At 62.8% G+C, this 115,343-nt stretch carries 105 protein-coding genes, 1 tRNA gene and 1 other RNA gene (1 of these 107 running past the window's edge); 33 read left to right on the plus strand and 74 right to left on the minus strand.

Going from position 1 to position 115,343, the window contains the following annotated elements:
• Positions 1–156: 156 nt before the first annotated feature.
• Entirely contained in the window at positions 157–618 is a 462-nt protein-coding gene (locus NKH71_RS14795; protein WP_023719513.1) for a MerR family transcriptional regulator, read from the minus strand.
• A 550-nt stretch (positions 619–1,168) separates the two neighbouring features.
• Between NKH71_RS14795 and NKH71_RS14800 the strand changes: the two genes are divergently transcribed.
• The 4 genes from NKH71_RS14800 (at position 1,169) to NKH71_RS14815 (ending at position 8,293) form a co-directional block, all read left to right on the plus strand.
• Positions 1,169–5,023, plus strand: coding sequence for a peptidoglycan-binding protein (locus NKH71_RS14800; protein ID WP_352483220.1), 3,855 nt, complete (start codon positions 1,169–1,171; stop codon positions 5,021–5,023).
• Positions 5,024–5,214: 191 nt separating this feature from the next.
• Positions 5,215–6,138 (plus strand): sulfite exporter TauE/SafE family protein, encoded by a 924-nt coding sequence (locus tag NKH71_RS14805; RefSeq protein WP_023719515.1) that lies wholly within the window; start codon positions 5,215–5,217, stop codon positions 6,136–6,138.
• Positions 6,138–6,929, plus strand: coding sequence for a TIGR02186 family protein (locus tag NKH71_RS14810; protein WP_023719516.1), 792 nt, complete (start codon positions 6,138–6,140; stop codon positions 6,927–6,929). The genes NKH71_RS14805 and NKH71_RS14810 overlap by 1 nt, the downstream gene beginning before the upstream one ends.
• 107 nt (positions 6,930–7,036) lie before the next feature.
• Entirely contained in the window at positions 7,037–8,293 is a 1,257-nt protein-coding gene (locus tag NKH71_RS14815; RefSeq protein WP_352483221.1) for an Hsp70 family protein, read from the plus strand.
• A 5-nt stretch (positions 8,294–8,298) separates the two neighbouring features.
• Here NKH71_RS14815 and NKH71_RS14820 read toward each other — a convergent pair whose 3' ends face one another.
• Complete coding sequence (locus NKH71_RS14820) at positions 8,299–9,201, minus strand: LysR substrate-binding domain-containing protein (protein ID WP_023719518.1); 903 nt, start codon at positions 9,199–9,201, stop codon at positions 8,299–8,301.
• A 281-nt stretch (positions 9,202–9,482) separates the two neighbouring features.
• On the opposite strand from NKH71_RS14820, the gene NKH71_RS14825 reads away from it, so the two are divergent.
• The 3 genes from NKH71_RS14825 to NKH71_RS14835 are packed head-to-tail and all read left to right on the plus strand — an operon-like array spanning position 9,483 to position 14,091.
• On the plus strand, positions 9,483–12,413 hold the full coding sequence (locus NKH71_RS14825; protein WP_352895141.1) for a molybdopterin oxidoreductase family protein: 2,931 nt from the start codon (positions 9,483–9,485) through the stop codon (positions 12,411–12,413).
• The gene (locus NKH71_RS14830; RefSeq protein ID WP_023719521.1) at positions 12,410–13,144 is read left to right on the plus strand and encodes a 4Fe-4S dicluster domain-containing protein; all 735 of its coding nucleotides are present in this window, start codon (positions 12,410–12,412) and stop codon (positions 13,142–13,144) included. Before NKH71_RS14825 ends, NKH71_RS14830 begins: the two co-directional genes overlap by 4 nt.
• A gap of 11 nt (positions 13,145–13,155) precedes the next feature.
• Positions 13,156–14,091, plus strand: a complete 936-nt coding sequence (locus tag NKH71_RS14835) for a dimethyl sulfoxide reductase anchor subunit family protein (RefSeq protein WP_023719522.1) — start codon at positions 13,156–13,158, stop codon at positions 14,089–14,091.
• A gap of 6 nt (positions 14,092–14,097) precedes the next feature.
• Here the strand turns inward: NKH71_RS14835 and pdeM are convergent, their stop codons facing one another.
• The 5 genes from pdeM to NKH71_RS14860 form a co-directional block, all read right to left on the minus strand.
• Entirely contained in the window at positions 14,098–14,796 is a 699-nt protein-coding gene (pdeM, locus tag NKH71_RS14840; protein ID WP_502900371.1) for a ligase-associated DNA damage response endonuclease PdeM, read from the minus strand.
• A gap of 14 nt (positions 14,797–14,810) precedes the next feature.
• On the minus strand, positions 14,811–17,333 hold the full coding sequence (locus tag NKH71_RS14845) for a ligase-associated DNA damage response DEXH box helicase (RefSeq protein WP_023719524.1): 2,523 nt from the start codon (positions 17,331–17,333) through the stop codon (positions 14,811–14,813).
• Positions 17,334–17,400: 67 nt separating this feature from the next.
• Entirely contained in the window at positions 17,401–18,261 is an 861-nt protein-coding gene (locus NKH71_RS14850; RefSeq protein WP_352895143.1) for a C40 family peptidase, read from the minus strand.
• A 30-nt stretch (positions 18,262–18,291) separates the two neighbouring features.
• Complete coding sequence (locus NKH71_RS14855) at positions 18,292–18,642, minus strand: MarR family winged helix-turn-helix transcriptional regulator (protein WP_023719526.1); 351 nt, start codon at positions 18,640–18,642, stop codon at positions 18,292–18,294.
• 69 nt (positions 18,643–18,711) lie between these two features.
• Entirely contained in the window at positions 18,712–20,079 is a 1,368-nt protein-coding gene (locus NKH71_RS14860) for a leucyl aminopeptidase family protein (RefSeq protein ID WP_023719527.1), read from the minus strand.
• A 122-nt stretch (positions 20,080–20,201) separates the two neighbouring features.
• On the opposite strand from NKH71_RS14860, the gene NKH71_RS14865 reads away from it, so the two are divergent.
• On the plus strand, positions 20,202–21,023 hold the full coding sequence (locus NKH71_RS14865; RefSeq protein ID WP_352895160.1) for a tetratricopeptide repeat protein: 822 nt from the start codon (positions 20,202–20,204) through the stop codon (positions 21,021–21,023).
• Positions 21,024–21,139: 116 nt separating this feature from the next.
• On the opposite strand, the gene NKH71_RS14870 is transcribed toward NKH71_RS14865, so the two are convergent.
• From NKH71_RS14870 to NKH71_RS14910, 9 genes are all read right to left on the minus strand, one after another.
• Complete coding sequence (locus NKH71_RS14870) at positions 21,140–22,156, minus strand: type II secretion system F family protein (RefSeq protein WP_352483228.1); 1,017 nt, start codon at positions 22,154–22,156, stop codon at positions 21,140–21,142.
• Positions 22,157–22,167: 11 nt separating this feature from the next.
• A complete protein-coding gene (locus NKH71_RS14875; RefSeq protein WP_023719530.1) occupies positions 22,168–23,181 on the minus strand; it encodes a type II secretion system F family protein in 1,014 nt (337 codons plus the stop codon).
• Between the two features lie 29 nt (positions 23,182–23,210).
• Complete coding sequence (locus NKH71_RS14880) at positions 23,211–24,719, minus strand: TadA family conjugal transfer-associated ATPase (RefSeq protein ID WP_023719531.1); 1,509 nt, start codon at positions 24,717–24,719, stop codon at positions 23,211–23,213.
• 29 nt (positions 24,720–24,748) lie between these two features.
• A complete protein-coding gene (locus NKH71_RS14885) occupies positions 24,749–26,032 on the minus strand; it encodes a CpaE/TadZ family protein (protein ID WP_023719532.1) in 1,284 nt (427 codons plus the stop codon).
• Positions 26,033–26,086: 54 nt separating this feature from the next.
• Positions 26,087–26,821, minus strand: coding sequence for a CpaD family pilus assembly protein (locus tag NKH71_RS14890; protein WP_023719533.1), 735 nt, complete (start codon positions 26,819–26,821; stop codon positions 26,087–26,089).
• A 14-nt stretch (positions 26,822–26,835) separates the two neighbouring features.
• Positions 26,836–28,362, minus strand: a complete 1,527-nt coding sequence (locus tag NKH71_RS14895) for a type II and III secretion system protein family protein (protein ID WP_023719534.1) — start codon at positions 28,360–28,362, stop codon at positions 26,836–26,838.
• Positions 28,359–29,174, minus strand: a complete 816-nt coding sequence (gene cpaB, locus NKH71_RS14900; RefSeq protein WP_023719535.1) for a Flp pilus assembly protein CpaB — start codon at positions 29,172–29,174, stop codon at positions 28,359–28,361. The genes NKH71_RS14895 and cpaB overlap by 4 nt, the downstream gene beginning before the upstream one ends.
• Before the next feature lie 191 nt (positions 29,175–29,365).
• Positions 29,366–29,884: an A24 family peptidase gene (locus NKH71_RS14905; RefSeq protein ID WP_023719536.1), complete on the minus strand. Its 519-nt coding sequence runs from the start codon at positions 29,882–29,884 to the stop codon at positions 29,366–29,368.
• A 149-nt stretch (positions 29,885–30,033) separates the two neighbouring features.
• The gene (locus NKH71_RS14910) at positions 30,034–30,207 is read right to left on the minus strand and encodes a Flp family type IVb pilin (protein ID WP_023719537.1); all 174 of its coding nucleotides are present in this window, start codon (positions 30,205–30,207) and stop codon (positions 30,034–30,036) included.
• A 345-nt stretch (positions 30,208–30,552) separates the two neighbouring features.
• On the opposite strand from NKH71_RS14910, the gene NKH71_RS14915 reads away from it, so the two are divergent.
• The 3 genes from NKH71_RS14915 to NKH71_RS14925 all read left to right on the plus strand — a co-directional run bounded on the left by NKH71_RS14915 (position 30,553) and on the right by NKH71_RS14925 (position 32,337).
• Complete coding sequence (locus tag NKH71_RS14915) at positions 30,553–30,975, plus strand: pilus assembly protein N-terminal domain-containing protein (protein WP_023719538.1); 423 nt, start codon at positions 30,553–30,555, stop codon at positions 30,973–30,975.
• Positions 30,976–31,125: 150 nt separating this feature from the next.
• Entirely contained in the window at positions 31,126–31,686 is a 561-nt protein-coding gene (locus NKH71_RS14920; RefSeq protein WP_031194173.1) for a TadE/TadG family type IV pilus assembly protein, read from the plus strand.
• A gap of 30 nt (positions 31,687–31,716) precedes the next feature.
• Entirely contained in the window at positions 31,717–32,337 is a 621-nt protein-coding gene (locus NKH71_RS14925) for a TadE/TadG family type IV pilus assembly protein (RefSeq protein ID WP_023719540.1), read from the plus strand.
• 28 nt (positions 32,338–32,365) lie between these two features.
• Here NKH71_RS14925 and NKH71_RS14930 read toward each other — a convergent pair whose 3' ends face one another.
• Complete coding sequence (locus NKH71_RS14930) at positions 32,366–33,292, minus strand: phosphate/phosphite/phosphonate ABC transporter substrate-binding protein (RefSeq protein WP_023719541.1); 927 nt, start codon at positions 33,290–33,292, stop codon at positions 32,366–32,368.
• Between the two features lie 159 nt (positions 33,293–33,451).
• Between NKH71_RS14930 and NKH71_RS14935 the strand changes: the two genes are divergently transcribed.
• From NKH71_RS14935 to NKH71_RS14975, 9 genes are all read left to right on the plus strand, one after another.
• Positions 33,452–34,693, plus strand: coding sequence for a phosphopentomutase (locus tag NKH71_RS14935; protein ID WP_352483230.1), 1,242 nt, complete (start codon positions 33,452–33,454; stop codon positions 34,691–34,693).
• Positions 34,686–35,576: a bifunctional DNA-formamidopyrimidine glycosylase/DNA-(apurinic or apyrimidinic site) lyase gene (gene mutM, locus NKH71_RS14940; protein WP_023719543.1), complete on the plus strand. Its 891-nt coding sequence runs from the start codon at positions 34,686–34,688 to the stop codon at positions 35,574–35,576. The genes NKH71_RS14935 and mutM overlap by 8 nt, the downstream gene beginning before the upstream one ends.
• Before the next feature lie 23 nt (positions 35,577–35,599).
• Positions 35,600–36,373 (plus strand): enoyl-CoA hydratase, encoded by a 774-nt coding sequence (locus NKH71_RS14945; RefSeq protein WP_023719544.1) that lies wholly within the window; start codon positions 35,600–35,602, stop codon positions 36,371–36,373.
• Positions 36,374–36,533: 160 nt separating this feature from the next.
• The gene (gene rpsT, locus NKH71_RS14950; RefSeq protein ID WP_023676922.1) at positions 36,534–36,800 is read left to right on the plus strand and encodes a 30S ribosomal protein S20; all 267 of its coding nucleotides are present in this window, start codon (positions 36,534–36,536) and stop codon (positions 36,798–36,800) included.
• A gap of 838 nt (positions 36,801–37,638) precedes the next feature.
• Entirely contained in the window at positions 37,639–39,186 is a 1,548-nt protein-coding gene (gene dnaA, locus NKH71_RS14955) for a chromosomal replication initiator protein DnaA (RefSeq protein ID WP_031194174.1), read from the plus strand.
• A 199-nt stretch (positions 39,187–39,385) separates the two neighbouring features.
• Positions 39,386–40,504, plus strand: coding sequence for a DNA polymerase III subunit beta (gene dnaN, locus NKH71_RS14960; protein ID WP_023719546.1), 1,119 nt, complete (start codon positions 39,386–39,388; stop codon positions 40,502–40,504).
• A 25-nt stretch (positions 40,505–40,529) separates the two neighbouring features.
• Positions 40,530–41,678, plus strand: a complete 1,149-nt coding sequence (recF, locus tag NKH71_RS14965) for a DNA replication/repair protein RecF (RefSeq protein ID WP_352483231.1) — start codon at positions 40,530–40,532, stop codon at positions 41,676–41,678.
• A gap of 76 nt (positions 41,679–41,754) precedes the next feature.
• Positions 41,755–42,516 carry a molybdopterin-synthase adenylyltransferase MoeB gene (locus NKH71_RS14970; RefSeq protein ID WP_352641448.1) on the plus strand — a complete coding sequence of 254 codons (762 nt, stop codon included), beginning with the start codon at positions 41,755–41,757 and terminating at the stop codon, positions 42,514–42,516.
• The gene (locus tag NKH71_RS14975; protein ID WP_352641446.1) at positions 42,513–43,001 is read left to right on the plus strand and encodes a GNAT family N-acetyltransferase; all 489 of its coding nucleotides are present in this window, start codon (positions 42,513–42,515) and stop codon (positions 42,999–43,001) included. Before NKH71_RS14970 ends, NKH71_RS14975 begins: the two co-directional genes overlap by 4 nt.
• Before the next feature lie 64 nt (positions 43,002–43,065).
• Here the strand turns inward: NKH71_RS14975 and NKH71_RS14980 are convergent, their stop codons facing one another.
• The gene (locus tag NKH71_RS14980) at positions 43,066–44,067 is read right to left on the minus strand and encodes a 2-hydroxyacid dehydrogenase (protein WP_352470076.1); all 1,002 of its coding nucleotides are present in this window, start codon (positions 44,065–44,067) and stop codon (positions 43,066–43,068) included.
• Between the two features lie 157 nt (positions 44,068–44,224).
• Here NKH71_RS14980 and NKH71_RS14985 point away from each other — a divergent pair, with 157 nt between their 5' ends.
• Positions 44,225–44,782 (plus strand): SH3 domain-containing protein, encoded by a 558-nt coding sequence (locus NKH71_RS14985; RefSeq protein ID WP_023719551.1) that lies wholly within the window; start codon positions 44,225–44,227, stop codon positions 44,780–44,782.
• Positions 44,783–44,864: 82 nt separating this feature from the next.
• Here the strand turns inward: NKH71_RS14985 and NKH71_RS14990 are convergent, their stop codons facing one another.
• Together NKH71_RS14990 and irrA are read right to left on the minus strand one after the other, a co-directional pair.
• Positions 44,865–45,224 carry a DUF4260 domain-containing protein gene (locus NKH71_RS14990; RefSeq protein WP_023719552.1) on the minus strand — a complete coding sequence of 120 codons (360 nt, stop codon included), beginning with the start codon at positions 45,222–45,224 and terminating at the stop codon, positions 44,865–44,867.
• A 10-nt stretch (positions 45,225–45,234) separates the two neighbouring features.
• Positions 45,235–45,666, minus strand: coding sequence for an iron response transcriptional regulator IrrA (gene irrA, locus NKH71_RS14995; protein ID WP_023676913.1), 432 nt, complete (start codon positions 45,664–45,666; stop codon positions 45,235–45,237).
• Between the two features lie 240 nt (positions 45,667–45,906).
• Between irrA and fabA the strand changes: the two genes are divergently transcribed.
• The 3 genes from fabA (at position 45,907) to fabI (ending at position 48,593) form a co-directional block, all read left to right on the plus strand.
• A complete protein-coding gene (gene fabA / locus NKH71_RS15000; protein WP_352483234.1) occupies positions 45,907–46,425 on the plus strand; it encodes a 3-hydroxyacyl-[acyl-carrier-protein] dehydratase FabA in 519 nt (172 codons plus the stop codon).
• A gap of 121 nt (positions 46,426–46,546) precedes the next feature.
• On the plus strand, positions 46,547–47,767 hold the full coding sequence (gene fabB, locus NKH71_RS15005) for a beta-ketoacyl-ACP synthase I (RefSeq protein ID WP_023719554.1): 1,221 nt from the start codon (positions 46,547–46,549) through the stop codon (positions 47,765–47,767).
• 13 nt (positions 47,768–47,780) lie between these two features.
• The gene (gene fabI, locus NKH71_RS15010) at positions 47,781–48,593 is read left to right on the plus strand and encodes an enoyl-ACP reductase FabI (protein ID WP_023719555.1); all 813 of its coding nucleotides are present in this window, start codon (positions 47,781–47,783) and stop codon (positions 48,591–48,593) included.
• Between the two features lie 36 nt (positions 48,594–48,629).
• On the opposite strand, the gene NKH71_RS15015 is transcribed toward fabI, so the two are convergent.
• The 28 genes from NKH71_RS15015 to NKH71_RS15150 all read right to left on the minus strand — a co-directional run bounded on the left by NKH71_RS15015 (position 48,630) and on the right by NKH71_RS15150 (position 78,791).
• Entirely contained in the window at positions 48,630–49,643 is a 1,014-nt protein-coding gene (locus NKH71_RS15015; protein WP_352483235.1) for a class I SAM-dependent methyltransferase, read from the minus strand.
• A gap of 104 nt (positions 49,644–49,747) precedes the next feature.
• A complete protein-coding gene (gene pnp, locus NKH71_RS15020; protein WP_023719557.1) occupies positions 49,748–51,895 on the minus strand; it encodes a polyribonucleotide nucleotidyltransferase in 2,148 nt (715 codons plus the stop codon).
• Between the two features lie 409 nt (positions 51,896–52,304).
• On the minus strand, positions 52,305–52,616 hold the full coding sequence (gene rpsO / locus NKH71_RS15025; protein ID WP_280940423.1) for a 30S ribosomal protein S15: 312 nt from the start codon (positions 52,614–52,616) through the stop codon (positions 52,305–52,307).
• 140 nt (positions 52,617–52,756) lie between these two features.
• Positions 52,757–53,851: a magnesium/cobalt transporter CorA gene (corA, locus tag NKH71_RS15030; protein ID WP_023719558.1), complete on the minus strand. Its 1,095-nt coding sequence runs from the start codon at positions 53,849–53,851 to the stop codon at positions 52,757–52,759.
• 146 nt (positions 53,852–53,997) lie between these two features.
• Positions 53,998–54,957: a tRNA pseudouridine(55) synthase TruB gene (truB, locus tag NKH71_RS15035; protein ID WP_023719559.1), complete on the minus strand. Its 960-nt coding sequence runs from the start codon at positions 54,955–54,957 to the stop codon at positions 53,998–54,000.
• The gene (gene rbfA / locus NKH71_RS15040) at positions 54,957–55,388 is read right to left on the minus strand and encodes a 30S ribosome-binding factor RbfA (RefSeq protein ID WP_023719560.1); all 432 of its coding nucleotides are present in this window, start codon (positions 55,386–55,388) and stop codon (positions 54,957–54,959) included. The genes truB and rbfA overlap by 1 nt, the downstream gene beginning before the upstream one ends.
• A 124-nt stretch (positions 55,389–55,512) precedes the next feature.
• Positions 55,513–58,080, minus strand: coding sequence for a translation initiation factor IF-2 (gene infB, locus NKH71_RS15045; protein ID WP_352895144.1), 2,568 nt, complete (start codon positions 58,078–58,080; stop codon positions 55,513–55,515).
• Positions 58,077–58,727, minus strand: a complete 651-nt coding sequence (locus NKH71_RS15050; protein ID WP_023719562.1) for an RNA-binding protein — start codon at positions 58,725–58,727, stop codon at positions 58,077–58,079. Before NKH71_RS15050 ends, infB begins: the two co-directional genes overlap by 4 nt.
• A gap of 38 nt (positions 58,728–58,765) precedes the next feature.
• Positions 58,766–60,361, minus strand: a complete 1,596-nt coding sequence (gene nusA, locus NKH71_RS15055; protein WP_023719563.1) for a transcription termination factor NusA — start codon at positions 60,359–60,361, stop codon at positions 58,766–58,768.
• A gap of 46 nt (positions 60,362–60,407) precedes the next feature.
• Entirely contained in the window at positions 60,408–61,040 is a 633-nt protein-coding gene (gene rimP / locus NKH71_RS15060) for a ribosome maturation factor RimP (protein ID WP_023719564.1), read from the minus strand.
• Between the two features lie 493 nt (positions 61,041–61,533).
• Complete coding sequence (gene trmB, locus NKH71_RS15065; protein ID WP_352493771.1) at positions 61,534–62,235, minus strand: tRNA (guanine(46)-N(7))-methyltransferase TrmB; 702 nt, start codon at positions 62,233–62,235, stop codon at positions 61,534–61,536.
• Between the two features lie 11 nt (positions 62,236–62,246).
• Entirely contained in the window at positions 62,247–63,536 is a 1,290-nt protein-coding gene (gene metK / locus NKH71_RS15070) for a methionine adenosyltransferase (protein WP_023719567.1), read from the minus strand.
• Positions 63,537–63,836: 300 nt separating this feature from the next.
• A complete protein-coding gene (locus tag NKH71_RS15075) occupies positions 63,837–64,256 on the minus strand; it encodes a helix-turn-helix domain-containing protein (protein ID WP_023719568.1) in 420 nt (139 codons plus the stop codon).
• A gap of 137 nt (positions 64,257–64,393) precedes the next feature.
• Entirely contained in the window at positions 64,394–65,980 is a 1,587-nt protein-coding gene (gene lnt, locus NKH71_RS15080) for an apolipoprotein N-acyltransferase (RefSeq protein ID WP_352790818.1), read from the minus strand.
• 93 nt (positions 65,981–66,073) lie between these two features.
• Entirely contained in the window at positions 66,074–66,538 is a 465-nt protein-coding gene (locus NKH71_RS15085) for a VOC family protein (RefSeq protein WP_352483240.1), read from the minus strand.
• Positions 66,539–66,555: 17 nt separating this feature from the next.
• Positions 66,556–67,629, minus strand: a complete 1,074-nt coding sequence (locus NKH71_RS15090; RefSeq protein WP_352483241.1) for a hemolysin family protein — start codon at positions 67,627–67,629, stop codon at positions 66,556–66,558.
• Positions 67,630–67,657: 28 nt separating this feature from the next.
• On the minus strand, positions 67,658–68,155 hold the full coding sequence (ybeY, locus tag NKH71_RS15095) for an rRNA maturation RNase YbeY (RefSeq protein WP_352483242.1): 498 nt from the start codon (positions 68,153–68,155) through the stop codon (positions 67,658–67,660).
• Between the two features lie 17 nt (positions 68,156–68,172).
• Entirely contained in the window at positions 68,173–69,165 is a 993-nt protein-coding gene (locus NKH71_RS15100; RefSeq protein ID WP_023719573.1) for a PhoH family protein, read from the minus strand.
• A gap of 83 nt (positions 69,166–69,248) precedes the next feature.
• Entirely contained in the window at positions 69,249–70,658 is a 1,410-nt protein-coding gene (gene miaB / locus NKH71_RS15105) for a tRNA (N6-isopentenyl adenosine(37)-C2)-methylthiotransferase MiaB (protein ID WP_352590845.1), read from the minus strand.
• 63 nt (positions 70,659–70,721) lie between these two features.
• Positions 70,722–71,522 (minus strand): lyso-ornithine lipid O-acyltransferase, encoded by an 801-nt coding sequence (olsA, locus tag NKH71_RS15110; RefSeq protein WP_023719575.1) that lies wholly within the window; start codon positions 71,520–71,522, stop codon positions 70,722–70,724.
• A gap of 21 nt (positions 71,523–71,543) precedes the next feature.
• Positions 71,544–72,038 (minus strand): ribosomal protein S18-alanine N-acetyltransferase, encoded by a 495-nt coding sequence (gene rimI / locus NKH71_RS15115; protein ID WP_023719576.1) that lies wholly within the window; start codon positions 72,036–72,038, stop codon positions 71,544–71,546.
• Complete coding sequence (tsaB, locus tag NKH71_RS15120) at positions 72,038–72,715, minus strand: tRNA (adenosine(37)-N6)-threonylcarbamoyltransferase complex dimerization subunit type 1 TsaB (RefSeq protein ID WP_023719577.1); 678 nt, start codon at positions 72,713–72,715, stop codon at positions 72,038–72,040. The genes rimI and tsaB overlap by 1 nt, the downstream gene beginning before the upstream one ends.
• Before the next feature lie 160 nt (positions 72,716–72,875).
• On the minus strand, positions 72,876–73,982 hold the full coding sequence (locus tag NKH71_RS15125; protein WP_023719578.1) for a DUF1513 domain-containing protein: 1,107 nt from the start codon (positions 73,980–73,982) through the stop codon (positions 72,876–72,878).
• Positions 73,983–73,984: 2 nt separating this feature from the next.
• The gene (locus NKH71_RS15130) at positions 73,985–75,061 is read right to left on the minus strand and encodes an imelysin family protein (protein ID WP_023719579.1); all 1,077 of its coding nucleotides are present in this window, start codon (positions 75,059–75,061) and stop codon (positions 73,985–73,987) included.
• The gene (locus tag NKH71_RS15135; RefSeq protein ID WP_502897175.1) at positions 75,061–76,584 is read right to left on the minus strand and encodes a di-heme oxidoreductase family protein; all 1,524 of its coding nucleotides are present in this window, start codon (positions 76,582–76,584) and stop codon (positions 75,061–75,063) included. The genes NKH71_RS15130 and NKH71_RS15135 overlap by 1 nt, the downstream gene beginning before the upstream one ends.
• 96 nt (positions 76,585–76,680) lie before the next feature.
• Positions 76,681–77,166: a bacterioferritin gene (gene bfr, locus NKH71_RS15140; RefSeq protein WP_023719581.1), complete on the minus strand. Its 486-nt coding sequence runs from the start codon at positions 77,164–77,166 to the stop codon at positions 76,681–76,683.
• A complete protein-coding gene (locus tag NKH71_RS15145; protein ID WP_254816251.1) occupies positions 77,132–77,443 on the minus strand; it encodes a (2Fe-2S)-binding protein in 312 nt (103 codons plus the stop codon). The genes bfr and NKH71_RS15145 overlap by 35 nt, the downstream gene beginning before the upstream one ends.
• Positions 77,444–77,498: 55 nt before the next feature.
• Positions 77,499–78,791, minus strand: a complete 1,293-nt coding sequence (locus NKH71_RS15150; protein ID WP_502900378.1) for an imelysin family protein — start codon at positions 78,789–78,791, stop codon at positions 77,499–77,501.
• 423 nt (positions 78,792–79,214) lie between these two features.
• Between NKH71_RS15150 and NKH71_RS15155 the strand changes: the two genes are divergently transcribed.
• Positions 79,215–80,468: an NAD(P)/FAD-dependent oxidoreductase gene (locus NKH71_RS15155; RefSeq protein ID WP_352846979.1), complete on the plus strand. Its 1,254-nt coding sequence runs from the start codon at positions 79,215–79,217 to the stop codon at positions 80,466–80,468.
• A 1-nt stretch (position 80,469) separates the two neighbouring features.
• On the opposite strand, the gene NKH71_RS15160 is transcribed toward NKH71_RS15155, so the two are convergent.
• The 12 genes from NKH71_RS15160 to ffs form a co-directional block, all read right to left on the minus strand.
• Positions 80,470–81,747, minus strand: a complete 1,278-nt coding sequence (locus NKH71_RS15160; RefSeq protein WP_352515768.1) for a 4-aminobutyrate--2-oxoglutarate transaminase — start codon at positions 81,745–81,747, stop codon at positions 80,470–80,472.
• Between the two features lie 142 nt (positions 81,748–81,889).
• Positions 81,890–82,639: an ABC transporter ATP-binding protein gene (locus tag NKH71_RS15165; RefSeq protein WP_352483249.1), complete on the minus strand. Its 750-nt coding sequence runs from the start codon at positions 82,637–82,639 to the stop codon at positions 81,890–81,892.
• Positions 82,636–83,469: an ABC transporter ATP-binding protein gene (locus NKH71_RS15170; RefSeq protein WP_352716737.1), complete on the minus strand. Its 834-nt coding sequence runs from the start codon at positions 83,467–83,469 to the stop codon at positions 82,636–82,638. The genes NKH71_RS15165 and NKH71_RS15170 overlap by 4 nt, the downstream gene beginning before the upstream one ends.
• Positions 83,466–84,386: a nickel transporter permease gene (gene nikC / locus NKH71_RS15175; protein WP_292653972.1), complete on the minus strand. Its 921-nt coding sequence runs from the start codon at positions 84,384–84,386 to the stop codon at positions 83,466–83,468. Before nikC ends, NKH71_RS15170 begins: the two co-directional genes overlap by 4 nt.
• 13 nt (positions 84,387–84,399) lie before the next feature.
• Positions 84,400–85,467, minus strand: coding sequence for an ABC transporter permease (locus tag NKH71_RS15180; protein WP_352791805.1), 1,068 nt, complete (start codon positions 85,465–85,467; stop codon positions 84,400–84,402).
• Positions 85,468–85,485: 18 nt separating this feature from the next.
• Positions 85,486–87,129, minus strand: a complete 1,644-nt coding sequence (locus NKH71_RS15185) for an ABC transporter substrate-binding protein (protein ID WP_352791803.1) — start codon at positions 87,127–87,129, stop codon at positions 85,486–85,488.
• A gap of 201 nt (positions 87,130–87,330) precedes the next feature.
• Positions 87,331–88,608 (minus strand): lytic murein transglycosylase, encoded by a 1,278-nt coding sequence (locus NKH71_RS15190; protein ID WP_352716745.1) that lies wholly within the window; start codon positions 88,606–88,608, stop codon positions 87,331–87,333.
• A 197-nt stretch (positions 88,609–88,805) separates the two neighbouring features.
• Positions 88,806–89,411, minus strand: coding sequence for a recombination mediator RecR (gene recR, locus NKH71_RS15195; protein WP_023719591.1), 606 nt, complete (start codon positions 89,409–89,411; stop codon positions 88,806–88,808).
• Positions 89,412–89,791: 380 nt separating this feature from the next.
• Positions 89,792–90,745 carry a cell wall hydrolase gene (locus NKH71_RS15200; RefSeq protein WP_023719592.1) on the minus strand — a complete coding sequence of 318 codons (954 nt, stop codon included), beginning with the start codon at positions 90,743–90,745 and terminating at the stop codon, positions 89,792–89,794.
• Between the two features lie 290 nt (positions 90,746–91,035).
• Complete coding sequence (locus tag NKH71_RS15205) at positions 91,036–91,359, minus strand: YbaB/EbfC family nucleoid-associated protein (protein WP_023719593.1); 324 nt, start codon at positions 91,357–91,359, stop codon at positions 91,036–91,038.
• A 32-nt stretch (positions 91,360–91,391) separates the two neighbouring features.
• Entirely contained in the window at positions 91,392–93,233 is a 1,842-nt protein-coding gene (locus NKH71_RS15210; protein WP_352493753.1) for a DNA polymerase III subunit gamma/tau, read from the minus strand.
• A gap of 104 nt (positions 93,234–93,337) precedes the next feature.
• Positions 93,338–93,434, minus strand: an RNA gene (gene ffs, locus NKH71_RS15215) — signal recognition particle sRNA small type.
• Positions 93,435–93,791: 357 nt separating this feature from the next.
• Between ffs and NKH71_RS15220 the strand changes: the two genes are divergently transcribed.
• From NKH71_RS15220 to NKH71_RS15230, 3 genes are read left to right on the plus strand one after another with little or no spacing between them, the layout of a single operon-like run.
• Positions 93,792–94,211, plus strand: a complete 420-nt coding sequence (locus tag NKH71_RS15220; protein WP_352895145.1) for an HIT domain-containing protein — start codon at positions 93,792–93,794, stop codon at positions 94,209–94,211.
• A 38-nt stretch (positions 94,212–94,249) separates the two neighbouring features.
• Positions 94,250–95,191 (plus strand): NAD(+) diphosphatase, encoded by a 942-nt coding sequence (gene nudC / locus NKH71_RS15225; RefSeq protein ID WP_023717835.1) that lies wholly within the window; start codon positions 94,250–94,252, stop codon positions 95,189–95,191.
• A 25-nt stretch (positions 95,192–95,216) separates the two neighbouring features.
• Complete coding sequence (locus NKH71_RS15230) at positions 95,217–95,519, plus strand: Dabb family protein (protein WP_352483257.1); 303 nt, start codon at positions 95,217–95,219, stop codon at positions 95,517–95,519.
• Between the two features lie 25 nt (positions 95,520–95,544).
• On the opposite strand, the gene NKH71_RS15235 is transcribed toward NKH71_RS15230, so the two are convergent.
• The 9 genes from NKH71_RS15235 to NKH71_RS15275 form a co-directional block, all read right to left on the minus strand.
• A complete protein-coding gene (locus NKH71_RS15235) occupies positions 95,545–96,486 on the minus strand; it encodes a 2-hydroxyacid dehydrogenase (RefSeq protein WP_023717837.1) in 942 nt (313 codons plus the stop codon).
• 95 nt (positions 96,487–96,581) lie between these two features.
• A complete protein-coding gene (locus tag NKH71_RS15240) occupies positions 96,582–98,210 on the minus strand; it encodes an ABC transporter ATP-binding protein (protein ID WP_352483258.1) in 1,629 nt (542 codons plus the stop codon).
• The gene (locus NKH71_RS15245; RefSeq protein ID WP_352483259.1) at positions 98,207–98,710 is read right to left on the minus strand and encodes a type II toxin-antitoxin system VapC family toxin; all 504 of its coding nucleotides are present in this window, start codon (positions 98,708–98,710) and stop codon (positions 98,207–98,209) included. The genes NKH71_RS15240 and NKH71_RS15245 overlap by 4 nt, the downstream gene beginning before the upstream one ends.
• A complete protein-coding gene (locus tag NKH71_RS15250) occupies positions 98,710–98,946 on the minus strand; it encodes a hypothetical protein (protein ID WP_352548783.1) in 237 nt (78 codons plus the stop codon). Before NKH71_RS15250 ends, NKH71_RS15245 begins: the two co-directional genes overlap by 1 nt.
• Positions 98,947–99,066: 120 nt before the next feature.
• Entirely contained in the window at positions 99,067–100,206 is a 1,140-nt protein-coding gene (locus NKH71_RS15255; RefSeq protein ID WP_352483260.1) for an ABC transporter permease, read from the minus strand.
• On the minus strand, positions 100,206–101,300 hold the full coding sequence (locus NKH71_RS15260) for a microcin C ABC transporter permease YejB (protein WP_352483261.1): 1,095 nt from the start codon (positions 101,298–101,300) through the stop codon (positions 100,206–100,208). Before NKH71_RS15260 ends, NKH71_RS15255 begins: the two co-directional genes overlap by 1 nt.
• 30 nt (positions 101,301–101,330) lie before the next feature.
• Positions 101,331–103,199: an extracellular solute-binding protein gene (locus NKH71_RS15265; protein ID WP_352791800.1), complete on the minus strand. Its 1,869-nt coding sequence runs from the start codon at positions 103,197–103,199 to the stop codon at positions 101,331–101,333.
• A complete protein-coding gene (locus tag NKH71_RS15270; protein ID WP_352483263.1) occupies positions 103,199–105,082 on the minus strand; it encodes an extracellular solute-binding protein in 1,884 nt (627 codons plus the stop codon). Before NKH71_RS15270 ends, NKH71_RS15265 begins: the two co-directional genes overlap by 1 nt.
• A 177-nt stretch (positions 105,083–105,259) precedes the next feature.
• On the minus strand, positions 105,260–105,913 hold the full coding sequence (locus NKH71_RS15275) for a c-type cytochrome (protein WP_352483264.1): 654 nt from the start codon (positions 105,911–105,913) through the stop codon (positions 105,260–105,262).
• 192 nt (positions 105,914–106,105) lie between these two features.
• Here NKH71_RS15275 and NKH71_RS15280 point away from each other — a divergent pair, with 192 nt between their 5' ends.
• Positions 106,106–106,834, plus strand: coding sequence for a 3-deoxy-manno-octulosonate cytidylyltransferase (locus tag NKH71_RS15280; protein ID WP_023717846.1), 729 nt, complete (start codon positions 106,106–106,108; stop codon positions 106,832–106,834).
• Positions 106,835–106,867: 33 nt separating this feature from the next.
• Entirely contained in the window at positions 106,868–107,731 is an 864-nt protein-coding gene (locus tag NKH71_RS15285) for a prephenate dehydratase (RefSeq protein ID WP_352483265.1), read from the plus strand.
• 7 nt (positions 107,732–107,738) lie between these two features.
• On the opposite strand, the gene NKH71_RS15290 is transcribed toward NKH71_RS15285, so the two are convergent.
• Entirely contained in the window at positions 107,739–108,095 is a 357-nt protein-coding gene (locus NKH71_RS15290) for a hypothetical protein (RefSeq protein WP_352590814.1), read from the minus strand.
• Between the two features lie 54 nt (positions 108,096–108,149).
• Positions 108,150–109,094: a class I SAM-dependent methyltransferase gene (locus tag NKH71_RS15295; protein ID WP_352483267.1), complete on the minus strand. Its 945-nt coding sequence runs from the start codon at positions 109,092–109,094 to the stop codon at positions 108,150–108,152.
• Positions 109,095–109,202: 108 nt separating this feature from the next.
• On the opposite strand from NKH71_RS15295, the gene NKH71_RS15300 reads away from it, so the two are divergent.
• Positions 109,203–110,213: a ligase-associated DNA damage response exonuclease gene (locus tag NKH71_RS15300; protein WP_352483268.1), complete on the plus strand. Its 1,011-nt coding sequence runs from the start codon at positions 109,203–109,205 to the stop codon at positions 110,211–110,213.
• A 226-nt stretch (positions 110,214–110,439) separates the two neighbouring features.
• Complete coding sequence (locus NKH71_RS15305; RefSeq protein ID WP_352791870.1) at positions 110,440–112,041, plus strand: cisplatin damage response ATP-dependent DNA ligase; 1,602 nt, start codon at positions 110,440–110,442, stop codon at positions 112,039–112,041.
• A gap of 1 nt (position 112,042) precedes the next feature.
• On the opposite strand, the gene NKH71_RS15310 is transcribed toward NKH71_RS15305, so the two are convergent.
• Positions 112,043–113,206 (minus strand): hypothetical protein, encoded by a 1,164-nt coding sequence (locus NKH71_RS15310; RefSeq protein ID WP_023717852.1) that lies wholly within the window; start codon positions 113,204–113,206, stop codon positions 112,043–112,045.
• A 383-nt stretch (positions 113,207–113,589) separates the two neighbouring features.
• On the opposite strand from NKH71_RS15310, the gene NKH71_RS15315 reads away from it, so the two are divergent.
• Positions 113,590–113,665, plus strand: a tRNA-Thr gene (locus tag NKH71_RS15315).
• Between the two features lie 34 nt (positions 113,666–113,699).
• On the opposite strand, the gene NKH71_RS15320 is transcribed toward NKH71_RS15315, so the two are convergent.
• Positions 113,700–114,326: a LysE family translocator gene (locus NKH71_RS15320; RefSeq protein WP_352791871.1), complete on the minus strand. Its 627-nt coding sequence runs from the start codon at positions 114,324–114,326 to the stop codon at positions 113,700–113,702.
• Between the two features lie 300 nt (positions 114,327–114,626).
• Positions 114,627–115,343: the 3' end of an ATP-binding protein gene (locus tag NKH71_RS15325; RefSeq protein ID WP_352895146.1), read on the minus strand. Its footprint extends 1,968 nt past the window's final position; only the last 717 of its 2,685 coding nucleotides appear in the window; its start codon lies off the right edge, out of view; its stop codon occupies positions 114,627–114,629.

Genomic DNA, 115,343 nt, shown 5'->3' on the forward strand with positions numbered 1-115,343 from the left:
AAATAAATTTGAGTTGATATAATAACTTTATTCCGGTCTATCTAACTCCCGCCCCCCCCCCCTACCCACTTCCCAGACCTGAAGCCCCCCCACCCCCCCCCCGCCCCCCCCCCCCCCCCCCCCGGTTCTCATTCGTCAGAAATCGGCAGGTTTAGTTTAGCTCGCCACGCTGGCCTGCGGCGCCGAGCGCTCGATCAGCATTTGCCGGACGGTCGACATCGAGGCACTCAGTTCGCTGATGGCGTCATCGATCAACGCCCGCTGCTTCTGCAGGCGGGCAAGCTGCTTCTCCGACTTGTCGAGCGCCAACCGCAACTGCTTGGTGTTGGAGCCGTTCGGATCGTAGAGGTCCATCATCTGCTTGACGTCACGCAGCGAGAACCCGACCTTGCGGCCGAGCAAGATCAGTTTCAGCCGGGCCCTGTCGCGGCGTGTATAGAGACGGGTTGAGCCGTCACGCTGCGGGTTGAGTAGACCCTTGTCCTCATAGAAACGCAGCGTGCGCAGCGTCACTCCGTATTTCTTGGCCATTTCGCCGATGCGGACAAGCTCTTCACCGGCTTCGCTCGACATATCGTTGGTATTGGCCGCGGCTTGGCCGGGCGAAATAAGTTTCATGGTCACTGGCTTTCCCCGTCTGGTGGCGTCGCGGTCGCGGACCTTGCGTCGCCTGAGTGAAAGCGGGGGCGTGCTTCCACTCGTGGTTTCAACAAACAAATCGCAAACAGCGTAATCCGCTCATTTACGTTTACGTCAATGCTATATCGATAGCCGCCTTACGACGCAAGAGCGTTCTGGGCTTGGAACTTTATGCCGCAGCGCCGGTGGATAACCTAAAAGTCGTGGCCGATTTCGGGAGCGATCATGCGGCTGATCAAAATTCTACAGCGTCTTTTGTGCGTCCAAAAAGACACCCGGCGCCGTCCGCAGCCAGTCGACAAAGTTGCAACTTCTTAAGCTTGGTTAACGCGTTGTTTACCACGTTGGGGCGAAATGTGCGCATGTCGGTTACCCGTGTTTATCCTGTATTGAATTTTTCACGGTTTTTCGGAGCGCGGGTAAGACCCGGGAAGCTCGTCTTCCACTGCAACAAGCCAAGCAGTCGCGTTCGTCCCGGCAGGACTTTGGGAACCTGGTGAAAGCCAGCAATTCTGAAACGGGCGCATTGATGAACAGCAAGCGGTCCTACCTCGATACACTCAACGCCGGCAGGCAGCGCAGGCCGCACACGACGCTTGAAGAGCTCAACCGTTCCCTGGAAACGCTGGAGCAGCGACTGGAGCGGACGCGCGAGGAGACTGCAAGCCATCCCGGTCCACGCCGACCAGCGGCAGAACCGCGCTATCCTAGTGCCCAACCCTATGGCCAGCAGCGCCGGTACGAGGACCCACGCGACGCGCAGCGGCCGAAAGGTCCAGCGGCGGCCGTCGACCAGAACTACCAGGCGATCGCCCGCGATATCGACCGGGTGCGCGGCCAGGAGGACGGCGTCGCCCTAGCCGGCAAGATCGCTGGCGAATTGCGCGGCCTGCGCGAAGAGCTTCGCCAGCAGATGACCTCCGGCCTGCAACGCGAGTTCGACGCACTGCGCAAGAATATCGAGCGAGCCTACCAGTCAAATGGCGGCGGCAAGGGCAGCGCCGAACTCGGCGTCGAATTCGAGCGGCTTTCCGGCGCCATCCAGACGCTGGCCGAAAAAAGCGACGACAGAAGCGTCAATATGTTGCGGCTCGAGCTTGAGCAGGTCAAGGCAGCTCTCGATACGCTGGCGCGCGAGGAGAGCGTGCAGGCAGTGGGCCGCCGCTGGGACGATTTCGACCGCCGCTGGAGCGCCTTCGAGGACCGCGTCGACGCCGATCAGCGCAAGCGCTCCGACGCGCCCGGCCTGTCGGCGCTGACCGAGCGGCTCGAACAGATCAGCAATGCCGTCAGCAATCTGCCGGAATCGCTGTCGCTGCGCTCGCTGGAGGAAAAGGTCCGCATGCTTGCCGGAGCGGTCGACCATTTCGCCCGCCAGCAGGACCATCGCGGCAGCGACACATTCAGTCAGATCGACGAGCGGCTCGACGAGATTTCCCGCGCGATCGTCGCCTCGACGGTTGCCGCGCAAGCCAATTCGTTCGACCCCGAGCCCTTCGAACGCATCGAGAAGCGGATCGATTCACTGGCCCAGCAAATCGAAGAAGTGTCGCAGGATCGTCCGGGCCGGGAGGTCATCGACCGTCTCAACACATTGTCGAGCCGCGTGGATGAGCTGGCCGGCCGAGCCAATCTGCCGGAACAAGCTATGGAGCGCCTTGCCAGGCAAGTCGCGCTTATCGCCGACAAGATCGACCATGCACCTGCCATGCCCGACGCCGACTACATCTTCCAGGGGCTCGAGCAGCGCTTCGATGTGCTGTCCAGCATGATGGAACGTCGCCAGGGCGACGCCATCGAACAAGGCAACATGCTGTTTCGCGACCTTGAGCGCCGGTTGGACGAAGTCGCCGACAGGCTGGATCAGCGCATGCCGCAGGTCGACAGCGCCGGCATCATGGATGCCATCGACGCCCGCTTCACCGCGCTGGCCAAGCGGATGGAGACGCGCGTTCCAGATCGCGCCAGCGAGGCGGCGATCCGCGGCCTGGAGAGCCGGCTCGAAGACATTTCAAGCCGGCTGGATTCGTCCGCGGCACAGGTCGCCAGCATCGACCCGGCGTTGATCCGCAGCCTCGAAGCGCAGGTCGCGGGCCTGACGGCGCATCTTTCCAAGCCCGGCACGCCGCTGCCGGAATTCGACGACATCAGCCCGCGCCTCAACGAGATCGAGAAGTCGCTGGCCGGAACCCGCGATTCCATCCTCGGCGCGGCGCGCGAGGCGGCCGAGAGCGCCGTCCGCTCGCTGGCCGGATCAAGCGCCAACACGGCGGCCGTTACCGGCCTCGCCCAGGACCTGAAGACGCTCGAGGCGCTGACGCGCCGTTCGGACGAGCGCAATTCAAGGACGTTCGAGGCTATCCACGACACGCTGCTCAAGATTGTTGACAGGCTAGGTTCACTGGAGACCGGCGAACCGGCAAGCGCAGAGTTGAGCAAACGCTTCGGCCGGGCATCCAAGATCTCGGTGCAGGACGCACCGTCGATGGACATCGACCAGCCGCTGCCGTTAACGGGCAACATGGCCGATCTGGACGGTCGCACCGCGGCGCTCGTGCGCGACGAGCCAGGTCCGCGTACGCCGGCCGAGGCGGCCGCGGCAGCCGCCCTGGCGGCCCTCGGTTCAGACACGACGCATGAAAAAACCGAGCAGGGCGGCGGCAGGAAATCGATGTTAGGCGGGCTGGCGCGCGCCTTGAAGGGCAAGAAGGAGGCCGAGATGCCGCCGCTTGCCGGCTCGGCGTCGAGCGTCGAAATACCGAGCGTCGATCTCGACGAGCCGCTCGACCCCAAGGTCGCCAATCGGCCATTGGAACCCGGCTCCGGCGCCCCCGACCTCAGCGCCATCATGAAACGTGTGCGCGACGAGCGCGGGCAGCCGGCCCGCGAAGGCGGCGCCGAAGCGGCGAAATCGGACTTCATCGCGGCAGCCAGACGGGCTGCGCAAGCGGCGGCCGCCGAGGCGGACGCCCTTAAGCGCCAGTCGACGATGAAAGGCCCGGTCAAGGCGCTCAGGATAGGCGACCTGCTCAAGGCGCGGCGCAAGCCGATCCTGATGGGGGCAATTGCCATCATGCTGGCGCTTGCCGGCCTGCAACTGGGCAAAGCCTTCTTCTCCGATCCGGTCGAAGTCGCCAACAATGACGCGGCGCCGGCTGTGGCCGCACAGCCGGTGGAGACTGCATTGGCCAGCGTTGCCAGCGAACCGAAGGCGGACGCGCAGACGGCAGCGCAGGATAGCGCGCCGTCCTCCATCGTCAGGCAGGCAGAGCCGTCCGCAGCGACGACCAAGGACGACACGGCGGCGCAAACCGGCCCCGCCACACCGGCAACCGAGGCATCGACAGCCCCCGCGGCAGCCCCTGACATGGCGGCGCCAGACGCCACGGCCGCAGTGCCCGCACCGGCAGCGGCGACGGCCAGCGACGCCGAGCCAATGGCTGCCGCGCCTGCTACCACCACAGCTGCGACGCAGGACACGACGGGCACGGTGCCGCCGGCAGATGCTGCCGCGGCAAGCGTTGCCAAGATCGAGGTTCCGGCCGGTGTCGGTCCGGCCGCCCTGCGCGATGCAGCGGCCGGCGGCGACGCCAAGGCACTGTTCGAGATCGGCTCGCGCTACGCCGAGTCGCGCGGCGTCAAGGAAGACATGGCAGCGGCGGCCAAATGGTACGAGAAAGCTGCCGATCTCGGTTTCGCACCGGCAGAATACCGCATCGGCAATTTCTACGAGAAGGGCATCGGCGTCGCACGCGACATCAAAAAAGCGAAGACCTGGTACCAGCTTGCCGCAGAGCAGGGCAACGCCAGCGCCATGCACAATCTGGCCGTGCTGTTTGCGATGGCGGCGGATGGCGTGACCGACAATGAATCGGCAGCGCGCTGGTTCCAGGCGGCGGCGGACCTCGGCGTCAAGGACAGCCAGTTCAATCTCGGCATCCTTGCGGCGAAGGGCGTCGGCATGAAGCAGAACCTCGAGGAGAGCTACAAATGGTTCGCGCTCGTCGCCAAGACCGGCGACAAGGATGCGGCGGCCAAGCGCGACGAGATCGCCAAAGCCCTGAGACCCGAGCAGCTGGAGCGTACGCGTGCCGCGGCCGAGCTGTGGAAGGCCAAGCCGCTCGATCCAGCCGCCAATTCGGCCGACATTCCTGAATCGTGGCAGGACGGCACACCGCAGACGACGGCCGGCATCGACATGAAGAAAGCGGTCCAGAACATCCAGCGCATCCTCAACAAGAACGGCTACGAGGCCGGCAATCCCGACGGCATGATGGGCCGGAAAACCAAGAACGCGATCATGGCCTTCCAGACCGACAACGACATGAAGGCAACCGGCGCGATCGACGAAAAGCTGGTCAAGGCGTTGCTCGCGCGCAAATAACGGCGGATGCGTCGTTTCCGCGACGCCCTTGCCACAGATTTGCCTGTTAACTGATTGAGTTGTTTTTTGTTTCTGCGGTGCGACGAAGTTTGACTTCACCGCCCGGCCGGCGCAAGAACGAGATAGCCTTCTGACGCAAAATGCCCGCAACGGTTGCATTCGCCAGGAGGCAAACTGATCGAGACTGACGGGTGGGCATCTATCTCCCGATCGCGGAAATTTCCGTTAACGTCTTCGTGCTGCTGGCCATGGGCGCAGCGGTGGGTTTCCTGTCGGGCATGTTCGGCGTGGGCGGCGGCTTTCTCATCACGCCGCTGCTGATCTTCTACAACATACCGCCCGCGATTGCGGTCGCCACCGGCGCCAACCAGGTCATCGCTTCCTCCTTCTCCGGCGCCCTGTCGCACATGAAGCGCGGCACGCTCGACTTCAAGCTCGGCGGCGTGCTTTTGGCCGGCGGCATCGTCGGCTCGACCGGCGGCATCTATGTCTTTGCGTTCCTGCGCCGACTCGGCCAGCTCGATCTGTTCATCTCGCTGCTCTACGTCGTGCTGCTCGGCACTGTCGGCGGGCTGATGCTGGTCGAGAGTATCAATGCGCTGCGCGTCACCCGCAGCGGCGCCGCACCGGTGTTGAAGAAATCCGGCCAGCACAACTGGATCCACCGCCTGCCGCTGAAGATGCGGTTCAGGGCCTCGAAGCTCTTCGTCAGCGTCATTCCGGTGCTTGGGCTGGGCGCGGCGATTGGCTTCCTATCGTCGATCATGGGCGTCGGCGGCGGCTTCATCATGGTGCCGGCCCTGATCTACCTTTTGAAAGTGCCGACCAACGTCGTCATCGGCACCTCGCTGTTCCAGATCATCTTCACCTCGGCTTACACCACGCTGGTCCACGCCACCACCAACCAGACGGTCGACGTCATGCTCGCCTTCCTGTTGATGGCAGGCGGCGTCGCCGGCGCACAATATGGCGCCAAGGCCGGTCAGAGGCTGCGGGGCGAACAACTCAGGGCGCTGCTGGCGCTGCTTGTGCTGGCGGTCGCCATCCGGCTCGCCATCGATCTTTTCGTCACGCCTCCCAATCTCTATTCGCTGTCCGGCGTGGGCCTGAGCTGATGGCTGGCTTGAGGACGCTCGCGGCCGCCGCCTTGCTGTCGCTGCTGGCCGCGGCGTCAGCGGCGAAGGCACAGACGCCACTAACCGAAAACATCCAGATCGGCCTTTCCACCGACAATGTCTCGATTACCGCCGGCTTTTCCGGCGCCGACCTGACCATCTTCGGATCGCTGGAAAATGCCGATCCGCTTGTCGCACGGCAAGGGCGCTACGACGTGATCGTTGTGCTGGAAGGCCCGGCCCGACCGGTCGTCGTGCGCCGCAAGGACCGGGTGCTCGGCGTCTGGGTCAATCTGGAGTCGGAGACCTTCGAAAACGTACCTGTCTCCTATTCTGTGGCGACGACGCGGCCGCTGCAGGACGTCACCGATCCGAACAGCTACAAGCAGCTGTCGCTTGGCGCCTCCAACCTCTATTTGCAGCCGGCCGACGCCGAGGACAGCCCGGCGACAATCGAGGAGTTCACCGCCGCGCTGCGCGAGCGCAAGGCGGCAACAGGCCTCTACAGCGAGAATGTCGGCGGTGTGCAGTTCCTGTCGCAGAACCTGTTCCGCGCCACCGTCAGGCTCGCTCCCAACGTTCCGGTCGGCACCCACAAGGCGCGCGCCTTCCTGTTCAAGAGCGGCCTGTTCATCAAGGAAAGCTCCGCCCAGCTCGAAATCCGCAAGTCCGGTTTCGAACAGTCGATCTTCCGCGTCGCCCACGACTACTCCTTCCTCTACGGTGTCTTTGCCGTATCGCTGGCCATGCTGACAGGCTGGCTCGGAAGACTGGTCTTCAGGAAAGACTGAACTCTCGTAAAAGTGGTTTCCCTTTCCGAGGGTATGGGCTAGACCGCGATCCCCGGTCCGACCGGGCACGAGCTGCTGCTCCCCAAATCAGAATATAGGAACGCACGATGCGACCAGCATTTGCCGGTATCGACTTCGGCACTTCGAATTCCACCGTGAGCGTGGTCAGGAACGGGCAGCCGCGGCTGGTGGCCTTGGAAGACGGCCAAGTCACTCTGCCCAGTGCGGTGTTCTTCAATTTCGAGGACAACCGCACCTATTTCGGGCGACGCGCCATCGCCAACTATACGGACAGTATCGAAGGCCGCCTGATGCGCTCGCTGAAGAGCGTTCTCGGCAGCTCGCTCGCTCACGAAAAGACGCGCATCAAGGCGCGCTCGATCGGCTTCATGGAAATTGTCAGCCTATTTGTCGGCCACCTGAAAAAGAAGCTCGAAGAAAACGCCCTCGACACAGTCGAAAGCGTCGTAATCGGACGGCCGGTACAGTTCGTAGACGACGACGCCGGGGCCGACGCCGAGGCCGAGCACGAACTCGAAAATGCCGCTCGCGCTCAGGGCTTCAAGCACATCGCCTTCCAATTCGAGCCGATCGCGGCGGCACTCGACTACGAACAGAAGGTGACGCGCGAGGAACTGGCGCTGATCATCGACATGGGCGGCGGCACGTCCGATTTCTCGATCGTGCGGGTCTCGCCCGAGCGCGCCCGCTCGCTCGACCGCAAGGACGACATCCTGGCCAGCCGCGGCATCCACATCGGCGGCACCGACTTCGATCGGCTGCTGAGCATCGCCCATGTGATGCCTCAGCTCGGCTATCTGACGTCGACTAAGGATGGCAAGCGCAATCTGCCGGCGAGCTACTTCATCGACCTGGCGACATGGCAGCGCATCAACCTGGTCTATACCGCAAGGGCGATGACGCATCTTCGCCAGATCCGCTACGAGGCAGAGCGCGCAGACCTGGTCGACCGCTTCATCCACATCGTCGAGCATCGTTACGGCCACGCGCTGGCGGCGCTGGTCGAAAGGGCCAAGATCGAGCTGACGGACCGATCGTCGGCCGGTATCGAGGTCGCGCTACCGGAGGTGAGGTTCACGGCAGAGATCACGCGCGAAGGTCTCGAAGCCACTATCGCTCGGGATATTGAGCGCGTTGCAGGTACCGTCGAGCAGACCGTCCGCGACGCGCAGGTGAAGCCCTCCGACATCACGGCGGTGTTCCTGACCGGCGGATCGACCGCGATCCCGCTGGCCAGGCAGCAGATCCTGGCTCTGGTGCCGCAGGCGTCGGTTATCGAAGGCGATGTGTTCGGCTCAGTCGGGCTTGGGCTGGCGCTCGACGCACAGCGGAAGTTCGCCTGATCGGCTTAAAGCGGCGCGGCTCTCTCAGCTTTGCCGCCGAGATGCGCCTTGAGCGCCATCTGGGCCAGGCTTGGCTGCCGGTCGCGATGCGTGATCATGGCAAATTCGCGCTTCGGCAGATCGATCGGCACGGAACGCAGACTGCCTTCGGCGACCGCGCGCGCGACGACGAGTTCCGAAATGATGCTGGCGCCGGCGCCGGCCTCGACCGCCTGGCGAATAGCCTCATTGCTCGGCAATACCAGGAATATCTGTAGGTCCGCGAACGAAATCCCGTCGCGTCGGGCAAGGTCCTCCAGCGCCTCGCGCGTGCCCGACCCGCCTTCGCGAATGATCCAGCGAAGCCCGCCAAGGTCGGGATGCCCAGGCGAAACTTCCGCGATCTCAGGGTGCGAGCGCGCCACGACCAGCATCATGCGATCGATATCGACCTTGGCACGCCGCAAAATGTCGGATTCGGTGCGCCCCTCGACCAGGCCAAAATCGGCTGCGCCATCAAGTACATTGGTCTCGACCTGCCTGGTGTTGCCAATGCTCACGCTCAGCCTGACGGCAGGATAGGCTTCGTGGAAAGAAGCGAGCCGGCGCGGCAGCCAATAGCTGGCGATGGTCTGGCTGGCAGCGATCGAGAGACTGCCTGATATCGTCTGCGAGACATGCTCCAGCACGTTGTGGGCGGCCGCCGCCCGCTCGAGAACCGCCTTGGCCTCCGGCAGGAACCGGCGTCCGGTCTCGGCGAGCTCGATATTGCGGCCCACTCGGTTGAACAACTGCACGCCGTGCTGCTGTTCGAGCGAGCGGATGGCGGCGGACGCGGCCGACTGTGAAATGCCTAACAAGTCGGCCGCTTTGGTCATGTGCGCCCGTTCGGCGACGGCGACGAAGATCCGCAATTGGTCCAGAGTCATGCCAGCATTAAGAAGCAACTCCTATTGGAATTACAAGAACAAGTTGTTGGACAGATCGATTGCTTTGTTCTAAATTTTGGCCCGAAATTGGAAAAAAGTCGCGCCAGAACAGTCGAGGGTAGAAATTTGGTGAGGCTGTTCAAATCCGTGTTCACGCACTGGTCCTGCAGCCTGCGGTGGCGGCTCGTCGGTGAGCGCTATCGTCCGGAACAGCATTACATGCGCGGCCCAGGCCCGAAGACGAGAGCCAAGGCCGCGGAACGCAAAAACATCGCCGGATCATGACCAACAAACCGCTACGCGGCGCCAACTCAGCACCATCCCAACGGCCGCTTGCCGATACGCGCGCGCCCGCCGAAGGCGACGGCGTCGATACTTCGCCTGATGTCTCCGACAGCATCGCCAAGACCACCTGCTATATGTGCGCCTGCCGCTGCGGCATCGACGTCCACATCAAAGACGGCAAAGTCCGCTACATCAACGGCAACAAGGACCATCCGGTCAACCGCGGCGTGTTGTGCGGCAAGGGCAGCGCCGGCATCATGCAGCACTACAGCCCGGCCCGGCTGAAGAAGCCGCTGCTACGCACCGGCCCGCGCGGCTCGGGTGAGTTCCGCGAGATCGAGTGGGAGGAAGCTTTGTCGATCGCGACGAAGCGGCTTTCGAATATCCGCCGAACCGATCCGAAGAAACTCGCCTTCTTCACCGGGCGCGACCAGTCGCAATCGCTGACCGGCTGGTGGGCGAGCCAGTTCGGCACACCGAACTTTGCCGCCCATGGCGGCTTCTGCTCGGTCAACATGGCGGCCGGCGGCCTCTACACGATCGGCGGCTCGTTCTGGGAGTTCGGCGAGCCCGACTGGGACAACACCAAGTACTTCATGCTGTTCGGGGTTGCCGAGGATCATGATTCCAATCCGATCAAGATCGGTCTCGGCAAGCTCAAGGCACGCGGCGCCAAGGTGGTCTCGATCAACCCCTGCCGCACCGGCTACAACGCGATTGCCGACGACTGGATCGGCATCCGGCCCGGCACCGACGGCCTGTTCGTGTTTGCACTCATCCACGAATTGCTGAAGGCAGGCCGCGTCGATCTCGACTACCTCTTGCGCTACACCAACGCCCACGGCCTCGTCATTCAGGAGCCTGGAGCCGTCGATGACGGGCTGTTCATGCGCGACGGCGACGGCAATCCGCTGGCTTGGGACAGGGTGGCGAAGATGCCAGTCAATGCCAGTGACGCCGACGCGAAGCCCGCACTGACCGGCAGCTTTCTCGTCGACGGCCGCCGTTGCGTGCCGGTCTTCCAACTCGTCGCCGACCGCTATCTGGATGAGAGCTATTCACCCGAGGCGGTCACTGACCGGTGCGGCATCTCCGCCGATACCATCCGCAGGATCGCCGCCGAACTCGCTCATGTCGCCTTCGAACAGCAAATCGAATTGCCGGTGGCGTGGACGGACTGGGCCGGCCGCCGGCACGAGACCATCAAGGGCCGGCCGGTGTCGATGCATGCGATGCGCGGCATCTCGGCCCATTCGAACGGTTTTCACTCTTGCCGCGCCATTCATCTGCTTCAGGTGCTTCTCGGCACGGTGGACGTGCCGGGCGGCTTTCGCTTCAAACCGCCTTATCCACGGTCTGCACCGCCGGGTCCGAAGCCAGCCGGCAAGAATGTGAAGCCGATGACGCCGCTCGAGGGCATGCCGCTCGGTTTTGTCTGCGGACCGGGGGACCTGCTGATCGACGAAGGCGGCAAACCGATCCGTATCGACAAGGCCTACTCCTGGGATGCGCCGCTGGCCGCACACGGGCTCATGCACACGGTTATCCGTAACGCCTGGGCCGGCGATCCCTACACGATCGACACTCTGTTCATGTACATGTCCAACATGGCTTGGAACTCGTCGATGAATACCGTCGAGACGATGGCCATGCTGACCGATATTGATGCGTCGGGTGAGTACACGATCCCGTTCATCATCTATTCCGACGCTTATTATTCCGAGACCGTACCTTTTGCCGATCTGGTGCTGCCGGACACGACCTATCTCGAGCGTCATGACTGTATCAGTTTGCTCGATCGGCCGATCAGCCACGCCGACGGGCCGGGCGACGCCATCCGCCATCCCGTCGTCGAGCCGGATCGCGACGTCAGGCCGTTCCAGACGGTGCTGATCGAACTCGGCGCGCGGCTCAGCCTGCCCGGCTTCGTCGACGACGATGGTTCCGCCAAATACCGCGACTATCCCGACTACATCGTCAATCACGAGCGCACGCCAGGTGTCGGTCCGCTCGCCGGCTGGCGCGGCAAGGACGGGGCCTCGGTCGGCAAGGGCGACGTCAATCCCGACCAGTTGCAGCGCTACATCGATAATGGCGGCTTCTGGCACCAGGATTTCGCCGCCGATCAGCGCTACTACAAGATGGCCAACCGCTCCTATCTCGAATTCGCCGAGAGCATGGGCTTCATCCCGAAGGCCGAGCCGATCGTCTTCCAACTCTATTCCGAGCCGATGCAGCGCTTTCGCCTTGCGGCGCGCGGCCATGGCGAGGTGCTGCCGCCGGAGGCGGAGCGCAGCCGTATCGAGACCTATATGGATCCGCTGCCGTTCTGGTACGCGCCCTTCGAAGAGGCTGCAGTCGATAGCCAAGCCTATCCGCTCCACGCGCTGACGCAGCGGCCGATGCACATGTACCATTCCTGGGGCGCGCAGAATGCGTGGCTAAGGCAGATCACCAGCCAGAACCGGCTGTTCGTGCACAATCGGACCGCCGCCAGCCTCGGGCTTGTCGATGACGACTGGGTGTGGATCGAGAGCATCAACGGCAAGGTCAAGGGGCAGATCAGCCTGATCGACGGCGTCAACGCCGATACGGTGTGGACCTGGAACGCGATCGGCAAACGGCGCGGCAGCTGGGGGCTCAAGGATGACGCGGCCGAATCCAATCGCGGCTTCCTGCTCAACCACATCATCGGCGACCAGACCTCTGCCGATGCGAATGGCAAACGCTATTCGAATTCCGATCCTGTCACCGGCCAGGCGGCATGGTTCGACCTGCGCGTGCGCATCGTCAAATGCGCGGCCGAGGAAGCTGGCTTCACCGAGCCGCAATTCGAGCGGTTCCGGCAGCCGCCACACTTCGAGCCCTCGCCCGACAAGCTCAGTTTCGGCGCCGAATTCCGTCGGGAGAGAGAAGCTGCCGAATGACTTGCCTTCCCGCCCACACCGACAAAAAGCTCGGCCTGGTCATCGACCTCGACACCTGCGTTGGTTGCCAGGCCTGCGTCACCGCCTGCAAGGAATGGAACACCGGCGGCCATATGGCGCCGCTAACCGACATCGACCCCTATGGCGGCAATGTCGACGGCGTCTGGTTCAACCGCGTGCACAGTTATGAGCACATGACCGAGATGGGTGGGCGCACGGTCAATTTCCCGCGCTCCTGCCTGCACTGCGAGACACCGGCGTGCGTCACGGTCTGCCCGACCGGCGCCTCCTACAAACGGGCGTCGGATGGCATCGTGCTGGTCGACGAGGACAAATGCATCGGCTGTAAATTGTGCAGCTGGGCCTGCCCCTACGGCGCGCGCGAATTCGACACGGATGTCGGCGTGATGAAGAAATGTACGCTGTGCGTCGACCGCATCTATAACGACAATCTGGCGGAGGAAGACCGCGTGCCGGCCTGCGTTGCCGCCTGCCCGACCAGCGCGCGGCATTTCGGCGATCTGGGCGATCCGGCATCGGCTATCTCGCAACTGGTGGCGGAGCGCGGCGGTGTCGACCTGATGCCGGAGATGGGCTACAGGCCGACCAACAAATATCTGCCGCCACGCGCCCACACCAATCGCGCCGCATCGGTGCCGGCACAGGCGCTCCAGCCGATGCGAGCCGAAGGCGGTTTCCTTGGCTGGGTCGACCGCATGCTTTCGAACTGACCCGCGCCTTCATGCATCCAGCCTTCTCCGTCGTCTTTTTCACCACCGCCACGGGCGCCGGTTACGGCCTGCTCGCGCTGCTTGGCGTGTTGGCCGGACAGGGCTTTATCCCGCCCGATTTCTGGCTTGGCCTCACCGGCATGGGGCTGTCGCTCGGCCTGATCTCGGCAGGCCTGCTGTCCTCGGCCGGCCATCTCGGCCGGCCCGAACGCGCCTGGCGTGCCTTCTCGCAATGGCGTAGCTCATGGCTGTCGCGCGAAGGCGTTGCCTCGGTCGCCACCTTCGTGCCGGCGGGACTGTTCGGTATTGGCTGGGTGGTCCTCGGCCGTACGAGCGGCTGGGTGGCTGTCGCCGGGCTGCTCGCTGCCATCGGCGCGGTCGCAACCGTCTGCACCACCGGCATGATCTACGCGTCGTTGAAGCCGATCGCCCAATGGCACAGCCGCTTCACCCTGCCCGGCTATCTGATCTTTTCGGCGATGACCGGCAGCGTACTGCTCAACGCCCTGCTGCAGGGATTTGCGGCAGGCTCGAATATGCTTCTGGCGGCTGCCCTGTTGCTGACCGCGCTTGGCTGGGGTTTGAAGCTGGCGACCTGGCGATACAATGATAGGCTGGAGATCCCGACCAATGCCAACACCGCAACCGGGCTTTCCGGCGGCACGGTGCGGTCGATGGAATGGCCGCATACCGAGGAAAACTATCTGCTCAAGGAAATGGGCTTTCGCATCGCACGCAAGCACAGCGCAAAGCTGCGGCTGATCACCCAGGCTCTGGCCTTTGCCTTGCCCGCTTTGCTGCTGATTGCGGCGTTTGCCTTGCCGTGGCCCTTTGCGGCGGCTTCGTCGATACTCTCCGCAATCGCCCAACTCGCCGGCATGCTGGTGGAGCGCTGGCTGTTCTTCGCCGAGGCCAAGCACACTGTTACCCTCTATTACGGACGATAGGGCAGCTCAGCCCGGCCTGAGCATCGAGTGGGAAATCGCGAAGATGCGCTCAGTGCCAAGCATATAGGCCATCAGCGTTTCGCGGCGGAACAGCCCGGCATAGGCGCGGTCAAGGAGATTGAGCGAACCGGTGTAGGCGCCGAAGGCCGGCATGATCATGCGGCCGCCATCGCCGGCAAAGCAGCGCCGCCGCACCGAACGGCCTTGCTGGACGATGCGGGCGCAAGGATGCAGATGGCCTGATATCTCGCCCTCCACCCTTACCGCCGAAGGCTCGTGCCGGAAGAGCAGAGAGCCGATGGCCAGCTCGCGCACGGTGTCGCCCGGCAGGTCGGCCGGTGCTTTCGGGTCATGATTGCCGGCGACCCAGAACCAGTCGCGCCCAACCATCAGCCCTTCCAGCCTTTCGCGAAAGCTTGCGTGCATGCGCGCGGCGCCGCCGCCATCGTGAAAACTGTCGCCCAGGCTGATGACTATCGCAGGCTGATAATCGGCAATCACCGTCTGCAGCCGGAGCAGCGTGGCGCCGGTATCGTAAGGCGGAACCAGCGTGCCGCGCCTGGCCAGTGAGGAGCCTTTTTCCAGATGCAGGTCGGATACGGCCAGAAGCCGGAATTCGGGAAAATAGAGCACGCCGCGGCGGTCGCAGATCGCGCGTTCGCCAGCGATACGGACGGCGCCCGTATCCGCCAGAGTCGCAGCCATTGCCAGCGCCACAGTCATTTCGTCCCCATGGCCTCCTCGACCAGCGTGGCTGCATCCATCAGCAGCGTCTCATCGGCCTCGCCGTGCACCGGCATCTTGCCGATCTCAAGCATGATCGGCACGGCGAGCGGCGATATCTGCTCGAGATTCTTATGCATGATTCGACCCTGGACGCGCGAGAGCATCTCGGCAAGTCTGCTGACATCCAGCAGACCGGTCGCGGCATCGGCCCGCGTCGCCTGCAAAAGGATGTGGTCGGGCTCATGGCTGCGCAGCACGTCGTAGATGAGGTCGGTCGACACGGTCACCTGGCGGCCGCTCTTCTCCTGGCCCGGGTGGCGTTTCTCGATCAATCCCGAGATCAGCGCGCAATTGCGAAAGGTGCGCTTCAACAGCCAGCTGCCGGCGAGCCAGGCTTCGAGGTCGTCGCCCAGCATATCTTGATCGAAGAGCGCAGCCAGCGACGGTTTCTTCGCCCTGAACATGTGACCCATATCGGCCAGCGACCATATGGCAAGCGCATAATCGGTGGCGACGAAGCCGAGCGGCCTGGCTCCCGCCCTGTCGAGGCGGCGGGTCAGCAGCATGCCCAGCGTCTGGTGCGCCAGCCTGCCCTCGAACGGATAGGCCACCAGGTAGTAGCGGTTGCCGCGCGGAAAGGTCTCGATCAGCAGATCGTCGCGTTTCGGCAGCACCGACTTGTCGGCCTGGAAACGTAGCCAGTCGGCGACCTGCTCCGGCAGCTTCTTCCAGCGCTGCGGATCGTCCAGCATGGCGCGCACCTGTTCGGCTAGGTACGTCGAAAGTGGGAATTTGCCGCCGCCATAGTACGGCACCTTGGCGTCGCTGCCCGGCGCGTTCGAGACGAAGCACTCACTCTCGCGGATGCCCTCGAAGCGCAGCACCTTGCCGGCGAACATGAAGGTGTCGCCGTGCGTCAGCGTTTCGAGGAACGCCTCCTCGATCTTGCCAAGAACCCGACCGCCACGCGAAGCCGCGCCTCTGCTGCCGGCCTGGACGTAGCGCACGTTGAGCGCCGGCACTTCAATGATGGTGCCGACATTCAGCCGGTATTGCTGAGCGACGCGAGGATTGGACACCCGCCACAGCCCGTCCTTGTTGAGACGAATACGGGCGTAGCGTTCGTAGTTCTTCAGCGCATAGCCGCCGGTGGCGACGAAATCGATGACGCGATCGAATGTCGGCCGGTCGAGATCGGCATAGGGTGCTGCCGTTCGCACTTCCTCGAACAGCGCATCGGCCTGGAACGGCGCACCGCAGGCGCAGCCCAGCACGTGCTGCGCCAGCACGTCGAGCCCGCCATTGACCAGCGGCGGCGTATCCTGGGCGCCCAGATAATTGGCGTCGAGCGCCGCCCTGCATTCCAGCACCTCGAAGCGATTGGCCGGGATCAGGATCGCCTTCGACGGCTCGTCCATACGGTGGTTGGCCCGACCGATGCGCTGTGCCAGCCGGCTGGCACCTTTCGGCGCGCCGACATGGACGACCAGGTCGACGTCGCCCCAGTCGATGCCGAGGTCGAGCGTCGAGGTGGCGACGATGGCACGCAAGGCGTTCTCGCCCATCGCTTTCTCGACGCGCCGGCGCTGGGCGACGTCGAGCGAGCCATGGTGTAGCGCGATCGGCAAGGTGTCCTCGTTGACCCGCCACAACTCTTGGAACAGCAGCTCCGCCTGGCTGCGCGTGTTGACGAACAGCAGGGTTGTCTTGTGGCGCTTGATCTCGTTGTAGATCTCCGGCGTTGCGTAGCGGGCCGAATGTCCCGCCCACGGCACGCGCTCCTCCGAATCGAGAATGGAGATCTCGGGCTTGGCGCCGCCAATGACGACGATCAGTTCGGCCATCGGCCCCGGTGGATTCTGGCTGACCAGCCAGCGCCGCAATTCGTCGGGCTCGGCGACCGTCGCCGACAGGCCGATCATCTGCAGGGCGGGCACAAACGAGCGCAGCCGGGCCAGGCCAAGCGACAGGAGGTGCCCACGCTTCGAGGTCACCAGCGAATGCAGTTCGTCGAGTACGACATAGCGCAGGTCCTCGAAGAAGCGCCTGGCGTCGGCCGCGGCAATCAGCAGCGCCAATTGCTCGGGCGTGGTCAGCAGAATGTCGGGCGGCGCCAGCTTCTGCCGCTGGCGCTTGTGTGCGGGCGTATCGCCGGTGCGCGTCTCGACAGTAACCGGCAGCCCGATCTCTTCGACGGGTTTGCCGAGATTGCGCTCGATGTCGACGGCCAGCGCCTTCAACGGCGAGATGTACAGCGTGTGGATGCCGCGATGCGCCTGCCCTGGCCTTCTCCTTGGCCGGCCGGCCAGTTCGGTCAGCGATGGCAAGAACCCGGCCAGCGTCTTGCCGGCGCCGGTCGGGGCGATCAGCAATACCGACTGCCCGCCCTGAGCCTTGGCCAGCAATTCGATCTGATGGGCGCGCGGCGACCAGCCTTTTTCCGCAAACCATTTGACGAATGGCTCGGGCAGGACGACGGCGGCTTTCTGTTCGGCAAGGCGCAGCTGCTCTGTCACGCGTCAGAGGTAGCGCGGCGGCGCGCGATCGCCAAGCAGAATCAGAACAAAAGGTGATCGATTCGCGTTACGGCCGGCGAAACCCCGTCGGACCGCCATAGAGATAGCCGATACGGGCGATCGCTTCGCTCAGTCCTTCACGCGATACCAGCATGGTGTGGCCATTGGCGTGGATTATCGTCTCGGCGTCGGTCATGATAGCGACGTGGCCTTTCCAGAACACCAGGTCGCCGCGCTGAAGCCCGGAAAAGTCCGGCCCCGGAACGAGCGGCTCGCCGATGGTTGCCGCCTGCATGTCGGAATCGCGCAGCACCTGCCTGCCGGCCATGCCCATCGCCAATTGCACGAGACCGGAACAGTCGATGCCGAAGCCCGAGGCGCCGCCCCGCAAATAAGGCGTGCCGAGAAAGCTCTCGGCAACAGCAACGTAGTCGGCGGCCGCCTCGGCGACAGGCCTGAGATGACCCGAGATGACCGCTTGACCGGACGGCAACAGCGCATAATGCGTGCCGCGTGTTTCGGCTGAGCCCGTCACCGTCACCAATGATCCCATCGACAATTGCCCGCTCACCGGAAAGCGCAAGTCGGGTCCTGGATAGAGAAAGGTGCGCGGCACCGAAACGATATGGGTCGGCGCATGGTCCCGAGCGCCCAACGCCGTGTCGGCGACATAGCCGACATAGCCGTCGCATTCGCCCTGGATCCAGGCCCAGCCTTCTGCGTCCTCGAAGACGAGAATGTCATCGCCGAACAGAAGCTGTGTGTTGACACCGGCATTCGGCCGTGGCGCCTTGCGGATGTCGGCCACGGAAGCGGTGATGCGAGCCGGCCGGCCGGCGACGAACCGGTCGGCGGCGACCTCGCCTCTCAGCCTGGCATCGGCGAGATCGGAGCGGAAGGCATGGAGGCGGGCATCCCTGGCGGTCAAATCGGCAACTCGTTCAAATGGACAATTTGGTCAAATCGGCAGCTCTTGGGCTCTGGCAATGATAACATCGCCGAAGCGTTCGACAAAGAGCGCACCTTCGACTGTGCGCCTGACCAGCACGTTGCGCTTGTCGAGCTCGTCGCGGTGGCGCGACACCAACTTCAGCGCCCCCATCGTGTCGAGCGCACGGGTGATCACCGGCTTGGTGACATTGAGGCGGGCAGCCAGACCGCGCACCGTGTGCGGCGGCGGATCGAGATAGATGGTGAACAGGATCGCCGTCTGGCGCATGGTGAGATCGGGTGCGTCGTCGCGCACCTGCGACAGCACCACCTGCTGCCACAGTCGCAAGGCCTGACTTGGACGCATGATAATCGACATCCGTCCAGCATGACGGAAAATTGTTTCGGTTCCGTTTCAGTCAACACCTTCGTCGGCTATGCCGAGACATCATCCGCCGAAGCGGTTCGAAATGACACGCTCCAGCGCCCGGATGCCTTGCGCCTCGCCGCCGGCAAGGCCGTGCGGGCGGTCCGACGGGTTCCAGGCGAAGATGTCGAAATGCGCCCAGCTGGCGGTCTTTTGGACGAAGCGCTTCAGGAATAGCGCCGCGGTGATCGAGCCGGCGAGACCATCCGACGTGACGTTGTTGATATCGGCAATTTTCGACGCCAGCTTGGCGTCATAGGGCTTCCACAACGGCATGCGCCATAGCGGATCCTCGACCGCAACGGAGGCGTCCGCCAGCTCGGATGCAAGCGCCTCGTCACCGGTGTAGAAGGGCGGCAGGTCGGGGCCGAGCGCAACACGGGCAGCGCCTGTCAGTGTTGCCATATCGACCAGCATCTGCGGCTCCTCGTCGTCGGCCAAGGCTAAGGCGTCGGCGAGGACCAGCCGCCCTTCAGCGTCGGTGTTGCCGATTTCGACGGTGATGCCTTTGCGGCTCACCAGCACATCGCCTGGACGGAAGGCGTTGCCGGCTATCGAATTCTCGACAGCGGGGATGAGCACGCGCAGCCGGACCTTCAGCCTGGCGGCCATGATCATGGAAGCGAGGCCCAGCACGTTGGCAGCGCCGCCCATGTCCTTCTTCATCAAAAGCATGCCCGAGGACGGCTTGATGTCGAGGCCGCCTGTGTCGAAGCAGACGCCCTTGCCGACCAGCGTTATCTTGGGGGCATTCTTCGGCCCCCAAATCATGTCGATCAGGCGCGGCGCGTCGGCCGAAGCGCGACCGACGGCATGAATCATCGGAAAGTTGGCGGCGAGAAGATCGTCGCCCTTGGTCACCGATATTTCAGCCTTGTGCGTCGCGGCCAAGGTCCGGGCGGCATTCTCCAGCTGGCCGGGACCCATATCGCTGGTCGGCGTGTTGACCAGGTCGCGTGCCAGGAAAACGCCATCGGCGATGCGTCTGACGCGAGCGGCGTCGGCGCCGGACGGCAGCGCGAAGCGAAGCGTCCTGCCGGGCTTCTTGCCATAGCGGGTGAAGACATAGCCGCCGAGTGCCAGCGCGAGTGCCGTAAGCTCCGGCTTGGCCGGTGCGGACGCAAGACGCCACTCGCCTTCGGGCAAGGCTCTCGCCAGTGCCCCGACGGCCATTGCACCCTCGTCGTCGCCGGTGCCGAACAGGGCTCCGGCAATCGCACCGTTGTCGCCAGGCACAACCAGCGTCCTGCCGGCCTCGCCGGAAAAGCCGTTGGCCTTGGCCCAGGCGACTGAGGATGGCTCAAGGCCCGCCGCCGCCTGCGCATCCTTCGCCACCAAATGGACCGGCAGCGCATTGCTCAATTTTTTCTCGACGAGTTCAACAGGCATTCGCTGGTCTCCGGCTTCTGAGTCGGCATTTCTTAACTCTCCGTTAGGGTTAACAGAATATTTCTGCGGGAGGGAAGATGACCACGCAAATGGTCACGCGCATGAACGGAGCCCTGGTGCCGATGCCGACCGACCGCAGGATGAACGCCAGCGCAAATAGGCTGATCACCACGGCGTTGATGATGGTGCTTGCCGCAAGCGTCGCTGGCTGCGGAACCAGCAAATTGACGACTGGCTCGATTTCTCGCCCAAGCGGCAAGCCGCTGGAAACAATGTCGGCGGGCGAACTGCACAACGCCACGATGGCGCTCGGGCAGTCCTACTCGAAAAGCCCCAACGACAAGCGGATCGCGACAAACTATGCCGCGGCGCTGCAGATGGACGGTGACGCCGACCAGTCGCTTGCGGTGATGCGCAAGCTGGCGATTGCCTTGCCGAAGGACCGCGACGTGCTCGCCGCCTATGGCAAGGCGCTTGCCGCCAACGGACAGTTCGAGCCAGCTCTCGATGCCGTGCGCCGCGCGCAGACGCCCGAATATCCTGACTGGAAACTTGTATCGGCGGAAGCTGCCATTCTCGACCAGCTCGGCCAAAAGGACGAGGCGCGTCAAGACTATCGCAAGGCGCTGGACCTCAAGCCGAACGAACCGTCGATCCTTTCCAATCTCGGCATGTCGTACGTGCTGGAAGGCGATTTGCGCACGGCCGAAACCTATATGCGCTCGGCCGCCCAGCAGCCGAATGCCGACAGTCGCGTCCGCCAGAACCTAGCGCTGGTCGCCGGTCTGCAAGGACGTTTCGACGAGGCCGAGAAGATCGCCTCACAAGAGCTGTCGCCGGAACAGGCGCAGGCCAACGTCGCTTACCTTCGCCAGATGCTGGCGCAGCAGAATGCCTGGAGCCAGCTCAAGGAGCAGGACAAGGCAAAGCCTGCCACCAACTGACCGCTTCGAGCGCCGAACCGGCGCGAGAATTCCGCAACATGTCAAACGCAAGGAACCGCGCGACACCGGCAGCGCGGCTTTGAATCGTAGCAGCGTTTGTGGCGACGCCGCTTGGGCTACTGGCTGCTCGATTTCGGCTGGTCGCCAAAGATGCCGCGCTGACTCACCTGGATGCCGGCGGGACCCAGAATGATGGCGAACAGCACCGGCAGGAAGAACAGGATCATCGGCACGGTAAGCTTCGGCGGCAGCGCGGCCGCCTTCTTCTCGGCGGCATTCATGCGCATGTCGCGGCTCTCAGCGGCAAGCACGCGCAGCGCATGCGCCACGGGCGTACCGTAGCGCTCGGCCTGAACCAACGCCTGGGACACCGACCTGACGGATTCGAGGCCAGTGCGGCTTGCAAGGTTCTCGTACGCCTGCTTGCGCTCCTGCAGATAGGAAAGTTCGGCATTGGTCAGGATGAATTCTTCCGCCAATGCCACCGATTGCGCGCCGATCTCATCGGCGACCTTGCGAAGCGCTGCTTCCACCGACATGCCGGACTCGACGCATATCAGCAACAGGTCGAGCGCGTCCGGCCACGCCATCTGAATCGACTGCTTGCGCTTGGTCGCACGGTTGTTGACGTAGAGCACCGGCGCGTAGAACCCGGCATAGGCAACCACGATGCAGACGAACAGCTTCACGAAAAGCGGCTGCTCGGGCAGTCCTCCAAGCACGAACAGATATATGGCCGCCAATGCAAAGCCGATGAAGGGCAGGACGAGGCGGAAAAAAAGGAAGCGCGTCAGCGGATTTTGGCCGCGAAAACCCGCCACTTTCAATTTCTGCAAGGTACCTTCGTCCGCCAGCGCACGCCTGAGATCCAGGCGATCGACAATATTGCGCATGCCGACCGACTGCTCTTCGCGCAGGCCCTTGCGGCGGCGGTCGGCTTCGACTGCCAGCCGCGCGCGCTGTTTGGCGCGCAGCTCATCGCGCTCCAGCGCCACGGATTTCATGCGCGCCTTGAGCTGGTTCCCGCCAAAGGCGGGCAGCAGCGTGAAGACCGTCGCAAACACCGCGATGCCGACCAGCAGTGCGATCAGCAGGGACGGGTCGGTGAGAGTTCTGATGACGTGATCGGTCATACGCGCGAATCCTAGACTTCGAAGTTCATCATCTTGCGCATTACCAGGATACCCATCGACATCCAGACGCCGGAACAACCGAGGATCAGATGGCCGGTGCTGGTGGTAAAGAGGGGCATGATGTAGTTCGGGCTCGTCAGATAGACGAGAAAGGCGACGACGAAAGGCAGCGCGCCGATGATCACGGCGGATGCCTTGGCTTCCATAGACAACGCCTGGACCTTGGCCTTCATTTTCTTGCGGTCGCGAAGCACGCGCGAAAGATTGCCCAGCGCTTCGGAAAGATTGCCGCCAGCCTGAGACTGGATCTGGATGACGATGCCGAAGAAGCTCGCCTCGGTGCACGGCATCGTTTCGGGCATGCGCATGGCCGCGTCGGGGATCGACAAACCCATTTGCTGCGAATCGACGATGCGGCGGAACTCGGTCTTGACCGGCTCGGGGGATTCATTGGCGATCAGGCGCACGGCGTCGTTCAGCGGCAGGCCAGATTTTACTGCACGCACGATGATGTCGAGCGCGTTCGGAAATTCGTTGAGAAACGCCTTGACGCGGCGTGCGCGGCGAAACGAGACGAACCAGCGCGGCAGACCCAAGACACCGACCAGCAGCGCAGCCGGCAAGACCAGCAGCGGTGCGCCGATGAAATAGACCAAAGCCGTCAAGACGACGCCGCAGACCGCCGAATAGACATAGAAGCGCTCAATCGAGACCTTCATGCCGGCCTGGCGGATTTGGATCTTCAGCGGTGGTTTCTTGACCAGGCTCTGGTTGGACTTTTGCTTTTGGTCGAGATCCTTCAGCGAATCCTGGACGGATTTGCGACGCTTGGCCGCTTCCGCCACGCGATCGCGCGAAGCCTTGACGACGGAACGATCCGTCTCGGCGGTCTTGATCGATTCAAGCCGCTTGCCGACCTGCTTCTCGGTGCTGATCCGATTGAACAGGAAAGCATAGGCCACTGCGCCGGCGCTGAAGCCGGCGAGCACGACGAATGCCAATACGGTGCTGTCAATCCCGAACATCGACCCTGGCCCCCACGCTTCCAGACGGATCAGTCAGCGCGTTTCTCCATCGCCTCGAGTGCAACGGCTAGGCGCTGCTCCTCGCCATAGTAGCGGGCGCGCTCCCAGAAATGCGGACGGCCGATGCCGGTCGACACGTGCTCGCCCAGCAACCTGCCGTTCGCATCCTCGCCCTTGATGTTATAGAGAACGATGTCCTGGGTGATGATGACGTCGCCTTCCATGCCGATCACCTCGGTGATGTGGGTGATGCGCCGCGATCCGTCGCGCAGGCGTGCAGCCTGTATGATCACGTCGACGGAGCCGACGACAATTTCGCGTACGGTTTTTTGCGGCAGCGTGTAGCCGCCCATGGCGATCATTGACTCTATACGGTTGAGGCATTCGCGCGGGCTATTCGAGTGGATCGTTCCCATCGAGCCGTCATGGCCGGTGTTCATCGCCTGCAACAGGTCGAACACTTCGGGTCCACGCACCTCGCCGACGATGATGCGCTCGGGCCGCATGCGCAGACAGTTCTTGACCAGGTCGCGCATGGTCACTTCGCCCTCACCTTCAAGGTTGGGCGGACGTGTTTCGAGACGCACCACATGTGGCTGCTGCAATTGCAGCTCAGCCGAGTCCTCGCACGTAATAACGCGTTCCTCGCGGTCGATATAGTTGGTCAGGCAATTGAGCAGCGTCGTCTTGCCGGAGCCGGTACCGCCCGAAATGACAATGTTGCAACGGACGCGGCCGATGATCTTGAGAATCTCGGCGCCTTGCGGCGAAATCGAGCCGAACTTGACCAGTTGGTCGAGCGTCAGCTTGTCCTTCTTGAACTTGCGGATGGTAAGGGCGGTGCCGTCGATGGCCAGGGGCGGTGCGATGACGTTGACACGGGAGCCATCAGGAAGACGCGCATCGCAGATTGGGCTTGATTCATCGACGCGGCGGCCAACCTGGCTGACGATACGCTGGCAGATGTTGAGGAGCTGCTGGTTGTCGCGGAAACGGATGCCGGTCTGCTCGACCTTGCCGTTGACCTCGATGTAGACGTTCTTGGAGCCATTGACCATGATGTCGGCAATATCGTCGCGGGCAAGCAGTGGCTCCAGCGGCCCGTAGCCCAAGACGTCGTTGCAGATATCCTCGAGAAGCTCTTCCTGCTCGGCGATGGACATCGCGAAGTTCTTGATCGCGATGATGTCGTTGACGATGTCGCGGATTTCCTCGCGCGCGCTTTCGGGATCGAGCTTGGCGAGCTGCGACAGATCGATCGTGTCGATGAGTGCGGAGAAGACCTGGCTTTTGGTGTCGTAATAGCTCTCGCTGCGCTCACGCTGAATCCTTTTCGGCTCCGGCGCCAATGGCGGCGGCTCGACCGCACGGCGAACCGCCGGCCCTGCAGGCGCGCCGGATGGCGGCAGCGCCCCGGGCCTGGCAGCTACCGCCGCTTCCACAGGGTTCGCGGCCGCCGGCGCGGCAGGTGCGGGTGCTGGCTGACGGAATTCCGGGATGGTCCGGTTGCCGTCGTCGCTGCCTCTTTTACCAAACATGATCGCTTACCAATTCCACCGCTGCGGCATCACTTCTTGTTGCGCGAAAGCTTGCCGAGCAGGTTGCCGAGGCCAGCCTTTTTCTTCACCTTGATTTCGCTGCGCCCCGTCAGCACATGGGCAATCTCGTTGATCGTGGCGACGACGGGGCTCTTGGCATCCATCTCACCGAGCATACGTCCGTTGTTGGCGGCATTTCCGAACAAAAGCGGCTCGAACGGGATGACCGACATCGGCGAAAGGCCGAGCGATTCGGAGAAATCGGACGGCGTAATCTCGGGACGTTTCGGCACACCGGCCTGGTTGATCACAAGCTTTGGCGCAGGATCGTTTGGACGAAGCCGCTTCAGCATGTCGACCAGGTTCTTTGTGTTTCGCAGATTGGCCAGTTCGGGCGTCGCCGTGATAACGATCTCGTCGGCCTTGACCAGCGTGTTCTTGGTCCAGCCGGCCCACACATGGGGGACATCGAGCACGAGGAGCGGCGCGCTACGCTGGGCTATGTCGATAAGCTGGGTGAAGGCGTCGGGCTCGAAATCGTAGACCCGCTCCAGGGTCGAAGGTGCCGCAAGCAGCGACAGGTGCTCGGCGCATTGGGCGAGCAGCCGGTCGAGATAGACCTCGTCGACGCGTTCCGGCGAGAAGACCGCCTCGGCAATGCCCTGCGCCGGGTCCTGGTCGAAATTGATGTTGGCCGTTCCGAAGGCGAGGTCGAGATCGGCGACAACCACTTCGGACTTGAAAAGGGACGACATGGCCCAAGCCACATTATGGGCTATTGTCGAGGAGCCGACGCCGCCCTTGGCGCCGATGAAGGCAATCGAGCGGCCGATCGGCTCAGCTTCCGGATCAACGAAGATCGAGGACACCACGCTGACGATGTCGGCCATCGATACCGGGGCGATGACATATTCGGAAATGCCCGAACGGATGAGTTCGCGATACAGGCCGACATCGTTGTAATGGCCGACAACCACCACCTTGGAGGTCGGATCGCAGTGCTCGGAGAGCTGGGCGAGTTGTTCCAGCAACAGCTTCGGCTCGCTGCGCGATTCAAGCAGGATCAGGTTCGGTGTCGGCGCAGACTGGTAGAATTCGATAGCGGTGGGGATGCCCCCCATATGCACCTTCAGATGGGCCTTGGCCATACGGCGATCCTCGCCAGCGCGCTCGACCGGATTGGCTACGCCTTCGGTCTCGCAGAACGCCTGGATCGAAATGCGCGGGATCGGCCGCAACGCCTGCATCGCGGCAATATCCTGCTCCGAGGTTTCGCCGCCTGCTACCTCTGTGTCATAGGCAAGATTGCTCATTGTCATCTCTTTCAGTGACTTGCGCGGCTTAGGTCTGTTGAGCCTCAACACTCGTTAATATTCGACTTCCGAATTGCCGAGGAGTTCGTCCGAAATTCCTCTGTCGCGATAGACGTCGATCACCGCGCTCCGATTTGCCGCGTCGATGGGAGTCTGTTTGCGCGGCCCGATCAGATCGGCCGGATTGGCCATCTGGGCGGCAAGGTTGTTTTGGTACGAACAGCCGAAATCGGCATAATGCTTGTTTTCCGAAGTCTCCAGAAGGTCTTCCGGCCAGCGCCCGCATTTGTCCGTCTGAGCCTTCACCGAGACGTAGGCGACACGGACCGGGGCGGACGCTTCGGCCGAAACGGATTGATAGGACCGCACGGCGATCCGCTTCCGGCTGATGCCGCTGGCTATGGCAAGCCTGGCGAAATCGCGGCCGGCCGCGGCCGCTGCGATTTCGTTAGCCGAGCCGCTCGGGACCTCAATCGTCAGCACCGGAGCCGCGCTCCTGTCGTATCCGTCCAGAAAGCCCAGGAGCGTGTCGCGCTGGAATCTGGTCATGCCACGGTCGCCGGCGCCGACCGGAAGGTCGATCTTCTGGATCTTCTCGGCGATGACGATCGGATGGGTGGTGCGATAGTCGTCCGGTATGGCACCGACCGTGACGCTGTCGCGATTGGCGCAGCCGGCCAGTGATGCCGCCATCACGACCGCCATGATGGGAACGGCGGGCCGCCAGATTCGCAAATGGACCGACCGCATCGCGGTGATCGCCTTTGTCTTCGATGCTGACTGAGACATGTCCGCTTCCCCGCTTACTTGTAGATGAAGCCGACAACGCCGTGATAACGGCCGTTGGGCTTGTCGGTCTGCATGGTGCCGTAGACGCGGTTGACGCGTCCAAGGAACATGGCGGCCCCGTCGCTGGCGGCGTTGAAATTGTCGTCAGGCTTGGCAAGGTCGTTGCGCGCCACCGGCTTCACCAGATAGGGCGTGATGATGATGACGAGCTCGGTCTCGTTGCGAACGAAATCCCTGCTGCGGAAGAGCGCGCCGAGCACTGGAATCTTTGTCAGGCCAGGCAAGCCGTTGACGGCTTGCCTGACATCGTCGCGGACGAGCCCGGCAATCATCATCGAGCCGCCCGAAGGCAGTTCCACCGTCGTGTCGGCCAAGCGTTTGCGAAGCGACAAGGCGTTCATGCCAAGGCTTTTTACGCCTTCGGAATAAGATACTGACCCTTCCGTTGTCGGCTCGGAGACCGACGTCCTGACTTTCAGGCTGATGCGGCCGGGAGACAGCACCACCGGCTGAAATTCCAGGCCAATACCATATTCGATCTTCTCGACTGAATAGGTTTTCAGACCTGTCTGGTTATCGTTGGAGACGGCTTCGGAAACGCCGGTCACCATGTTATATTCACCGCCGACCTTGAAGGTCGCCTTCTCGCCGGATACGGCCGTCAATGTTGGCTCGGCGAGAGTCTTCATGACGCCGGACTGTTCCATGGCGTTGATATAGGCCTGCAGCGTCGAGCTGCTGATAGAGAGGCCCGAGTTCGACAGCGACTTGCCTAAACCGGTGAAATTGTCGCTTAACGCGCTCCAGCTGATGCCGTTGCTGCTGCCGCTGCCGATCATGTTGACGCCGAGCTGCTTCATCACCGAGCGGCTGACTTCGGCAACCGTCACCTTGAGCGTCACCTGGTCGTCGCCGATAATCTGCAGCAGGTTGACGATCTTGCTGACGCGGCGCTCGGTGTCCGGATTGTTGATGTCGACGCCGGCATCGGCGGAGCCGCCGGCAGCGGTCTGCGAATATTGACCCGTGGTCGCTTCGCCGCCTGAGACGAAGATCTCCGCCAGGTCTTGCGCACGCTTGGCGTCCAGCGGAGTGTCAACGGTTCCGGTCAGAACGACATTGTCGTTCAGCAACTCGACCTTGATCTCCGATGACGGGATGAAGCGCTTGATATAGTCCTCCAGCCCGGCAACATCGCGTTCGACCGCCAGATCAAGGCTGACGATCTGTTCGCCATTCGGGCCAAAGACGAAGATGTTGGTCTCGCCGACCGCCTTTCCGAATAGATAGATGCGCCTGGCGGTGCGGGTCACCGCATCGGCTACCGCGGGGTTGGCAACGAGAATATCGTAGGCATCGCTCGGCAGGTCGATGACCACCGATTTGTTAAGCCCGAGCTTCACTCGCTGGGTGGCCGTCGAGGCTGTGACCCTGGCATTGTTCGCCGCATGGGCATCGAGAGTGCCATACGCATTCGTTCCAAGGAGAAACAGGCCGATCGCCGCAGCCAAGGTGACCGGCAGTTTGGTTTTTAGCTTCATTTCCTCGCCCCCACTTCGGAAACTTCGCCCGACTTGATCAACCGCACCGTTCCGCGCCGACCATTGCCGGAAACCAGGTAGTCGGCCTCCCCCACATTCTTGTCCTGGCTGTCCTTGATTGAGCGCAGTGCCAATGTCAGGCGATCCGCCATCTGCTGAGCGACGGTGATGATCTCGGACTGCTGCGGCGTCAGTTCCAGGGTGGCGGTCTGGCCGACCCTGGTCTTCTTGCCTTCCTCATCCTCCTGAATGGTCTGGTCGATCGCCAGGACGCGAATGTTCTTGAGGATAGTCTCGGTCGTGAAGCCCGGACTACCGCCATTGGCGGTATCGGCTCTGCGGGTCATGATGACGTCGACGAAATCGTTGGGAAGAATAAAGCCACCGGCCGAAGTGTCGGCCGAGATGCTTGTGGCGACAGCCCGCATGCCGGAGGGCAGGATCGACGACATGAAGCTTTGCCCCTCACCGATCAACTTCGAGCGCCGCAACGGCTCGCCGGCATACAGCGCCACGCGCGCGACGCCGCCCTTCAGCTTATCCAGCGCTTCAGGCTCGGCGGCGCGGGTGATGAAATTTGCGTTGATGCCGGCGGACGGCCATGACTCCCAGGAAATGTTGTTCTCTAGCGGACTGCCCATCGGAACATCGCCGGAAAGGACAAGCACGTCCTGCAGCGCGATCGCCGGCGCTTGGGGGCCGGAATCGACAACCGGAGGCGGCGGAGGCGCGACCATGTTCTTCGCGACATAGCCTGCACCTCCGGCCGCGGCTATCGCCACGCCTAGAATAATCAATCGGGATGCTGGCATCTGTCCGAACCTCGCCCTTGGCAAACCACCTGGCCAAGCCGGACTTTGCAGCGGCAATCGTCAAAACAAGGTTAATGTTATACTTACGATCGTGATTAATTTAACGTTTACATAAATTAGAGCGACCAAGCGCGGCCCGAAGGAAAGACGTCGCCAACTCGCCAGGCCCGGCGCAAACGGAGTAACGCAAATCAGCCCGCCAGCCTGGCGAGAGCCCAGGCCATTAACGGCGAGTCCGGATAGGTAAGCAGACCGCCAATGCCAAGCGCAATGCCGTACGGAACACCGGTCGCGTCATCGGCGAAATGGCGCAGGAACGGATTGTGGCTTGTGACGGCGGCAAGCAGCGATTTTCGATAGGCGAGAATGGCAAGCGTCAGCAAGCCGCCTATGAATGTCGAGGCGACGAGATATTCGATGAGATGGACATTCAGTCCCATCCACATGGCAGTGGCGGCCAGGAGCTTCGCGTCGCCGCCGCCCATGCCGCCAAGCGCGAACAGGCCGAACGTCACCGCGAGAACCAAGCCGGCGGCGGCGAAATGCCAGCCATAGGTGGCCCAATCCATGCCGGTCAAAGGCGCTACCAAGGCGAAGACAACCACAAGCAGCACAGGCACGCGATTGGCGATCGTCATCGACAGCATGTCGGAGATCGCGGCAAAAAGCATGCAGAACGGAAAGACGACGAAGATCACGGCTTCAAGCATGGACGAACGCCTGTGGTCAAATTGTACCTGGCCTAACCTAGGCACATTCTATTAACGACTGATGAGACTTCAAAGTGTTTTGTTACTATAATGTAACAGGGGCCGCAACGGAGCGGCCCCTGTTCTTGAAAAGTGACTGGCCGCGTAGCTTAATTGACGCCGTTGACCTTGCTGGCGATCTTGTCGAACTTGGCGTTCAGCGCGTTGCCGAGCGAGCCGGCGCCAACCATGATGGCGAGCGCGATGAGGGCGGCGATCAGACCGTATTCGATAGCGGTCGCGCCGGATTCGTCCTTCACAAAACGTGCGATGAGGTTAGACATTCGAGCTCCTACTCCAATTGTTACAGCACTTCCGTCAACTTCTCTTGATGGCTGATCGGATGCTGCGAATGTAAGCGGAAGCTGTTTCGATCGGCTTAATAAACAGGCTTACCGATTCCTTTCCCGCTTCGATGACATTGCGTAGTTAACCCAGGACTAAAATACCGGCCACTGGGTCCACAGGCTAACAAAGGGCGCAAAAGGCGCAATTCGGCAAAGAGGTTTGAGCCGTGCCTGCTAGCCCAATGCCGGTTCCGGCTTAATCCTGAACTCCAGCCGCTTAACGGTTGGTTCACCAATCTCGTTCATGTTCTGTTGAACAGTTTGTTGCCGGGGAGCGCCTCAATGGCCGGGCCGAGATCGTCATTTCCAATTGCCGTGGTTCTTGCCGCAGCGGCTTTCGCCGTTCCAGCCAAGGCAGGCGCCGGCATCGAGGTCACGATGAACCAGGCAAAGATCGTCAAATTGTCGCGCGCCGCCGATACGATTGTCGTCGGCAATCCGGCGATCGCTGACGCCTCCGTGCAGGACGCATCGACGATCGTACTGACCGGCAAGGGATTTGGCGTCACCAATCTTGTCGTCCTCGATCAGGAGGGCAACCCGATCGTCGATGAGCAAATAACGGTCGTGCGCCAGGCAGCGTCGTCGGTGCGCATCTATCGGCGTGCCGAAGTACAGACCATGTCCTGCGCGCCATATTGCGAAAGCTCGTACAAGAGCGATGCCGAGAAGGCCTCTGAGGCCGAGATGAGCGCCGGGCATTAGCTAGCCGACTTCTCCACCTTTGCGGGAACGCTTCGGTTATTGCCTGGTTAAGGCCTTTCCGCCGAATTTAACGGTCATTCCAACCGGACTTCAATCGGTTCCGACTAATGGTGGGATCCGATGCAGAACTGGAATCGGCGGGTAGAGGACATGAGCAAGGCAGGACGAGCAGGTTTTCCCGGAAGGTTTTTGGGCGACCGACGCGGAAGCACGGCGATCGAATTCGCCATGCTTGCAATTCCATTCGCGCTTCTTGTCTTCGCCATCCTGGAGAGCTGTATTTCATTTGCCGCACAAGAAGTGATGGCAAACGCCACAGACGACATCGCGCGCCAACTGCGTACCGGCCAATTAAGACCGGCCGATGTGTCCGGGACCAAGCTGCGGGATATGATCTGCACCAAGTTGGAGATCATGGTCGCCAAGACCTGTCCCGGATTGCTGGTGGATTTGCGCGAATATCCGACCTTCGCCGATGCGGCGCTGGCCGGTTTCAAGATCCAGGATGGCGACGTCGTGTTGACCAAGGGCACGAGCACACAGACCTTCACCGTCGCACCAGGCCTGGCAGAGTCGAGAAACATGCTGCGGGTTTTTTACAAATGGCCGGTGATGACCGACTTCATGGCCAAGTCGATGGCCAATCTGAAGGACGGCAAAACGCTGCATTTCGCTTCGATCACTTGGCAGAACGAGCCGTTCGACAACTGAACCACCTAGTCGCTTGAAAAGGGCAAAGCCATGATTCGTGCGGGGGCACAGCTGGGCATCGCAGAGATTTGTACAAGAGCAGTCCGGCTTTGCTCGGACCGCCGCGGTATTGCGGCTGTCGAGTTTGCCCTCATCGTGCCTGTCCTGTTGATCATGTACTTTATGACCATGGAAGCCTCGCAAGCCATCGAGACCAGCAAGAAGGTCAGCCGCATCGGCAGCATGGTAGCGGACCTTGTCACGCAGCAGCAGACCATCAAGGCGGCCGATCTCGATGCCATCATCGCGATCGGCAGTTCCACGCTTCAGCCCTATAATCGTTCGAAACCGAAGATCATCATTACGGCGATACAGGTCACGGACGAGACGACGCCGAAAGTCTTGGTCGTGTGGTCGCGCAAAGTAGTCGATGGTGTCTCTAGCGTCGACGCCATCAAGGATTCCGCCACAACGGTCCCGAGCGCGCTCAAGATCAAAGGCACTTTCCTCATTCGGGTCGAAAGCGATCTCGCCTACAAGCCAATCATCACCTGGTCGGCGGATGGCCAAAGCCGGTTCGGGTTGAGCTCGGCCTTCAATTCGATATCGATGGCGGAAACTTATTATCTACGGCCGCGAAGGAGCCCGACCATTCCGTGCAGCGATTGCTGACGCCTGAAGCCCGCTAACCGGGCTGTAGCTATTGCGTGCGGCCGCGGGCCGAGACCAGGTGCACGATGGCCGCAGCCAGCACATAATCCCTCGGACCGGCAACGGCGAACCCGCCGGAGTGTCTCGGCTCCAGAAGATCGTAAATGTCCGGCGCGGCTGATCTGAGATTGGTGAGAAAGACGGTGAGCCGGCGCTTGGCTTCGGGGTCCAGATCGCTGCGGACGGCGTGCGGACCATACCTCAGCAGGCCTGAGGTCCATACGACCTGAAGCGACGATTTCGAGAGCCCTGCGGCCTCGAGCCTCGCCACCGTGCCGCCAGGAGGATTTGGCCGTCCCTCTGCCACAGCCGGGATCCAGCCGAATATGGCATCGGCCTCGCCCTCGACCAGCATTGCTTCAGCTGCGGCAGCCGAATTGGCGTGGGTCAAAAACGGCGCATCTTCCGCCACGTTGACCCCGTCTGCAGCCAGCCCGGCAAGCGGCAACAAAGCACCACCGACGCTGTCGAAAGGCGCCATGACGACCCGATGGACTGCCATGGCCATCAGATCGGGAACCCTCCCGTCGCGCGTCAGCAGTACGGAGCGGATGCCGATGGCGCCGCCGGAATCGAGCGGCGCCGCGAGAGGTTCGACACATCCGCACCGTTCGGAGGCGGCGGCGTAGGCGGTTGCCGAATAGATTGCATATTCGATCCGCGCATTGGCCTGCGCCTCGATCAACGACGTATAGTCGCGGGCAACGACAAACTCCACCTTCATGCCGAGCGCTTTGGTATAGGCGTCGGTCAGCAGCGCCAGACCTGGAACGGTGTTGCCGGCGCCAGGCTCGGCGACGATACCGATACGGAACGTTCCGATATCATCGCGCCAATCGGCACGCGCCAGGTTCGCGCAAGATGCATCCAGCAGCAAGGCCAGTACGGCAGCGAATGCTTTCAGGGCAGGCCTCATGCGAGCTCCATGCCGCGCATTTCGATCGGCAGATCGACCATGCCGCGATTCGTTTCTCCCGGACCAGCACGCCAAGCCGTGCCGTTCGGGTTTCCGAATTGCCAACGGCAGCGCGGAACCCTATGTCTGAGTCAACACCCAGGCAATGATGAACCTTTGATGGCACGCGCCTCCCTTTTTGTCCTTGACTCCTTCGGCATCGGCGGCGCGGCCGACGCCGAACGCTATGGCGACACTGGCTCCAACACGTTCGCACACATCGCGCAGGCCTGCGCGGAAGGCCGCGCCGATCGCGGAGGCCTGCGTGGCGGACCGCTTCTTGTACCAAACATGCTATCGCTCGGCCTCGGCCATGCCGCGGCAACGGCGACGGGTTTCAGGTTCGAGAATGGCGGCAGCGTCGAGTTTGCCGCCGCCTTTCACGGCGCGGCACAGGAGGTTTCGAGCGGCAAGGACACGCCATCGGGCCATTGGGAAATAGCCGGCCTGCCGGTCCGTTTCGACTGGGGTTACTTCCCCGACACGATTCCCGCCTTTCCAGCCGAGTTGACCGAAGCAATGGTGCGTGAAGGGAAGGTGCCCGGCATTCTCGGCAATTGTCATGCCCCCGGCACCGAGATCATCGAACGGTTCGGCGAAGACCATATCCGCACCGGCAAGCCGATTTGCTACACCTCGGTCGACTCCGTCCTGCAGATCGCCGCGCATGAGGTTCATTTCGGCCTGGAACGGCTTTACGACTTCTGCAAGATAGTGCGCGGGCTGGTCGATCCGCTGAATATCGGGCGCGTCATCGCACGACCGTTTATCGGTGAAACCGCCGCCACGTTCGCGCGAACGCATAATCGTCGCGACTATGCCGTACCGCCGCCGGAACCGACGCTGCTCGACCGGCTGACGGCGCGCGGCAGCCGGGTTATCGCAATCGGCAAGATCGGCGACATCTTCGCCCATCGGGGGATCTCGGAAGTCCGCAAGGCTGCCGGCAACATGGCGATGTTCGACAAAGCGCTTGGCGCCATGGAAGATGCCCGCGACGGCGACTTCGTCTTCGCGAACTTTGTCGACTTTGATACCGAGTTCGGACATCGGCGCGACGTCGCGGGGTATGCCGCCGCACTCGAAGCTTTCGACCGGCGCCTGCCGGAGGCATTCGCGCGGCTGAGGCCAGGCGATCTGCTCATTTTGACCGCCGATCACGGCAACGATCCGACGTGGCGCGGCACCGACCACACACGCGAGCGTATTCCGGTTATCGGCACACGGCCGGGTTTCAAAGGCGCGGACATTGGACTGAGGACGACATTTGCCGACATCGGCGAAACCGTGGCCGAACATCTCGGGCTGGCGCCCGGCCCATACGGCACCTCCTTCCATGCCACGATAAGCGGCCATGCCTGAGCTGCCGGAGGTCGAGACAGTCAGGCGCGGTCTGCAGCCGGTCCTTGAAGGTGCCCGCATCGTCGGTGTCGAGGCACGCCGGCCCGATTTGCGGTTTCCATTCCCCGAGAGATTTTCGGAGCGGCTGACCGGCAAGACGATTGCAGCGCTCGGCCGCCGCGCCAAATATCTGACGATGCACCTGGACAACGGCCCGGTGCTGATCTGCCATCTCGGCATGTCGGGTTCGTTTCGCGTCGAAACGGCCGACGAGAGTGCAACACCCGGCGCGTTCCACTATGAACGTTCGAAAAACACCGCTCACGATCACGTCGTCTTCGACATCACATCACCTGCCGGCGTCCGCTCTCGCGTGATCTTCAACGACCCGCGCCGCTTCGGGTTCATGCTGTTTTCGGAAGACGAGCCAGACATGCATCCGATGCTGGCGGGATTAGGTGTCGAGCCTACAGGCAATGCACTGGACGGCGCTCTGCTCGCTTCGCTGCTGAAAGGTCGCAAGTCACCGCTGAAGGCGGCACTTCTCGACCAACGGCTGATCGCCGGGCTAGGCAATATCTACGTCTCGGAAGCGCTTTGGCGGGCCGGCCTGTCACCGCTGCGCAAAGCGGGCACGCTCGCGAGAGCCGGCAAGAAAGCCAGAGAACAGAGCGAACGCCTGGCCGAAGCAATCCGCTCGGTCGTCGCCGACGCGATCGCCGCCGGCGGCTCGTCGTTGCGCGATTATATGCAGACCGATGGATCGCTGGGCTACTTCCAGCATTCCTTCGCGGTTTATGATCGCGAGGGCGAGGCCTGCTCCAAGCCTGGTTGTGGCGGACACATCGAGCGTATCGTGCAAAGCGGTCGCTCAACGTTCCACTGCCGGACCTGTCAGGCTTGAAACACAAGCGAGGAGGAGCAAGCATGGGCTATGAAACCATCATCGTCGAGACCCGCGGCAAGGTCGGGCTGATTACGCTGAACCGGCCGCAAGCGCTCAATGCGCTGAATTCACAAGTGCTGGCGGAACTGGTTGCGTCGGTGAACAGCATGGGCGCAAATGCCGACATCGGCGCTATGGTCATCACTGGTTCGGAAAAGGCTTTCGCCGCAGGTGCCGATATCAAGGAAATGCAGTCGATCTCCTATGTGGATGCCTATCTGCAGGATTTCTTCGTCGGCTGGGAAGAATTTACGCGGGCACGAAAGCCGATCATCGCGGCGGTGGCGGGCTACGCTCTGGGCGGCGGCTGCGAACTGGCGATGATGTGCGATTTCATCATCGCCGCCGATACCGCCAAGTTTGGCCAACCCGAGATCACGCTGGGTGTCATGCCCGGCATGGGCGGATCGCAGCGCCTGACCCGCTTCGTCGGCAAGTCGAAGGCGATGGATATGTGCCTGACGGGGCGAATGATGGACGCAGCCGAGGCCGAGCGTTCCGGCCTGGTCTCGCGCGTCGTGCCAGCCGGCGAGTTGATCGAGGAAGCGCTTAAGGCAGCGGCCAAGATCGCCGGTTTTTCCTTGCCATCGGTGATGATGGCGAAGGAGGCCGTCAACCGCGCCTATGAGACGACGCTCACCGAGGGCCTGCGGTTCGAGCGCCGGCTGTTTCATTCGCTGTTTGCGCTGGACGACCAGAAGGAAGGCATGGCGGCCTTCACCGGCAAGCGGAAGCCGAATTTCACGAACCGATGAGATGACGAAGGCACCGGCCAAAAAGAACGCGCCGCAGCGTTGACGCGCCGGAAAAGCTGAACTATAAGCCGCACCTACCGAGGCGGCCCTGTGGCTGCCCGTTTGTTTTTTGCGCCCCGCGGTATCCCGCAAGCGCCCACCAGATCAGAAGAGAGGCACCATGGCCAATACCTCCTCGGCCAAAAAGGCAACGCGCAAGATCGCCCGTCGCGCAGCGATCAACAAGAACCGTCGCTCCCGCGTCCGGACCTACATCCGCCAGGTCGAAGAGGCGCTCGCGGCCGGCGACAAGGCGGCCGCACAGGCTGCCTTCAAGGTGGCCGAGCCGGAATTGATGCGGGCCGCGACCAAGGGTGTCGTGCACAAGAACACGGCATCGCGCAAGGTGTCGCGGCTGGCCCAACGGGTCAAGGTGCTGTCGGCCTAATATACCTTTTCCTGAACTGCGCTTCTTCAAACCCGGCCGATCGCGCCGGGTTTTTTCGTTTGCCGGCAAGTACTTAAAAGAAAGCCCGCAAAACGGCGCTCCGCGTGCATTTCAAAGTTCGAAATGCTTTGCCGGCATATACATGCCCGCTGATATTCGCAGCCTTCGAAACCGCCAATGCGAAAATTTCCGAGCGTCACAGATTACCGTTTCTTTTCAGCAGTTTACAGATGGTGATCCACAGCTTGTTCACATCGGCCGCGGTCGATAGGCGACAATTGGCTGTCAAGTGAATTATTTCAGAAAATTTCGCGTTGTGTGGCCTTTTTCATATTCGCCGGAAAAGGGTTTGAATCACAATGGCTTTGTCAAAATCAACTGTTGCGGCATGGCGTCCGAACCGTCCCTTGCTAGTCAGATTCCTTAAAAATCCGTTAGGGGTGGCCTTGCCCTATCCACAGCGATTTCGGTAATGTCTGTCCATCGAAGGGACGGGCCCTTGGCCCTTGACCAGCCTGAAACCGGCCAGCTCAAATTGGCAGAGTTCACAACGCGGATTCAACTCCGCGGACGGGGTTGGTTTGTCTTTTTGATACGGTAGGGGACTGGCGTAATTGTACATGGCAGGTCGACGGTGCGCCGGCGTTTTTCGCCGGACGGCATTTTATTGCCCTGACATGACCAAGGCGGATCGGCACTTCGGCGCCGGACCGATAACGAGGCGATTCATCAGCCGGCGGTGGCGATGGTGTCGCAGCGAAGACACGGTCGCCGGAAACATGGATGCAGGAGGCGCATCCCCGGCGGAAAACAGGTACAAGAGACAAGGAACTCGATCATGCAGAGCGGCGGCATCGAAAGGGAGCTTACGGGCGACCTCCCATTTCCTGGAACGTTAATCGGAAGGAACGACATGGCGGCTTCCAATGAAGCTGAACAGAAGTTCGATCGGGTCAAGGCCCAGCTGAAGGCGCGTCTGGGAACCGAGGTCTATTCGAGCTGGTTCGGGCGCATGAAGGTCGCTGAATCCTCCAAGGGCATTGTCCGCATCTCGGTGCCAACCGCATTCCTGCGTTCATGGATCAACGGCCACTATCTCGATCTCATCGCCGAGTTGTGGAAGCACGAGGATCCGGAGATCCTCAAGATCGAGATCGTCGTTCGCACCGCCACACGCCAGGGCCGCAACAGCGTCGAGCCGGAAGTGGCCCCGGCACGCAAGATGACCAGGCAGACGCAAACCGCTCTCTCTGCGGGCACGGCGAGCCCCAGCAGGGTCGAGCGGGTCCCGGCACCCCGCCCAGGAATGCCGGCAGAGACAGAGTTCCGGCACAATGTGCTCGGTTCGCCGCTCGATCCACGCTACACTTTCACCTCCTTCATCGAGGGACCATCGAACCGAGTGGCTTTTGCCGCTGCCAAGGCGGTCGCGGAATCACAGTCGAGCGCGGTGCGCTTCAATCCGCTCTTTCTTCACGCGACGGTTGGGCTGGGCAAGACGCATCTGTTGCAGGCGATCGCCGCAGAATCGCTGAAGCAGAACCCGAAATCGCGGGTCGTCTATCTGACGGCTGAATATTTCATGTGGCGGTTCGCCACCGCGATTCGCGACAACAACGCACTGACGCTGAAAGAACAGCTTCGCGACATCGACCTTCTCATCATCGACGACATGCAGTTCCTGCAGGGCAAGTCGATCCAGCATGAATTCTGCCATTTGATCAACATGCTGCTCGACAGCGCCAAGCAAGTGGTGGTCGCTGCCGACCGGCCGCCGTCGGAATTGGAGTCGCTGGAGCCGCGCGTCCGCTCGCGCCTCAACGGCGGCGTCGCGCTGGAAATGTCGGCCCCGGATTTCGCCATGCGCATCGGTATGCTCAAGCTCAGGCTTGCCACCGCCAAGCTCGACGATGTGTCGCTCGATATTTCCGAAGAGATCCTCAATCACGTTGCCCGCACGGTGACCGGCAGCGGGCGCGAGCTCGAAGGTGCCTTCAACCAGCTTTTGTTTCGCCAATCCTTCGAACCGCAGATCACCATCGACCGCATCGACGAGATCCTTGGCCACATCTATCGTTCCGGCGAGCCGAAGCGGGTGCGTATCGAGGACATTCAGCGCATCGTCGCACGCCATTACAACGTGTCGAAGACTGAACTTCTGTCCAACCGGCGCACACGCACCATCGTCAAGCCACGGCAGGTCGCCATGTACCTGTCGAAGGTGATGACGCCGCGCTCGCTGCCGGAGATCGGGCGGCGTTTCGGCGGCCGTGACCATACGACGGTGCTGCATGCCGTGCGCAAGATCGAGGATCTTTCAGGCGTCGACAACACACTGGCGCAGGAACTCGAATTGCTGAGAAGGCTGATCAACGACCAGGCCTGACGGCGCGAAAAACGCCGGCTCGCGGACTTCGGCCTTTTTATCCCCAGAAAGCCCGTGCAGCCGGCCCGAACCGGTGGCGCGGGCTTGCGTTTGCCGGGTTTTTCCTGTCAGTTTACGCAGATTCTGAGCCTGTTCAGACCTTTCGCGGGGCGCCGCTTGCCGGAGACCCGTTCATTCATTCAAGCGAGCCTGTTTCGTCATGCGTGTTATCCTGGAACGGTCAAATCTCCTGAAGTCGCTCAACCATGTTCACCGCGTGGTCGAGCGGCGCAACACCATTCCGATCCTGTCGAACGTGCTGCTCAGCGCCGAGGGGGCCAGCCTTGAAATGAAGGCGACCGACCTCGACCTGGAGGTGACCGAAGCAACGCCGGCAAAGGTCGAGCGTGGCGGGGCGACGACGGTTCCGGCGCATCTGCTCTACGACATCGTGCGCAAGCTTGCCGACGGCGCGGAGGTGGCGCTGAAGACCGACGAAGACGGCAACGCCATGACGGTGACGTCGGGGCGCTCGAGCTTCCGCCTGCAGTGCCTGCCGCAGTCCGACTTTCCCGAGCTTTCAGCCGGGTCGTTCTCGCATATTTTCCGGCTCGATTCCCTCGGGCTAAAGGGCCTCATCGAGAAGACCCAGTTCGCCATCTCGACCGAGGAGACGCGCTATTATCTGAACGGCATCTATCTGCACACGCACGAGGCTGGCGGCAAGCTGAAGCTGCGCTCGGTCGCGACCGACGGCCATCGGCTGGCGCGCGCCGAGATCGACGCACCAGCGGGCTCCGAGGGCATGCCTGGCGTCATCATCCCGCGAAAGACGGTCAGCGAGTTGCAGAAGCTGGTCGACGACCCCGACATTGCGGTGACCACCGAGCTGTCGGACACCAAGATCCGTTTCACCATCGGCAGCGTCATCTTGACCTCCAAGCTGATCGACGGCACTTTCCCGGACTACCAGCGCGTCATTCCGACCGGCAACGACAAGAAGCTGATCATCGATCGTCAGAGTTTCGCCGCTGCCGTCGATCGCGTTTCGACCATTTCGTCCGAACGCGGCCGGGCTGTAAAGCTTTCGATCGCCGAAGGCCAGGTCACGCTTGCAGTCAACAATCCGGATTCAGGCAGCGCCACCGAAGAACTGGCAGCCGACTATTCGTCCGATCCGATCGAAATCGGCTTCAACGCCAAATACCTGCTCGACGTTGCCGCGCAACTGACCGGCACGGAGGCGAAGTTCATGCTGGCGGATGCCGGATCCCCGACACTGATCCACGACATGGCCGACGAGACCGCGCTCTACGTGTTGATGCCGATGCGGGTGTAGGGCCCGAACGAGGCCATCTGCTGTCGTGACCAGATTTGCAAACCCACGGCAGACTTACATAAGTAAGCTTACACTTACGAATTTCCGCAATTATGCGGCGTTGGCAATCGACCTTGATCCCGGCGCTGTGGTTTTCTCCGGCGACAATGGCGCCGGCAAGACCAATCTGCTTGAAGCGATCTCGCTGCTCACGCCAGGCCGCGGCCTGCGCCGCGCACCCTATGCCGAGGTGGCGCGCGAAGGCGGCGACGGTGGCTTTGCGCTGCATGCCCGGCTTGACGGGCCGGACGGCCAGGTCGAGATCGGTACCGGGATTGCAGGCAGCGACAGCGAAGGCGGCAGGCGGGTGCGGATCAACGGCGCGGCGGCGCGCTCAGCCGAAGACATGCTGGAATGGCTGCGCGTGGTCTGGCTGACACCGGCCATGGACGGCCTGTTCCCCGGGCCAGCCGCCGACCGTCGGCGCTTCCTCGACCGACTGGTGCTGGCGATCGACCCCGGCCACGGCCAGCGCGCGCTTGACTACGAAAAGGCAATGCGCGGCCGCAACAGGCTGCTCGCCGACGGTTCGCGCGACGGTGCCTGGTTCGATGCCATCGAGATGCAAATGGCGGAGACCGGCGTGGCAATTGCCGCGGCGCGTGCCGAACTGGTGCGCCTGCTCGCCGCCATGATCGACCGTCTGCCCGGCGACGGACCGTTTCCGCAAGCCGACATCGGCATCTCGGGGGAACTGGAAGGCGAAGTCGGCATTTCGCCGGCCGTCGACGTCGAGGAACGGTTCCGTCGTGCGCTTGCCCAAGGGCGCGACCGTGACCGCACCGCCGGACGCACGCTCGACGGCCCGCACCGTTCCGATCTCGTGGTGCGCCACCGGCCCAAGGCAATGCCGGCCGAACTCTGCTCGACCGGCGAGCAGAAGGCGCTGCTGGTCGGCATTGTCTTGTCGCATGCACGGCTAACCGGCGAGATGTCGGGCATGACGCCGATCCTGCTGCTCGACGAGATCGCCGCCCACCTCGACGGCGGCCGGCGCGCGGCCTTGTTCTCGATCCTGGAGGAACTGAACTGCCAGGCTTTCATGACCGGGACCGATGCCGCGTTGTTTGACAGCCTCAAGGGACGCGCGCAGTTCCTGATCGTCGATCACGGCAAGGTCAGGCCGACCATCTGAACTTCGTCCATGACGCATTTCTGAGCCGCATGCATTGACGCCTGACAAGTTTTTTCCTCCGTTATATGGTCCGGCGATGATCACAGCCGCCCTCACCGACGAAGAGCTCGAACGCTACGCCCGCCACATCGTGCTGCCCGAAATCGGCGGCGCCGGCCAGCAGCGGCTAAAGCGGGCGCGGGTGCTGGTCATCGGCGCCGGCGGGTTGGGAGCGCCGGTGCTCGAATATCTCGCCGCCGCAGGGATTGGCACACTCGGTATCGTCGACGACGACATCGTTTCGCTTTCCAACCTGCAACGACAAGTGATCCACGCCACGGGCGATGTCGGCATGGCGAAAACCGACAGCGCCAAGGCGGCGATCATCCGCATCAATCCAAACGTCGTCGTGGAAGAGCACAATTTCAGGCTGACCGCGGACAACGCCCCTGCCCTCATCGCCGATTATGACATCGTCGTTGACGGCTCCGACAATTTCGAGACGCGCTACGCCGTGGCCGACGCCTGCGCCGCCGAAAGCCGGCCGCTCGTCCATGCCGCCGTTGGCCGCTTCGACGGCTCGGTGACGGTGCTGAAGCCGTTCGAAACCGGTCCGGACGGCACGTTGAACCCAAGCTACCGCGATCTTTTTCCCGAAGCGCCGCCGCCGGGACTGGTGCCGTCCTGCGCGGTGGCCGGCATTGTCGGTGCGCTGACGGGGGTCATCGGCACGCTGCAAGCCATGGAAGCGATCAAGCTGATCACCGGGATTGGCGAGCCGCTGGTCGGGCGACTGCTGCTCTACGATGCACTGGCGGCACGCTTCGACACGATCCGCTACAAGCGGACTCACCGGTGAGCCTGCCTGCCGACGTTTCCATTGTGCAGCTTGCGGCCGATTTCGACCGTTGGGACGAGGTCTTGGCACTGGTCATGCGCGCCTTCGCCTTCATGGAAGGCGTTATTGATCCGCCGTCCTCGGCGCATCGGCTCACTGTCGAAAATCTTAGGGCTAGAGCGCTGGAGGAGACTGGATTCCTGGCGCTGAAGGAAAACGAGATCGTCGGTTGCGTCTTCGTCGTGAAGCGCGCAGACGACCTCTATATTGGAAAGCTCGCGGTTGTGCCGACTCTTCAGGGCCAAGGCATCGGAAAGCGGCTGATGCAGGCTGTCGAAGATCTTGCCCGTAGCCACAACCGGGCCGCCATCGAGCTCCAGACCCGGGTCGAACTGACCGGAAACCACACTGCCTTCGCCCGACTCGGCTTTCGCGAAACCGAACGGACAGCGCACAAGGGCTACGACCGGCCGACCTCAATCACCATGCGCAAGGTGCTTTCGTAAGCCAACACTATCCAAAGACGAACGAGTGGCTGCCGCGGCAAGGCCATGCCGGCATGATGGCAGGTCACGCCCGCAGCGGCAGCACGCGGTCGGGCGGACGATGGCCATCGAAGAAGGCGCGGATGTTGATGATCACCTTCTCACCCATATCGATGCGGCCTTCGAGCGTCGCCGAGCCCATATGCGGCAACAGCACGACCTTGCCTTTGTGGGCGAGCTTCAGAAGCTTGCTGTTCAGCGCCGGCTCGTGCTCGTAGACGTCGAGGCCGGCGCCGGCGATCTTGCCGTCATGGATGAGCTTGACCAGCGATTCCTCATCGATGATATCGCCGCGCGCGGTGTTGACTATGTAAGCGGACGGTTGCAGCAGCGCCAGCCGCCGCGCCGAAAGCAGGTGGAAGGTTGCCGGTGTCGATGGGCAATTGACCGAGATAATGTCCATACGGGCAAGCATCTGGTCGAGGCTTTCCCAATATGTGGCTTCCAACTCGTCCTCGATTGCCGGCAGCACGCGGTGGCGGTTGTGGTAGTGGATCGAGAGGCCAAAGGCCTTGGCGCGCCTGGCGACGGCGGTGCCGATGCGACCCATGCCGACAATGCCGAGCCGTTTGCCCCAGATGCGACGGCCGAGCATCCAGGTCGGCGACCAGCCCGCCCATTTCTTGTCCCCGGTCAGCACGTTGGCGCCTTCGGCCAGCCGTCGCGGCACGGCCAGCATCAGCGCCATGGTCATGTCGGCCGTATCTTCGGTCAGCACGTTCGGCGTATTGGTGACGGTGATGCCTTTCTTGGCCGCTGCCGCAACGTCGATCTTGTCGACGCCATTGCCGAAATTGGCGATCAGCTTGAGGTTGTCGCCGGCTTGGGCAATCAGCGCCGCGTCGATATTATCGGTCACGGTCGGCACCAGCACGTCAGCCTCCTTGACCGCCGCCACTAGTTCCGGCTGCGTCATCGGCCTGTCCTCGACATTCAACCGGGCGTCGAACAACTCGCGCATGCGGGTCTCGACCGGGTCGGGCAACTTGCGCGTGATGACGACGAGGGGCTTCTTTTTGCCTGCCATTGTTTCCTCGAACCCGATCTCGTTGAGACCTCTTTAACCAAGAACGGCGAAACTGAGAGCCGATCGCGGTACCGGTCATCCATGTAACAAGTGGTTCCGCCGAAGACAAAGAAAAAGGGGCGCGAAGGCCGATGGGCCGGCGCCGAAAGGAACGAAAGTGTCTGGTTTCGCGTCGCTCCGCCTGACCCTCAGTGCAGCATTCCTCGGCGCTCTCATCCATAGCCCACTGGTGATGGCGCAAAGTGCCGCGGCCCCCGCCCAGAGCGTCACGCTCGGACCAAGCGGCTTGCCGCTGCCGCGCTTCGTCAGCCTGAAATCCGGCCGCGTCAACTCGCGCGTCGGGCCGGGCGTCAACTATTCCGTCGATTGGATGTACATGAAACCAGGCCTGCCGATGGAGATCATCCAGGAGTTCGATACATGGCGCCGCGTGCGCGATGCCGACGGCTCGGAAGGCTGGATCAATCAGTCGCTGCTTTCGGGCCGCCGCACGGCGATCGTCGCCCCCTGGCAGCGCGGCAAGGACGCCCGCATCAACCTCCTCGACGACCCGGCAAAAGATGCAAGCGTCATCGCGATCCTCGAACCGGGGGTGATGGGCACGATCAAGTCCTGCGATGGCCAATGGTGCGAAATGACCTTCGACGGCCATACCGGCTGGCTCGCCCAGTCGCTCGTCTGGGGCGCCTATCCCGGCGAAAAGGTCAAGAACTGACGCTTCCGAACCGGAGGTCAGGCCAGCGCTGCAAGCACCGGATCCGGCATTTTGTTTCGCTGTTCTTCAATTCGGGGATGATCTAGCCGCCGATGCGGCCGAGATGGGTATCCTGGAAACTGCTCGACAGCTTCAAGCCATAGCCCAGGGCGCGGTCGATGGCGATGTGGGCGATCCAGATCAGCGCAACGGATGTCGCCAATGCATTGTCAAAGACGCTGCCGAAAAGCGCCAGCAGAACGGGCAAGACCAGTATGTGCAAGGTGTTGTAGGCGACGGCCCCGACGCGCGGCCCGGCCATGTAACCCAGGATCGACAGGTCGGGCGCCAGGACGAGCACTGCAAATAGCCACCAGGAAGCACCGGCCATTGCATAGAAGACAAGAGCCGCCACCGCGACGGCGACCCATTCGAGCCGGAGCGTCAAATCCAGGAAATTCATAAGGCGCCGGTCAGTCGCAGCGTTTCGGACGCAGTCTCACCACGATATCGACATTGGCGATCTCCATGCCTTCCGGCGGTTCCGGCAGGTTGGAAACCGTCACCGGGCCGCTGTCGATATCGAAGATCCTGTTTTCGCCCTCGATATAGAAATGATGGTGATCGGAGGTGTTGGTGTCGAAATAGGTCTTCGATCCCTCGACGGCAAGGATGCGCAAAAGGCCAGCCTGGGTGAACTGGTGCAGAGCATTGTAGACGGTGGCCAGAGACACCGGCACGCCGGCGGCAAGCGCTTCCTCGTGCAGTTCCTCGGCCGAAAGGTGGCGGTCGCCCTTGGCGAAAAGCAGATCGGCCAGCGCGATACGCTGGCGTGTCGGCCTCAGACCGGCTTCGCGAACCCGCTTGTCCACAGCGACATTATCCTTCCGGCAACCCAGATCCATCTATCCGTCGCGCCCACAGTTCCGTCTCAGACACGTCCAAAATGGCAGAAATAGAGCATCTGCCGAAATTGGACGTGTCCTGACATATATTCTGTCGGCCGAATGCGATCAATAGCGCGCATTGACCCGGGCAGACGGGCAGGTTAAGCGCAAACGCCGGTTTCCGGCCTGAAACAGATTGTGTTAGGAAACCACCAGCATGGGCGCCTATCGCCCGGGACGATCACGGGGACGAGATTGATGGCGGGTTCGAAATCCAGCTACGGTTACGAGGAATTGCTTGCCTGCGCCCGCGGCGAGCTGTTCGGACCGGGAAATGCGCAACTGCCCTATCCGCCGATGCTGATGTTCGACCGCATCACCGAGATCAGCGAAACCGGCGGTGCGTTCGACAAGGGTTTCATCCGCGCAGAATTCGATATCAAGCCGGATTTGTGGTTTTTCGCCTGCCATTTCATCGGCAATCCGATCATGCCGGGATGCCTGGGCCTGGACGCCATGTGGCAGTTGACGGGTTTCTACCTTGGATGGCTCGGCGAACCAGGCAAGGGAATGGCGCTGTCGACAGGTGAGGTGAGATTCAAAGGCATGGTCACGCCTTCGGTCAAGAAGGTGGAGTATGGCGTCGACTTCAAGCGAGTGATGCGCGGTCGGCTTGTGCTTGGCATCGCCGATGGCTGGCTGAAGGCAGATGGCGAGCCCATATATGCGGCAACGGATCTGAAGGTCGGTCTGTCCAAGCAATCGGCCGCCGGCTGAGCGAAGACCAACAGTGCCACGTCTTGGACATCTAAAGGACGCTGTAGCACTTTAATTTGCGCATGGTTCCGTTCCGGAAACTTAATCAGGTTTCGGAGGTCCGTGCTGGAAGGAGTTGCGAATGAGACGGGTCGTAGTCACAGGTCTCGGCATCGTGTCGTCGATCGGCAACAATGCCAACGAGGTGCAGGCCTCCTTGCATGATGCCAGGTCCGGCATCAGCTTTTCCGACTCTTTCGCCGAGCATGGCTTCCGTTGCCGGGTGTGGGGAGCGCCGACGCTGGATCCGTCGGGAATGATCGACCGTCGCGCCATGCGCTTCCTGTCGCAAGGTGCTGCTTGGAACCATGTCGCGATGGACCAGGCGATCGCAGACGCCGGCCTCGACGAGACCGACATCACCAACGAGCGCACCGGCATCGTAATGGGCTCCGGCGGACCGTCGACCCGTGCAATCGTCGAAGCGGCCGAGACGACGATCAAAAACGGCAGCCCCAAGCGGATCGGCCCGTTCGCGGTGCCAAAAGCGATGTCGTCGACCGCTTCAGCGACGCTTGCCACTTGGTTCAAGATCCACGGCGTCAACTATTCGATCTCATCGGCCTGCTCGACGTCAGCGCATTGCATCGGCAATGGCTACGAGCTGATCCAGTGGGGGAAGCAGGACATCGTCTTCGCCGGCGGTCATGAGGATCTCGACTGGACGATGTCGGATCTGTTCGATGCCATGGGCGCCATGTCGTCCAAGTTCAACGACAGGGCATCAGTCGCCTCGCGCGCCTACGACGTCGATCGCGACGGTTTCGTCATTGCCGGCGGCGCCGGCGTGCTGATTCTTGAAGAGCTCGAGCATGCCAAGGCACGCGGCGCCAAGATCTATGCCGAGATCGTCGGCTATGGCGCCACCTCCGACGGCTACGACATGGTGGCGCCGTCGGGCGAAGGCGCGGCTCGCTGCATGAAGCAGGCGCTCGCAACGGTGTCCTCGCCGGTCGACTATATTAATACGCACGGCACTTCGACGCCGGTCGGCGACTCCAAGGAAATGGGCGCCATCCGCGAGGTGTTCGGCGAGAAGATGCCTTTCATCACGTCGACCAAATCGCTGACCGGTCATTCGCTGGGTGCGGCCGGCGTGCAGGAATCGATCTACTCGATCCTGATGATGCAAGGCGGCTTTATCGGCGAGAGCGCCCACATTGACAACCTCGATCCGGAATTCGAAGGCATGCCGATCGTGCGCAAGCGCATCGACGAAGCCAGGATCGACACCGTTTTGTCCAATTCGTTCGGTTTCGGTGGCACCAACGCTACGCTGATTTTCCAGCGCTATTCCGCATAAGGATTTGCCGACCATGGACGGATTGATGAAGGGCAAGCGCGGGCTTGTCATGGGCGTCGCCAACGATCATTCGATCGCCTGGGGCATCGCCCGCAAACTGTCCGAACATGGCGCGGATCTCGCCTTCACCTATCAGGGTGAGGCCTTCGGGCGCCGCGTCAAGCCGCTCGCCGAGAAACTGGGCGCATCGCTGGTGGTACCTTGCGACGTCGAGGACAGCGCATCGGTCGCCGCGACTTTCGAGACTTTGGGCAAGGCGTGGGGCGGGCTGGATTTCGTCGTCCATGCCATCGGCTTTTCCGACAAGAACGAGCTGAAAGGCCTCTACGCCGACACCAGCCGCGACAACTTCATCCGCACCATGGTGATCTCCTGCTACTCCTTCACCGAGGTCGCCCGTCACGCCGCCACGTTGATGAAGGATAGCGGTTCGATGATCACGCTGACCTATGCCGGTTCGGTCCGCGTCATGCCGAACTACAACGTCATGGGCGTCGCCAAGGCCGGGCTGGAGGCCAGCGTCCGCTATCTAGCCAACGACTACGGCCCGCGCGGCATCAGGGTGAACGGCATATCGGCTGGACCGGTGCGGACGCTTGCCGGCGCCGGGATTTCCGACGCACGCCACATGTTCTCCTACCAGCAGCGCAACTCGCCGCTACGCCGCACGGTGACAATCGACGAAGTCGGCGGCTCAGCGCTCTATCTGCTGTCCGATCTGTCCTCCGGCGTCACCGGCGAAATCCACTATGTCGATTCCGGCTATCACATCGTGTCCATGCCGACGCTTGACGAGTTGAAGCAAACCGACGGCGGGCGGGAATAGCGCGAGCGACGTGTCGCCGGCTTGCCCCGCAGCGTTTCAGCGTCGCGCCGAGAAGACCTTGAACATGCCGTCGCGGGCGAGCTCCGCATGGCTGGAGAAGGCGGCCGCCAGCACCGGTTCGTAGGGAAGCTGACGGTTCGCCACCATGAACAGCCGGCCGCCCGGCTTCAGCGCCTTGCCTGCCGCGCGGATCATGCCGGCACCGATTTCGGGCTCAGTCGCCCGGCTGCGGTGAAAGGGCGGGTTCATGGCGATCACATCGTAGCGGTGCTCGACCGGCTCGCTCAAAAGATCTATCCAGAAGAAACGTGGCTCCAGGCCTGTGTTGCCGACATTGACCTTCGCCGCCTCCAGCGCCTCGAAATCCGCTTCGTAAAGGTCAAGCGCCGATATGCCGGGTGAGCGGGCGGCGACTTCGGCGGCGACATAGCCCCAACCGGCACAGAAATCCGCAACGCTGCCACGCAGATCGTTGGGCAGATTTTCGACCAGCAGCTTCGATCCGGCATCGATCTTGTCGAACGAAAACATGCCTGGGGCCGTGCGGAAGCGGTCCTCGACCACCAAGTCCGGATTGGCGGCGCGAAGCGTTGCCGCGGCGACGGTATCGGCCGGCCGGCGAAACCAGAAGGCAATGCCGTGATGCTTCGGCAGGTGGCCTTCGGGCGGCACAAGGGCGCCGACATGCTTGCGCAGGCTGGCGATACCATCGTCCTTACCGCCGGCGACGACGATCAACCCGCCTGATGCCACGTGCTCGATCGCTTCTGCGACGCGCAACTCGTTTTGTCCGCGATGGCGGCCAGCGAGCACTAGCGCCGCGTCGAAAGCCTTGCCTTCCACTTGCGGCGTGACGGTGAAGCCGGACGCCTGCAAGGCGCGAAAATGCGGCCTGAAGCCTTGGACGAGATGAAGCTTGGCATCGAAGCCTTCGAGCAAGCGAAAGCCGGGCTCGGCACCGAGAAAAAGAATACGTTCATCCTTTCGCGGCAGGGAAACGGTCCCGGCCTCGAAAGGATGGAAAAGCGTCTTCAGCGGCTCGGCGGACATTCACCACTCTTGAACTGCAAGGCTGTTGTTGAAATGCAAACGGGCGCGACCTTCCGGCGCGCCCGCTTCGATTGCTTTATGCGTTCGACGGAACGCAACCCCGCTTAGGCGGCGTTTTCTTCGCCTTCGCTCTTCTTATCGCGGGCGATTTCCTTGCCGGTGGCCTGGTCGACGACCTTCATCGACAGGCGGACCTTGCCGCGCTCGTCGAAGCCCATCAGCTTGACCCAGACCTTGTCGCCTTCCTTGACCACATCGGAGGTCTTGGCGACGCGATCATTGGCGAGCTGCGAGATGTGGACGAGGCCGTCACGCGGACCGAAGAAGTTGACGAAAGCGCCGAAGTCGGCGGTCTTGACGACCGTGCCTTCGTAGATTTCACCGACTTCCGGCTCGGCGACGATGGTGTGGATCCACTTCTTCGCCGCCTCGATTTCCTTGGCGTTGGCCGAAGCGATCTTGACCGTGCCGTCATCCTCGATGTTGATCTTGGCGCCGGTCTTTTCGACGATCTCGCGGATGACCTTGCCGCCCGAGCCGATCACGTCGCGGATCTTGTCGGTCGGGATGTGCATGACCTCGATGCGCGGCGCGAACTCGCCGAGCTCGGCACGCGCGCCGGACAGCGCATGGGCCATTTCGCCGAGAATGTGCTGACGGCCATCCTTGGCCTGGTCGAGGGCGATCTTCATGATCTCCTCGGTGATGCCCTCGATCTTGATGTCCATCTGCAGCGAGGTGATGCCGTAGGCGGTGCCGGCAACCTTGAAATCCATGTCGCCGAGGTGGTCCTCGTCGCCGAGGATATCGGAGAGCACGGCGAAGCGCTCGCCTTCCTTGATCAGGCCCATCGCAATGCCGGCGACCGGCTTGGCCAGCGGCACACCGGCATCCATCAGCGCCAGCGAGGTGCCGCAGACGGTAGCCATCGAGGACGAGCCGTTGGACTCGGTGATCTCCGAAACGACGCGCAACGTATAGGGGAACTGGTCGGCGGTCGGCAGCATCGGCCGGATGGCGCGCCAGGCGAGCTTGCCGTGGCCGATTTCGCGGCGGCCGGGCGAACCCATACGGCCCGTTTCACCGACCGAATAGGGAGGGAAATTGTAGTGCAGGAGGAACTTCTCCTTGTACATGCCGGTCAGCGAATCGACATACTGCTCGTCCTCGCCGGTGCCGAGCGTGGCGACGACCAGCGCCTGGGTCTCGCCGCGAGTGAACAGCGCCGAGCCGTGTGTGCGCGGCAGGACGCCGACTTCCGAGACGATCTTGCGGACCGTCTTCAGGTCGCGGCCGTCGATGCGCGAGCCGGTGTCGAGGATGTTCCAGCGCACGACCTTGGCCTGGAGTTCCTTGAACACGGTGCCGATCTGTTCGGACGTGTATTTGGCCTCTTCGCCTTCTGCCGGCGCAAACGCGGCCTTGACCTTCGCCTTGACGGCGTCGACGGCGGCATAGCGCTTCTGCTTGTCGGTGATCTTGTAGGCATCGCGAAGCTCGCCTTCGACGATCTTGAGCATCTCGGCTTCAAGCGCGGAATAGTCCGGCGCGGTGAAATCGCGCGGGTCCTTGGCGGCGACTTCGGCCAGCTTGATGATCGCGTCGATCACCGGCTGGAAGCCCCTGTGGCCGAACATGACGGCGCCGAGCATCAGATCCTCGCCGAGTTCCTTGGCTTCGGACTCGACCATCAGCACGGCGTCGGCGGTGCCGGCGACGACCAGGTCGAGCTTCGATTCCTGCATCTCGTCGACATGCGGGTTGAGCACGTATTCGCCGTTAATGTAGCCAACGCGGGCGCCACCAACCGGGCCCATGAACGGCACGCCGGACAAGGTCAGTGCGGCGGAGGTGGCGACGATCGACAGGATGTCCGGATCATTTTCGAGATCGTGCTGGACGACGGTGACAACGATCTGGGTGTCGTTCTTGTAGCCTTCGGCGAAGAGCGGGCGGATCGGGCGGTCAATCAGGCGGGAAACCAGCGTTTCCTTCTCGCTCGGACGGCCTTCACGCTTGAAATAGCCACCCGGGATCTTGCCGGCGGCGTAAGTCTTTTCCTGGTAGTTGACCGTCAGGGGAAAGAAATCGAGGCCGGGCTTCGGCTCTTTCATCGAGACGACGGTGGCGAGAACCTTGGTTTCGCCATAGGTGGCCAGCACCGCGCCGTCAGCCTGACGTGCGATCTTGCCGGTTTCGAGAATGAGCGGACGGCCGCCCCATTCGATTTCCACTTTGTGGTAATTGAACATATCTTGTCCTTCGTATGCGGAAAGGGCCGCGCCGTTTCAGCGTGCGCGGATGCCCCTTTCCCTTGGCTTCCTTTCTCGGGCAGCCACGGGCAAGACAACGGGAAGCTCGGCTATTCGGCGCATTTGCCGCACGAGCGTCCTGCAATCCTGCCCCATGACCGTCCATGGGCGGTTTCGAGTGGCCCTCTGCTGTTTCGAAACCGGGTTGGCCAATCGATCCGACTGGCCTTGCGCGTGAACCCGAAAACCAGGTTTTCGGAAAGTATCCTGCGCAAATCTAAAACTTCAGAGCGTCCTTTGCGCATCCAAACCGGTGCGCGGCGCTCTGCTTTCTTCATTGGAGCCTTGGATGATCCGATGCTCCAATGCGCGACCGGCGGGCTCTCGAAAGAACCCGCCGGTCAATTCGTCAACGGCGCAGACCGAGCTTCTCGATCAGCGTCTGATAGCGCGCGTCGTCCTTGCGCTTGAGATAATCAAGCAGGCTGCGGCGCTGGGAAACGAGAGCGAGCAGGCCACGGCGGGAATGGTTATCCTTCTTGTGGTCCTTGAAATGATCGGTCAGGTTCTTGATGCGCTCGGAAAGGATGGCCACCTGGACTTCCGGAGACCCGGTATCGCCCTTGGCGGTTGCGAATTCGCCCATCAATTCCTTCTTGCGTTCGGCAGTAATCGACATCGTGTTTTTCCTTGTCTGTTTGAGGAAACGGGACGCCCTCAGCCGGGATGTCGTCCAGCAGGGGCCGGTGCAAGCAACGCGTCAAAGCGCGAAGCTGCGGCGCATATAGTGCAATTCCGACAAAAAGGCCAGCCCAATTCACAAGCCGGCTTTTTGCTGCATAAACGGGCACTTCCGCATGGTCAGAGCCATTTCTTCCATTTGAAGTATGCGTAGAGCCCGACCGCAACAATCGCCATGAAGACGAGCGACAGGGGATAGCCGTAATAGGCTTTCAGCTCCGGCATGTTCCAGGGCGAGGTGTCGGGGTCGAAATTCATACCCCATACGCCGACGAGAAAGGTGAGCGGCATGAAGATCACCGAGACGATGGTCAAATAGCTGATGACGTCGTTGGTGCGCGCCTGGCTGAGCGACAGGTGCATCTCGATCAGGCCGGTCAGCATATCGCGCTGGGTTTCGACCAGTTCGATCAATCGCAGCGAATGATCCAGCGTGTCGTTCAGGAATAATTTGGTTTCGGCCTTCACATAAGAGACGTCGTTGCGGATCATGGTCGCCAGCGCGTCGCGCATCGGCCAAAGCACGCCCTTCAGCACATTGGCGTCGCGCCGCAATTCGTGAAGCTGCCGCATCTGGTGCTTGTGCGCCTGGTTCAGCATCTGGTCCTCGATGCTGTCGACCAATTCGCCGGCAGCCTCGATCGGCGGGAAATAGCTGTCGACGATGGCGTCGATCAAAGCATAGGCGAGATAGTCGGCGCCGCGCGAGCGCAAGCGGTTGGGCACCGAGCTCGCGATCCGCTTGCGCACGGGATCGAACGGGTCGCCTTCGCGCTCCTGGAAGGTGACGACGAAGTTCTTGCCGAAGAAGACGGCGATCTGTTCGTAACGATGGGCGGTGACATCGTCGATCATCCTGACGACGACAAAGGCATGGTCCTCGAAGAAATCCACCTTGGGCCGCTGACCGGTGTTGACGACATCTTCCAGCGCCAGCGGATGCAGGTTGAAGATCCCGCCGATCTCCTCGATCAGCTGGATGTTGGCGAGGCCTGTGCAGTCGAGCCAGATGATCGGCCAATTGTGGCAATGGGTGTTGACGTCGTCGATGCTGGCATTGTCGATCGTCTTGAACTTCTCAGGCGAGATCAATGTCAGCCTGAGCTCGGAGCGGCGCGCCGCCGGGTCGGCGATCAGCGTGCCCGGCGAAGCCCCGACCGGTGGCCGCCGTGTTTTGAGCGCCGCTCGCTTGTTGACCGTGTCAGCCTTTGCCATGTGCCCCCTCGAGTGCAGCGTCGAACGGCACTACAGCACAGCGCATCCTTTCGGACGACAAACGACGCCGTAGCCCTGTTGATTTAGCGCATGATCCTTTCCCAAAATAGAATCCGGTTTGGAGATCATGCGCCGGGCGACAGCTGTTACCCGACAAAGACCCGCTTTGGCTTGAACATGCCTTGCTCGATGGCGCCGATGGCGACCAGCTTGCCGCGCGCGGTGGCGCAGGCCTCCTCAGCTTCTACCGGCGCGTCACGGCCGCGAATGATGACCGGATTGCCGAGGCGGATTTTGGTTGCCGCATCGTCGCTGATCGCAACCTGCGGCAAGCATTCGAGCGCCGCGGCGGTGTCGACCAGAAGTGCATCGATGGCACCGAAGTCGATCGGCGCGTCCGCTGCTTGCGAAGCGTCCTCGCTCTGTTCGCCGAAGCGGGCGGCCTCCAGCTCGGCCAAGGTGACGAAATCTCCCTGCGTGAACGGCTCGACCTCGACCCGCCGCAGCTCGGCGATGTGACCAAAACAGCCAAGGTCGCGCCCCATGTCGCGCGCCAGCGAGCGGACATAGGTGCCCTTGCCGCATTCGACCTCGAAGATGGTGCGATCGGCCATGTGCTCGACCAGGTCGAGCCGGCCGATCTCGACCTCGCGTGCCGGAATGTCGACCGTCTCGCCGTCGCGGGCAAGGTCGTAGGCGCGCTCGCCGGCGATCTTGATCGCTGAGAATTGCGGCGGTGTCTGCATGATCACGCCGGTATATTTCGAAAGCAGCGCCAGCACTTCGGATTCCGCCGGACGGAGGTCTGAGCTTTTGGTCGCCGCGCCTTCGAGGTCGTCGGTCGAACGCTCCTCGCCCCAGGCAACGGTGAAGCGGTAGACCTTGGCGCCGTCCTGGACGTAAGGCACGGTCTTGGTCGCCTCGCCAAGCGCGATCGGCAGCATGCCCGACGCCAGCGGGTCGAGCGTGCCGGCATGGCCGGCCTTTTCCGCCAGGAACAGCCATTTGATCTTGGAGACGGCTTCGGTCGAGCCCATGCCGACCGGCTTGTCCAGTACCAGCCAGCCCGAGATCGGCCGGCCCTTCTTCTTGCCGCGACGCGCCACTATTCGCTGTCCTTCCGGTCGTCTTTGTCTTTGTCTTTGTCGTCGGCGCTGAGATCGCGCGCCACTTCGGGCGAGTGCAGCAATTCGTTGATCTTCTGGAAATTATCGTAGCTGGTATCGAGCCGGAAGCGGAATTCCGGCATGTACTTCATCTGCCGCAGCGCGCCGGAGACGCGGCCGCGGACGAACTTGGCATGCTTGTTGAGCGCTTCGACCACCGCACCGGCATCCTTGGCGCCGAGCGGCGAGACGAAGGCGGTGGCGATCTTCAGATCGGGCGACATGCGCACTTCGGAGACCGAGACCACTGTGTTCTCGATCAGCGGATCGAGGATCTCGCCGCGCTGCAAGGTTTCGGATAGCGCATGGCGCACCTGCTCGCCGACGCGCAGCATGCGCTGGGATGGGCCTGACGGGGTCGAACGGGGCATTTTCCTCGGTCCTGAAATCGTGAAGCGCGGGATGGAATCGCGCCGCATGTCTCATATGGTTTGGGCGGCGGCCTTTCGACCACCGCCCGGTCTCAATAGATGCTCGAACTCAAGACGCTCGAACTCAGAGCGTCCTGGTTACCATCTCGACGCGGAAGCACTCGATGACGTCACCGACGCGCATGTCCTCGTAGTTCTGGAAGGCCATGCCGCATTCCTGACCGCCCGGAACTTCCGAAACCTCGTCCTTGAAGCGCTTCAGGGTCTTCAGCGTGCCTTCGTGGATGACGACGTTGTCGCGGATCAGGCGCACGCCCGCACCACGCTCGACCTTGCCTTCGGTGACACGGCAGCCGGCGATCTTGCCGACCTTGGTGATGTCGAAGATCTCGAGGATCTCGGCATTGCCGATGAAGGTCTCGCGACGCTCCGGTGATAGCAGGCCGGAGAGCGCCGCCTTAACGTCATCGACGAGATTGTAGATGATCGAATAGTAGCGGATCTCGATGCCTGCCGCAGCCGCGGCCGCACGCGCCTGCACATTGGCACGAACGTTGAAGCCGATGATCGCAGCCCCCGAGGTCTCCGCCAGCGACACGTCGCTTTCGGTGATGCCGCCGGCGCCCGCATGGCCGAGGCGGGCGCGCACCTCGTCGGTGCCGAGATTGTCGAGCGCCGCGTTGATCGCCTCGATCGAGCCCTGCACGTCGCCCTTGATGACCAGCGGGAATTCCTTCAATCCGCTGGTCTGCAATTGCGACATCATCTGTTCAAGCGAGCCGCGCTGGCCGGCATGCCTGGCCACCGCCTTCTCGCGCGCCAGACGTTGGCGATATTCGGTGATCTCGCGGGCGCGGGCTTCGTTGTTGACAACGGCGAAGCGGTCGCCGGCCAGCGGCGTACCTTGCAGACCGAGGACTTCCACCGGCATTGCCGGCGGCGCTTCCTTGACCTGATCGCCGCGATCGTTGACCAGCGCGCGCACCCGGCCCCACTCGTTGCCGGCGACGAGAATGTCGCCCGGCATCAGCGTGCCGGTCTGCACCAGCACGGTTGCGACTGGGCCGCGGCCCTTGTCGAGCTGGGCTTCGATGACAACGCCTTCGGCGGTGCGGTCCGGATTGGCCTTCAGGTCGAGGATTTCGGCCTGCAGCAGGATCGCTTCGAGCAACTTGTCGAGATTGATGCCCTTGGTCGCCGACACCTCGACATCCAGCACCTCGCCGCCCATGGATTCGACGAACACCTCATGGCGCAGCAGTTCCGAGCGCACCTTCTGCGGGTCGGCGTCGTGCTTGTCGATCTTGTTGATCGCCACGATGATCGGAACGCCGGCCGCCTTGGCGTGGTTGATCGATTCGATCGTCTGCGGCATCACGCTGTCGTCGGCCGCCACCACCAGGATGGCGATATCGGTCGCCTGGGCACCGCGGGCACGCATCGCCGTGAAGGCGGCGTGGCCGGGCGTGTCGATGAAGGTAATCTTGTTACCGTTCTTCTCGACCTGATAGGCGCCGATATGCTGCGTAATGCCACCGGCTTCGCCGGACACCACGTTGGCATTTCGGATGGCATCGAGCAACGAGGTCTTGCCGTGATCGACATGGCCCATGATGGTTACCACCGGCGGACGCGGCTGCAGGTCCTCGGGACGATCGGCGATGTTGAACAAGCCCTCTTCGATGTCGGACTCGGCGACGCGGCGGACCGTGTGGCCAAATTCGGTCGCGACGAGTTCGGCCGTGTCGGCGTCGATGACGTCGCCAGGCTTCAGGATCTGGCCCTGCTTCATGAAGAACTTGACCACGTCGACAGCGCGCTCGGACATGCGCTGCGCCAGCTCCTGGATGGTGATGGTTTCGGGCAGGATCACTTCACGCATGACTTTCTCGCGTGGCTCATTATGCAACGCGCGCTTGAATTTCTCCTGACGGCGGCGCATCGACGACAGCGAGCGGGCGCGCGCATCCTCGTCGGAAAGCGCCGAATTCAGCGTCAGCTTGCCGCGGCGGCGGTCTTCCTCGCCCTTGGTCGGTTTGGCCGGACGCGCCACTTCGGGCGTGACCAGACGGCGCACTGGTGCGCCGGCACCGGTCCGCTTCGGCTTGACCTCTTCCTCGTCATCGACTGTCGCCAGTTCGGCGGCCAGCGGCGCACGGCGGCGTGCCTCTTCCTCGGCACGGCGGCGGGATTCAGCCTCGGCTTGCAGCCGTGCCTCTTCCTCGGCCTGACGGCGAGCCGATTCCTCGCGCTCGCGGCGGCGGCGCTCCTCGTCCTCGCTGCGGCGCTTGGCCTCCTCGATGGCGCGTTGGCGATCCTCGACGTCACGGACCTTCGAGCCCTCGAGAGCCCGGCGGCGTGCTTCCATTTCCTGGCGCGACAACTCGTTCAGCACCATGCCGCCGCGTTCGACCGGCGGCGGAGGCGGCGGCGCCTTGGGGGCTTCCTGCACGGCAGGCGCTGCCGCGACCGGCTTCGGCGTGAAGACGGACACAGGCGCTGCCGCCGGCTCCGGCTTGTCGCCGGGCAGCGAGAACTTGCGCTTCTTGGTCTCGACAACCACCGATTTGGTGCGGCCGTGCGAGAAGTTCTGGCGCACCGTGCCCTGTTCCATACCGGGGCGCTTCAGCGTCAAGGTCTTCTTCGGCGTAACACTCAGCGTCTTGTCGTCGCCCGATTTCGTATCGCTCATTCCATATCCTCTGCGGCATCATCTTCGTCAGCAACGGCCGCAAGCATTGCCAGATCGTCCGGGGAACCGCCCCGATATCGGTCGAGCGCAACCATGCGCTTCTGGACCGCCCTGCCCGCGTCTCCCGCGAGAACGGCAGCATGTATCACATTTGTACCCCCCAATGCCAAGCTCAACTCGGCCTCAGAGAAAAGTTTGTAAGCGCGGATCGCAGGCCCGCCGAGGTGGACGGTTGCCCGTCGCGCCTGGCTTATCTTGCGGACGCCATCGTCGGAAGCCTCGGTCGCGTGGAGCACGAAAAGTGCAAGTCCGCCGCGCACGGCGCTCTCGACCTTGGTCGCTCCGAGCGCTATGGCGCCCGCCTTGCGGGCCAGGCCAAGCATGCCCAGAGCGGACCTGGAAAGCAGCGCGTCGACCATGCCGCCAAGATCGGCTGGCACGGTCACCTGCGCCTTAAAAGCACGGGCAAACAGGTTTTTCGCCGCTGCCTTGTCTATATGTAGGCGGTCGGCGGTCACCCAGCAACCGCGGCCGGGCAGGTTTCTCTTGATGTCCGGAACGACGGCCGAATCCGGGCCGACGACGAAACGGATCAGCTCATCCGGTTCGGCTTGCCTGCGGGTGACGATGCAGGTGCGATCGTTCATCTCGTCCAAGGGCGGGTTCGGTGCGATGCGGTTTCACCTCACGCACCGACGGTTTCGTCAGCCGGCACGCCCTCGGCGGCAAGCTCGTCTTCGGTGATCCAGCCAGCCTTCAGGCGAGCGGCCAAGACCATTTGCTCGGCATCGGCGCGCGACACGCCGTGGTTGGCGAGCACACCCGGGAATACTTTCGTCTCGCCGTCCTTGCGTTCCTTCCAGCCGGTCAGGTCGTCGGCGGCGTAGCCGGCGAAATCCTCGATCGTCTTCACGCCGTCCTCGCCGAGCGTCACCATCATGGCGGTGGTGATGCCGGGAATCTCGCGCAGCTCGTCCTTAACGCCGAGCGCCTTGCGCTTCTCGTCATGCTCGGCTTCGATCTTCTCCAGATATTCGCGGGCGCGGGTCTGGATCTCCGAAGCCGTGTCCTCGTCGAAGCCGTCGATCGACGCGATTTCGCCGGAATCGACATACGCGACCTCCTCGACGCTGGTGAAGCCTTCGGAAGCGAGCACCTGGCCGACCATCTCGTCGACGTCGAGGGCTTCCATGAACAGCGACGACCGTTCAACGAATTCCTTCTGGCGCCGTTCGCTCTCTTCCTGCTCGGTCAGGATGTCGATATCCCAGCCGGTGAGCTGCGAGGCAAGACGGACGTTCTGGCCGCGGCGACCGATGGCCAGCGACAGCTGGTCGTCGGGGACGACGACCTCGATGCGCTCGGCATCCTCGTCGAGCACGACCTTGGCGACTTCCGCCGGCTGCAATGCATTGACGATGAAGGACGCGGCCGAGGGCGACCACGGAATGATGTCGATCTTCTCGCCCTGCAATTCGCCGACGACCGCCTGGACGCGGCTGCCGCGCATGCCGACGCAGGCACCGACCGGATCGATGGAGCTGTCACGGGAGATGACAGCGATCTTGGCGCGCGAACCCGGATCGCGGGCGACCGACTTGATCTCGATGATACCGTCGTAGATTTCCGGCACTTCCATGGTGAACAGTTTCGCCATGAACTGCGGATGGGTGCGCGACAGGAATATCTGCGGGCCGCGTTGTTCGCGGCGCACGTCATAGACGTAGGCGCGGACGCGATCGCCATATTTATAGTTTTCGCGCGGGATCAGCTCGTCCCGGCGGATAATCGCCTCGCCGCGGCCGAGATCGACGATGACGTTGCCGTATTCGACACGCTTGACGGTGCCGTTGACGATCTCGCCGATACGGTCCTTGTACTCGTCATATTGCCGGTCGCGCTCGGCCTCGCGCACCTTCTGCACGATGACCTGCTTGGCCGACTGGGCGGCGATGCGGCCGAAATCCATCGGCGGCAGCTGTTCGGCGATGAAATCGCCGAGCTGGGCGTCCGGATTGCGCTCGCGCGCCGAGGAAATGGCAATCTGCGTCGCGTAGTCGTCGACCTTCTCGACCACTTCCATCAGCCGCTGCAGCTTCATCTCGCCGGTATTCGGATTGATATCGGCCCGGATATTGGTTTCCTGGCCGTAGCGCGAGCGCGCGGCCTTCTGGATCGCATCGGCCATAGCGGCGATGACGATCGACTTGTCGATCGACTTTTCACGCGCGACCGCATCGGCGATCTGCAGCAGTTCAAGCCTGTTGGCGCTTACAACCATCTTCTTTCTCCCGAGCTTGTTGCCGACCTTACGGCCGGCAGCCCAATCACATTTCCTGTTCGGTTTCGTCTTCCGCACCCTCTGGTGCGTCTTCGGGTTCGCCGCGGCGTTTTCTGGCTTCCTTGCGCGCCCGGTTATCCTTCGACAGCGCATCGCGGATAAGATCATCGGTCAGAACCAGCCGCGCTTCGGCAATCGCATCGTAGGGAACACGCACCGTCGGCTCCTCGCCGTAAGCGGCCTTGTCGCGCTCGATCAGCACACCGTCCGCGTCGCTTTCGGCGATCTTGCCCTTGAAGCGCTTGCGGTCGGCGACGAGAACCGACGTTTCCATCTTCACCAGATGGCCGGTCCAGGCTGCAAAGTCCGATTTGCGGACCAGCGGCCTGTCGATGCCCGGCGACGACACTTCGAGATGATAAGCCTTCTCGATCGGATCATCGACATCGAGCGCCGGCGATACTGCCCGGCTGACCTCTTCACAATCCTCGACAGTCATCGTGCCGTCCTCGCGCTCGGCCATGATCTGCAGCGTCAGCCCGTTCTGGCCCGACAGATGCACACGTACCAAGCGGAAACCGATGGCGCGCAGTACCGGCTGAACGATCAGCGCGATGCGCGCATCGATGCCGCTTTCGCGGATGATGCGGTCGTCGCCTTCGCTTGCCGTCACTGTCATTCGGTCCCTGTCGTTCGATTCCTGCTTGGCCGGCAGGTAATAAAAAAGAGCGGGACCGGGTGGACCCACTCTTCGTCATACCGACCAAGAATTTGAAGCTGATATAGACGATCGTGGCCGTCGTTTCAAGCCCGTCGTGCATGACGGCAAGGCTCCGAGTCCGCAGCGCTGCGCCAAATGCATGGCGCCCATGCAGTAATCCTCCTTTGAGCACCGGCAACGCACGACTATCTATGTTGCATTGCACAATTGGAGCGCTCACTACGCTCGGAAGGATCCGATCATGAACAATCGTGGATTTTTTTAGCCATAGGCGACTTTTTTAGCGTGTTTGGCAGCGCCGTAGCAGCGTCGCGTGCTGTGGAAAACGGTCTCAAGCCGCGTGCGAATGATCTGCGCAATCTGGGCATGGAGCCGGCAGCCTTCGATAAAATCCGCCGCTTCTAAGCCAAGTGAACAGGAGAGCCTTCGGCCGCTCAGCTCGGACTTCCTGCTATTTCCGCACAAAGGTGAGATAGGCGGGCCGTCGGCCCTCGCGAATGGCCTTGGCCTCATAGCGCGTCCCCGGCCAGCCATCATAGGGCCGACGCCAGTCGGCTGCTTCGTTTGCCTGCCACGTGAAGGCGCCATGCGCCCGGCAATGCAGCAGCGTCCAGTTCACATAGCTGTCGATGTCTGACGCAAAGTGGAACTTTCCGCCGTGCTTCAAGACGCGCGCGAAGCGGTCGAGATTGACCGGGCTGACGAAGCGCCGCTTCCAGTGCTTCTTCTTCGGCCACGGATCCGGGTAGAGAAGGTCGATGCCGTCAAGCGAAGCCTGCGGCAGCCAGTCAAGCAGGCGTGTGGCGTCGTCGTCATAGACGCGCAGATTAGCAAGCGGCCGCTCCCGGACCGCCATCATCATCTTGGCCATGCCGTTGACGAAAGGCTCGACGCCGATAAAGCCGGTCGCCTGGCTGGCCGTGGCACGGTGCAGAAGATGTTCGCCGCCGCCAAAACCGATTTCGAGCTGGACAGCGGAAACTTCGGCTTCGAAAAGGCTGCGCAGATCGGCCGGCGGTTCAACCGTCAGATCGAGCCTGTAGGCGGCGAAGCCGCTCTCCAGCGCCGCCGCCTGCTGCGGTCGGATGGTCTTGCCGCGCCGGCGACCGAAAAACGCCTCGGTCGCACGGCTTGGCCGGTCCTTCGGGTCCATAGGCGCCGTTGTTAGGCGGCGACTGCTTCGGCGACCGGTTCGGCGAGAGCGTCCTTGAGCGCCTTGGCGAGATCGGTCTTCTCCCAGGAGAAGGATCCGTCGCGGCCGGCCTTGCGGCCAAAATGGCCGTAGGACGACGTCTTGGCATAGATCGGCTTGTTGAGATCGAGGTGGCGGCGGATGCCGGACGGCGATAGGTCCATCACAGTGCGCAGTGCACGCTCGAGCTTTGCCTCGTCGACCTTGCCGGTGCCGTGGAGGTCGACGTAGATCGACAGCGGCTGGGCGACACCGATCGCATAGGAAAGCTGGATAGTGCAGCGATCGGCAAGCTTCGCGGCAACCACGTTCTTGGCGAGATAGCGCGCCGCATAGGCGGCCGAGCGGTCGACCTTGGTGGTGTCCTTGCCGGAGAAGGCGCCGCCGCCATGGGGCGCAGCCCCACCATAGGTGTCGACGATGATCTTGCGGCCGGTCAGGCCGGCGTCGCCGTCAGGTCCGCCGATGACGAACTTGCCAGTCGGGTTGATGTACCAATTGCAATTGTCGGCGATCTTCAGGTCGCCTAGTGCTTCGCGGATATAGGGCTCGACGACGTTGCGCACCTTCTTCGAATCCCACGTCTCATCGAGATGTTGGGTCGACAGCACGATCTGCGTCACTTCCGCCGCTTTGCCGTCGACATAGCGGACTGTCACCTGGCTCTTGGCATCCGGCCCGAGCCTGCCGGCATCACCGCTGCCCTCATGGCGCGCAGCGGCCAGCAATTCGAGGATCTTGTGGCTGTAATAGATCGGCGCCGGCATCAGGTCCGGCGTTTCGCGGCAGGCATAGCCAAACATGATGCCCTGATCGCCGGCTCCTTCCTCGCCTTGCCGGTCGGAAGCGTTGTCGACGCCTTGGCCGATATCCGGCGATTGGCCGTGCAGCAGGACCTCGATCTTGGCCGTCTTCCAGTGGAAGCCGGCCTGCTCGTAGCCGATTTCGCGGATTGCCTTGCGTGCGACCGACTTGAACTTGGCCGGGTTGACAATCGGATGGCCGGCCGCATCCTTCAGGACGTTGCCCTCCTTGTCCTTCTTGAGCAGCGTCTCGGGGACGCGCACTTCACCGGCGATGACAACGCGATTGGTCGTCGCGAGCGTCTCGCAGGCGACGCGGACTTTCCACGGGTCCATGCCGGTCTTTCTGGCCTCGCGGTAGACGAGATCGACAATCTCGTCGGAGATACGATCGCAGACCTTGTCGGGATGGCCCTCGGCAACGGATTCCGAGGTGAAGAAATAATTGTGCCGCGTCACGGGTGTCCCCTCTTGAAAAAATATCGGCAGGCCGCCGATTTTGGCGCGCCAGTTGTTAACGGTGCCGGGCGCCGCTCGTCAAGTCGTGCAGCCGTTCTAGCATGAATTTTGACGTTATTATCTTTGCGTCCAGAAGACGGCGGCAGGGCGCACTACCCTCATCTCTTGCACTCACAGGCTGAAGAGAACGGTTTCGTGGAAGCATGTCGAGCAAAATCGATCCGCGCGTCGGCGCATCTGCGGAATGCACATCCCACGGTGCACTCAGCCACGAGAAATTGCATGCCCGGCTACGGCCAGTCAATCGACCTCGTCGACGGAGAGCGACTTCACAAGCTCGATGATCTTGCGACGCACTTTCACGTCGGCGATCTTGACGAAGGCGCGGTTCAGCTGGAGGCCTTCCGGGCTGCCGCAGAATTCGACGGCGGAGGTCATCGACGCATCCTCGGCAAATCCACGGTTGCCCACGGCCTCCTGACCGGGCGCATCCTCGAAAAAGAAGGCGACGGGAACGCCGAGTATCGAGGCGATTGCCTGCAAACGACTGGCGCCGACGCGATTGGTGCCTTTTTCGTACTTTTGGATCTGCTGGAACGTTATGCCGAGGTTTTCGCCCAGTTTTTCCTGACTCATTCCCAGCATATTGCGGCGAAGCCGGATGCGGCTTCCGACGTGGATGTCGATCGGATTCGGCTTTTTCTTGTTTTCTTCTGTCATTTTTTCCTCGCCGAATTTTTCCGGCTTTTTCTATTTTGCTGCCCAAACGACGCCGCGGCCCGTGCCCCAACAGAACGACCTTATCGACTTCGAGAATTTTCAGGCGCTTACAGTATGAGTTTCTAATGTGTCGGCTGTCAATTCGCCCGTAGCCTTTGCCTTACGTTCAAAATGCATGCCGCAACGGCAAGCAAAAACATGATCAGCATTCCGTTAATGCGTCGTTGGCCGGAGGAAACGATGGCTTGGTTGGAGATCGGCACACGCACATCGATGGCGCCGCGTGCGTCGATAGCCAGCGCGTCGACGATGCGTCCTCGCGGGTCGACAACGGCCGAAATGCCGTTATTGGCCGCGCGCAACAGGGGCACCCCATTCTCCACCGCCCGGATCTGCGCCTGCCTGAAGTGCTGGTACGGCCCTGGCGTGTCGCCGAACCAGGCGTCATTGGTGACGTTCACAATAAGCTCGGCTGACGTGGCGTCAACCGCGACCAGATCGGGAAAGATGACCTCATAGCAAATAAACGGCAGCGCCCGGATGCCGCCGGGCAGCGTGATCGGGTGCCGCTCATTGCCGGCCGCGAAGGTCATTGGGCCGGCGACAAGCTGCTCAAGCCCAAAGCGGCCGAGCAGATCGGCGAAAGGCAGGTATTCACCAAACGGTACCAGATGAACCTTGTCGACGGCATCGACGATTTCGCCCCTTTCGTCGATCGCCACGACCGAGTTGTAGTAACGGCTTCCGGTCGCCGAGCCGCCTTCCTCGCGAACGACGCCGGCGACCAGCATCTGGCCATCGCCGAGCATCTCTCCGATGGCAGGCAAGGCATCCGGACGTTCGGTGAACAGAAACGGCACGGAGGTCTCCGGCCACAGGATCAACTGCGGCCTGTCATGGCCGGGTTCCGGCGCTTTGGCCGAAAGCCCCATCATGGTGGCGAAGATGCGGTCACGCACCGAGGCATCCCATTTTTCCGTGAGGTCGACGGCAGGCTGCACGATACGGACGTCGAGGCTGCGGGCGGCCGGCTTTTCGGGGGCGGCGAGCCTGATATAGCCGAAGCCGGCATGGGCAACGACCAGAACGACAAGCAATGCCACGCCGAGGCGAAGATGCCGGCGCGCCGCAAGCAGGGCCGGCAGTGCAAAGACGAAGACTGCAAGCGCATTCATGCCGATCATGCCGGTCACCGACACGCTCTGCATCAGCAAAGGCACCGGCATCGCCGCATAGCCGACGGCATTCCAGGGAAAGCCGGTGAACAGGAAGCCGCGCAACCATTCCGCCAGCGCAAAGCCGAAGGCGAGCGCGGCGATGCGGCCGATGTCATTGCTCCACAACAGCCGGGCAACCACGGCGGCGAAGCCATAGAAGAAGGCCAGCGCGAGGGGGATGCCAACCACCGCGAACGGCAAGGCCCAGGCGAAGCTGTCGGCCTCGACCAGAAGCGCCGAGCCAACCCACCACAGACCGGCAAGAAAGTAGCCGAAACCGAACCACCAGCCGATGGCGAAAGCCGGCAGCAAGCGTCGCAGAACACCGTCCGAGGCTTCGCCGGTCGCGCCATCGAGAAGCCACACCAGCAGCGGGAACGAAACGAAACAGACGGCGAAGAAATCGTAAGGCGCCTGAGCGAGAACCGCCAGCGCGCCGGCAAGAAACGCCACCAGCGCGCGCCGCCAGCCCCAAAGCAGAATTATCCGGCCGGCCTGGCGCTCCATCTATGCTTCCGAGTCGTGCGAATCAGGAAGCAAGATTTATCAGGCCGCGGCCTTGGCTCCAAACCGGATAAGAGCGAACAAGTCCGCTCATAGCTATCGATGCCAGCCTTCGATCTTCAGTCCGCCCAGCCGCTCAGCCTCTTCGCGTGGGACGGAGCGGACAGTCTGGGAAAAGGTCCAGACATGGCCTTCAGGATCGCGCGCCCTGTACTGCCGTTCACCGTAGTCGGCAGGCTCCTCGACGATCTCGGCTCCCGCCGCCCTTGCACGATCACAGTGGGCATCTATCCCGTCCTTGAGGCGCGCATAGACCGACTGCGTGTTCTTGCCTGCAACTGAAGCCGGGCTGGCTATATGGTCGGCCCATTCGGAATCGATGATGATATAGCCGTCGCCGAACCGCATCTCGGAATGGACGAGCCTGCCATCGGTATCGCTGACCACCATGCTCGGCTCGAAGCCGAAAGCCTTTTCAAGCCATGTCAATGCGGCCCGCGGATCCTGGTAGAAGACGCCGGAGCCCAGTGTCGAGTGCTTGAACGGGTCCTCAATCGGCATCGAGCGAGCCGCGTCCTTCAAGCCTGCTCGGTGCGGGCGGCGCGGCGGCGGCGCTCGCCCTTCAGGGTTTCGACTATGCGCACGCGCTTGACGCGGCGTGGGTCGGCGTCGAGCACATGGAACTCGAAGCCGGGTATGGCCTGCACCACTTCGCCGCGCGCCGGCACCCGGCCAAGCGTGTTGAAGATCATGCCGCCGATCGTGTCGACATATTCGCCGTGCTCGCCGGCGGCGAAATCCTCGCCGATCATCTTGGCGACATCGTCGATCTCGGCCTTGCCGTCGACGATGAAGACGCCTTCGCCGGCCTGGGTGATCATCGGCTCGTCGTCGTCGTGCTCGTCCTCGATGTCGCCGACCACCATCTCGACGATATCCTCGAGCGAGACGAGACCGTCGGTGCCGCCATATTCGTCGATGACCAGCGCCATCTGGGTCCGTGTCGTCTGCATCCGCCCCATCAGGTCGGAGGCGAGCATCGACGGCGGCACGAACAGCACCGGTCGGATCAGGTTGAGATCGCCGATGGTGCGCGCCAGATCGACCTGGGCGAGATCGAGAACCGTTGCGACCGCGGTTTTCCTGGTCGTCCTGCCCTTTCGGACGCGGGCGACCTTGGTGATGTGCGCCAGCACGTCGCGGATATGGACCATGCCGCGCGGGTCGTCGAGCGTCTCCGAATAGACCGGCATGCGGGAATGGCCGGACTGTTCGAAGAGCCCCAGAAGATCACCCAGCTTCGTGGTGATCTCGACCGCCTCGATGTCGGCGCGCGGCACCATGACGTCCTCGACGCGCACTTCGCGCAGACGCAGGATATTGTTGAGCATGGCGCGTTCGCCGGGCGAGAAGGATTCCGCATCGCTCGCCGTTTCGGCAAGCGCACCGGCAATCTCCTCGCGCAGGCTGGTGCCGTTGCGGTGCCTGAAAAGCCCGAGCACGCGATCGAACAGGGAAGGACCGGCAGGCGATGCCTCGCTGGCGAAGCTGCCGGTCGTGGTACTCGGACTCGAGCCCTCTTCCGTCGTTTCGGAAGGCTTGATCGCACTGCCGGCATCGGGGCGGGCGGCAGTCTCTGGTTTGTCGTTCATCATCGTCCGGTCAATTGATCTTTTGTAATTACGTGTAGGGATCGGGAATGGCAAGCCTCGCAAGTGCTGCGCGCTCTGTCGCTTCCATCAGTTCCGCTTCGGCGTCGGTTTCGTGATCGTAGCCCAGCAAATGCAGCAGGCCATGGATAACGAGATGGGAGATATGGTCCTCGACCGGCTTGTCTTCCAGTGCCGCCTCGCGCGCGACCGTCTCGGCGGCCAGCACGATGTCGCCGAGCATCGGCGGCAGCGGCCCGCCCCGGGCAAACGGAAAAGCCGGAAAAGACAGGACGTTGGTCGGCTTGTCCTTGCCGCGCCAGCCGGCATTGAGCGTGCGGATATGGGCATCGTCGGAAAAGAGGATGCTGAGCTCGGAACGCCCGTCCGCACCGGTTTCGGCAAAGGCGGCCGAGACGGCATGGTCGACCAGCCGCGTCAGCGTCGTCTCGGCGGGCCAATCTCCGGCCTCGATCGCGATATCGATCTCGACGGGAAGCGGCCCCCCCGCCTTTTGCTCCTCAGCCATGCGGCCGCATAATCATATCAGCCTTCGACACCCAAGCCCCTGGCCAGCTTGCCGTCGCGGTCGTAGGCCTTGACGATCTCGGCGACCAGCGGATGCCTGACGACGTCGCCTTCGTTGAAGCGGACCGTCACCATGCCGGTGACGCCGTCGAGGATTCTCAGCGCCTCGACCAGGCCGGACTTGGTGTTTGGCGGCAGATCGATCTGGGTCGGATCGCCGGTGACGATCATGCGCGAGTTCTCGCCGAGCCGGGTCAGGAACATCTTCATCTGCATGGGCGTGGTGTTCTGCGCCTCGTCGAGGATGACGGCAGCGTGCGCCAGCGTACGGCCGCGCATGAACGCCAGCGGCGCGATCTCGATGACCTCGGCGGCAATCGCCCGCTCGACCTTGTCGGCCGGCATCATGTCGTAGAGCGCGTCATAGAGCGGCCGCAGATAAGGATCGACCTTCTCCTTCATGTCACCCGGCAGAAAGCCAAGCCGTTCGCCGGCCTCGACCGCGGGGCGCGACAGCACGATGCGTTCGACCATGCCGCGTTCGAGCAGCATTGCCGCATGCGCCACCGCCAGATAGGTCTTTCCGGTGCCGGCCGGGCCGATGCCGAAGACGAGTTCCGACCGCTCCAGCGCGCGCATATAGGCGTCCTGGTTCAGCGAGCGGGCATAGATCGTCTTCTTGCGCGTCGATATCTGGGCGGCAGACACCTTGCCCTTGCGCTCCAGTGTCGGCAGCGTCAGTTGGTCGTCGGCGGCGATCGCCATGCGCACAGCGCCGTCGACATCGGACTGGCCGATATCGGTGCCTTTCTGCAGAATTCCGTAAAGATTGTCCAAGGCGCGGCGTGCCTGCTCGGCCGCCGAGGAAGAGCCTTTGATGGTCAATTGATTGCCGCGCGAGCGGATGTCGACGCCGAGCTTCTGCTCGAGTCTGGCCAGATTCTCGTCGAATTGGCCGTAAAGGGCGCTGGCAAGCTTGTTGTTGTCGAAAGTCAGTACGATGTGCGCCATATCCGAGGCCCCCGAGGGTAGGTTCTGGGGCAGGTTCTTCACTTCAGCAGCGCTCAACCGTCTCTCCTCATCTGCCGAGACCTTCAGGCCAATTCGGCGAACAGGCTGTTGTAGCCCGTCTTCGTGATTCGTACCTGGATAATGTCACCGATTTCGCCGGCCATTTCATCAACAATAACCGGCTGCAGCCAGGGCGAGCGGCCAACCTTCTGACCGGCCTGGCGGCCCGGCTTTTCGATCAGCGTGTCGATGGTCCTGCCGATCAGGCTTGCGCCGAAATCCTGCTGCTGTTTCAGCAGTAGCGCCTGCAGCCGCTGCAGGCGCTCGTCCTTGACGGCCTCCGGCACGTGATCACTCATCTCGGCGCCCGGCGTGCCGGGGCGCAGCGAATATTTGAACGAAAAGGCCGAGGCATAGTTGACGTCTTGGACCAACTGCATGGTCGCCTCGAAATCGGCTTCCGTCTCGCCGGGAAAGCCGACGATAAAATCGCCCGACAGCGCAATGTCGTTCCGTGCGGCACGGATGCGGTCGATCAACGTCAGATAGTCCTTGGCCATATGTCTGCGGTTCATCGCCTTGAGTATGCGGTCGGAGCCGGATTGCACCGGTAAATGTAGATAGGGCATCAGCGTAGGCAAATCACGATGGGCGGCGATCAATTCATCGTCCATGTCGCGCGGATGACTGGTTGTGTAGCGCAGACGCGCCAGGCCCGGAATCTCGGCCAGCCTGAACAGCAGCCGGCCAAGGCCCCATTCTGCGCCGTTTTCACCTCTTCCATGCCAGGCATTGACGTTCTGGCCGAGCAGCGTCACCTCGCGCACGCCGGCATCCGCCAGGCGCTCGGCCTCGGCGACGATCTGTGCCACCGGCCGCGAGACTTCCGAGCCGCGTGTGTAGGGCACGACACAGAAGGTGCAGAACTTGTCGCAGCCTTCCTGAACGGTCAAGAACGCCGTCACGCCGCGCCTGATCAGTTCGGCGCGCTTCGGCTGCGGCAGATGCTCGAACTTGTCCTCGACGGCATAGTCGGTCTCGACGATCTTTTCGCCGCTCCGCGCCCTCGCCAGCACACCGGGCAGCCGGTGGTAGGTCTGCGGGCCGATGACCAGGTCGACGGCCGGCGAGCGGCGGATGATCTCGGCACCCTCGGCCTGCGCCACGCAGCCGGCGACGCCGACCAGCATTTCGCGCCCGGCCCTTGCACGCTCGGCCTTCAACTCACGGATGCGCCCAAGTTCGGAATAGACTTTTTCCGCCGCTTTCTCGCGGATGTGGCAGGTGTTGAGCAGCACCAGATCGGCCTCGCCGATAGCGTCTGTCGCGGCATAGCCGTCGGCCGCCAGCGCATCGGTCATGCGCTGCGAATCGTAGACGTTCATCTGGCAGCCATAGGTCTTGACGAAGACCTTTCTGGTCGCGGCAGGCAGAACGACTAGGTTTTCGGCGGCAGCGCCGATGTCGTCGCGTTCTATCGTGTTCAATTCCATTTCGCGGCTTCTAGCGCCTTTCCCTGACAAAAAACAGACGAATCTGGCCGGAACCTGCGCGGCTTACCGGCTTGGGCGCGGTTCGGCGAGAGCCGCCTGTACCATCTCGCGCACCTGGCGTTCCATCTGCTTTGCCGTTTCCTTGCGGCTGGAGCCCTTGGAGAAAGCAATCGCCTCGCCAAAATGCACCTCGACGTCGAGGGCGCCCTCGGCCATCAGCACCTTCAGATGCGGCATCAGCTCTTCATCGCCGATCCAGGCGGCAACCGGCCGATGCCGGCGGCCGAGCGGCACGCCATGCAGGCGCGTATAGACGATCGCCACCGGCTGGATGAAGACCTGTTCGGCCGCCCCTTCCGCAATCGCCATTGTAGCGGCGCCGAACAGCGTACTCTTGAACGGCAGGATCATGTTGCCGTCGCCGGTCGAGCCTTCGGCAAACAGCACCATGGCGTCGCCCTTAGCCATGCGGCCGGCGATCTCGCTCGCCTGGTCGCCCGACGAACGTTTGCGCTCACGTTCGATGAAGACAGTGCGCTGCAGCTTCGACAGCATGCCGATCAACGGCCAGCCGGCCATGTCGGCCCTGGCGATGAACGTCACGTCGACCATCGACCCCAGTACCATGATGTCGGTCCAGGAGATGTGGTTGGCGGCAATCAGCAATGGGCGCTGGCCGGACAGCGCCCCCTTGACATGGATGCGCAGCCCCAGCGCCCTGACGATCATCCTGTGCCAGATCTTCAGGATGAAGGTCTCGCGCCAGAGCCCGGTCCTCATCGACAGGACCTGCAGCGGCACAAGCACCAATGAGCCGACGACAACCAGCCCCAGCGCCAGGAAAATCCTGATTTTTCCGATCATCCGCACCACCCCGGCGTTTGGCTAGCGAAGATCGCGGCGCATGACAAGCGCGCCGGTCGGGCCGTGTTCCGGCGATTTGTAATAGTTGGCGCGCTTGCCGACCTCGCGGAAGCCAAGCCGCCGATAGAGCGCGATCGCAGCGACGTTGGTCTCGTCGACCTCGAGGAAAAGTGCCTCGGCGCGCTGTGCGTGCAATTCGCGCAGCACCGCATCCATCAATTGCCAGCCGAGCCCCCGGCGCCGATGCGAGCGTGCCACCGCGACCGTCAGGACCTCCCCCTCGCCGGCCGCCAGCCGCGCCAGCACGAAGCCGACCGGCGGCTTGGCGCCCTGTCCGGTCTCGCGCGCGGCATAGCCGAACACGGTGTCCTGCTCGAGCAGTGCGGCGAATTCGTCGTCGGTCCACGGCCGCGCGAAATCCTCGCGATGCAGCACCGACATGGCCGCGCTGTCGGCAATTGTCAGCGGCTCGAGCGCATAGTCCCTGCGGCGCGGCTGGAGGAACGGAATGCGCATCAGTTTTTTTGCCTCGATAAAACAAAGCCGGCCTGCGGCTTGGCGTCGGCGCCGCGCAGATAGAGCGGTTTCGGCTTTTCGCCCTCGCCCTTGGCTGCGGCCCGATGGGCATAGACGGCGATGTCGGCGGTGGCCGCCGTCCCGCCGAGATCGAAGCTGCGCCCGGCCGCCGCGGCAATTTGGGTTGCCGCCGTGCCCGCCAGAACCGGAGAGATGTCGGTCGCCATGGCTGCGGCTTGCGAGAGCGTGGTCACAGCCGGACCATAGATCAGAACCGACCTCTCATCGTAAAGCGCCGCATGGATCTCCTCGCGGCCTGCATCGAGCGCGGCGAGCACGGCGCGGCGGGGAAATATCGCTGCGGCCTCTGCGGCCAACGCCTCCAGAGTCGTCACGCCGATCGCGGGGATTTTCAGCGCCAGCGCAAGGCCGCGCGCCGCCGAGACGCCGACGCGCAGACCGGTGAAGGAGCCCGGACCGGTCGCAACGGCAATGGCGCCGAGGCCGGTAAAGTCCGTTCCGGCCGCCTTCAACGCCCCTTCGATGACACCCATCAGATGCTCGGCATGACCCTTGCCGAGATCGAGCACCGAACGGCCGAGTTCTTTCCCGGCCGCCGCGTCGTAGACGCAGGCGGCGCAGAGATTGGCGGCACAGTCGATGGCAAGCAACTTCATGAAGCGCCCGGTTGAGACAGTTTCGAAAGCAGCCTCCCTCTGCCCGCCAGGGCTGATCCCCGCAAGGGGAATATCCACAAATCTTCAGGCGACTTGCTTGGAGTGTGGGTCCAAGAAGGTAAGTTTCGACGAACGCAACTGCCACAAACCGTTGCCAGGATTAGCCGATCTGCTCGATACGCAGCACGTGATTGTCCCAGACATAGTCCGGCTCGGAACGGATCGTGCCACCGCCCTCGACAATTTCGCCGGCGCCCGTCGTCGCCATGAAGCTTTTCCCATCGGGCGCCACGCCACAGACCTCGACCAGCGCCTTGGTAGCGACGATGCGGCTGCTGGCGGTGTCGATCACGGCAAGCGAATTCCCTTCAGGCGAAGACACGGCGATGGTGCCGGCGGCAGGGTTGGCGGCGACCGAGCCGATATAGTTCCTGAAGCCGGAGAGCACGTCTTGCGACATGTCGAGCAATTGCAAGTCCTTGCCGCGCGGCGCGCGGCCGACCAGCGGGGGACGATCGGTACCCGGCCCCCTGTATTGACAGCCGAACCAGACGGTGCCGGACCGGTCGGCATCCATATGGCGGATCGACAGTTGGTGCAGCGCCGGCGGCAATTCGTGCTTTTCGGTGAGATCGCCGGTAAGGCGGTCGACCAGAACATAGGACGGCTTCATCGTTGCGATATTGAGCTCTGCGCGGCCATAATCCGGATGCGTCTCGATGCCGCCATTAGCCACAGCAATCGTCCTGCCATTGGAAAGCAGCAAAAGCTCGTGTGGGCCCATGCCGTAGGTCGGGAACTCGCCGATGCGCTTGAATTTCGCATGCGCGTCATAGACGCCGACCACGCCGGCGGCATTGTCGAAATCGTTCTCGGTGGCGTAGAGCAGCGTGCCGTCGGCCGAGAACACGCCATGGCCGAAAAAATGTCGGCCGGCAACGCTGGCAATGGTCTGCGGTTCATCGCGGCCGGTATGGTCGAAGACGACAGCAAAGGTCCCCGGCTGCCTGGCAAACACCACCGACCGCTTCGACACCGGGTCGAAAGTAACGTCGTGGCCCCGATCGGGCAGATCGATCGTGTGCAACAACTTGCCGGCCTCGGACAGGACGGCCGCGCCATAGCTGCCGTCGCGCTTGACGAAAGCGGTGGCGAAGACCGCGTCGGCGTCGAGTGTCTTTGCCCAGGCCGACGGCGCCATCGCCGCTACGAAACCAGCGCCTGCGGCCCTCAGGAAATCGCGCCGATCGATCAGCGGCGTCCTCATGATCAGTCGCCGTCCAGTGACGAGAACCCGGCGGTCAGGCCAAATTCGGCGGTCAGCCTGGTTCCGATCAGGGTCGTCAGGCTGGATGTCACCAGCGAGAAATAATCGAGCTTGCGGCGCAGCGCCGGATCGGCAAGTGCCTTGTCGATCGGACCCCTGATCGCCTTGGCCGCCTCGATCCCGTTGGTGAGCTGGATGTGAACCGATTCCGCCATCCAGCGCGCATCGGGCGGCAGCGCGTCGCCAAGCTGCGAGGCCTGGAACAGCGCGTCCATGCCCGCCAGGTTCCCGGTCAGCGAGCGGGCGGTGTTTTGCGAGCGCCAATAGATCGCCTGTTTCGGTTTGTCGGCCTCCGGCTTGGCGCCCAGGAAGCCTTTCAGGCGCACGTCGCGCACCATTTTCAGCTCGTTGATGAAGACGCCGACCAGTTCGGTCACCGCTTCGGTGCCGCCGTGATAGAGCGCGTTCTGCGGACCCGGATTGGCCCAGAGCGCGGCAAAACCGTCGGGCTTGGTCCAGGCATCGCTGACCTCGCCGGCGATTGCCTCGATATTGCCGGCAATGGCCGCACCGTAGGCGCAGCGATAGGCGGCGTCCCTGCCGGCCAATTGATCGGCGCCGTCACCATGGAGCACGAATTCCAGTGCGCCGAGCCCTTGCATGGCGACGCTCTTTGTCGCCAGCTGGGCCGGATCGGCGGCTGTCGGATCCTTGCCGGCAAGTGCTGCCTGCACCTGCTTCAGGCCGATGCTCTTGCGGTCCGGCCAAAACAGCATGCGCTCAAGCCGGTTGTTTTCGGAGATCGGCCCGAAACGGATGATTTCCACCACCGACCAGGCATCCACGACACCCGAGAATTCGGCGCGTGCCGCATCGAGATTGTCTTGCGAGGGCGCCTGGCAAAGCGCGTGCATGATCTTCGCCAAGCTGTCCGCATGGTCATGCAGCCTGGCATAGGCCGGGCGGACGAAGCCGTCGGTCGCCCGCTGGATCACATCCGAAGCCTTCACCGCCGCGGATGCTGGCAGCGCACCGTTGAGGACCAGCAGAGCGAGCGCAAGCGCAAGACGCTTCGGCATCAGAGCGACTCCAGAAATTTGATCAGCGCATCGCGATCGGCCGCATCAGCGGCGGCAAAGCGGTCACGCGCCTTCTGGCCCTCGCCGCCATGCCACAGGATCGCCTCGGCCAGGCTGCGCGCGCGCCCGTCATGCAGGAAGAAGGTGTTGCCGCTGACGGTCTGGGTGAGCCCGATGCCCCACAGCGGCGGCGTGCGCCATTCGCTTCCCGTGGCCTCGCCCACCGCCTGCCCGTCGGCAAGGCCTGGTCCCATGTCGTGCAGCAGGAAATCGGAATACGGCCAGATCAGCTGGAAGGCCTGCGCCTTATTCGGGGTGCCGCGACGGGTGACGAATTTCGGCGTATGGCAGGAGATGCAGCCCATATCGTAGAACAGTTTTTTGCCGGCGAGCACGTCCGGTCTGTCGAGACCGCGCCGGGCCGGCACGGCAAGGTTTTGCGAATAGAAGGTAACGAGGTCCATGATCGGCGGCGGCGCTTCGACCGGACCGAGGCGCTCCTGCACGCCGTTAGGCAGGGCAAGGCAGGTCTTTTCTCCGGAGGTGCAATCGCCCCAGTGCTTCGGCACCTCGGGCGTCGAAATGCCGATATCACCGGCAAAAGCGTCCGCCGATTGCTGGCGGATCGATGCCGCCTGCGCCTTCCAGCCGAAACGGCCGAGCGTCAGTTCACCGCTGCTGCCGTCACGTATTATGTTGGGCCTGCCGGAAATCCCGTCACCATCGCGGTCGGCCGCATCGGCACGCGCAAGGATGTCGGCAGGAGCGATCTGCTCGACCAGGCCGAGGCCGATCATCGGCGGCGTCATGCGCGGCGACAGCGTGGTGTGCGGGTCGAGCGGCCCGTAGGCGAGGCCCTCGACCGAATAGCTCGGCTTGCGCAGCGACACCGTGCTGCCATCCGCCAATTTCACCTTCTCGTCCTGATAGTCGACATGCATCCTGCCCTCGCCCTGCAGGCCGGGTACCGCCAATTCCTGCAATTGCGTGCCATAGACCGGGTCGGGGAAGTTGAGCACCTTGTGATCGGCGAGCGCGGCTTCCTCCTCCTCGGTACTGGCTTGCCTTGCCAGGCGCAGGAACATCGAGGTGGTGCCGCTGTCGCCTTGGGGCGGATGGCCGCGGCCGTCCTTCAGATGACAGTTCTGGCAGGCGCGCTCATTGAACAGCGGACCGAGCCCATCCGAGGCCTGTGTCGAGGATGGCGAGGACACCCAGTTCTTGCGGAAGATGGCGTTGCCGAGCTTGAAGGTGCCCTCTTCCTCGAAGCTGATGTTGGCAGAGGATTGCGAGAAGGCGTCCTTGTTGACGTCCTTCTTCGAGGTGCCGGCGCCGCCCTGCATTAGCTCGAATTGCTCGGGCTTGGAGAAATCGCTGGTCGGCCTGGTAATGGCGATGACGCGCGCCAGATCCTTCGGCGTCAGATCGGTGCGGCTGGTAGCAAGGCCCGCCGGTTGCGGCGCTCCGGCCAGCGCCGAGGCTGTGAGCGTCGCCACCACGGCAAGAAAAGCGCCGCGAACCATTCCGTATCGCGGTTTCTTCTGAGGCGGCAGGCCGCAATGCTCGGCCGGCCGCAAGCGGCGCATGAAATCTAGGGGGCGCCGCATTCCTGCATGTCCTTATTCCGCCTCGTCGGCCGATGCCGCGTTGAGCTGGCCGTATTTTTCCTCGCCGATCGAGGCCAGCAGATCGAGTTGCGTCTCGAGGAAGTCGATGTGACCTTCCTCGTCAGTCAGCAATTCCTCGAACAGCTTCATCGTCACGTAGTCGCCTGCCTCGTTGCAGATCTCGCGCGACCGCTTGTAGGCAGTGCGCGCGTCATATTCGCCGGCAAGATCGGATTCGAGCACTTCCTTGACATTCTGCCCGATGCGCAGCGGCGCCACGGACTGCAGGTTCGGATGGCCCTCGAGGAAAATGATGCGCGCCACGAGCCGGTCGGCATGGTGCATTTCCTCGATCGATTCGGCGCGTTCCTTCTTCGCCAGCTTGGCGTATCCCCAGTCTTCCAGCAGCCGGAAATGCACCCAGTACTGATTGACCGCTCCAAGTTCCAGAAACAGAGCCTCGTTAAGCCGCTCTATGATCTGCTGTTCGCCTTTCATGGGTTCTGCTCCCGTATTGGACGCGCAGGCCTCTGACGCGATCCAGGTGTGAAACGATGTCCACGCCGCTCGCCGCCGAGCGGGTGTGGTAATTTTCGGTGACCCGAATGATCGTTTCGACCACATTTGGGAAGCAGCCGCAACAGCGACCGCGCTTGTGCATGGCATGATAGACCTTCGCCGGCACGATAAGCTGCCAAGGGTCCTCATCCAGCAGTCCGACGATCGTCTGCTCTATCTCCTTTTCGGTGATGATGTTGCAATGGCAGATCAGCATTTGGCGCTCTGGCTGACGGCGCTCATTGCACCGCGTGGCTGGTGGTTTCGATAGTTTACTGGAACACCTTGTCCGGTGAATCGAGGCTGTCCGAGCCCTCGAAGGCCATGGCATTGAGCTTCAGGGTACCGACGGCGCGTTCGATCGACTTGGTCTGATCGACCAGCGCCTCGATCGCCGCCTGCACGGTGGCATTGCCTTCCGTGTTGCCCTCTCCGATCTGCTGGTCATAGGCCTCGCCGGCAAGCGCCCGCGCCTTGATGGCCTCCATCTTGGCGACGGTGACATCCAGTTTGTCCGATAATTCCTTGTCGATCGCCGGATCGGCCGCCTTGACCATGTCGGCCACCGACGGGCCCTCGACGACAGTGCCGTCAAGCCGCGTGTAGCTGCCGCGATAGGCGGCGCGGATGCCGACGGCGTCATTGAGATGGGAGTTGTAAGTGTTGTCGGAGAAACAATCGTGCTCCTCTTCCGGATCGTGCAGCAAGAGGCCGAGCTTCATCCGCTCGCCGGCGAGCTCGCCATAGGACAGCGAGCCCATGCCGGTGAAGATGGTCGAAATGGCGGCGTTCGGCTCGCCATCGACAAGGTTCTTGCGGGCGGCGCCGCCTTCCTTCCAGTCGTAGACCATGTCCTTGAGATCGGAAACCAGAAGGTCGCTCGCCGATTTCAGGTACTGCCCGCGACGGTCGCAATTGCCGCCGGTGCAATTGGCAAGATCGTAATCGGTGTAGGGCCGCTCGCCGGCGCCAGGACCGGTGCCGTGCAGGTCCTGGCCCCATAGCAGGAATTCGATGGCGTGATAGCCGGTCGCCACATTGGCCTCGATGCCGCCGGCTTCCTGCAGGGTGCCGGAGAGGAACTCCGGCGTCAGATTGGTAGCGTCGACCTTCTTGCCGTTGATCTCGATCGACTTGTTGGCGATCACATTGGCGGTATAGAGCGCGTTGGCGTCCGACTCGGTGCCGTAGCCCTTGGCGACATAGTCGATCAAGCCCTCGTCGAGCGGCCAGGAGTTCACCTTGCCTTCCCAGTCATCGACGATCGCATTGCCGAAGCGATAGACCTCGGTCTGCTGATAGGGAACGCGCGATGCCTTCCAGGCCTCGCGGGCGGCGTTCAGCGTTTCGGCCGATGGCTTGGCGAGCAGTGCATCGACAGCCTTGTCGAGCGCCTCGGCCGTGATCAGCGAATCCTCGTATTTGGCGAGCGCAATGTCGGAATAGGTCTTGATGACCGCCTTAGCATCGGTTTGCGCCTTGGCCGGCAGCACGAACACCGCCGCCGTGAGCATCGCGGTGGCGCCGATCGCCGCAAGCCTGCCGCCATACCGCGCCGTGATCATCGTTCTCATGACTGTCTCTCCTCGGGAATCAATGAAATGCCGGCGCCGCGGCGGGCAGTTGCCAGCGGGCAAAGAAGGGTCGCGCCATCGCGCGGTTCGCGGAAGAAAGACACCGAAATGCCTCCAATCGAAAGGGTTCAAGGCCCAGACATCAAAGGGATGCGCTGACGCGCGAGCTTCCATAAAACGGCGAAGACGCCGGATGTCAACTGGTGGTCTAGAAAAAATTCAATTGAAACAACAGTTTAGAATTATTCTAAACTAGAACTGTCAACTTTAACACCGATGTATCAGGAATGCCGGCGCATGACGCGATTGACAGGGGGGCATTCCGGGTGCGACCCGGATCGGCGTTCTTGCGGCGGCGCCGGACAATCGCCAGCTGGCGGGACGTCCTAGATTTGGATGAGGAATCGGGCTGTTATGAAGAACGGGGTTGTCATTGTCGGTGCGGGTCATGCGGGCGTGCAAGCGGCCGCCAGCCTGCGCGAAGAGGGCTATGACGGGCCGGTGATCCTGATCGGCGACGAAAACGAGTTGCCCTACCACAAGCCGCCGCTGTCGAAGACCTTCATCAAGGATCAGCAAGCAAAGCCGCAGCCGTTGCGCGGCGAGGCTTTTTATACCGGCAGCGCCATAGACTATCGGCCAGGCCTCCGGGTCGAGCGCATCGATGTAGGCGGCCGCCGGCTGGAGATATCGGGCGGCGGCGTGCTGCCGTTCGAGCGGCTGGTCCTCGCCACCGGCGCGCGGCCGCGCCTGCTGCCGCTGCCGGGTTCGGAGCTTTCCGGCGTTGTGTCGCTGCGCTCGCTCGGCGATGCCCGCCTGATCCGCGAATTGAGCGCGCAAAGCGAGGAGGCCGTCATCCTCGGCGGCGGCTTCATCGGCCTGGAGATTGCCGCGACGCTCACCGCCGCCGGCCGCAAGGTCACGTTGGTCGAGGCGGTCGACCGACTGCTCGGCCGCGCCGTGGCGCCGGTCATCGCCGGCCATGTGCGCAAGCGGCTGGAAGCCACCGGTGTGCGCGTCCTCACCGGCACCACCATCGAACGGCTGGAGGGCGAGAACGGCCGTGTTTCGGCTGCAATCACCTCGTCCGGCGAGAGATTGCCGGCACAGATGGTCGTCATCGGCATTGGCGTCGTGCCGAATGTCGAATTGGCCGAAGCCGCCGGTATTGCCATCGCCAACGGCATCCGCGTCGACCAGCAGATGCGCACGTCGGTGCCGGAAATCCTCGCCATCGGCGACGCCGCCTCCTACCGGCACTGGTTCACCGGCGGCGATGTGCGGCTGGAATCGGTGCAGAACGCCACAGACCAGGCGCGGCTCGCCGCGCGCACCATCATCGGCCATGCCGACAATTACTCGGCGGTGCCGTGGTTCTGGTCCGATATCGGCGACATGAAGCTGCAGATGGTCGGCCTGATTGCGGGCGGCGACAGCCATGTCGTGCTGGGCGACGTGGCCGAAAACAAATTCTCGATCTACCACTACGCCGCAAGCCGGCTGCTCGGCATCGAATCGGTCAACCGGCCCGGCGACCATATGCTTGGCCGCAAGATGCTCGGCGCCGGCTTTTCGCCGTCGCCGCAGATTGTCGCGACCGGGCCCGACGGGCTGAAGGCGGCGCTCGCCGCCTTCCAGCAGGCAGAGCCTGCAAGAGCGGCCGGATAGCTCAGGCGGCGCGAACTTCGCGGATCGAGCTTTCGAGGATGTCGAGCGCTTCGTTCATGACGGCGTCCTGGATGGTGATCGGCGCGAGGAAGCGGATGACGTTGCCGTAGACGCCGCAGGTCAGCAGGATCAGGCCCTTGTCGAGCGCCTTCAGCCGCACCGCATTGGCGAGTTCCGACGACGGCAGCCCCTTCGTCACATCGTTGAACTCGACCGCGTTCATGAAGCCAGGTCCTCGGATATCGACAATCTCAGGCGCTTCGTCGCGGATCGATTGCAGGCGCTGCTTCAGACGGTTGCCTAGCGTGTTGGCGCGGTCGCAGAGCTTCTCCTCATCGATGACGTCGAGCACGGCATGCGCCGCGGCGACGCCGATCGGGCTGCCGCCATAGGTGCCGCCGAGCCCGCCGGGGCTCGGCGCATCCATGATCTCGGCACGCCCGGTGACGGCCGCCAGCGGGAAGCCGCCGGCCAGGCTCTTGGCCATGGTGGTGATGTCGGCCGCCACCTCGTGGTGGTCCATGGCAAACATCTTGCCGGTGCGGGCAAAGCCGGTCTGCACTTCGTCGGCGATCAGCAGCATGCCGTGCTGGTCGCAGATCTTGCGCAATGCGGTCATGAAGTCGCGCGGCGCCTCGTAGAAGCCACCCTCGCCCTGCACCGGCTCGACGATGATCGCGGCGACGCGGGCCGGGTCGACATCGGCCTTGAACAGCCGGTCGAGCGCGGCCAGCGAATCGGCGACCGAGACGCCGTGCAGCGCCACCGGGAACGGCGCATGGAAGACATCCGCCGGCATGGCGCCGAAGCCGACCTTGTAAGGCACGACCTTGCCGGTCAGCGCCATGCCCATGAAGGTGCGGCCGTGAAAGCCGCCGGAAAAGGCGATGACCGCCGGCCGGCCGGTGGCATTGCGGGCGATCTTGATCGCGTTCTCGACCGCCTCGGCGCCGGTGGTGAGGAAAATCGTCTTCTTGTCGAACTTGCCGGGGAGCATGCCGTTCAGCCGTTCCGCCAGCCTGATATAGCTCTCATAAGGCACGACCTGGTAGCAGGTGTGGGTGAAACGGTCGAGCTGCGCCTTGACCGCTTCGATCACCCTAGGGTGACGGTGGCCGGTGTTGACGACAGCGATGCCGGACGAGAAATCGATATAGCGGCGGCCTTCGACGTCCCAGATCTCCGAATTTTCGGCGCGATCGGCATAGATCTGAGTGGTCATGCCGACGCCGCGGGAAATCGACTGGTTCTTGCGTTCGGAAATGGCTGAATTTGTCATCGTACCCCTCGCCGGGCCGGCGCCCGCTCTCGTTTGATGGCTGTTGAGACTCTTCTGGGCTTATTTCAGTTTTTCCTCAAGTTGGCACCGCCGCCGGGCGATTGGGCCTGCCGGTCGGCGTCAGCAACCGAACGCCCGTCGCTCATGCCGTCCTGACAAACCCCTCGCTGGCCCTCAGCAAATTGCGCGTATAATCCTTGGTGACACGGCGTTCGACAAGATCGTCCGCCGTCAGATTCTCCATCGCTTCGCCGTTCTGCATCACCATCAGCCGCTCGCACATGTGAGTGATGATAGCGAGGTCGTGGCTGACCATCAGGAAGGTCAGCTTGCGGCGCCGCCGGATCTCCTCCAACAGGTTCAGCACTTCGGCCTGCACCGAAGCGTCGAGCGCCGAGGTGGGTTCGTCGAGCAGCAGGATCGAGGGTTCGAGGATCAGGGCGCGCGCGATCGCCACGCGCTGGCGCTGTCCGCCCGACAGTTGATGCGAATAGCGGAAGCGGAATCCGGTTCCCAGGCCGACCTCGTCCAGCGCCCGCTGGATGCGCTTTTCACCGTCAGCGAAGCCATGAATGGCGAGTGGCTCCTGCAGCAGGCGGTCGACGGTCTGGCGCGGGTGCAGCGAGCCGTACGGGTCCTGGAAGACCATCTGCACCTCGCGATAAAACGCCTTGTCGCGGCGCGCGCCGAGCGTTTTGCCGTTGACGGTAATGGTGCCTGATGCGGCCGGCGCCAGGCCGGCGATTGCCCTGAGAAGGGTCGACTTGCCGGAGCCGGATTCGCCGACGAGGCCGAACGATTCACCGGATTGCACCTCGAGGCTGACGCCTTTCAGCGCGCGGAAGCGGTCGAACATCACCTCCAGCCTGTCGACGGAAAGGGCTGCCGTCATGCCGCCCACTCCGGCTTGCGGTCGAGCACCGGCAACGGGTGGCGGTCGGCGCCGATCTTGGGCATGCAGTTGAGCAGGCCGCGTGTATAGGGATGCTGGGCGCGGCCGAGTTCGGAGGCCTTGAGCTGTTCGACCACCTTGCCGGCATACATGACGATGACACGATCGCAGAAGGACGAGACCAGGCGCAGGTCGTGCGAGATGAAGATCAGCCCCATGCCGCGCTCGCTGACCAGCCGGTCGAGGATGCCGAGCACGTCGAGCTGCACGGTGACGTCGAGCGCCGAGGTCGGCTCGTCGGCGATCATCATCTCCGGCCCGGCGATCAGCATCATGGCGATCATGGCGCGCTGGCCCATGCCGCCGGAAACCTCATGCGGATGCAGGTCGAAGACACGGACCGGATCGCGGATCTGCACAGCCTCCAGCATGGCAAGCGCGCGCTCGCGGGCTTCGGCCTTGGAGACCTTCTCATGCGTGCGCAGCGTCTCGACGATCTGGCGGCCGATGCTCATCACCGGGTCCAGCGAATATTTCGGATCCTGCAGGATCATGGCGATACGCTTGCCGCGCAGCGCCCGGCGCTCGCGCGGCGAGGCGGCCAGCAGGTCGATGCCGTCGAAAGCGAGCGTCTTCGCGGTCACCTCGGCCTGCGGCGGGGTCACTCCCATGATGGCGCGGCCGGTCTGCGATTTGCCCGATCCGCTCTCGCCGACGATGCCGAGCCGCTCGCGGCCGAGCGAGAAGGAAACGCCGCGCACCGCCTCGATCAGGCCGGTGCGCGTCGGGAAGGTAACGCGCAGGTCGTCGACTTCGAGAAGCGTGCTCATTGGTCACCGCTTCGGGGATCGAGCGCGTCGCGCAGGCCGTCGCCGAGCAGGTTGAAGCCGAGGCTGACGATGAGGATGGCAAAGCCCGGCGCGCCCGCCACCCACCACTGGTCGAGCACGAAGCGGCGGCCCGATGCGATCATCGCGCCCCATTCCGGCAGCGGCGGCTGCGCGCCGAGACCGAGGAAGCCGAGACCGGCGGCGGTCAGGATGATGCCGGCCATGTCGAGCGTCACCCTGATGATCAGCGAGGAGATGCAGAGCGGCATTATGTGGCGAAGCACGATGCGGAACGGCGAGGCGCCCATCAGCTGCACCGCCTTGATGTAATCGGAATTGCGCACCGTGAGCGTTTCGGCGCGCGCAATGCGGGCATAGGGCGGCCACGAGGTGATGGCGATGGCGAGCACGGCGTTTTCGATGCCGGGGCCGAGCGCGGCGACGAAGGCCAGCGCCAGGATCAGCTTCGGAAAGGCGAGAAAGATGTCGGTGATGCGCATCAGGATCGCATCGGTCCAGCCGCCGGCATAGCCGGCGACGGTGCCGACCAGCAAGCCGATGGGCGCGGCGATGATGGCAACCAGAATGACGACGTACAGTGTCCAGCGCGAGCCGAAGATGATGCGCGAATAGATGTCGCGGCCGAGATCGTCGGTGCCGAACCAGTGCGCGGCACTCGGCGCCAGCAGCCGCGAGCCCTTGAGGTCGCCGAATGTCGGCGAATAGGGCGCCAGCACATCGGCGAAGGCCGCGACCACCAGTAGGGCGATGATGATGAGCAGGCCGGCAAACGCCAGCCGGTTGGCGGAGAAGCGCCGCCAGGCCACGTAGGCGCGGCCGAGCCTTGCCTGCACGCGCGACGCCGGCCGCTCGCTGAGCAGCCAGTCGCGGCGGGTTTGAATCGCTTCCGTGCTCATCCTGCCTTCGTCCTCATCCTGCCTTGGTCCTGGGATCGAGCACCCGGTAGAGCAGGTCGGAGAATAGATTGATGGCGATGAAGACCGAGCCAATGATGATGGTGCCGCCGAGCACGGCATTCATGTCGGCGTTCTGCAGCGAGTTGGTGATGTAGAGGCCGATGCCCGGCCACGAAAACACCGTCTCGGTCAGCACCGAGCCTTCGAGCAGCCCGGCATACGACAGAGCGATCACCGTAACCATCGGCACCGCGGCGTTGCGCAGCGCGTGACTCCAGATGATGCGCGTTTCGGACAGGCCCTTGGCTCGTGCCGCGACGATATATTCCTGGGTGAGTTCGTTCAGCATGAAGGAGCGCGTCATGCGGCTGATATAGGCGAGCGAGAAATAACCGAGCAGCGAGGCCGGCAGGATGATGTGGCGGAAGGCATCGGCAAATACGTCCCACTGCCGCTGCCAGAGTGCATCCAGCAGGTAAAAGCCGGTAATCGGCGTGAAGGTGTATTCGTAGACGACATCGAGGCGGCCGGGAAAGGCGACCCATTGCAGCTTGGCGTAGAACAGAACCAGCGCCAGCAGCCCCAGCCAGAAGATCGGCACGGAATAGCCGACAAGGCCGATGATCCGCACGACCTGGTCGATGACGCTGCCGCGCCGCACCGCGGCCAGCACGCCAAGCGGCACGCCGATCACCGAACCGATCAATGTTCCCAGCGTCGCCAGTTCGAGCGTCGCGGGAAAGGCGCGGCGGATATCGGTCATCACCGGATTGGTGGTCAGCACCGAGGTGCCGAAATTGCCGTTCAAGGCGTTTTTCACATAGATGTAGAACTGCTCGACCAGCGGCAGGTCGAGGCCCATCTCGCGGCGCGTTCGTTCGACGACATTGGCCGGCGCCCGGTCGCCGAGCACCGCCAGCACCGGGTCGATCGGGATGACACGGCCGATGAAGAAGGTCACCGCGAGCAGACCGAGATAGGTCGTTATCGCGATGACCAGGAACCGGGCGATCGATGAGGCCACGGCAACGGCGCGGGCGCCGCCGCGCCCTGCCGTCACTTCGCTTTCAGCCACACTCATACGGCGCGTCCGCCGGCGTCACTCCTTCGAGACGGGGCCGACGAAGTTGGTGTCGAAGCTCGGGCCGAGCGCAAAGCCCTTGAGGTTCTTGCGCAGGCCGGCCACTTCCAGCTGCTGGTGGATGATGACGAAAGGACTGGTGTCGAGGATCTTCTTCTCGAGATCCTGGTACATTGTGGCGCGCTTGGCCGCGTCCTTCTCGAGCAGGGCGGCTTCGGTCTGCTTGGTCAGGTCCGGGATGTCCCAGGCGTTGCGCCAGGCCAGCGTCTTGGTCTTGCCTTCATCCGAATTGTCCGGGTTGCTGGCAAAGGTCTGCGCATTGGAATTCGGGTCGAAATAGTCCTGGCCCCACTGGCCGATATAGATGTCGTGGTTTCGGGCGCGGTATTTGGTCAGCGTCTGCTTGCCGTCGCCGGGGATGATCTCCAGCTTGATGCCGGCCTGTCCCAGCGTCTGCTGGATCGATTCGGCCATGCCCGTCGTCGGCTGGCCGGTGCGCACGTCCATGGTGACACTGAAGCCGTCGGCGAGACCCGCCTTGGCAAGCAGTTCCTTGGCCTTGGCGACATCGAATTTGAACGGATTCTCGTCCAACTCGCCGAGCACGCCCTTGGGCAGGAAGGTCTGATGGATCTCGCCGATGCCCTTGAGGATGGTCGAGCTCAATGCATCATAATCGACAAGATATTTGAAGGCCTGGCGAACCTCGGGCTTGGCGAGGTTCGGATTCTTCTGATTGAGGCTGATGTAAAAGACCGTGCCCTTGGGGGCTGAGGTGGTGGTGAGGTCGGCATTCTTGGCAATCGCGTCGAGGTCGTTCGGCTCGAGATTGCGGGCGACGTCGATGTCGCCGGCTTCCAGCGCCAGGCGCTGGCCCGAGCTTTCCTTCATGTTGCGATAGATGACACGGGCAAGCTTGGCCTTCTCGCCGTTGTAATTGTCGTTGCGTTCCAGCACGACGGCCTCGTTGGCGCGCCATTCGCGCAGCTTGAAGGCGCCGGAGCCGGCATAGCCGGTCTTCAGCCAGGCATTGCCGAAATCATTGTCCCATTTGTAGTCGGCGCTCGGCGTGACCGCGGCGACATGCTCCTTGACCAGCTTGGCGTCGACCACCGAGGCGACCGTCGCCGACAGGCAGTTCAGCACGAAGCTCGGCGCATAGGCCTTGTCGACGGTGAACTGGAACGTCGTATCATCAACGGCCTTCGCCTTCTCGGTGACATTGCCGCCATCGATGCCGAACTGGCCGATGATGAAGGCCGGGCTCTTGTCGAGCTTGATGGCGCGCTCGAACGAATAGGCGACGTCCGCCGCCGTGATCGGATTGCCGGAGGCGAATTTGAGGCCGAGCTTGAGCTTGAACGTGTAGGTCAGGCCGTCGTCGGAGACGCTCCAGCTTTCCGCGAGATCGCCTTTGACCTTGGAGGTGTCGCTGAGGTCGAGGCGTACCAGGAGATCATAGGTGTTGCCGGTGATTTCGGCGGTCGACAATTCGAATGCCTCGCCCGGATCCATGGAGATGATGTCGTCGATGGCGAAACCCTCGACCAGCGTGTCGGCGGGCGTGACCGCGAAGGCAGGCGCAGCGGCCAGAAGCAGCGCGGACATGGCCGCGCCCGCGAGCAAGAAGCGGGAGCGTAGAGCAAACTTTTCCATCATCATTTTAACTGTTCCCTGTTTTTGTTGACCTGAGTTCCCGGCTCAGGGTTGTGGCATTTTCTTGCCGCGTCGAACGGTGATCCCCGGACCATTGTCTTGGCAATTTTTGTGCAGTTCCGGCTCACCATATCCGGCGGTTTCGAGCGCGGCAACGAGCATTTGCAGAACGGTCGATTGGGCCAGACCGGCGGTGCGAAAACCCGGCTATTTCAGCGCGGTAGCCAGGTCGGCGTCGGGAAAGCAGGTAGCGGAACGGCCGTTTCTGGCCTGCCATTTGCCGATCGAGCGGCGCGTCTTGAAGCCGGGCAGGCCGTCGGCGCTGCCGACATCATAACCCTTTGCCTCCAGCGCCCGCTGCAGGGCGGCGATGTCGGAGCGGTAGAGCCCGCCGACCGCGCCCCAATTGCCCGAGAAATTGCTGTCGCCATGGGCGATGCGATCGGCGCCATGGCCGATGAACAGGGCATAGAGATCGCTGGTGTTGTACTGCTTCAGCACGTAGAAATTGGGGGTCACGATGAAGGCCGGGCCGCTGCGCCCGGCCGGCATCAAAAGAAAACCTTCTGCCTTCAGTTCACTCGCCGGGAATGGTTTACCCGACACACGCCTGATACCCATATCAGCCCATTGCGAAATCTTCTTGCCCTGGTCGGGACCTTCGAGCGAGCACGAGACGCTGTCCGGTATCGTCACCTCGAAGCCCCAGCCGCGGCCCCTGACCCAGCCATAATGCACGAGATAATTGGCGATCGACGCCAGTATGTCGGGCCTCGAATTCCAGATGTCGGTGCGGCCGTCGCCATCGAAATCGACGGCATGCTTCAGAAACGACGTCGGCATGAACTGCGGCTGACCGAGCGCACCGGCCCAGGACGATTTTATCGCGCCGACCGGGGCAAGCCCGCGCTCGACGATCTCGAGCGCCGCCAGCAGCTCGGTGCGGAAGAATTCTTTCTTCGTCGACATGAACGCCTTGGTGCCCAGCACCTCGAAGGCGTCGTAGGGCAGCTTTGCCGCACCGAAGCCGCTCTCGCGGCCCCAGATCGCCAGCAGCACTTCGCCGGGCACGCCATAGCGCTTCTCGATAGCGGCAAGGGTCCTAGCGTTGGCCGCCTCGCGGGTGCGGCCGCCGGCGGTGACCGCGCGAACTATCTTTTCGGCGAAATAGGCGCCCGGCGAACCGAACTCGGCCTGATGCTGCTTCCGCGGCGTCGTCGCCTTCTCGCCCGGCAGCACCAGGTCGGGCAGCTTGAGGTTCGGCTTGACGCCGTCGAAGGCGGCATCGAAGGTTTTCCTGGAGATGCCTTTGGCCTTGGCTTCGGGCCAGAGGTCGTTGCCAAGCCAGGCGCGGAACTGATCGTCGATTTTTGCCGCGGAGACGGGGGTGGCGAGGAGGAAGGCGGCAAGTGCGGCGAGAAGAAACGCGACGGCTATTTTGTGAAAGCAGCGATCCGTCCCACCCCCCTCTGTCCTGCCGGACATCTCCCCCGCAAGGGGGGAGATTGGCTGTCGCCTCTGCTTCCGCCAATTTTCGACGTTGAAAGATTGGCGGCGAGATTGACGCTGCCGATCTCCCCCCTTGCGGGGGAGATGTCCGGCAGGACAGAGGGGGGTGTGACAGAGTGCCCGCCTTAAAAAATGCGCAGCAGCCATCATCCGCACTCTCCCCGCCACTCGCCTCAAAACGCCGTCCGCGAGCGCAGTGCGGCGGCCAGCGTGCCTTCGTCGAGATAATCGAGCTCGCCGCCGACCGGAACGCCATGCGCCAGCCGCGTCACCTTGATGTCGAAGCCGGAAAGCTGGTCGGTGAGGTAGTGCGCGGTGGTTTGGCCCTCGACCGTGGCGTTGACGGCGAGGATCACTTCCTTGACTTCGCCGCCGGCGACGCGATCGACCAGCGAACGGATGTTGAGCTCATCAGGACCAATGCCGTCGAGCGGCGACAGCGTACCGCCGAGCACATGGTAGCGCACGTTCATGGCGGTCGCCCGCTCCAGCGCCCAAAGGTCGGCCACGTCCTCGACGACGATGAGCGTGGTGGGGTCGCGACGCGCGTCGGTGCAGATCATGCATGGGTCTGAGGTGTCGACGTTGCCGCAGGTCGAGCAGATGCGCACCTTGTCGACCGCCTCGCCCATGGCGGCGGCGAGCGGCGCCAGCAGCTGTTCCTTCTTCTTGATGAGGTGGAGCGCGGCGCGCCGTGCCGAACGCGGGCCGAGCCCCGGCACCTTGGCCAGCAGCTGGATCAGGCGTTCGATCTCGGGACCGGCGATTCGCTTCGACATCGCACCGGTTTAGACCATGATCCCGAAAAGTGGAAACCGGTTTTCGGAAAAGATCATGGTCAAACAAGACGATAGAGCCCCATTCCGATCTATCGGAATGGATCAGGCTCTAGGATTTTTCAACGGGTTTTGGAACACTGCTGAGGCGCGGGATGTTCGATGCGCAAAGAGGCAATCGCTTTAGGTTTGTGCCGCCCCTCATTGCCCTGCCGGGCATTTCTCCCCGTATAGTGACGGGGAGAAAGGGCCGACCGTGACCCTCGGCACCCTTTTTTGCGACGCCGGAAATTGGCGAAATCCTTGGCAACAGCGTCCTTCTCCCCGTCACTATGCGGGAGAAGATGGCGGCAGCCAGATGAGCGGCGGCGACGTTGACCGTCTCAGTTTTCTTCCAGCGGCCGGGTCTGGCCGGCGATCATCGCGCCGATGGCGTCGGTGTTCTCGGGCGTCGCCTCGAACGACATTGTCGGCTCTGCCGGCGCTGCCTCGAAGGAGGTGACAGGCCGTGCGCTCGCGGTCCCACCGAAACGGGCCGCATCGGGCTCCTGCATTGGTTCTTGCAGCGCCACCAGCACCGGCTTCTCCTGGGTGGGCTTCTCTGGGGCCGCCCTCTCCGGGGTCGCCATCCCGGCAGTCACCCTTGTCTGCTTTGCCGGCTGCGATGCGGCGGCGGTCACATAGGTCGCCTTGGCGAATGTCGGCTTGGCGTCGCGCGCCGGCTCGGCCGAGGCGACAAGTATGGCCTGAGCGGCAGGCGCTTGCGGCTTGGCCTGGGCCACGGCGACCACCGGTTCGTCCGGCAGCGGCTGCCAGTTGCGGCCGCGCTTTTCATAGAAGGCATTGCCGCCGGCGACCATGGTGTAGTGCATGTTCTTGTAGGGGAAGCGCAGGCCGGCGGTGTGGAAGTACATCGTGTTCTTCAGCTTGGCTTTGCGCTCGCCCTTGAGCACCGCCGCGGCGGCTTCCTCGACATCGGGCATCGCCTTCGAATTCATCGGCCGCGTCATGACGCCCGGCGCGAATTGGCCGCGCTCGCCAACGACCTGGCAGATGGTGTTGCCATGCTTGCCGGACCGCAGCCGGTTCATCACCACCGTGCCGACCGCAATCATGCCGTCACGGCTCGACCGGTTGGACTCGAAGAACATTGCCCGCTCCAGGCACTCCTTTTCCTTCGGCGTGGAATTGTAGGAACGCGAGCTCAGGAAACCCGGCGTAATGGCATCGGTCAGGCTGGACATGCCGTGCGAGGCGGTCTGACTGCAAGCGGCCAAAAACAGCGGCGAGATAACGACGCCGAGCCGCAACGGCGTCTTCCATCGGGTAGAGATCAACAGGCGTCCCCTCATTCTGCTGCCAGCCCGCCCCTGGTTGCGGCAAGAATGAGACACTTTCAGGCAAAAAGATGGCTAAAGCGTTATTAAGTGTGGGGAGTTGCCTAATAGACACAGCCGGCGGAAGAGCAAGCACTGGCTGCTGCACTCTTCGGCCACTGTAACGGCATACCGATTGACTAAAAGCGCGTCGCGTTCGACCGGCCTCAGGCGACGCGCTTTACGTTCTTGTTTCGATGCATGTCGTTACCGCAAAACCGCTGCACACTTTTGCGCGACATGCATTAGCCTTAGAAGGGCAGTTTCATTCCCGGCGGGATCGGCAGTCCCGCGGTCAGCGCCTTGGTCTTTTCCTGCATGGTTTGCTCGACCTTGGTCCTGGCGTCGTTGTGGGCAGCGAGAAGCAGATCCTCGAGAATCTCGACCTCGTCCTCCTTGAACAGCGACGGGTCGATCTTCAGCGACTTCATCTCGAATTTGCCGGTCAGCGTCACGCTGACCAGGCCGCCGCCGGCCTGTCCGGTGGCTTCCAGCGTGGCGATCTCATCCTGCATGGCCTGGAACTTGGCCTGCATTTCCTTTGCCTTGCCCATCAGGCCGAGAAGATCTTTCATCGCACGGTCCTTTGCAGTTGGTGCCGGTTGTTTCAGGTTTCGTCGTCGTCTGCCGGCGGCTCGACCGGCACTTCGCCCTCGGCCGCATCGGCCTCCGGCGCGTCGGGAATGCGCACGTCGATGATCTTGGCGCCGGGAAAGCGCGCCAGGATGGCGGCGACCGTCGGATCGCTCTTGGCATCGAGGAAGGCATTTTCGCGCTTTGTCGATTCCATCTCGGCCAAGGTCTGGCCGCCCTCTTCCTTCGACAGCGACACCAGCCAGTTGCGGCCGGTCCAGGCGCGCAATTTGGCGGTCAAATCGTTGAGCAGCATCTTCGGCGCATCGTCGGTCAGGCTGACGTCGATACGGCCGGGCTCGATGCGCACCAGGCGCACGCAACGCTTGACCAGCACCTTGAAGGCCATGTCGCGCTGGGCGTCGGCAAGGGCAACAATGTCGGCCAGCGATTTCACCGCCACCGGCGGCGCCTCGACCACCGGCTCCGGCGGAGCAACGAAATTGGTCGGCACCGGCTCGGGCTCGACCAGGCGCATCGACTGCGCGCCGCCATTGGCCGTCGGCATCCGCGTCTGCGCCACGGCACCGGCACCACCGCTTGCAGGCCCATGGCTTGCGGGGCCGGGGCTTGCGGGGCCGGGGCTTGCCGGCGCGCCATTCGCGCGCGGCGCGGAGCCGGGCAGCGAAACGCCGCTCTCCAGCGATCTCAGCGCCTCGTCCAGCGTCGGCAGGTCGGCGGCATGCGCCAACCGGATCAGCACCATCTCGGCGGCGCTGACTGGACGGTTGGAAGTCTGCACCTCGGGAATGCCTTTCAAAAGCATCTGCCATGTCCGCGACAGCACCTTGACCGACAGCGTCCTGGCGAAATCGGCGCCGCGCCGGCGCTCGTCCTCGGACAGCGAGGCGTCGTCGACAGCAGCCGGCACGAAGCGCAGACGGGTGACCAGATGGTTGAACTCGGCAAGGTCGGTCAGCACCGCGGCAGGATCGGCGCCGGTATCGTACTGGGCACGGAATTCGGCAAGCGCGGCGGCGACGTCGCCTTTCATGACATGTTCGAACAGGTCGACGATGCGGGCACGGTCGGCCAGGCCCAGCATGGCGCGGACCGCTTCGGCGCTGACCGCGCCGCCGCCATGGGCGATCGCCTGGTCGAGGATGGACTGCGCGTCACGCATCGAGCCTTCGGCCGCGCGCGCGATCATCGCCAGCGCATCGTCTTCGACTTCGATGCCCTCCAGACCCGCTATCCTGGCAAGGTCGGCCTTGATCATTGCCGCATCGATGCGCCTGAGGTCGAAACGCTGGCAGCGCGACAGGACGGTGATCGGCACCTTGCGGATTTCGGTGGTGGCGAAGATGAACTTGACGTGCGGCGGCGGCTCTTCCAGCGTCTTCAGCAGGCCGTTGAAGGCCTGGTTGGAAAGCATGTGCACTTCGTCGATGATGTAGACCTTGTAGCGCGCCGATACCGGGGCGTAGCGCACGCGTTCGATGATGTCCCTGATGTCGTCGATGCCGGTATGCGAGGCGGCGTCCATCTCGATGACGTCGACATGGCGGCCTTCCATGATCGCCTGGCAATGCTCGCCGAGCACGGCAAGGTCGACTGAAGGCTGGTCGACGGTCGATGTTTTATAGTTCAGGGCCCGCGCCAGTATGCGCGCGGTCGTCGTCTTGCCGACGCCGCGCACGCCGGTCAGCATCCAGGCCTGGGCGATGCGGCCGGTGGCAAAGGCATTGGTCAAGGTGCGGACCATCGGCTCCTGGCCGATCAGTTCGGAGAAATTCGACGGTCGGTATTTGCGCGCCAGCACGCGATAGGCGGCAGGCTTGTCCGATTTCCCGGCGTCGTTTCCGGCTTCGCTCATTCGCCCGTTAAGCTCCAAGGGCTGCCACTGGAGGCGGCCGATTCCTGCGCATAGTTTCGCCCGCACGGCTTGGCGCCGTCAATGTCGGGGCAAAAGGCGAAGAGGCGGGAGGCTGGAACAATGACCCGTTCCGGGCTCGTTAGGGCTGCTTCCTTCCGGACCTGACCCGGTTGGCGAGTGGACCGTCCACCACCAACCTCCCGGCCTCCATATCGGCAATCCGGCGATGAAATGCAAGTGCGGATGATAGGAGTCGTGCGCGACGGCGAAAGCTGAAACCAAAAACCCGCCTCGGCGGGCGGGTCGTTGGTGCGAATAATCACCATAGCGACATTAGTAGCATAGCTGCCGGCACAAAGCAAGAACAAAATGTGGCTGCGGTCAAAATTGTCGACCTCGGCGGGGCAGCGCCAACCGTATGCAATGCCCTGGTCCTCGGTTCTTCGCGCACAATCAGCGCCACGACGGCCAATGTTGCTTGCTGCCCCTTGCGGCCCCCCGGTAGCCGCTCTAGCGTCGATAAAGTTCAAAAAACGTCAAAATGCGAGGGAAACGCCGATGCTGCCGGGCCTCAAGGCAGGATTCACGCTTGACGCTCAGCTGGAAGCCGACAGCGAACAGCTGATGTGGCTCGGCCTGTGCGAATTGCGCGTCATGAACGACCGCCGCTGGCCGTGGCTGCTGCTGGTGCCGCAGCGGCCGGGCATCGAGGAAATCCACGACATGACGCCGCTCGACCAGGCGATGCTGACCTTCGAGACCAACATGGTGGCGCTGGCGCTGAAGCGGGTGACCGGCTGCACCAAGATCAACACCGGCGCGCTCGGCAACATCGTGCGGCAGTTGCACGTGCATGTTATCGCGCGCTCGGAAGGCGATCCCGGCTGGCCCGGCCCGGTGTGGGGGCACGGCCGGCGCGAGCCCTACCAGCGCTCCGACATTCGCAAGTTTGCGGAAAAGATCAAGGCAGCGCTATAAGCCTCTCCCGTGTCCATCTTGAACCTTCCCGAGTCCGCATGAGCTTTAGCCTGTTTGACGCGCCCTTGCGCGAGCCGAGCCAGTTCGTCGGCTTCGCCGGCAACATCATCGACCGGCAATCCGAAAACCGCGCCGACGATTCCGTCGAAAAGGCGCTCGCCGATCCGACGACTCGGCTTTTGCTGATGCATGGCGGCCGGCTCTATCTGAAGCTTGCGCAAGACGCATTCGATCCCTGGTTCGGCGTGGCCGAAAGCCGGCCGCTCGAGGCATCGCTCGAAAACGGCGTCCTGCTCGGTTTTTCCGAAAGTGGCCCGGTGCTGGCGGTGCCGGCCGCGGTCGAGCCCGAGCAGCTTCCCGAGACGATCAAGGCGATCGACTATCGCTCGGTCTATATGCAGGGGCTGATCGACGAAGCGGCGGCCGGCGCGCTGGCGCAAGGGGCGGCGCTGCTCGCCTGGCATGCCAGCCATCGCTTCTGCAGCAAATGCGGCACCGAAGCCGAGATGCGGGCCGGCGGCTACAAGCGGCATTGCCCGGCCTGCGGTACGGAGCACTTTCCGCGCACCGACCCGGTGGCGATCATGCTGACGGCGACGCGCGAAAAATGCCTGCTCGGCCGCGGCCGGCATTTCGGGCCCGGCATGTATTCGGCGCTCGCCGGTTTCATCGAGCCGGGCGAGACGATCGAGGCGGCGGTGCGCCGCGAAACGCTGGAGGAAGCCGGCATCCGGCTCGGCCGCGTCGTCTACCACGCCAGCCAGCCCTGGCCGTTTCCCTATTCGCTGATGATCGGCTGCTTCGGCGAACCGCTCAACGACGACATCCACCCCGACCTCAACGAGCTGGAAGACTGCCGCTGGTTCTTTCGCGACGAGGTGCTGTCGATGCTGGCCAGGGAACATCCGGGCGGCCTGGTGACGCCGCCGAAAGGGGCGATCGCCTATAACCTGATCCGCGCCTGGGCCGACAGCGCGTGACACGAAGACATCGCAGGAGCAAAAAATGATCCGTCACACCGTCGTGTTCACGCTAAAACACCCGCCGCACTCGCTTGAGGAAAAAAGGTTCCTCGCCGATGCCAAGAGGATCCTCACGGCGATAAAGGGCGTCACGCATTTCGAGCAGTTGCGGCAGGTCAGCCCCAAGAACGAGTACCGCTTCGGCTTCTCGATGGAGTTCGCCGATCAGCGGGCTTACTCCGGCTACAACGATCATCCCGACCACGTCGCCTTCGTCCGCGACCGCTGGATCCCCGAGGTCGAGGCGTTTATGGAGATCGACTACGTGCCGCTCGGCTGGGGCTGAGACGGGGAAGCGGCGCTCCAAAAAATCAATACCCCGCGTCGCGGTCCACCACATTTTCCAGCGCTTCGCCGCGCTCGAAGGCGTCCATCTGGCGCAGCATGATCGGCGCCAGGTGGACCGGATCGGAAGTTGCCGCCGCATGCGGCGTCACGAACACTTTAGGATGGTTCCATAGTGGGCTGGTCTTCGGCAGCGGCTCGACCTCGAACACGTCGAGGCTGGCTTCCTTCAGCGTGCCGTCGTCCAGTGCGCGCAGAATGTCGGCGTCCTTCTGCAGCCTGCCGCGCCCGGCATTGATCAGCACCGAGCCGCCGAGGCCGTTGCGCTTGCGCAGCTCCTTCAGCACGCCGTGGTTGATGATGCCGTGCGTCTGCGGCGTCAGCGGCAGAAGCACCACCAGGATGTCGGTAGCGTTGAGGAACGGGATCAGGCCGGCCTCGCCCGCATAAGTCGAGACACCTTGCATCGGCCGATCGCTGCGCGACCAGCCATTGACCGGAAAGCCGAGCGACAACAGCACCGACGCCGCCGCGCGGCCGAGCGTGCCGAGCCCCATAATGCCGACCGAGATGTCGCTGGCCGGCCGCTGCTGCGGTTCGTGCCAGATCTTCTTCTGCTGCTGGGCGCGGTAGAGCATGCCCTGGCGATGGTGGTCGAGCACCCGCCAGACGACGTATTCGGTCATGTACTGGGTCAGGTTGTCGGCCACCACCTTGACGACCGGAACGTCGGGCAAGGTGGGATCGGCGAAGATGTGGTCGACGCCGGCGCCGATCGAGAAGATGGCGCGCAGATTGGGCAGCGATGACAACAGGTTCGGCCGCTGTTTCCACACCACCGCATAGGTGATCGACGGATCGGCGGCGCCATTCGGCTCGAGCACCACTTCGCGCTCCGCCGACAGCAGTTCGCGCCAGCGCAGCGGATGAATACCGGTGAGGGCAAGCAGGATGCGGCCTTTTTCCATTGCGGATTGTTTTTCCTTTTTACCAACAGCGTTCGCGTCCCGACGTGCAAGGGCGCGGCAGCGTTTTGATTTTGTGCATGATCTCTGGCGAAAATCTACTCGCTAACGATGCCGACCGGCGCCGTTTCGATCTTGAAGGCGGCCGAGATCAACGCCTTTGTATAGTCGGTCCGCGGGTTGCCAAAAATCTGTTCGGAAGGTCCGGCTTCGACGATCCTGCCATTGCGCATGACGATGACTTCATTGGCGAGCGCGCGGATGACCCTCAGATCGTGGCTGATGAAGAGATAGGCGAGGTCGTGCTTGGCCTGCAGGCTGCGCAAGAGGTCGACGACCTGCGCCTGCACGCTCATGTCGAGCGCCGAGGTCGGCTCGTCCAGCATGACGAAGCGCGGGTTGAGCACCATGGCGCGCGCGATGGCGACGCGCTGGCGCTGGCCGCCGGAGAATTCGTGCGGATAGCGGTTGCGCGTCGCCGGATCGAGGCCGACTTCCTGCAGCACGTCGACGACACGCTCGTCGCGCGCATCGGGCGACAGTTTCGGCTCGTGGATCTTCAACCCTTCCTCGATGATCTCGGCGACCGACATGCGCGGGCTGAGCGAGCCGAACGGATCCTGGAAGACGATCTGCAGTTCGCGCCGCAGCGGCCGCATTTCGTTGAAGGATAGCTGATCGATGCCGCGTCCGTTGAACTGGATATTCCCGGTCGACGAGATCATCCTGGCCAGCGCCAGGCCGAGCGTCGTCTTGCCTGAGCCGGATTCGCCGACGACGCCAAGCGTCTGACCGGCTCGCACGGTGACGTCGATGCCGTCGACCGCCTTCACATTGTCGACGGTGCGCCGGAAGAAGCCCTTCTTGATCGGAAACCAGACCTTGACGTCGTTGCCGACCATCACTGGCTTGGCGGCCTGATTGGCCGCCGGCGGCTTGCCCTTCGGCTCGGCGGCAAGCAGATGCCGGGTGTAGGCGTGCTGCGGATTGGCGAATATCTCCTTGGTCGGGCCGGTCTCGACGATCTTGCCCTTGGTCATCACGCAGACCCGGTCGGCGATCTTCCTGACGATGCCGAGATCGTGGGTGATGAACAGCATCGACATGTTCTTGCGGCTTTTCAGGCCGGCGAGCAATTCGAGGATCTGCGCCTGGACGGTGACGTCGAGCGCCGTCGTCGGCTCGTCGGCGATCAACAGTTCAGGCTCGTTGGCCAGCGCCATGGCGATCATGACGCGCTGGCGCTGGCCGCCGGAAAGCTGGTGCGGATAGGCGTCGAGCCGCTTCTCCGGTTCGCGGATGCCGACCTCGTGCAGAAGTTCCAGCGTGCGCGCCTTGGCGGTGCGATCGCCCAGGCCCTGGTGCAATTTCAGCACCTCGACGATCTGCTGCTCGATCGTGTGCAGCGGGTTGAGCGAGGTCATCGGCTCCTGGAAGATCATGGTGATCTTGTTGCCGCGCACGCGGCGCAAGTCTCTCTCGTCCGTGGCCAGCAGGTCGGCGCCGAGGAACAGTATCTTTCCCGAGGGGTGGCTGGCGGTCGGATAGGGCAGCAGCTTCAGCACCGACAGCGCGGTGACCGACTTGCCGGAGCCGGATTCGCCGACCAGCGCCACCGTCTCGCCCTTGGCAAGGTCGAAGGAAATATGGTCGACGGCGATCGACTGGTTGCCGCCTTGCGTGAAGGCGACGCTGAGGTCTCGTACGGAAAGGAGAGGGGCGGTCATGGCTCAACTTCCGCGACAACCCTGTCCAAGGCGGAAATTTCCGGTCGTATGATCGAAATTTTGGCTGCCATTTGAGGGGGGACGAGACGATTTGGTGCGATAGAATAGGTCTCTTTCAATCTCGTGTCCGCGGTCAGAAATTGTGTGCAGCCGAAGTGCATCGCTGTGGAAAGATGGATCGCGTCCGGTAATCTCAAGGAAAGGAATTCCGAACGCAACTGTGCTGCGTGCCAGAGAACCTCGCGAGTTATCGCCCCAATTGAGATGAAGGCATTGCCGATTGAAATATTGTCGTAGAGTTCGATCAGTCGATCATTGTTCTTTCTCATCAAGGGATCGACCATCAACTCTGCGAGCACGATCTCACTCGTCGCCAAGAAAAGCTGCTTTCTGCCGTCGTTCAGTGAAATGAGCTGAAGCAGTTTTTTTGCAAGCGCATCGTTGTTTTCAAAGGCATAGATGAAAATGTTGGTGTCGACATAAAGCCGGACTGCAGCCATCAATCCTCCCACTCATCGCGGAGGGCACGAACACGCGCGACAGCCTCGTCGAGGCTTGTTCCCGGCGCGTTGGCCTGAGCATTCCGCATGAGTTCAAGCAATTGTTCGCGGCCAAGAGGCCTGTTGGCCTCCTCTTCCACTGTCACTTTGACCGAGGCGCTCGGAGCTATGCCCCTTCGCAGTTCATCCGGGAGCTTCGATGCCGGGTAGTGTTGTTCAAGGATGACCCTATTCATAACCCTTTCCTTCCCCGACGTGCGGCTTGACGGACTGAACCGACGCCAACACCGTCATGGGTCCGGGTTCGCTCGATATCGGCCGGAATATAACATGCCGAATGCCAGCCCGCATCGCTCTCATCTGAACGTCTTGCGCGGATCGAAAGCGTCGCGGGTGGCCTCGCCGACGAAGACCAGCAGCGACAGCATCAGCGAGATGACGACGAAGCCGGAAATGCCGAGCCATGGCGCGTTGAGATTGCGCTGTGCCTGCTTCAACAACTCGCCGAGCGAGGCGGAGCCGGGCGGCAGGCCGAAGCCGAGATAGTCGAGCGAGGTCAGCGTCGAAATCGAGCCGCTAAGCAGGAAGGGCAAGAAGGTCAGCGTCGCCACCATGGCATTGGGCAGCAGATGCCGAAACATGATGGTGATGTTAGACACGCCAAGCGCGCGCGCCGCGTTGACATATTCGAAGTTACGGGCGCGCAGGAACTCGGCCCTTACCACGCCGACCAGTGCCACCCAGGAAAACAGCAGCATCAATCCGAGCAGGATGAAGAAGCCGGGCGGCAGGATGGCGGCGACGATCAAGAGCAGATACAGCACCGGGATGGCCGACCAGATCTCGATGAAGCGCTGGAACAGAAGGTCGGTCCAGCCGCCGAAATAGCCCTGCAGAGCGCCGGCCGCCACGCCGATCAGCGCCGAGCCGGCAGTCAGAACCAAGCCGAACAGCACCGAGATCCTGAAGCCGTAGATGACGCGCGCCAGCACGTCGCGGGCCTGGTCATCGGTGCCCAGCCAGTTCCAGTTGCCGACGTTGCAGTTGGGGTCTGCCTCGCCTTTCGGATACTGGTTGCAGCGCGTCTTCTTGTCGTAGAGCCAGGACGGCTTGGTCGGTGCTGCTTCGGGAATGGCGTTATTGACGGTCTGATAGGAGTAGCGCACCGGCGGCCAGATCATCCAGCCATTGGCGTTGATCTCGTCCTGGATGACCGGGTCGCGGTAGTCGGTGACCGCATAGAAGCCGCCGAACTTCTCCTCGGGATAGGCGACCAGGACCGGAAACAGGATCTCGCCCTTGTAGGAGGCGATGATCGGCTTATCGTTGGCGATCAATTCGGAAACCAGCGACAGCACGAACAGGAACAGGAATATCCACAACGACCAGTAGCCGCGCCGGTTGGACTTGAAGTTCTGCAGGCGGCGCTGGTTGAGCGGCGACAGAAAGGGCCGCGCGATCCGTGCCGGCGCCGTTTCGGCTGTGGCCTGCGCCATCAGACGTCTCTCCGCTCGAAGTCGATGCGCGGATCGACCCAGGTGTAGATCAGGTCGGACAGCAGCCCGACGAACAGGCCAAGCAGCGAGAAGATGTAGAGATTGGCGAAGACGACCGGATAGTCGCGCTGCACCACCGAGTTGAAGCCGAGCAGGCCGAGGCCGTCGAGCGAAAATATGTTCTCGATCAGCAGCGAGCCGGTGAAGAAGGCCGAGATGAAGGCGCCGGGAAAACCGGCAATGACGATCAGCATGGCGTTGCGGAAGACGTGGCCGTAGAGCACCTGCCGCTCCGACAGGCCCTTGGCGCGGGCGGTGACCACATATTGCTTGCGGATTTCCTCGAGGAAGGAATTCTTGGTCAAAAGCGTCGTCGTGGCGAAGGCCGACAGCACCAGCGCCGTCAGCGGCAAGGTCATATGCCAGAAATAATCGACGATCCTGGCCGGCCACGACAACTGGTCCCAATTGTCGGAGGTGAGGCCGCGCAGTGGAAACCAGTCCCAGAACGAGCCGCCAGCAAACAGCACCATCAGCAATATGCCGAACAGGAAGCCCGGAATGGCGTAACCGACGATGACGACGCCGCTGGTCCAGACGTCGAACGTGGAGCCGTCCTTGACCGCCTTGCGGATGCCGAGCGGGATCGAGATCAGATAGGACAGAAGCGTGATCCACAGCCCGATCGAGATTGACACCGGCATCTTTTCCAGGATCAGGTCGAGCACCGATATGTCGCGGAAATAGCTGTCGCCGAAATCGAAGCGGAGATAGTTCCACAGCATCATGCCGAAGCGCTCGAGCGGCGGCTTGTCGAAGCCGAACTGCTTCTCCAGTTTCTTGATGAATTCCGGGTCGAGCCCTTGCGCGCCGCGGTATTTCGAGCCGACGTCGCCGGCCACGTCGAAATTGGCGCCGCCGGCATCACCGCCGCCGCCGCCGAGGCGATCGCTGCCGCCCTGGTTGGTCAGCCTGGCGATGACCTGCTCGACCGGCCCGCCAGGCGCGAACTGGATGACGGCGAAGGACACCGCCATGATGCCGAACAGGGTCGGGATCATCAGCAGGATGCGGCGCAGTATATAGGCGCCCATCAGGCTCTCTGCCTCGCTTGTGGGAAAATCTCAGGCTTTGCCAATCTTTGCCGCCTTGTCTTTGTCGAACCACCACGACGTCTCGACCGGAAAGTCGTAATCCGGCTTTTGAGCGGGAATGCCGAACATGTCCCAGAACGCCGCTCGGTGATTCGCCAGGTCATATGTTGGAATCCAGTCTAGCCGTGCGCGCAAGGCCCGATCGAGCGCCTTGAGCGCGGTGACGAGCTCGATCCGGCTCTGTGCCTTGCCGGCTGCCTCGATCAGCGCGTCGATGGCTTTGCTTTCCGTACCCGGATAGTTGCGCATCCCCGGCGTCTTCGCCATCCGCGAATCGTAGAGTATCTCGAGGCCGTCGGCGGTGGGCGTCGCCCCGATCGACCATCGGAGAAGGTTGAAATCGAAATCATAGTTGCTTTGCCGCGCTTCGAATTGCGTCGAATCGACCTGCCGGATCGAAGCATCGATGCCAATCGCCTTCATATTCTCGGACCACGGGGCGAAGATGCGAACGAGGCCCTCGTCCTCGGCGAGCATTTCCACCTGCAGTCGCTCGCCTTTGTCGTTGACGACGAATTTGCCCGCTCGCTTCCAGCCGGCTTCGGCAAGCAATCTCGACGCTTCGCGCAGCAGCTTGCGGTCATGGCCAGAACCGTCGGAGACAGGTTGTATCACCGGTTCGCCGAAGGTCTCCGGCGGCAACTCGGCTCGAAACGGCTCCAGCAGTTTCAATTCCTGGGGCGAGGGCAGGCCCTCGGCCTTGTAATCCGATCGTTCGAAGTTCGATTGCGAGCGATCGTAGGAGCCGAAAAACAGCACCCGTTTGGTCCATTCGAAGTCGAAGCAATAGGCGATTGCGCGTCTCACGCGTATGTCGCGGAATTGCGGCCGGCGCTGGTTCAGCGCGACAGCCTGCATGGATGGCGATTTCTCGCCGGGAAATTCCCGTTTGACCACCCTGCCGTCCTTCAGCGCAGGAAAGTCGTAACCGGTCGCCCATACCCGCGCGGTACCTTCCTCGCGAAAATGCGTGTCGCCTTTCTTGAACGCTTCAAACGCTGCCTGGCGGTCAAGATAAAAATCGATACGGATGCGGTCGAAATTATTAAGCCCGCGGTTCACGGCCAGATCGCGGCCCCAATAGTCGGCGACGCGTTCATATTCGACAGTCTGCCCGGCCACCACCCGTCCCACCCTGTATGGTCCGGAGCTAAGCGGTGGGGTTAACGTCGAGGCGTCGAAATCATTGGCGGTGTAGAAGGCCTTCGACACGATCGGCATAACGGCGATCGCGAGGATATTCTGCGCGGACTGTTTGCCGTTGAAGGTGAGATTGACCGTAAGCGGATCGATTGCGACCGCATCCGTCATATGCCGCAGCGCTTGGGAAAGGTTCGGATGCCCCCGGTCCTTGTAGAGATTCAAGGCGAAGGCAATGTCTTCGGCGGTCAGCGGCGAGCCATCGTGGAAGCGCGCTTGTGGCCGCATGCTGAAGCGGTAGCCGTTGCGGTCCTGCGACAAGGTAACGGATTCGGCAAGCAGACCGTAGACCGCATCCGGCTCATCGACTGCCCTCGCCATCAGCGTATCGAAACAGAGCTCGGTGCGCGGCGGCGAATCCCCCTTCAGCACCAGCGAGTTCAACGTGTTGAAAGTAAGAAAGCTCTGATTGAGGGTAGCGTTCGGCGGGGCGAAATTCATCCGGCCGCCCTTGGGCGCGTCCGGATTGACATAGTCGAAATGCGCGAAATCCGGTCCGTATTTGAGATCGCCGAAGGCCGACAGGCCGTGCAGTTTCACGCCGGTTGGGATCGCGGCGAAAGCCCGCCCGGGCAGCAGCGCTGCGGCCGCGGCTGCACCGCCAAGGGCGAGGAAGTCGCGACGGGGCAGCGCCGCCATCAATTGCCACTCTTGTATTTTGCCGCCAGCGCCTTTTCCTTGACCGGATCGACCCACCAGGAATCCGTGTCCACGCCTAAATAGGCAGGCTGCTTTTCAGGCATGCCGAACTTGTTCCAGTAGGCCAGCCAGACCACGGGCCTGTGCCATTGCGGCACGACATAGTAATTCCACAACAGCACCCGGTCGAGCGCATGGGTGGCAGCAACCAGATCGTCGCGGTCGGTGGCGTAGATAACGCGGTCGACCAGCGCGTCGACAATCGGATCCTTAATGCCCATCAGATTGCGTGAGCCAGGTGCGTCGGCGGCTTTTGAACTCCAGAAGTCGCGTTGCTCGTTGCCGGGCGAATCCGACTGTGGGAAGATCCCCGTCACCATGTCGAAGTCGAAGCTACGGGTGCGGTTCACATATTGACTGGGGTCAACAATGCGAAGTGCGGCATCAATACCGATCTTTCGCAAATTATCGACGTAGGGATTTGCGATGACTTCGTCTGTCGGGTCCCGTCCCAGGATCTCCAGCTTGAATTGCTGGCCCGTTTGGGCATTGACCATTTTGCCGCCCTTGATGACCCAACCAGCCTTGGCGAACAGGTCGACCGCGGACTTCAGGTATTTACGCTCCGCCTGCGGCGTGTCGTAGACCGGCAGTTTGAATTCCTCGGTGAACACTTCAGGCGGCAGCTTGTCACGATATTGCTCGAGAATCTCCAGCTCCTTGCCTTTCGGCAGGCCGCTGGACGCCAGGTTGGTGCCCTGGAAATAGCTGCTCGTGCGGGTGTTAAGACCGAAGAACAGCGTACGATTCATGCTTTCGAAATCGAGCACGTCGGTCAACGCCTCGCGTATGCGTCGATCCTGAAACTGCGGACGTCGCAGATTAAGCGCGAAACCCTGCATCGGCTCGGGCGACTCGGTCTTGAACTCCCTCTTGATGACGTCGCCTTGCTTGATCGCGGGAAAGTTATACGCCGTCGACCAGCGTCTGGAGCTGTTTTCCGCGTTGATGTCCTCAAGCCCACCCTTGGTGAATGCCTGCCAAGCCGCATTCTCATCGAGGATGTAGGTGTACCGCTTCGTGTCGAAATTCTCTCGGCCGATCTTCACCGGCAACTTGGCGGCCCAATAGTCAGGCACGCGCTGCCATACAATTTCCGAACCTGGCTTGAAGCTGGCGATCTTGTAAGCGGCCGAACCCAGCGGCGGCTCCAGCGTCGGCCGGGTGACGTCGCGCTTCTTGCCGTTGGCGTCAGTGCCATCCCACCAGTGCTTGGGCAGTACGACGAGGTCGCCGAGAATCTTGGGCAGTTCGCGATTGCCCTTCTGGCTGAAATGGAACTCGACCTCACGATCGGAGATTGCGACCGCATCGGTAACGTTCTCGAAATAACGGCTGTATTGCGGGCTGTTGGCCTTTAGCACCTGGAACGACCAGATCACGTCGTCGACGGTGATCGGCTGGCCGTCATGCCACTTCGCCCGCGGATCGAGCCGGTAGGTCGCCGAGGAATAATCGGCCGGATATTTATAGGCTTCAGCGACCAGCGAATGGCTGGTGCTGCCTTCGTCGGTCGCCTGCTCCATTAGCGTGTCGTAGAGCAGACCGCCGCCAAAAGGGACGAAGCCAGCGGCGGCAGAACCCTGGACGATGTAGGGATTGAAGCTGTCAAACGTGCCGGGCGCCACCGAATTCAGCGTGCCGCCCTTGGGTGCATCCGGATTGATGTAATCGTAGTGCTGGAAGTTGTCGCCATATTTGGATTCGCCGATCAGCGACGAGGTCGTGCGCCATTCGTCCGCGAGGGCCGCCTGCAGGCCGCCGGCAAAAGCAGCCAGCATAAGCACCGATTTCAGAAGCGTCCGCGCTCGGCCAACCGTCATGCGTTCTCCTCTTCGCGATATATAGCGCCGTCACCATAGCGTCTGGGCCCAATCTAGATCATTTGGCGGCGCTGAAAACCGCAACGGAGCGGCTTTGTCGTCGCATATGCATTTTCCTAACGAAAAAAAAGCCGGGCTGAACCCGGCTTTTTCAAGGATTATGTCATTACAGTTTTGTTATTTTGCGGGTGCAGCCGGAGCGGCTGGCGCCGCGCCTTCTGCCGGCTTGGCAGGGGCTGCACCTTCGGCCGGCTTGGCGGGCGCGTTCTCGGCCGAGGCGCCGGGCGCCGGCAGCGGCTTCGGATTGTCCGACAGCGTGCGCAGATAGGCGATGACGTTGGCGCGGTCCTCATCCTTCGGCAGGCCGGCGAAACCCATCGCCGTGCCCTTCACGAACTTCTTCGGCGAGGTGATGAAGTGGTTGAGGTTGTCGTAGGTCCACTTCTCGCTGCCGCCCTTAGAGAACTCCTTCATGCCGGCAGAATAGGCAAAGCCCTCATGCTCGGCGACCGGACGGTCGATGATGTCCCACAGATCGGGGCCCACCTTGTTGGGGCCGCCCTTTTCGCCGGAATGACAGGCCTGGCATTTCTTGAAGACGGCGGCGCCCGCTTCGGCGTTGGCGGTGGTCAGCAGCTCGGCGATCGGCTTGGCCTCCGCGGCGGGAGCGGCCGGGCCGCCTTCGGCAGGCTCGGTCGCCTCGATGGCAAAGCCGGGCTTTTCCGGCGCCGGCGAGGCAAACAGCGCGTCGGACACGATGCCAACGGAAAAGACAATGAACACCGTGCCGAGGAAAGCGGCGAGCAGCTTGTTGACTTCGTTGGAATCCATACGCCCCAGGCTCCCTTTTCCGGCGGACCGATCCGTCCACTCCGTCCGTCGGTATCGTGAACCACCCTGCGAGGCGGTCAAATCGCGCGGAAACTAGGTCTTTTGCTCCGGCGTTGCAACACCTATAAGGGCGCTGCCAGTGAGACCTTTTGCCACTTTTGTCCTCCTCTTTTTCGAGCCCCTGCCCGCCTCATGTCCACCCTCATCCTGATCCCGGCCCGCATGGCCTCGACCCGCCTGCCGGGCAAGCCGCTGGCCAACATCGCCGGCACTCCGATGATCGTCCACGTCGCCCGCCGTGCTGCCGAGGCCGGCCTCGGCCGGGTCGTCGTCGCCACCGATACGCAAAGCGTTGCGGAGGCGGTGCGCGCGCATGATTTCGAGGCGGTGATGACGCGGGCGGACCACGAAACCGGCTCCGACCGCATCTTCGAAGCGCTGACCATTCTCGACCCTGGCAACAGCGTCGAGACCATCGTCAATGTGCAGGGCGATCTGCCGACCATCGAGCCCCTTGTTATCGGCGCCGCGCTTAAGCCTTTCGAGAACGCAGCGGTCGACATCGCCACGCTCTGCGTCGAGATCGTCCGCGACGAGGAAAAGACCAATCCGAACGTCGTCAAGCTGGTCGGCTCGCCACTCTCGGCGACGCGGCTCAGGGCGCTCTATTTCACCCGCGCCACCGCCCCCTGGGGCGAAGGCCCGCTCTACCATCATATCGGCCTCTATGCCTATCGCCGCGCCGCACTCGAACGCTTCGTTGCGCTGAGGCCGTCGCCGCTGGAGCGCCGCGAGCGGCTGGAGCAGTTGCGGGCGCTCGAGGCCGGCATGCGCATTGATGCGGAGATCGTGCAGTCGGTGCCGCTTGGCGTCGATACGCCGGACGATCTCGAACGCGCCAGGGCGCTCCTTTCCAACTAAGAAATTCTTCCCCCAATTCCCGAGACTCTGCGCATGCCTGAAAAGACCAACAAAATATCCTTCCAGGGCGAGCCGGGCGCCAATTCCGACACCGCCTGCCGCAACATGTTCCCGTCGATGGAGCCGTTGCCGTGCCCGACCTTTGAGGACGCCTTCAACGCCGTCGAGACCGGCAAGGCCGATCTGGCCATGATCCCGATCGAGAACACCATTGCCGGCCGCGTCGCCGACATCCATCACCTCTTGCCGGAATCGAAGCTGCACATCATCGGCGAATATTTCCTGCCGATCCACTTCCAGCTCATGGTGCTGCCCGGCGTCAGGCGCGACGAGATCCGGACCGTGCACAGCCACATCCACGCGCTCGGCCAATGCCGCAAATACATCCGCAAGAACGGCTGGAAGGCGACGGTTGCCGGCGACACGGCGGGCGCCGCCAAGATGGTCGCCGCGATGAAGGACCGCACCATGGCCGCGCTGGCGCCGGCGCTGGCCTCGACGCTCTACGGGCTCGACATCATCGAGGAGAATGTCGAGGACACCGACAGCAACGTCACCCGTTTCGTCGTGCTGACCAAGAACAAGCAATGGGCCGAACGCCCCTCGGCCGACGCCAAGATGATGACGACCTTCATCTTCCGCGTCCGCAACGTGCCTGCCGCGCTCTACAAGGCGATGGGCGGCTTCGCCACCAACGGCATCAACATGACCAAGCTGGAAAGCTACCAGCTCGGCGCGTTTACGGCGACGCTGTTCTACGCCGACATAGAGGGCCATCCCGACGACCCGCTGGTGAAGCTGGCGCTCGACGAGCTCGCCTTCTTCTCGCGCGAAATGCGCATTCTCGGCGTCTACCCCGCCAGTGCCTCGCGCGAGCAATGGAAGGTGGCGGATTAGGGTCCGGTCAGGTCAGGCTGAGCTTGTTCTGCCTGGCCGGCTTGCCGCATTCGCGGCGGCTGATCGACCGGTTCATGGCGTCGATCTTGCCGCTTGCCTGGTCGGCGTCACGTTTGGCTTTTGAGCGCATGTCCGGCGTGAACGGGCCGAAGCCCGTCGCCGGGTTGGAGAAGGACGGCTTGGCGTCCACCGGCAAATGATATTGCTGCGCCAGGCCGTTTCGTTGCGCCAGCAATTGGTCGCAAGGCACCTTGTCATATAGCAGCGAGGACTGGACGTTTTCGTCCTGCCGTTCGGACATCGAATTGCCGACGCAGCCGGCCATCGCCAGGCAAGATGCCAAGACCATCATGTTCCAGCGCATGAACGTGCTCCTTGTCTTTCGCAGCTGCCACTCTCCTGTGCAGCGGCAGGAGTCTTAGCCAGATTTTACGCTGCCGGAAAGCAAGCTTGCCAGTACGGCAAGCCCTTCGACCGGTTCGCGGCGATCCTGCCGGATAATCGTTGCCTGCAGCGACAGGACCGAAAAGCCGTTGGCGTCCAGAACCCGCTCTACATAGCTTTGCGAATGCGCATAGCGGCGCGACGGCTGCAAGGCGAAATCGCCGCTGCCAGATAGGTCGCCGCCGGAGAGCGTCTCGACGGAGAACGCAAACAGACCGCCGCCGGCAAGCATTCCGGCAATCTTGGTCACCACCTTGTCGAGTGCGCCGAGATAGATGAACACATCTGCCGCCGTCACCAGATCGGCTTTCGGGCCTGAATAGCAAAAATCCTGCAGGTCCGTCTTGACGAGCAGATCGTAGACGCCTTTGGCGCGCGCCTGCCTCAGCATGCCGGCCGAGATGTCGTAACCCTCCAGCCGATCGGCGATCGGCCGCAGTCTCTGGCCCATGAGGCCGGTGCCGCAGCCGAGATCGAGCACCAGCGAAAACCGGCCCGGCCGTGCTGCCCGGATGGCTCGGTCGAGACATTCGGGCAGACGATAGCCTAGCCTGTCGACCAGCTCACCCTCGAAGCTTCCGGCATAGTGGTCGTACAGCGTCTCGACAAAGGCGCTGGGCGGCGCCTGGGCGGCCGCTGCCTTGCCGATCAATTGCAGCTTGAGCACCGCGCCGAGCCTGTCCGCCGGGTCCAGCCGCAGTGCCGTCGTCCAGGCCTGCGCGGCGAGATCGGGCGCGCCCGCCGCCTCCTGCATCTCACCGAGGCGGAACCAGCCGGCCGGCCATTGCGGCGCCAGTTCGAGCGCGCCGAGCAGCAATTCCGACGCTGCCGCATGATCGCCGGACGCATGGAGCATTTCGGCATAGTCGGCGCGGCGGTCGGCGGTCGGATCGCCGGACGAAGTCTGGAGCGGTTTCATGGCGATCAGGTTCCGCCGGTGTTTTGCGGCCGGCCTGCGCTCTATGCTGGAGTCAGCAGTGACTTACAACAGGCTTCCCGCGCCGGAATTAGCGCCTATCTTGGGGCCATGCGCGCCAGCGACCTGCTTCATCCCCGGCCGGAAGGGCTGTATTGCCCGCCCGGCGATTTCTTCATCGACCCGGTGCGGCCGGTCAACCGGGCGCTGATCACACATGGCCATTCCGACCATGCCCGCCCCGGCCACCGCTCGGTGATGGCGACGCAGCAGACGCTCGACATCATGGGGCTGCGCTACGGCGAAGATTTTGCCGGAACGACGCAAGCCGCCGTGCTCGGCGAGACGATCACGCTCGACGGCGTCACCGTCAGCTTTCACCCGGCTGGCCATGTGCTGGGCTCGGCGCAGATCAAGGTCGCGCATCAGGGCACATGCATCGTCGCGTCCGGCGACTATAAGCGCCAGAAGGACGCGACCTGCGAGCCGTTCGAGCCACTCAAATGCGACGTCTTCATCACCGAGGCGACGTTCGGCCTGCCGGTGTTCCGCCATCCGCCCGATAGCGAAGAGATCGCCCGGTTGCTGAAATCGACCGAGCAGTTTCCCGAACGCACGCATCTGGTCGGCGCCTATGCGCTTGGCAAGGCGCAGCGCGTCATGCGCCTGCTGCGCGATGCCGGCTACGAAAAGCCGATCTACATCCATGGCGCGCTGGCCAAGCTCAGCGAGTATTTCCAGAGCCAGGACATCGATCTCGGCACACTGGAACCGGCGACCGTCGAGAGCGGCGCGAAAAGCGACTTTGCCGGCGCCATCGTCGTCGGCCCGCCATCCGCGTTCGCCGATCGCTGGGCGCGGCGTTTTCCCGATCCGATGTCGTGCTTCGCCTCAGGCTGGATGCGCATCCGCCAGCGCGCCAAACAGGGCGGCGTCGAGCTGCCGCTGATCATCTCCGATCACTCCGACTGGGACGAGCTGACAGCGACGATCAAGGAGACCGGCGCCGAGGAAATCTGGGTGACGCATGGCCGCGAGGAGGCGCTGGTGCGCTGGTGCGAACTCGAAGGCATCGCCGCCAGGCCGCTGCATCTGGTTGGCTATGAGGACGAGGGCGATTGATGGTGGAAATCGCCGGTATGGCGTTCTGTCGCGCCCCCCTCTGGCCTGCCGGCCATCTCCCCCACGAGGGGGGAGATCGGCAGCTTTGGCGCCGCGCTCGTTCCCTCAACGCTGGAGATTGGCGAAACCAGTGGCGACATCCAATCTCCCCCCTCGTGGGGGAGATGTCCGGCAGGACAGAGGGGGGCGCGAAGGATCGCAAGCTTCCCCCCTTGGCGCTCCTCCCATGAACCGCTTCGCCGAGCTTCTCGACCGGCTGGTGCTGACGCCGTCGCGCAACGGCAAGCTGACGCTTTTGACCGATTATTTCCGCAGCGTCGAGGATCCTGACCGCGGGCTGGCGCTGGCGGCCATCACCGGCGATCTGTCCATCGCCGCGGTCAAGCCGGCGATGCTGCGCACGCTGGTCGTCGAGCGCATGGATCCGGTGCTGTTCGGCTATTCCTACGACTATGTCGGCGACCTGGCCGAGACCGTGTCGCTGGTCTGGCCGCAAGCGCCGGTCGACATTGCGAACCACGAGCCGACGCTGGCCGAAGTGGTGGCGAAGCTGCAGGCGGCGAGCCGTTCGGACGGGCCTCAGGTGCTGGCCCGGCTGCTCGACAGCGCCAGCACTTCGGCGCGCTTTGCCATCATAAAGCTGGTCACCGGCGGCCTGCGCATCGGCGTCTCGGCGCGGCTGGCCAAGCAGGCGCTCGCTGATTTCGGCAGGGTCGAAATCGCCGAGATCGAGGAACTCTGGCACGGCCTGACGCCGCCCTATATCGCGCTGTTCGCCTGGCTGGAGGGTAAAGCGGAAAAACCCAGGAAGACGGCGCTGGCGCTGTTCAGGCCGGTGATGCTGTCGAATGCCGTCGGTGACGGCGACCTCGAAAAGCTCGACCCGGCCGACTACGCGGCCGAATGGAAATGGGACGGCATCCGCGTCCAGGCGGTTTGCGAAGGCGGCATTCGCCGGCTCTATTCGCGCACCGGTGACGATGTCTCCGGCGCCTTTCCCGATCTTGCTGAGGCGATGGATTTTTCCGGCGCCCTCGACGGCGAGCTTTTGGTCGGAGACCCCAGGCAGGCGACGGGCACGTTCTCGGACCTGCAGCAGCGGCTGAACCGCAAGAGCGTGTCACCCAAGATCCAGCAGCAATACCCGGCCTTCATGCGCTGCTACGATGCGCTGCAGATCGGCGACGAGGATGTGTGCGGACTTCCCTTCCGCGAACGGCGCGGCCGGCTCGAGGCCTTTGTGAGGACACTCGATCCGAGCCGCTTCGATCTGTCGCCGCTGGTCGAATTCACCAACTGGCAGGCGCTGGAGGAATTGCGCCGCAAGCCGCTGCATCCGGTCATCGAAGGCGTCATGCTGAAGCGCTGGGATTCGCCTTATGTGGCCGGGCGGCCGAAGGGCCCCTGGTTCAAATGGAAGCGCGATCCGCACACGGTCGACGCCGTACTGATGTATGCCCAGCGCGGCCACGGCAAGCGCTCGAGCTTCTATTCCGATTATACATTCGGCGTCTGGTCCGGGCCGGAAGGATCGGAAGAGCTGGTGCCGGTGGGAAAAGCCTATTTCGGCTTCACCGACGAAGAGCTGAGGCAGATCGACAAATATGTCCGCGACAACACGATCGAGCGCTTTGGCCCGGTGCGCTCAGTGCGTGCCGACCGCAGACAAGGCCTCGTACTGGAGGTGGCATTCGAAGGGCTCAACCGCTCGACGCGGCACAAATCGGGCGTCGCCATGCGCTTCCCCCGCATTTCACGATTGCGCTGGGACAAGCCGGCGGCCGAAGCCGACCGCATCGAGACGCTGCAGGCGCTGCTCGACAGTTAACTTAAGGAAGGACTGAAACGCGGATCTCGTAGATGTCGACCGACTTGCCCTGCTTGTCGAAGTCGGAATTGATGGCGATGGTGCCGGCAGCGCCCGGACGCTTGTCGGGAAGGCGCACGTCGAACAGATATTCATTGCGCTCGCGACCGACCGCATAGCGCTTGCGGCCACAGTCGCCGAGTTCGCCGAAATTGCAGTCGACGGAAATCTGCGTCTCCTGCCCCTCCTCGGAGCGTGCGATGATGTCGAATGTGGCATGCTTGCCGGCGATCCTCTCCAGCACGCCTTGCCCGACGTCGAAGCTGATGGCCGAGCCGGATGCGCCCGAGCGGATGCGCAGGAAGGAACCGCTTTCGTCCTGGACAACGTCGGCCTTGGCGTCCGACGGCGCATTGACCTGCGTCGGGTCGCCCGGCGAAAACACGTTGATCCAGTCGCGCGCCTGGTCCTCCTCGCCCTGCTTTGGCGGCGAAGCGGTGTCATCCGGCGTGAAATCGTCGCCGTCGACCGTTGGCGGCACTTCCGGCGGCGCCGTGTCGAGTTCGGTTGCCGATTTGAAGACGCCGGTCTGGTTGGCGAAATAAAGGCCGATGCCGGCGGCTGCGAGCAGCGTCACACCGAGGAAGATCGCGGTCAAAGGCAGGCGCCGCCGCCTCGCCCGCCGGTCGTCGCGGTCGGGCGTCACTTCCGCATCGTCGGTTTCGACGTCGGCTTCGGTCGGAGCCGAGGCCCCCATGTCGATCACCGGCACTTCGGCAACAGGTGCATCGGGCATGATGTCGGGGACGACCGGCAGGACGCGCGACCGAGGCGCATCGGATTCGGGCGGCTGCGCCGGACCGTCAACGACGACATCGGGCGACGGCACGGGCTCGGCTTCGGTTTCGGTTTCAGCTGGAGGCTCCACCGCCGGTGCTGTCTCCAAACTGTCGGTCGGCGCGGCGACGTCGGGAACCGCCGGCAGGAATTCCGATTCGATTTCGGTGATCTTGGCCTGGACCGCCTTGCGGCGCTTGATGGCGACCTCCACGGTGACGTTTGGATTGGCCTGCAGGGCACGGTCGAGTGCCGCGAAAGCCGATCGATAGACCCGCTCGCGAAACGCCCGGTCGTCGGCATTGCCTTTCTCGAAGGCATTGCGGATCGCTTTTTCGATCGCGTCCAAGCAAATTCCCTCTGCAATTTCACTCACATTGTCATGATCGTTAGCCGCAGGCGACCAATCAATCAACAAGCGAGCGGCCGCATTCTGCCTTGCCGAGGGGTGCAAAGCTCATTTCGGCGGTTTTCGGTAAAGGAATCAACATTTTTCGCTGCTTTTCCGGTCACGGCGGCAACGTGGCGGTCGGGGCGGCCGTGCGAAACGGCGTCGCACGGCCTATGGCGGATCGGCGCGGCTGCTGCCCTTGCGCCCGGCCCGGGACCGATACGATTTGCCAAGCCTCGTCCTTGAATTCGCGGCTGCCATCTTGAATTCAACGCTACCATCTTGAATTAAACGCTGGTTGCGTCTATCACCCAGCCCATCCTGGAAGCTCGGCTTCCCGGGCCGCTTTAGCTCAGTTGGTAGAGCACATCATTCGTAATGATGGGGTCAGGTGTTCGAGTCACCTAAGCGGCACCAAACGATTTACCCGCGCGCCTCCTTCAACCAGCGCTCAGCCGAGTGGAAAGGCCGACGCCGCCGAGACGAGGGCGAGCATTGCCAGCACGACCCCCGCCGCCCGGCAGATGACCCGATGATGCCGCATCGCGGCAGCGCGCACGACCGGACGCGAAAGGGCGACGGCCAGAAATCCGTACCAGCCAATGTCGATGATGGCGACGATGGCCGCGACCATCAGCATCTCGTTCGAATTCCGGATCGGCAGCATCAGCCCCATGAAGGCGACGGCAAAGAAAGTGGCGGTTTCAGGCGAGAGAATGCTGATGAGAAACCCGCCGGCAAACAATCCGGCCTGTCGTCTCTGAGGCTCGTCGCCGACGGCCGGCGGCGCCGTTCTGGCGATGCGCAGGGCCATCCAGCCAAGGACCGCCGCACCGGCGATCTTGACCGCCGGCACCGACAGCGACCCGGAAAGATGAACGGCGCCAAACGCCACCAGGACCGCCAGCACGGCGGTTCCGGCGCCGATCCCGGCCACGAGCGGAATCGTCCTGCCAAAGCCGTGCAGGGAGGCAAGGCTGCCGGTCGCGAGCCCGATCGGGCCTGGCGTGATCATGATCACCGTATATGCCGCCAGGAATTGCAGCATGGCCGTCGACAGCAGAAGCGAATTTGACATTGCAGCCTCCCGTTTGTTGCGTCGATCACAGAGCGGCGAGGAATTCCCGTCGCGCCCCAGCCGCCGGACGCCGGCGGCGGTTCCCCGCACCGCCGCCGTTGCCCGCCTTCTCCCCCGGATCGTGAAGGCGTCGTGGTGTTGGGAGGTCCATCCACGCTGCGAGCAGAAACCTACGCGGAGCCGCGGGCATGCAAATCGGTACCGCCACCCATTTTTAGGCGGTCGATTTCCCAGTTTTCGCGGAAATTTTGCTGCGGGAACTACCCAGAGCCTGTTCCATCCCGACAGAATCGGCTGGAATCATGGTCCCGTCTGGTGCGGTTCCAACGGATGGGTGCCCGTCAGGAGCCACGGCTCGCCGCGCAGCCGCAGGAGGATTTCCATACGGTTTGCGGCGTTGAGCTTGCCGAGCAGCGAGGAGACGTGATGCTCGATCGTGCGGGGCGAGCGCGACAAATGTCGCGCGACTTCCTTGTTGCTGATGCCCTGGGCGATCAGGGCGAGCACCTTCTGCTCGTGCTGTGTCAGGCCGAGCGGATGGCGACGGGCCGCCGCATAGGGTCCGCGCTGCACCTTCGGCAGCAGGCCTGACAGGCCCTGACGCTGCGCGAGCTTGCGCGCCAGCGCTGCGGCCGCGGGCGCGTCGATCTCGTCCAGCATCGCCACGGCGCGAGCGAGCGCCGTTCCGGCATCCGCCCCACGAACCTGCATGAGGGCAAGTGCTGCCTCGTAGGGCAGCGAGAAACGCGTCCACTCCGCCGCGGCGGCCTGCGGGTCGCCGACAAGCTCGGCGGACCAGGGCGACGGTATGGGCGCCGATAGCGCCGGCAGCGATCCGGGCATTCCGCATCGACGCCACCAGACCGACAATTCGCCAAGGTCCCTGGGGCGGAAATTGTCGAGGTTCATGGCCGCCAGCTCGGTAAGCTGCGCGTGGCCGGCGCCGATATCCTCGGCAAGCCAGGCCGCCTCCGTCAGCGCCAGGCGAACCGGGACGATACGCTGCGGCTCGCCGGT

It is taken from the genome of Mesorhizobium sp. M0983, assembly GCF_040318975.1.
Classification (GTDB): Bacteria; Pseudomonadota; Alphaproteobacteria; order Rhizobiales; family Rhizobiaceae; genus Mesorhizobium.

Bases quoted from the DNA above. Each gene is read 5' to 3' on its own strand.
- NKH71_RS14795 (WP_023719513.1), bottom strand. From the start codon at position 618: ATGAAACTTATTTCGCCCGGCCAAGCCGCGGCCAATACCAACGATATG.
- NKH71_RS14800 (WP_352483220.1), top strand. From the start codon at position 1,169: ATGAACAGCAAGCGGTCCTACCTCGATACACTCAACGCCGGCAGGCAG.
- NKH71_RS14810 (WP_023719516.1), top strand. From the start codon at position 6,138: ATGGCTGGCTTGAGGACGCTCGCGGCCGCCGCCTTGCTGTCGCTGCTG.
- NKH71_RS14815 (WP_352483221.1), top strand. From the start codon at position 7,037: ATGCGACCAGCATTTGCCGGTATCGACTTCGGCACTTCGAATTCCACC.
- NKH71_RS14820 (WP_023719518.1), bottom strand. From the start codon at position 9,201: ATGACTCTGGACCAATTGCGGATCTTCGTCGCCGTCGCCGAACGGGCG.
- NKH71_RS14825 (WP_352895141.1), top strand. From the start codon at position 9,483: ATGACCAACAAACCGCTACGCGGCGCCAACTCAGCACCATCCCAACGG.
- NKH71_RS14830 (WP_023719521.1), top strand. From the start codon at position 12,410: ATGACTTGCCTTCCCGCCCACACCGACAAAAAGCTCGGCCTGGTCATC.
- NKH71_RS14835 (WP_023719522.1), top strand. From the start codon at position 13,156: ATGCATCCAGCCTTCTCCGTCGTCTTTTTCACCACCGCCACGGGCGCC.
- pdeM (WP_502900371.1), bottom strand. From the start codon at position 14,796: ATGGCTGCGACTCTGGCGGATACGGGCGCCGTCCGTATCGCTGGCGAA.
- NKH71_RS14855 (WP_023719526.1), bottom strand. From the start codon at position 18,642: ATGTCGATTATCATGCGTCCAAGTCAGGCCTTGCGACTGTGGCAGCAG.
- NKH71_RS14860 (WP_023719527.1), bottom strand. From the start codon at position 20,079: ATGCCTGTTGAACTCGTCGAGAAAAAATTGAGCAATGCGCTGCCGGTC.
- NKH71_RS14865 (WP_352895160.1), top strand. From the start codon at position 20,202: ATGCCGACCGACCGCAGGATGAACGCCAGCGCAAATAGGCTGATCACC.
- NKH71_RS14870 (WP_352483228.1), bottom strand. From the start codon at position 22,156: ATGACCGATCACGTCATCAGAACTCTCACCGACCCGTCCCTGCTGATC.
- NKH71_RS14875 (WP_023719530.1), bottom strand. From the start codon at position 23,181: ATGTTCGGGATTGACAGCACCGTATTGGCATTCGTCGTGCTCGCCGGC.
- NKH71_RS14880 (WP_023719531.1), bottom strand. From the start codon at position 24,719: ATGTTTGGTAAAAGAGGCAGCGACGACGGCAACCGGACCATCCCGGAA.
- NKH71_RS14885 (WP_023719532.1), bottom strand. From the start codon at position 26,032: ATGAGCAATCTTGCCTATGACACAGAGGTAGCAGGCGGCGAAACCTCG.
- NKH71_RS14890 (WP_023719533.1), bottom strand. From the start codon at position 26,821: ATGTCTCAGTCAGCATCGAAGACAAAGGCGATCACCGCGATGCGGTCG.
- NKH71_RS14895 (WP_023719534.1), bottom strand. From the start codon at position 28,362: ATGAAGCTAAAAACCAAACTGCCGGTCACCTTGGCTGCGGCGATCGGC.
- cpaB (WP_023719535.1), bottom strand. From the start codon at position 29,174: ATGCCAGCATCCCGATTGATTATTCTAGGCGTGGCGATAGCCGCGGCC.
- NKH71_RS14905 (WP_023719536.1), bottom strand. From the start codon at position 29,884: ATGCTTGAAGCCGTGATCTTCGTCGTCTTTCCGTTCTGCATGCTTTTT.
- NKH71_RS14910 (WP_023719537.1), bottom strand. From the start codon at position 30,207: ATGTCTAACCTCATCGCACGTTTTGTGAAGGACGAATCCGGCGCGACC.
- NKH71_RS14915 (WP_023719538.1), top strand. From the start codon at position 30,553: ATGGCCGGGCCGAGATCGTCATTTCCAATTGCCGTGGTTCTTGCCGCA.
- NKH71_RS14920 (WP_031194173.1), top strand. From the start codon at position 31,126: ATGAGCAAGGCAGGACGAGCAGGTTTTCCCGGAAGGTTTTTGGGCGAC.
- NKH71_RS14925 (WP_023719540.1), top strand. From the start codon at position 31,717: ATGATTCGTGCGGGGGCACAGCTGGGCATCGCAGAGATTTGTACAAGA.
- NKH71_RS14930 (WP_023719541.1), bottom strand. From the start codon at position 33,292: ATGAGGCCTGCCCTGAAAGCATTCGCTGCCGTACTGGCCTTGCTGCTG.
- NKH71_RS14935 (WP_352483230.1), top strand. From the start codon at position 33,452: ATGGCACGCGCCTCCCTTTTTGTCCTTGACTCCTTCGGCATCGGCGGC.
- mutM (WP_023719543.1), top strand. From the start codon at position 34,686: ATGCCTGAGCTGCCGGAGGTCGAGACAGTCAGGCGCGGTCTGCAGCCG.
- NKH71_RS14945 (WP_023719544.1), top strand. From the start codon at position 35,600: ATGGGCTATGAAACCATCATCGTCGAGACCCGCGGCAAGGTCGGGCTG.
- rpsT (WP_023676922.1), top strand. From the start codon at position 36,534: ATGGCCAATACCTCCTCGGCCAAAAAGGCAACGCGCAAGATCGCCCGT.
- dnaA (WP_031194174.1), top strand. From the start codon at position 37,639: ATGCAGAGCGGCGGCATCGAAAGGGAGCTTACGGGCGACCTCCCATTT.
- dnaN (WP_023719546.1), top strand. From the start codon at position 39,386: ATGCGTGTTATCCTGGAACGGTCAAATCTCCTGAAGTCGCTCAACCAT.
- NKH71_RS14970 (WP_352641448.1), top strand. From the start codon at position 41,755: ATGATCACAGCCGCCCTCACCGACGAAGAGCTCGAACGCTACGCCCGC.
- NKH71_RS14980 (WP_352470076.1), bottom strand. From the start codon at position 44,067: ATGGCAGGCAAAAAGAAGCCCCTCGTCGTCATCACGCGCAAGTTGCCC.
- NKH71_RS14990 (WP_023719552.1), bottom strand. From the start codon at position 45,224: ATGAATTTCCTGGATTTGACGCTCCGGCTCGAATGGGTCGCCGTCGCG.
- irrA (WP_023676913.1), bottom strand. From the start codon at position 45,666: ATGGATCTGGGTTGCCGGAAGGATAATGTCGCTGTGGACAAGCGGGTT.
- fabA (WP_352483234.1), top strand. From the start codon at position 45,907: ATGGCGGGTTCGAAATCCAGCTACGGTTACGAGGAATTGCTTGCCTGC.
- fabB (WP_023719554.1), top strand. From the start codon at position 46,547: ATGAGACGGGTCGTAGTCACAGGTCTCGGCATCGTGTCGTCGATCGGC.
- fabI (WP_023719555.1), top strand. From the start codon at position 47,781: ATGGACGGATTGATGAAGGGCAAGCGCGGGCTTGTCATGGGCGTCGCC.
- NKH71_RS15015 (WP_352483235.1), bottom strand. From the start codon at position 49,643: ATGTCCGCCGAGCCGCTGAAGACGCTTTTCCATCCTTTCGAGGCCGGG.
- pnp (WP_023719557.1), bottom strand. From the start codon at position 51,895: ATGTTCAATTACCACAAAGTGGAAATCGAATGGGGCGGCCGTCCGCTC.
- corA (WP_023719558.1), bottom strand. From the start codon at position 53,851: ATGGCAAAGGCTGACACGGTCAACAAGCGAGCGGCGCTCAAAACACGG.
- rbfA (WP_023719560.1), bottom strand. From the start codon at position 55,388: ATGCCCCGTTCGACCCCGTCAGGCCCATCCCAGCGCATGCTGCGCGTC.
- infB (WP_352895144.1), bottom strand. From the start codon at position 58,080: ATGAGCGATACGAAATCGGGCGACGACAAGACGCTGAGTGTTACGCCG.
- NKH71_RS15050 (WP_023719562.1), bottom strand. From the start codon at position 58,727: ATGAACGATCGCACCTGCATCGTCACCCGCAGGCAAGCCGAACCGGAT.
- nusA (WP_023719563.1), bottom strand. From the start codon at position 60,361: ATGGTTGTAAGCGCCAACAGGCTTGAACTGCTGCAGATCGCCGATGCG.
- rimP (WP_023719564.1), bottom strand. From the start codon at position 61,040: ATGACAGTGACGGCAAGCGAAGGCGACGACCGCATCATCCGCGAAAGC.
- trmB (WP_352493771.1), bottom strand. From the start codon at position 62,235: ATGGACCCGAAGGACCGGCCAAGCCGTGCGACCGAGGCGTTTTTCGGT.
- NKH71_RS15075 (WP_023719568.1), bottom strand. From the start codon at position 64,256: ATGACAGAAGAAAACAAGAAAAAGCCGAATCCGATCGACATCCACGTC.
- lnt (WP_352790818.1), bottom strand. From the start codon at position 65,980: ATGGAGCGCCAGGCCGGCCGGATAATTCTGCTTTGGGGCTGGCGGCGC.
- NKH71_RS15085 (WP_352483240.1), bottom strand. From the start codon at position 66,538: ATGCCGATTGAGGACCCGTTCAAGCACTCGACACTGGGCTCCGGCGTC.
- NKH71_RS15090 (WP_352483241.1), bottom strand. From the start codon at position 67,629: ATGAACGACAAACCAGAGACTGCCGCCCGCCCCGATGCCGGCAGTGCG.
- ybeY (WP_352483242.1), bottom strand. From the start codon at position 68,155: ATGGCTGAGGAGCAAAAGGCGGGGGGGCCGCTTCCCGTCGAGATCGAT.
- NKH71_RS15100 (WP_023719573.1), bottom strand. From the start codon at position 69,165: ATGGCGCACATCGTACTGACTTTCGACAACAACAAGCTTGCCAGCGCC.
- miaB (WP_352590845.1), bottom strand. From the start codon at position 70,658: ATGGAATTGAACACGATAGAACGCGACGACATCGGCGCTGCCGCCGAA.
- olsA (WP_023719575.1), bottom strand. From the start codon at position 71,522: ATGATCGGAAAAATCAGGATTTTCCTGGCGCTGGGGCTGGTTGTCGTC.
- rimI (WP_023719576.1), bottom strand. From the start codon at position 72,038: ATGCGCATTCCGTTCCTCCAGCCGCGCCGCAGGGACTATGCGCTCGAG.
- tsaB (WP_023719577.1), bottom strand. From the start codon at position 72,715: ATGAAGTTGCTTGCCATCGACTGTGCCGCCAATCTCTGCGCCGCCTGC.
- NKH71_RS15125 (WP_023719578.1), bottom strand. From the start codon at position 73,982: ATGAGGACGCCGCTGATCGATCGGCGCGATTTCCTGAGGGCCGCAGGC.
- NKH71_RS15130 (WP_023719579.1), bottom strand. From the start codon at position 75,061: ATGCCGAAGCGTCTTGCGCTTGCGCTCGCTCTGCTGGTCCTCAACGGT.
- NKH71_RS15135 (WP_502897175.1), bottom strand. From the start codon at position 76,584: ATGGTTCGCGGCGCTTTTCTTGCCGTGGTGGCGACGCTCACAGCCTCG.
- bfr (WP_023719581.1), bottom strand. From the start codon at position 77,166: ATGAAAGGCGAACAGCAGATCATAGAGCGGCTTAACGAGGCTCTGTTT.
- NKH71_RS15145 (WP_254816251.1), bottom strand. From the start codon at position 77,443: ATGCTGATCTGCCATTGCAACATCATCACCGAAAAGGAGATAGAGCAG.
- NKH71_RS15150 (WP_502900378.1), bottom strand. From the start codon at position 78,791: ATGATCACGGCGCGGTATGGCGGCAGGCTTGCGGCGATCGGCGCCACC.
- NKH71_RS15155 (WP_352846979.1), top strand. From the start codon at position 79,215: ATGAAGAACGGGGTTGTCATTGTCGGTGCGGGTCATGCGGGCGTGCAA.
- NKH71_RS15160 (WP_352515768.1), bottom strand. From the start codon at position 81,747: ATGACAAATTCAGCCATTTCCGAACGCAAGAACCAGTCGATTTCCCGC.
- NKH71_RS15165 (WP_352483249.1), bottom strand. From the start codon at position 82,639: ATGACGGCAGCCCTTTCCGTCGACAGGCTGGAGGTGATGTTCGACCGC.
- NKH71_RS15170 (WP_352716737.1), bottom strand. From the start codon at position 83,469: ATGAGCACGCTTCTCGAAGTCGACGACCTGCGCGTTACCTTCCCGACG.
- nikC (WP_292653972.1), bottom strand. From the start codon at position 84,386: ATGAGCACGGAAGCGATTCAAACCCGCCGCGACTGGCTGCTCAGCGAG.
- NKH71_RS15180 (WP_352791805.1), bottom strand. From the start codon at position 85,467: ATGAGTGTGGCTGAAAGCGAAGTGACGGCAGGGCGCGGCGGCGCCCGC.
- NKH71_RS15185 (WP_352791803.1), bottom strand. From the start codon at position 87,129: ATGATGATGGAAAAGTTTGCTCTACGCTCCCGCTTCTTGCTCGCGGGC.
- NKH71_RS15190 (WP_352716745.1), bottom strand. From the start codon at position 88,608: ATGTCCGGCAGGACAGAGGGGGGTGGGACGGATCGCTGCTTTCACAAA.
- recR (WP_023719591.1), bottom strand. From the start codon at position 89,411: ATGTCGAAGCGAATCGCCGGTCCCGAGATCGAACGCCTGATCCAGCTG.
- NKH71_RS15205 (WP_023719593.1), bottom strand. From the start codon at position 91,359: ATGAAAGATCTTCTCGGCCTGATGGGCAAGGCAAAGGAAATGCAGGCC.
- NKH71_RS15210 (WP_352493753.1), bottom strand. From the start codon at position 93,233: ATGAGCGAAGCCGGAAACGACGCCGGGAAATCGGACAAGCCTGCCGCC.
- NKH71_RS15220 (WP_352895145.1), top strand. From the start codon at position 93,792: ATGCTGCCGGGCCTCAAGGCAGGATTCACGCTTGACGCTCAGCTGGAA.
- nudC (WP_023717835.1), top strand. From the start codon at position 94,250: ATGAGCTTTAGCCTGTTTGACGCGCCCTTGCGCGAGCCGAGCCAGTTC.
- NKH71_RS15230 (WP_352483257.1), top strand. From the start codon at position 95,217: ATGATCCGTCACACCGTCGTGTTCACGCTAAAACACCCGCCGCACTCG.
- NKH71_RS15235 (WP_023717837.1), bottom strand. From the start codon at position 96,486: ATGGAAAAAGGCCGCATCCTGCTTGCCCTCACCGGTATTCATCCGCTG.
- NKH71_RS15240 (WP_352483258.1), bottom strand. From the start codon at position 98,210: ATGACCGCCCCTCTCCTTTCCGTACGAGACCTCAGCGTCGCCTTCACG.
- NKH71_RS15245 (WP_352483259.1), bottom strand. From the start codon at position 98,710: ATGGCTGCAGTCCGGCTTTATGTCGACACCAACATTTTCATCTATGCC.
- NKH71_RS15250 (WP_352548783.1), bottom strand. From the start codon at position 98,946: ATGAATAGGGTCATCCTTGAACAACACTACCCGGCATCGAAGCTCCCG.
- NKH71_RS15255 (WP_352483260.1), bottom strand. From the start codon at position 100,206: ATGGCGCAGGCCACAGCCGAAACGGCGCCGGCACGGATCGCGCGGCCC.
- NKH71_RS15260 (WP_352483261.1), bottom strand. From the start codon at position 101,300: ATGGGCGCCTATATACTGCGCCGCATCCTGCTGATGATCCCGACCCTG.
- NKH71_RS15265 (WP_352791800.1), bottom strand. From the start codon at position 103,199: ATGGCGGCGCTGCCCCGTCGCGACTTCCTCGCCCTTGGCGGTGCAGCC.
- NKH71_RS15270 (WP_352483263.1), bottom strand. From the start codon at position 105,082: ATGACGGTTGGCCGAGCGCGGACGCTTCTGAAATCGGTGCTTATGCTG.
- NKH71_RS15275 (WP_352483264.1), bottom strand. From the start codon at position 105,913: ATGGATTCCAACGAAGTCAACAAGCTGCTCGCCGCTTTCCTCGGCACG.
- NKH71_RS15280 (WP_023717846.1), top strand. From the start codon at position 106,106: ATGTCCACCCTCATCCTGATCCCGGCCCGCATGGCCTCGACCCGCCTG.
- NKH71_RS15285 (WP_352483265.1), top strand. From the start codon at position 106,868: ATGCCTGAAAAGACCAACAAAATATCCTTCCAGGGCGAGCCGGGCGCC.
- NKH71_RS15290 (WP_352590814.1), bottom strand. From the start codon at position 108,095: ATGCGCTGGAACATGATGGTCTTGGCATCTTGCCTGGCGATGGCCGGC.
- NKH71_RS15295 (WP_352483267.1), bottom strand. From the start codon at position 109,094: ATGAAACCGCTCCAGACTTCGTCCGGCGATCCGACCGCCGACCGCCGC.
- NKH71_RS15300 (WP_352483268.1), top strand. From the start codon at position 109,203: ATGCGCGCCAGCGACCTGCTTCATCCCCGGCCGGAAGGGCTGTATTGC.
- NKH71_RS15305 (WP_352791870.1), top strand. From the start codon at position 110,440: ATGAACCGCTTCGCCGAGCTTCTCGACCGGCTGGTGCTGACGCCGTCG.
- NKH71_RS15320 (WP_352791871.1), bottom strand. From the start codon at position 114,326: ATGTCAAATTCGCTTCTGCTGTCGACGGCCATGCTGCAATTCCTGGCG.